99 protein-coding genes, 13 tRNA genes, 6 rRNA genes, 1 other RNA gene and 2 pseudogenes (2 of these 121 cut by a window edge) are annotated in these 115,343 nt (G+C 42.6%); 103 read left to right on the top strand and 18 right to left on the bottom strand.

Annotation, left to right across the window (positions count from 1 at the left end):
• The 11 genes from D7D50_RS00950 to D7D50_RS00900 form a co-directional block, all read left to right on the top strand.
• A protein-coding gene (locus D7D50_RS00950) for a peptide ABC transporter substrate-binding protein (RefSeq protein ID WP_120701233.1) crosses the window boundary here: on the top strand, positions 1 to 1,936 show its 3' portion. 29 nt of this gene lie to the left of the window's left edge; the window shows 1,936 of its 1,965 coding nt (coding positions 30-1,965); the start codon falls outside the window, past its left edge; its stop codon occupies positions 1,934 to 1,936.
• A 191-nt stretch (positions 1,937 to 2,127) separates the two neighbouring features.
• Complete coding sequence (locus tag D7D50_RS00945; RefSeq protein WP_120701232.1) at positions 2,128 to 4,113, top strand: peptide ABC transporter substrate-binding protein; 1,986 nt, start codon at positions 2,128 to 2,130, stop codon at positions 4,111 to 4,113.
• Between the two features lie 64 nt (positions 4,114 to 4,177).
• Entirely contained in the window at positions 4,178 to 5,677 is a 1,500-nt protein-coding gene (locus D7D50_RS00940) for an ABC transporter permease (protein WP_120701231.1), read from the top strand.
• Positions 5,677 to 6,603 carry an oligopeptide ABC transporter permease OppC gene (gene oppC / locus D7D50_RS00935; protein WP_117745255.1) on the top strand — a complete coding sequence of 309 codons (927 nt, stop codon included), beginning with the start codon at positions 5,677 to 5,679 and terminating at the stop codon, positions 6,601 to 6,603. The genes D7D50_RS00940 and oppC overlap by 1 nt, the downstream gene beginning before the upstream one ends.
• A gap of 11 nt (positions 6,604 to 6,614) precedes the next feature.
• Complete coding sequence (locus tag D7D50_RS00930; protein ID WP_120701230.1) at positions 6,615 to 7,682, top strand: ABC transporter ATP-binding protein; 1,068 nt, start codon at positions 6,615 to 6,617, stop codon at positions 7,680 to 7,682.
• Between the two features lie 9 nt (positions 7,683 to 7,691).
• Positions 7,692 to 8,615 carry an ATP-binding cassette domain-containing protein gene (locus tag D7D50_RS00925; protein ID WP_120701229.1) on the top strand — a complete coding sequence of 308 codons (924 nt, stop codon included), beginning with the start codon at positions 7,692 to 7,694 and terminating at the stop codon, positions 8,613 to 8,615.
• Positions 8,616 to 8,880: 265 nt separating this feature from the next.
• Positions 8,881 to 10,429 (top strand): 16S ribosomal RNA (locus tag D7D50_RS00920).
• Between the two features lie 53 nt (positions 10,430 to 10,482).
• Positions 10,483 to 10,555: transfer RNA gene (locus D7D50_RS00915), tRNA-Ala, on the top strand.
• A 129-nt stretch (positions 10,556 to 10,684) separates the two neighbouring features.
• Positions 10,685 to 13,587 (top strand): 23S ribosomal RNA (locus D7D50_RS00910).
• An 80-nt stretch (positions 13,588 to 13,667) separates the two neighbouring features.
• Positions 13,668 to 13,783 (top strand): 5S ribosomal RNA (gene rrf, locus D7D50_RS00905).
• The 16S, 23S and 5S rRNA genes sit together here with 2 tRNA genes alongside, the layout of an rRNA operon.
• Before the next feature lie 5 nt (positions 13,784 to 13,788).
• A tRNA-Asn gene (locus tag D7D50_RS00900) sits at positions 13,789 to 13,862 on the top strand.
• Positions 13,863 to 13,938: 76 nt separating this feature from the next.
• Here the strand turns inward: D7D50_RS00900 and D7D50_RS00895 are convergent.
• On the bottom strand, positions 13,939 to 15,288 hold the full coding sequence (locus tag D7D50_RS00895; protein WP_117745224.1) for an aspartate kinase: 1,350 nt from the start codon (positions 15,286 to 15,288) through the stop codon (positions 13,939 to 13,941).
• Positions 15,289 to 15,501: 213 nt separating this feature from the next.
• Here D7D50_RS00895 and D7D50_RS00890 point away from each other — a divergent pair, with 213 nt between their 5' ends.
• From D7D50_RS00890 to D7D50_RS00830, 13 genes are all read left to right on the top strand, one after another.
• Entirely contained in the window at positions 15,502 to 16,293 is a 792-nt protein-coding gene (locus D7D50_RS00890) for an enoyl-CoA hydratase (RefSeq protein WP_120701228.1), read from the top strand.
• 98 nt (positions 16,294 to 16,391) lie between these two features.
• Entirely contained in the window at positions 16,392 to 16,826 is a 435-nt protein-coding gene (gene fabT, locus D7D50_RS00885) for a fatty acid biosynthesis transcriptional regulator FabT (protein ID WP_006597415.1), read from the top strand.
• Positions 16,826 to 17,800, top strand: a complete 975-nt coding sequence (locus tag D7D50_RS00880) for a beta-ketoacyl-ACP synthase III (protein WP_120701227.1) — start codon at positions 16,826 to 16,828, stop codon at positions 17,798 to 17,800. The genes fabT and D7D50_RS00880 overlap by 1 nt, the downstream gene beginning before the upstream one ends.
• A gap of 55 nt (positions 17,801 to 17,855) precedes the next feature.
• A complete protein-coding gene (locus tag D7D50_RS00875; RefSeq protein ID WP_003003892.1) occupies positions 17,856 to 18,080 on the top strand; it encodes an acyl carrier protein in 225 nt (74 codons plus the stop codon).
• 110 nt (positions 18,081 to 18,190) lie between these two features.
• Entirely contained in the window at positions 18,191 to 19,156 is a 966-nt protein-coding gene (gene fabK / locus D7D50_RS00870; protein ID WP_120701226.1) for an enoyl-[acyl-carrier-protein] reductase FabK, read from the top strand.
• 24 nt (positions 19,157 to 19,180) lie between these two features.
• Positions 19,181 to 20,101: an ACP S-malonyltransferase gene (gene fabD / locus D7D50_RS00865; RefSeq protein ID WP_023022238.1), complete on the top strand. Its 921-nt coding sequence runs from the start codon at positions 19,181 to 19,183 to the stop codon at positions 20,099 to 20,101.
• Between the two features lie 11 nt (positions 20,102 to 20,112).
• The gene (fabG, locus tag D7D50_RS00860) at positions 20,113 to 20,847 is read left to right on the top strand and encodes a 3-oxoacyl-[acyl-carrier-protein] reductase (RefSeq protein WP_117745219.1); all 735 of its coding nucleotides are present in this window, start codon (positions 20,113 to 20,115) and stop codon (positions 20,845 to 20,847) included.
• 18 nt (positions 20,848 to 20,865) lie between these two features.
• Positions 20,866 to 22,098 (top strand): beta-ketoacyl-ACP synthase II, encoded by a 1,233-nt coding sequence (gene fabF / locus D7D50_RS00855; protein ID WP_023022242.1) that lies wholly within the window; start codon positions 20,866 to 20,868, stop codon positions 22,096 to 22,098.
• 1 nt (position 22,099) lies between these two features.
• On the top strand, positions 22,100 to 22,588 hold the full coding sequence (gene accB, locus D7D50_RS00850) for an acetyl-CoA carboxylase biotin carboxyl carrier protein (RefSeq protein WP_120701225.1): 489 nt from the start codon (positions 22,100 to 22,102) through the stop codon (positions 22,586 to 22,588).
• Entirely contained in the window at positions 22,585 to 23,007 is a 423-nt protein-coding gene (gene fabZ / locus D7D50_RS00845; protein WP_006596902.1) for a 3-hydroxyacyl-ACP dehydratase FabZ, read from the top strand. The genes accB and fabZ overlap by 4 nt, the downstream gene beginning before the upstream one ends.
• Positions 23,008 to 23,017: 10 nt before the next feature.
• Positions 23,018 to 24,385 (top strand): acetyl-CoA carboxylase biotin carboxylase subunit, encoded by a 1,368-nt coding sequence (locus tag D7D50_RS00840; RefSeq protein WP_023027707.1) that lies wholly within the window; start codon positions 23,018 to 23,020, stop codon positions 24,383 to 24,385.
• An 88-nt stretch (positions 24,386 to 24,473) separates the two neighbouring features.
• Entirely contained in the window at positions 24,474 to 25,337 is an 864-nt protein-coding gene (gene accD / locus D7D50_RS00835; protein ID WP_120701224.1) for an acetyl-CoA carboxylase, carboxyltransferase subunit beta, read from the top strand.
• Positions 25,334 to 26,104 carry an acetyl-CoA carboxylase carboxyl transferase subunit alpha gene (locus tag D7D50_RS00830; RefSeq protein ID WP_023022250.1) on the top strand — a complete coding sequence of 257 codons (771 nt, stop codon included), beginning with the start codon at positions 25,334 to 25,336 and terminating at the stop codon, positions 26,102 to 26,104. Before accD ends, D7D50_RS00830 begins: the two co-directional genes overlap by 4 nt.
• A 45-nt stretch (positions 26,105 to 26,149) precedes the next feature.
• On the opposite strand, the gene serS is transcribed toward D7D50_RS00830, so the two are convergent.
• The 7 genes from serS to D7D50_RS00795 all read right to left on the bottom strand — a co-directional run bounded on the left by serS (position 26,150) and on the right by D7D50_RS00795 (position 33,610).
• Positions 26,150 to 27,427, bottom strand: a complete 1,278-nt coding sequence (gene serS, locus D7D50_RS00825; RefSeq protein ID WP_023022252.1) for a serine--tRNA ligase — start codon at positions 27,425 to 27,427, stop codon at positions 26,150 to 26,152.
• A 217-nt stretch (positions 27,428 to 27,644) separates the two neighbouring features.
• Entirely contained in the window at positions 27,645 to 28,013 is a 369-nt protein-coding gene (locus D7D50_RS00820) for a DUF956 family protein (RefSeq protein ID WP_120701223.1), read from the bottom strand.
• A gap of 80 nt (positions 28,014 to 28,093) precedes the next feature.
• Positions 28,094 to 29,005, bottom strand: a complete 912-nt coding sequence (locus D7D50_RS00815) for a PTS system mannose/fructose/sorbose family transporter subunit IID (RefSeq protein ID WP_023022256.1) — start codon at positions 29,003 to 29,005, stop codon at positions 28,094 to 28,096.
• An 18-nt stretch (positions 29,006 to 29,023) separates the two neighbouring features.
• On the bottom strand, positions 29,024 to 29,827 hold the full coding sequence (locus D7D50_RS00810; protein WP_023022258.1) for a PTS mannose/fructose/sorbose transporter subunit IIC: 804 nt from the start codon (positions 29,825 to 29,827) through the stop codon (positions 29,024 to 29,026).
• A 27-nt stretch (positions 29,828 to 29,854) separates the two neighbouring features.
• Complete coding sequence (locus tag D7D50_RS00805) at positions 29,855 to 30,844, bottom strand: PTS sugar transporter subunit IIB (protein WP_120701222.1); 990 nt, start codon at positions 30,842 to 30,844, stop codon at positions 29,855 to 29,857.
• A gap of 639 nt (positions 30,845 to 31,483) precedes the next feature.
• Positions 31,484 to 32,506, bottom strand: coding sequence for an alcohol dehydrogenase AdhP (gene adhP, locus D7D50_RS00800; protein WP_048715224.1), 1,023 nt, complete (start codon positions 32,504 to 32,506; stop codon positions 31,484 to 31,486).
• Between the two features lie 291 nt (positions 32,507 to 32,797).
• Entirely contained in the window at positions 32,798 to 33,610 is an 813-nt protein-coding gene (locus tag D7D50_RS00795) for a Cof-type HAD-IIB family hydrolase (RefSeq protein ID WP_120701221.1), read from the bottom strand.
• 263 nt (positions 33,611 to 33,873) lie between these two features.
• Here D7D50_RS00795 and D7D50_RS00790 point away from each other — a divergent pair, with 263 nt between their 5' ends.
• The 4 genes from D7D50_RS00790 (at position 33,874) to lytR (ending at position 37,567) form a co-directional block, all read left to right on the top strand.
• Positions 33,874 to 35,295 (top strand): NCS2 family permease, encoded by a 1,422-nt coding sequence (locus D7D50_RS00790; RefSeq protein ID WP_120701220.1) that lies wholly within the window; start codon positions 33,874 to 33,876, stop codon positions 35,293 to 35,295.
• 120 nt (positions 35,296 to 35,415) lie between these two features.
• On the top strand, positions 35,416 to 35,865 hold the full coding sequence (gene tsaE, locus D7D50_RS00785) for a tRNA (adenosine(37)-N6)-threonylcarbamoyltransferase complex ATPase subunit type 1 TsaE (RefSeq protein ID WP_042361452.1): 450 nt from the start codon (positions 35,416 to 35,418) through the stop codon (positions 35,863 to 35,865).
• 2 nt (positions 35,866 to 35,867) lie between these two features.
• Positions 35,868 to 36,401, top strand: a complete 534-nt coding sequence (locus D7D50_RS00780) for a GNAT family N-acetyltransferase (protein ID WP_023022268.1) — start codon at positions 35,868 to 35,870, stop codon at positions 36,399 to 36,401.
• Complete coding sequence (gene lytR / locus D7D50_RS00775; protein WP_120701219.1) at positions 36,398 to 37,567, top strand: glycopolymer--peptidoglycan transferase LytR; 1,170 nt, start codon at positions 36,398 to 36,400, stop codon at positions 37,565 to 37,567. Before D7D50_RS00780 ends, lytR begins: the two co-directional genes overlap by 4 nt.
• Before the next feature lie 59 nt (positions 37,568 to 37,626).
• On the opposite strand, the gene D7D50_RS00770 is transcribed toward lytR, so the two are convergent.
• Together D7D50_RS00770 and D7D50_RS00765 are read right to left on the bottom strand one after the other, a co-directional pair.
• On the bottom strand, positions 37,627 to 37,920 hold the full coding sequence (locus D7D50_RS00770) for a hypothetical protein (RefSeq protein ID WP_120701218.1): 294 nt from the start codon (positions 37,918 to 37,920) through the stop codon (positions 37,627 to 37,629).
• 13 nt (positions 37,921 to 37,933) lie between these two features.
• Positions 37,934 to 38,347 carry an HIT family protein gene (locus D7D50_RS00765; RefSeq protein WP_120701217.1) on the bottom strand — a complete coding sequence of 138 codons (414 nt, stop codon included), beginning with the start codon at positions 38,345 to 38,347 and terminating at the stop codon, positions 37,934 to 37,936.
• A gap of 67 nt (positions 38,348 to 38,414) precedes the next feature.
• On the opposite strand from D7D50_RS00765, the gene D7D50_RS00760 reads away from it, so the two are divergent.
• The 32 genes and pseudogenes from D7D50_RS00760 (at position 38,415) to pepC (ending at position 74,985) form a co-directional block, all read left to right on the top strand.
• Positions 38,415 to 39,146, top strand: coding sequence for an ABC transporter ATP-binding protein (locus D7D50_RS00760; protein WP_120701216.1), 732 nt, complete (start codon positions 38,415 to 38,417; stop codon positions 39,144 to 39,146).
• Positions 39,143 to 40,198, top strand: coding sequence for an ABC transporter permease (locus D7D50_RS00755; protein ID WP_120701215.1), 1,056 nt, complete (start codon positions 39,143 to 39,145; stop codon positions 40,196 to 40,198). The genes D7D50_RS00760 and D7D50_RS00755 overlap by 4 nt, the downstream gene beginning before the upstream one ends.
• A 40-nt stretch (positions 40,199 to 40,238) precedes the next feature.
• Positions 40,239 to 41,033: a cell cycle regulator CcrZ gene (gene ccrZ, locus D7D50_RS00750; RefSeq protein WP_099747333.1), complete on the top strand. Its 795-nt coding sequence runs from the start codon at positions 40,239 to 40,241 to the stop codon at positions 41,031 to 41,033.
• Positions 41,030 to 41,665: a tRNA (guanosine(46)-N7)-methyltransferase TrmB gene (trmB, locus tag D7D50_RS00745; protein WP_099747332.1), complete on the top strand. Its 636-nt coding sequence runs from the start codon at positions 41,030 to 41,032 to the stop codon at positions 41,663 to 41,665. Before ccrZ ends, trmB begins: the two co-directional genes overlap by 4 nt.
• 321 nt (positions 41,666 to 41,986) lie before the next feature.
• Positions 41,987 to 42,475, top strand: a complete 489-nt coding sequence (gene rimP, locus D7D50_RS00740; RefSeq protein ID WP_174705361.1) for a ribosome maturation factor RimP — start codon at positions 41,987 to 41,989, stop codon at positions 42,473 to 42,475.
• Between the two features lie 45 nt (positions 42,476 to 42,520).
• Positions 42,521 to 43,666: a transcription termination factor NusA gene (nusA, locus tag D7D50_RS00735; protein WP_120701214.1), complete on the top strand. Its 1,146-nt coding sequence runs from the start codon at positions 42,521 to 42,523 to the stop codon at positions 43,664 to 43,666.
• Between the two features lie 10 nt (positions 43,667 to 43,676).
• Positions 43,677 to 43,973 carry an RNase P modulator RnpM gene (rnpM, locus tag D7D50_RS00730; protein ID WP_006596879.1) on the top strand — a complete coding sequence of 99 codons (297 nt, stop codon included), beginning with the start codon at positions 43,677 to 43,679 and terminating at the stop codon, positions 43,971 to 43,973.
• On the top strand, positions 43,966 to 44,265 hold the full coding sequence (locus D7D50_RS00725) for a YlxQ-related RNA-binding protein (RefSeq protein ID WP_120701213.1): 300 nt from the start codon (positions 43,966 to 43,968) through the stop codon (positions 44,263 to 44,265). The genes rnpM and D7D50_RS00725 overlap by 8 nt, the downstream gene beginning before the upstream one ends.
• A gap of 16 nt (positions 44,266 to 44,281) precedes the next feature.
• Positions 44,282 to 44,371: pseudogene (locus D7D50_RS10375) on the top strand (translation initiation factor IF-2 N-terminal domain-containing protein); the annotation flags it as partial.
• Positions 44,372 to 44,707: 336 nt separating this feature from the next.
• A pseudogene (gene infB, locus D7D50_RS00720) lies at positions 44,708 to 47,005 on the top strand (translation initiation factor IF-2); the annotation flags it as partial.
• A gap of 72 nt (positions 47,006 to 47,077) precedes the next feature.
• Positions 47,078 to 47,428: a 30S ribosome-binding factor RbfA gene (gene rbfA, locus D7D50_RS00715; protein WP_120701212.1), complete on the top strand. Its 351-nt coding sequence runs from the start codon at positions 47,078 to 47,080 to the stop codon at positions 47,426 to 47,428.
• Between the two features lie 143 nt (positions 47,429 to 47,571).
• Complete coding sequence (locus D7D50_RS00710) at positions 47,572 to 49,203, top strand: Na/Pi cotransporter family protein (protein WP_023022293.1); 1,632 nt, start codon at positions 47,572 to 47,574, stop codon at positions 49,201 to 49,203.
• A gap of 579 nt (positions 49,204 to 49,782) precedes the next feature.
• A complete protein-coding gene (gene nagA / locus D7D50_RS00705; RefSeq protein ID WP_120701211.1) occupies positions 49,783 to 50,934 on the top strand; it encodes an N-acetylglucosamine-6-phosphate deacetylase in 1,152 nt (383 codons plus the stop codon).
• A gap of 338 nt (positions 50,935 to 51,272) precedes the next feature.
• Positions 51,273 to 51,491: a hypothetical protein gene (locus tag D7D50_RS00695; RefSeq protein ID WP_042507434.1), complete on the top strand. Its 219-nt coding sequence runs from the start codon at positions 51,273 to 51,275 to the stop codon at positions 51,489 to 51,491.
• A gap of 11 nt (positions 51,492 to 51,502) precedes the next feature.
• Complete coding sequence (locus D7D50_RS00690; protein ID WP_120701210.1) at positions 51,503 to 52,345, top strand: aldo/keto reductase; 843 nt, start codon at positions 51,503 to 51,505, stop codon at positions 52,343 to 52,345.
• 258 nt (positions 52,346 to 52,603) lie between these two features.
• Positions 52,604 to 57,094 carry a S8 family serine peptidase gene (locus D7D50_RS00685; protein ID WP_120701209.1) on the top strand — a complete coding sequence of 1,497 codons (4,491 nt, stop codon included), beginning with the start codon at positions 52,604 to 52,606 and terminating at the stop codon, positions 57,092 to 57,094.
• A 337-nt stretch (positions 57,095 to 57,431) separates the two neighbouring features.
• The gene (gene glyQ / locus D7D50_RS00680; RefSeq protein ID WP_000038760.1) at positions 57,432 to 58,349 is read left to right on the top strand and encodes a glycine--tRNA ligase subunit alpha; all 918 of its coding nucleotides are present in this window, start codon (positions 57,432 to 57,434) and stop codon (positions 58,347 to 58,349) included.
• Between the two features lie 206 nt (positions 58,350 to 58,555).
• Entirely contained in the window at positions 58,556 to 60,592 is a 2,037-nt protein-coding gene (glyS, locus tag D7D50_RS00675; protein ID WP_120701208.1) for a glycine--tRNA ligase subunit beta, read from the top strand.
• A 33-nt stretch (positions 60,593 to 60,625) separates the two neighbouring features.
• Complete coding sequence (locus tag D7D50_RS00670; RefSeq protein ID WP_023022306.1) at positions 60,626 to 60,883, top strand: DUF896 family protein; 258 nt, start codon at positions 60,626 to 60,628, stop codon at positions 60,881 to 60,883.
• Positions 60,884 to 61,279: 396 nt separating this feature from the next.
• Positions 61,280 to 62,230: a 16S rRNA (cytosine(1402)-N(4))-methyltransferase RsmH gene (gene rsmH / locus D7D50_RS00660; RefSeq protein ID WP_120701206.1), complete on the top strand. Its 951-nt coding sequence runs from the start codon at positions 61,280 to 61,282 to the stop codon at positions 62,228 to 62,230.
• Between the two features lie 12 nt (positions 62,231 to 62,242).
• A complete protein-coding gene (ftsL, locus tag D7D50_RS00655) occupies positions 62,243 to 62,578 on the top strand; it encodes a cell division protein FtsL (protein WP_006596866.1) in 336 nt (111 codons plus the stop codon).
• Positions 62,571 to 64,856: a penicillin-binding protein PBP2X gene (gene pbp2x / locus D7D50_RS00650; protein ID WP_120701205.1), complete on the top strand. Its 2,286-nt coding sequence runs from the start codon at positions 62,571 to 62,573 to the stop codon at positions 64,854 to 64,856. Before ftsL ends, pbp2x begins: the two co-directional genes overlap by 8 nt.
• A gap of 1 nt (position 64,857) precedes the next feature.
• A complete protein-coding gene (gene mraY / locus D7D50_RS00645; RefSeq protein ID WP_120701204.1) occupies positions 64,858 to 65,859 on the top strand; it encodes a phospho-N-acetylmuramoyl-pentapeptide-transferase in 1,002 nt (333 codons plus the stop codon).
• A 126-nt stretch (positions 65,860 to 65,985) separates the two neighbouring features.
• Positions 65,986 to 67,329 carry a DEAD/DEAH box helicase gene (locus tag D7D50_RS00640; protein WP_120701203.1) on the top strand — a complete coding sequence of 448 codons (1,344 nt, stop codon included), beginning with the start codon at positions 65,986 to 65,988 and terminating at the stop codon, positions 67,327 to 67,329.
• A gap of 224 nt (positions 67,330 to 67,553) precedes the next feature.
• Positions 67,554 to 68,360 (top strand): amino acid ABC transporter permease, encoded by an 807-nt coding sequence (locus D7D50_RS00635; RefSeq protein WP_120701202.1) that lies wholly within the window; start codon positions 67,554 to 67,556, stop codon positions 68,358 to 68,360.
• Entirely contained in the window at positions 68,357 to 69,100 is a 744-nt protein-coding gene (locus D7D50_RS00630; protein WP_120701201.1) for an amino acid ABC transporter ATP-binding protein, read from the top strand. Before D7D50_RS00635 ends, D7D50_RS00630 begins: the two co-directional genes overlap by 4 nt.
• A 194-nt stretch (positions 69,101 to 69,294) precedes the next feature.
• The gene (locus D7D50_RS00625; RefSeq protein ID WP_120701200.1) at positions 69,295 to 69,522 is read left to right on the top strand and encodes a DUF4059 family protein; all 228 of its coding nucleotides are present in this window, start codon (positions 69,295 to 69,297) and stop codon (positions 69,520 to 69,522) included.
• 58 nt (positions 69,523 to 69,580) lie between these two features.
• On the top strand, positions 69,581 to 70,495 hold the full coding sequence (gene trxB / locus D7D50_RS00620) for a thioredoxin-disulfide reductase (protein ID WP_120701199.1): 915 nt from the start codon (positions 69,581 to 69,583) through the stop codon (positions 70,493 to 70,495).
• Between the two features lie 198 nt (positions 70,496 to 70,693).
• Entirely contained in the window at positions 70,694 to 72,151 is a 1,458-nt protein-coding gene (locus D7D50_RS00615) for a nicotinate phosphoribosyltransferase (RefSeq protein WP_120701198.1), read from the top strand.
• Positions 72,148 to 72,972 carry an ammonia-dependent NAD(+) synthetase gene (nadE, locus tag D7D50_RS00610; protein WP_023027726.1) on the top strand — a complete coding sequence of 275 codons (825 nt, stop codon included), beginning with the start codon at positions 72,148 to 72,150 and terminating at the stop codon, positions 72,970 to 72,972. The genes D7D50_RS00615 and nadE overlap by 4 nt, the downstream gene beginning before the upstream one ends.
• A gap of 55 nt (positions 72,973 to 73,027) precedes the next feature.
• The gene (locus D7D50_RS00605; protein WP_120701197.1) at positions 73,028 to 73,579 is read left to right on the top strand and encodes a GNAT family N-acetyltransferase; all 552 of its coding nucleotides are present in this window, start codon (positions 73,028 to 73,030) and stop codon (positions 73,577 to 73,579) included.
• 68 nt (positions 73,580 to 73,647) lie between these two features.
• The gene (gene pepC / locus D7D50_RS00600) at positions 73,648 to 74,985 is read left to right on the top strand and encodes an aminopeptidase C (RefSeq protein ID WP_120701196.1); all 1,338 of its coding nucleotides are present in this window, start codon (positions 73,648 to 73,650) and stop codon (positions 74,983 to 74,985) included.
• A gap of 211 nt (positions 74,986 to 75,196) precedes the next feature.
• Here the strand turns inward: pepC and pbp1a are convergent, their stop codons facing one another.
• Positions 75,197 to 77,308, bottom strand: coding sequence for a penicillin-binding protein PBP1A (gene pbp1a, locus D7D50_RS00595; RefSeq protein ID WP_023022333.1), 2,112 nt, complete (start codon positions 77,306 to 77,308; stop codon positions 75,197 to 75,199).
• Positions 77,309 to 77,902, bottom strand: coding sequence for a Holliday junction resolvase RecU (recU, locus tag D7D50_RS00590; protein ID WP_023022335.1), 594 nt, complete (start codon positions 77,900 to 77,902; stop codon positions 77,309 to 77,311).
• Between the two features lie 66 nt (positions 77,903 to 77,968).
• Between recU and D7D50_RS00585 the strand changes: the two genes are divergently transcribed.
• From D7D50_RS00585 to D7D50_RS00565, 5 genes are all read left to right on the top strand, one after another.
• Positions 77,969 to 78,496, top strand: a complete 528-nt coding sequence (locus D7D50_RS00585; RefSeq protein ID WP_023022337.1) for an SLOG family protein — start codon at positions 77,969 to 77,971, stop codon at positions 78,494 to 78,496.
• Positions 78,497 to 78,565: 69 nt separating this feature from the next.
• Positions 78,566 to 78,910, top strand: a complete 345-nt coding sequence (gene gpsB / locus D7D50_RS00580) for a cell division regulator GpsB (RefSeq protein WP_023022338.1) — start codon at positions 78,566 to 78,568, stop codon at positions 78,908 to 78,910.
• 22 nt (positions 78,911 to 78,932) lie between these two features.
• An RNA gene (gene rnpB / locus D7D50_RS00575) (RNase P RNA component class B) lies at positions 78,933 to 79,298 on the top strand.
• A 64-nt stretch (positions 79,299 to 79,362) separates the two neighbouring features.
• Positions 79,363 to 80,535, top strand: a complete 1,173-nt coding sequence (locus D7D50_RS00570) for a THUMP domain-containing class I SAM-dependent RNA methyltransferase (protein ID WP_117745182.1) — start codon at positions 79,363 to 79,365, stop codon at positions 80,533 to 80,535.
• Positions 80,532 to 81,974: a cell division site-positioning protein MapZ family protein gene (locus D7D50_RS00565; protein WP_120701195.1), complete on the top strand. Its 1,443-nt coding sequence runs from the start codon at positions 80,532 to 80,534 to the stop codon at positions 81,972 to 81,974. Before D7D50_RS00570 ends, D7D50_RS00565 begins: the two co-directional genes overlap by 4 nt.
• Positions 81,975 to 82,170: 196 nt before the next feature.
• Here D7D50_RS00565 and D7D50_RS00555 read toward each other — a convergent pair whose 3' ends face one another.
• Positions 82,171 to 82,653: an S-ribosylhomocysteine lyase gene (locus D7D50_RS00555; protein ID WP_120701193.1), complete on the bottom strand. Its 483-nt coding sequence runs from the start codon at positions 82,651 to 82,653 to the stop codon at positions 82,171 to 82,173.
• A 269-nt stretch (positions 82,654 to 82,922) separates the two neighbouring features.
• On the opposite strand from D7D50_RS00555, the gene D7D50_RS00550 reads away from it, so the two are divergent.
• The 13 genes from D7D50_RS00550 to D7D50_RS00490 all read left to right on the top strand — a co-directional run bounded on the left by D7D50_RS00550 (position 82,923) and on the right by D7D50_RS00490 (position 97,300).
• Positions 82,923 to 84,530 (top strand): ribonuclease Y, encoded by a 1,608-nt coding sequence (locus D7D50_RS00550; protein ID WP_120701192.1) that lies wholly within the window; start codon positions 82,923 to 82,925, stop codon positions 84,528 to 84,530.
• A 196-nt stretch (positions 84,531 to 84,726) separates the two neighbouring features.
• Complete coding sequence (gmk, locus tag D7D50_RS00545; protein ID WP_006596846.1) at positions 84,727 to 85,356, top strand: guanylate kinase; 630 nt, start codon at positions 84,727 to 84,729, stop codon at positions 85,354 to 85,356.
• A 28-nt stretch (positions 85,357 to 85,384) separates the two neighbouring features.
• Complete coding sequence (gene rpoZ / locus D7D50_RS00540) at positions 85,385 to 85,699, top strand: DNA-directed RNA polymerase subunit omega (protein ID WP_006596845.1); 315 nt, start codon at positions 85,385 to 85,387, stop codon at positions 85,697 to 85,699.
• A 62-nt stretch (positions 85,700 to 85,761) separates the two neighbouring features.
• A complete protein-coding gene (locus D7D50_RS00535) occupies positions 85,762 to 88,152 on the top strand; it encodes a primosomal protein N' (protein ID WP_120701191.1) in 2,391 nt (796 codons plus the stop codon).
• Positions 88,153 to 88,163: 11 nt separating this feature from the next.
• Positions 88,164 to 89,099: a methionyl-tRNA formyltransferase gene (gene fmt, locus D7D50_RS00530; RefSeq protein WP_117745178.1), complete on the top strand. Its 936-nt coding sequence runs from the start codon at positions 88,164 to 88,166 to the stop codon at positions 89,097 to 89,099.
• On the top strand, positions 89,089 to 90,402 hold the full coding sequence (gene rsmB / locus D7D50_RS00525; protein ID WP_023022350.1) for a 16S rRNA (cytosine(967)-C(5))-methyltransferase RsmB: 1,314 nt from the start codon (positions 89,089 to 89,091) through the stop codon (positions 90,400 to 90,402). The genes fmt and rsmB overlap by 11 nt, the downstream gene beginning before the upstream one ends.
• 21 nt (positions 90,403 to 90,423) lie before the next feature.
• Positions 90,424 to 91,164, top strand: a complete 741-nt coding sequence (locus D7D50_RS00520; RefSeq protein WP_023022352.1) for a Stp1/IreP family PP2C-type Ser/Thr phosphatase — start codon at positions 90,424 to 90,426, stop codon at positions 91,162 to 91,164.
• Positions 91,161 to 93,032 (top strand): Stk1 family PASTA domain-containing Ser/Thr kinase, encoded by a 1,872-nt coding sequence (pknB, locus tag D7D50_RS00515; RefSeq protein ID WP_120701190.1) that lies wholly within the window; start codon positions 91,161 to 91,163, stop codon positions 93,030 to 93,032. The genes D7D50_RS00520 and pknB overlap by 4 nt, the downstream gene beginning before the upstream one ends.
• A gap of 130 nt (positions 93,033 to 93,162) precedes the next feature.
• On the top strand, positions 93,163 to 93,858 hold the full coding sequence (gene liaF / locus D7D50_RS00510; RefSeq protein ID WP_117745175.1) for a cell wall-active antibiotics response protein LiaF: 696 nt from the start codon (positions 93,163 to 93,165) through the stop codon (positions 93,856 to 93,858).
• Positions 93,855 to 94,874, top strand: coding sequence for an envelope stress sensor histidine kinase LiaS (locus D7D50_RS00505; RefSeq protein ID WP_120701189.1), 1,020 nt, complete (start codon positions 93,855 to 93,857; stop codon positions 94,872 to 94,874). Before liaF ends, D7D50_RS00505 begins: the two co-directional genes overlap by 4 nt.
• Positions 94,852 to 95,484 (top strand): response regulator transcription factor, encoded by a 633-nt coding sequence (locus D7D50_RS00500; protein ID WP_023022361.1) that lies wholly within the window; start codon positions 94,852 to 94,854, stop codon positions 95,482 to 95,484. The genes D7D50_RS00505 and D7D50_RS00500 overlap by 23 nt, the downstream gene beginning before the upstream one ends.
• 44 nt (positions 95,485 to 95,528) lie before the next feature.
• Positions 95,529 to 96,935: a bifunctional Cof-type HAD-IIB family hydrolase/peptidylprolyl isomerase gene (locus tag D7D50_RS00495; protein WP_120701188.1), complete on the top strand. Its 1,407-nt coding sequence runs from the start codon at positions 95,529 to 95,531 to the stop codon at positions 96,933 to 96,935.
• Positions 96,932 to 97,300 (top strand): S1 RNA-binding domain-containing protein, encoded by a 369-nt coding sequence (locus tag D7D50_RS00490; RefSeq protein ID WP_120701187.1) that lies wholly within the window; start codon positions 96,932 to 96,934, stop codon positions 97,298 to 97,300. Before D7D50_RS00495 ends, D7D50_RS00490 begins: the two co-directional genes overlap by 4 nt.
• 51 nt (positions 97,301 to 97,351) lie before the next feature.
• Here D7D50_RS00490 and cysK read toward each other — a convergent pair whose 3' ends face one another.
• On the bottom strand, positions 97,352 to 98,281 hold the full coding sequence (cysK, locus tag D7D50_RS00485; protein ID WP_120701186.1) for a cysteine synthase A: 930 nt from the start codon (positions 98,279 to 98,281) through the stop codon (positions 97,352 to 97,354).
• A 91-nt stretch (positions 98,282 to 98,372) separates the two neighbouring features.
• Entirely contained in the window at positions 98,373 to 99,005 is a 633-nt protein-coding gene (locus D7D50_RS00480; RefSeq protein ID WP_023027744.1) for a YigZ family protein, read from the bottom strand.
• A gap of 55 nt (positions 99,006 to 99,060) precedes the next feature.
• On the opposite strand from D7D50_RS00480, the gene D7D50_RS00475 reads away from it, so the two are divergent.
• The 17 genes from D7D50_RS00475 to D7D50_RS00390 all read left to right on the top strand — a co-directional run bounded on the left by D7D50_RS00475 (position 99,061) and on the right by D7D50_RS00390 (position 107,901).
• Complete coding sequence (locus D7D50_RS00475; RefSeq protein ID WP_120701185.1) at positions 99,061 to 100,359, top strand: ATP-dependent helicase ComFA; 1,299 nt, start codon at positions 99,061 to 99,063, stop codon at positions 100,357 to 100,359.
• Positions 100,360 to 100,421: 62 nt separating this feature from the next.
• Entirely contained in the window at positions 100,422 to 101,027 is a 606-nt protein-coding gene (locus D7D50_RS00470) for a ComF family protein (protein WP_227877749.1), read from the top strand.
• Positions 101,028 to 101,114: 87 nt separating this feature from the next.
• Positions 101,115 to 101,660, top strand: a complete 546-nt coding sequence (hpf, locus tag D7D50_RS00465) for a ribosome hibernation-promoting factor, HPF/YfiA family (protein WP_023022375.1) — start codon at positions 101,115 to 101,117, stop codon at positions 101,658 to 101,660.
• 295 nt (positions 101,661 to 101,955) lie between these two features.
• Positions 101,956 to 103,504: ribosomal RNA gene (locus tag D7D50_RS00455) — 16S ribosomal RNA — on the top strand.
• Positions 103,505 to 103,557: 53 nt separating this feature from the next.
• Positions 103,558 to 103,630 (top strand) — tRNA-Ala (locus D7D50_RS00450).
• A 129-nt stretch (positions 103,631 to 103,759) separates the two neighbouring features.
• Positions 103,760 to 106,662: ribosomal RNA gene (locus tag D7D50_RS00445) — 23S ribosomal RNA — on the top strand.
• A gap of 80 nt (positions 106,663 to 106,742) precedes the next feature.
• Positions 106,743 to 106,858 (top strand): 5S ribosomal RNA (rrf, locus tag D7D50_RS00440).
• Between the two features lie 128 nt (positions 106,859 to 106,986).
• Positions 106,987 to 107,059: transfer RNA gene (locus D7D50_RS00435), tRNA-Val, on the top strand.
• Between the two features lie 2 nt (positions 107,060 to 107,061).
• Positions 107,062 to 107,134: transfer RNA gene (locus tag D7D50_RS00430), tRNA-Asp, on the top strand.
• A 31-nt stretch (positions 107,135 to 107,165) separates the two neighbouring features.
• Positions 107,166 to 107,238: transfer RNA gene (locus D7D50_RS00425), tRNA-Lys, on the top strand.
• A gap of 5 nt (positions 107,239 to 107,243) precedes the next feature.
• Positions 107,244 to 107,325: transfer RNA gene (locus D7D50_RS00420), tRNA-Leu, on the top strand.
• Between the two features lie 17 nt (positions 107,326 to 107,342).
• Positions 107,343 to 107,415 (top strand) — tRNA-Thr (locus D7D50_RS00415).
• A 23-nt stretch (positions 107,416 to 107,438) separates the two neighbouring features.
• Positions 107,439 to 107,510: transfer RNA gene (locus D7D50_RS00410), tRNA-Gly, on the top strand.
• A 7-nt stretch (positions 107,511 to 107,517) separates the two neighbouring features.
• A tRNA-Leu gene (locus tag D7D50_RS00405) sits at positions 107,518 to 107,603 on the top strand.
• A gap of 21 nt (positions 107,604 to 107,624) precedes the next feature.
• Positions 107,625 to 107,698: transfer RNA gene (locus D7D50_RS00400), tRNA-Arg, on the top strand.
• Between the two features lie 36 nt (positions 107,699 to 107,734).
• Positions 107,735 to 107,808: transfer RNA gene (locus D7D50_RS00395), tRNA-Arg, on the top strand.
• A 19-nt stretch (positions 107,809 to 107,827) separates the two neighbouring features.
• A tRNA-Pro gene (locus D7D50_RS00390) sits at positions 107,828 to 107,901 on the top strand.
• Positions 107,902 to 107,965: 64 nt separating this feature from the next.
• On the opposite strand, the gene D7D50_RS00385 is transcribed toward D7D50_RS00390, so the two are convergent.
• From D7D50_RS00385 to recX, 3 genes are all read right to left on the bottom strand, one after another.
• Positions 107,966 to 108,283, bottom strand: a complete 318-nt coding sequence (locus D7D50_RS00385) for a DUF960 domain-containing protein (RefSeq protein WP_120701183.1) — start codon at positions 108,281 to 108,283, stop codon at positions 107,966 to 107,968.
• 99 nt (positions 108,284 to 108,382) lie between these two features.
• The gene (gene ntdP / locus D7D50_RS00380; RefSeq protein ID WP_048715843.1) at positions 108,383 to 108,916 is read right to left on the bottom strand and encodes a nucleoside tri-diphosphate phosphatase; all 534 of its coding nucleotides are present in this window, start codon (positions 108,914 to 108,916) and stop codon (positions 108,383 to 108,385) included.
• An 87-nt stretch (positions 108,917 to 109,003) separates the two neighbouring features.
• Positions 109,004 to 109,780 carry a recombination regulator RecX gene (gene recX / locus D7D50_RS00375; RefSeq protein WP_120701182.1) on the bottom strand — a complete coding sequence of 259 codons (777 nt, stop codon included), beginning with the start codon at positions 109,778 to 109,780 and terminating at the stop codon, positions 109,004 to 109,006.
• Between the two features lie 157 nt (positions 109,781 to 109,937).
• Here recX and rlmD point away from each other — a divergent pair, with 157 nt between their 5' ends.
• The 8 genes from rlmD to D7D50_RS00335 all read left to right on the top strand — a co-directional run.
• Entirely contained in the window at positions 109,938 to 111,293 is a 1,356-nt protein-coding gene (rlmD, locus tag D7D50_RS00370; RefSeq protein ID WP_120701181.1) for a 23S rRNA (uracil(1939)-C(5))-methyltransferase RlmD, read from the top strand.
• A 17-nt stretch (positions 111,294 to 111,310) separates the two neighbouring features.
• Entirely contained in the window at positions 111,311 to 111,763 is a 453-nt protein-coding gene (locus tag D7D50_RS00365) for a cytidine deaminase family protein (protein WP_023022383.1), read from the top strand.
• A gap of 43 nt (positions 111,764 to 111,806) precedes the next feature.
• The gene (locus tag D7D50_RS00360; protein ID WP_006596822.1) at positions 111,807 to 112,040 is read left to right on the top strand and encodes a DUF1858 domain-containing protein; all 234 of its coding nucleotides are present in this window, start codon (positions 111,807 to 111,809) and stop codon (positions 112,038 to 112,040) included.
• On the top strand, positions 112,040 to 113,386 hold the full coding sequence (locus tag D7D50_RS00355; protein WP_120701180.1) for a DUF438 domain-containing protein: 1,347 nt from the start codon (positions 112,040 to 112,042) through the stop codon (positions 113,384 to 113,386). Before D7D50_RS00360 ends, D7D50_RS00355 begins: the two co-directional genes overlap by 1 nt.
• 2 nt (positions 113,387 to 113,388) lie before the next feature.
• Positions 113,389 to 113,643, top strand: coding sequence for a DUF1912 family protein (locus tag D7D50_RS00350; protein WP_120701179.1), 255 nt, complete (start codon positions 113,389 to 113,391; stop codon positions 113,641 to 113,643).
• Between the two features lie 180 nt (positions 113,644 to 113,823).
• Complete coding sequence (locus D7D50_RS00345; protein ID WP_023026407.1) at positions 113,824 to 114,171, top strand: helix-hairpin-helix domain-containing protein; 348 nt, start codon at positions 113,824 to 113,826, stop codon at positions 114,169 to 114,171.
• A gap of 279 nt (positions 114,172 to 114,450) precedes the next feature.
• On the top strand, positions 114,451 to 115,026 hold the full coding sequence (locus D7D50_RS00340) for a GNAT family N-acetyltransferase (protein ID WP_120701178.1): 576 nt from the start codon (positions 114,451 to 114,453) through the stop codon (positions 115,024 to 115,026).
• Positions 115,010 to 115,343, top strand: the 5' portion of a protein-coding gene (locus tag D7D50_RS00335; RefSeq protein ID WP_120701177.1) for a cupin domain-containing protein. It continues 95 nt past the right edge of the window; 334 of the gene's 429 nt are visible here — the first part of the coding sequence; the start codon lies at positions 115,010 to 115,012; its stop codon lies off the right edge, out of view. Before D7D50_RS00340 ends, D7D50_RS00335 begins: the two co-directional genes overlap by 17 nt.

Here is a 115,343-nt window from a genome sequence, read left to right as displayed (position 1 = left end):
CGGTGTTTCTTTAGCCAGTGCTCTTCTATTGACAGCCTGTGGCGGTGGAAGCAGCAATCAATCTACTTATTCTTATATTTATTCAACAGATCCAAATACTTTGGACTACATTGCCTCGACTCGTACAACAACGTCTGATATTACAAGTAACCTTGTTGATGGTTTGTTAGAAAATGATAAATATGGAAATTTAATCCCAAGTTTGGCAGAAGACTGGACTGTTTCGGAAGATGGCTTGGTGTATACCTATAAACTTCGAAAAGATGCAAAATGGTATACCAGTGAGGGAGAAGAGTATGGTGCTGTAACAGCCCAGGACTTTGTGACAGGTATCAAACACGCTGTGGAAGCAAAATCTGAGGGTCTTTTCTTAATCCAAAATTCGATTAAAGGCTTAGATGCATTTGTCAAAGGTGAAACAAAAGATTTCAATACAGTTGGCGTGAAAGCCCTAGATGATTATACCGTTCAATATACCTTGGAACGTCCAGAAAGTTTTTGGAATTCTAAGACGACCTCAGGCGTCCTCTTCCCGGTTAACAAAGCTTTCTTAGAATCTCAAGGGAAAGACTTCGGTTCTTTGAAGCCAAGTAGTATTCTCTATAATGGTCCTTATTATTTGAAGAATTTAACTTCAAAATCACAGATTGAACTTGTGAAAAACAAGGAATATTATGATGAAAAGAATGTTCATATTGATCATGTGAAGTTGACCTATAATGACGGATCAGATCCAGAATCTGTCATCAAGAAATTTGAGAATGGACAATATTCATTTGCGACAGTAATGCCAAATAGCTCCACTTATAAGAGTGTGAAAAAGAAATTTGGTGATAATATTGTTTATGGTGTTCAATACGGAACATCATACTACCTCGCATTCAACATTGATCGTCAGAAGTATAACCATACAGCCAAAACAACAGATGCTCAAAAATCGTCCACAAAACAAGCGATTTTAAACAAAGACTTCCGTCAAGCTGTAAACTTTGCCTTTGACCGTGAAGCCTATGCAGCTCAAACATCGGGAGCAGATGCGGCGACCAAGATTCTTCGGAATACCTTGGTTCCACCGACTTTTGTTCAAGTAAATGGAGAAGAGTTCGGTAAGGTTGTTGAGAAACAATTGGTGACCTATGGAGATGAGTGGAAAGATGTAAATCTAGATGATGCCCAAACCACTCTCTACAATCAAGAAAAAGCCAAAGCTGAGTTTGCAAAAGCTAAAGAACAATTGCAAAAAGAAGGGGTAGAATTCCCAATTCATTTGGATTATGTTGTCAGTCAGACGGACAACAGTCAGGTACAACAAGCTAGCTCCTTTAAACAATCCGTAGAAGCTGTTCTCGGTGCAGACAATGTTGTTGTAGATATTCAGAAATTATCTGATGATGACTTTAGCAATATTACCTACTTTACAGATACTGCTGCTGAGAAAGATTATGACCTTGCAGGCGGAGGATGGGTGCCAGACTACCAAGATCCATCTACTTATTTAGAGAGTTTAAGTCCTGTTAACGGTTCTGTTTTCTACTATCTAGGTGTGGATGCAGGCTCAAACAGTCCCGCTATTCCAGCAGTTGACTTTGGGAAGTATGCAGAACTCTTAAAAGATGCCAATGCTGAAGTGAATGATCAAGCTGTACGCTATGAGAAATACGCAGCTGCTCAAGCATGGCTAACCGATAGTTCATTGATCTTGCCGACTGTTTCAAATGGTGGAACTCCAATGTTGCAACGGACTGTTCCATATAGTCGTGCGGCTTCATGGGTTGGAACAAAAGGAACTGGAACCAACTATAAATATCTTGAACTTTCAGAAGAAGTCATCAAGACAAAGGATTACGATGCAAGCAAAGAAAAATGGTTAAAAGAAAAGGCTGAATCCAATAAAAAAGCTCAAGAAGAATTAAAGAACCACATCGAATCGAAATAGATGAAAAATAATTGGGATAGTAAGAAGGCATAAGTTTATTTAAGGGAAGGAGCCACTAAAAAGGATTGATTTTTTAGACAGTCCCCCGCTTAGTGGCTCCTTTCACTTGCCAAATATTCAGAAAATTTAGTTTACTTTTTTCTTTACTTATGCTATAATTCTATCTAAATTCAATAAAATGGAGACTCAAAATGAAAAAAAGTAAAGTTTTTGCATTTGCCGGAGTAACATTGCTCGCAGCAACGTTCCTTGCAGCATGTTCTGGCTCAAAAGATAGCAAGTCTGCATCAAAAAAAGATACAACATATGGCTATGTTTATAACGATGATCCAACAACTTTGGATTACACTGTATCTTCAAAAGCTTCCGTTCACGACATTACAACTAACGGTGTAGATGGTTTGTTGGCAAACGACAAATACGGAAACCTTGTACCATCTATTGCTGAGGATTGGTCTGTTTCAAAAGACGGCTTGACCTATACTTACAAAATCCGTAAGGGTGTTAAATGGTATGATGCTGATGGTGAAGAGCATGGTGAAGTAACAGCTCATGACTTCGTCACTGGCTTGAAGCATGCGGCAGACAAGAAATCAGAAACTCTTCCGTTAGTTCAAGGTTCAGTTAAAGGATTGAAAGACTATGTAGATGGAAAAATCACTGATTTTTCTCAAGTTGGGGTAAAAGCGGTAGATGACTACACACTTGAATATACCTTGAATCAACCAGAAACTTTCTGGAATTCTAAAACAACCAATGGGGTGCTCATGCCAATCAATGGTGAATTCTTGGAAAGCAAGGGTGACAATTTTGGTCAGCCAGGTGATGTCAAATCAATCTTATTCAATGGTCCATTCCTTTTGAAATCAATCACTTCTAAATCAGAAATTACTTTTGAGAAGAACGAAGACTATTGGGACAAAGACAACGTTCATATCGACAAGATTAAATTGTCTTATTATGACGGATCAGATCAAGATTCCTTGGCGCGTGGTTTTAGCGATGGATCGTACACAGTTGCTCGACTCTTCCCAGCAAGCTCAAACTTTGCTTCTGTAGAAAAGAAATACAAAGACAACATCTACAACACACAACCTGGAGCTGGTGTAGCAGTCTTTGGTTTCAATATTGACCGTCAAGCTTACAACCATACTTCTAAAACATCAGATGAGCAGAAATCTTCTACGAAGAAAGCTATCTTGAACAAGAATTTCCGTCAAGCTATCACCTTTGCCTTGAACCGCGAAAATTATTCAGCGCAAGTCAATGGTAAAGAATATGCTAAGGCTGCTATTCGAAATATGTACACTGCACCTGCCTTTGTTCAAGTAAACGGTAAAGACTTCGGTGATGTTGTAGCTGATAAGTTGCAGACATATGGAGATCAATGGAGTGGTGTAAATCTTGCAGATAGCCAAGATGGTCTTTACAACAAAGATAAAGCAAAAGCTCAGTTCGAAAAAGCAAAAGCAGAACTCCAAAAAGAAGGCGTTCAATTCCCAATCCACTTGGATGTTCCAGTTGTTCAAAGTTCAACAAACTTTGTAGCACGGATGCAATCCTTCAAACAATCAGTTGAAGATACACTTGGAACAGAAAATGTTGTGGTGGACCTTCAAATGATGGACCAAGATGCTATCTTGAATATCACTATTAACGTACCATCTGCAGCGGATGCTGACTGGGATCTTCAAGGGCTTGTAGGCTGGAATCCAGACTATGATGACCCATCAACTTATCTTGATACTTTGCAACCATCTTCTCCTGACCAGACCAAAACTTACCTTGGATTTTCTGGTGGTGTAGATAATGCCTCTGCTAAGGCTGTTGGCTTAGATGAATATGCGAAATTGCTTGATGATGCAGGAAAAGAAACCCAAGATGTGGTTGCACGTTATGAAAAATACGCAGCAGCGCAAGCTTGGTTAACGGATAGTTCGTTAGTAATTCCAACTATGACAAGCTCAGGAGCAGCTACAGTAGTTTCAAAAGTGGTACCATTCTCTGGACCTTCATCACAAACAGGTAATAAAGGTTCAACTTATTTCAAATATGTTGAAGTTCAGGACGAACCGGTTACTAAAAAACAATATGATCAAGCACGTGAAAAATGGTTGAAAGAAAAAGCTGATTCAAACAAAAAAGCTCAGGAAGAACTAGAAAAACACGTCAAATAATCACCTTCATCAGAACTTTCTCTAATAGGGGAGAAAGTTCTTTTGAACATTAAAGGAACGGAATATGAAAAAATATATATTTATGCGTATTTTGCGTTCGTTAGTGTCGATCTTTTTGGTTACGACATTGACCTATACAATTATTTATACGCTAACCCCAAGAAATTTAATTTTCAAAAACGACCCTAACTATAATAAGATTGCGAAAACAAAAGACTCTAAAATCAATTATGAAAATACAGTCTATGATCGCATGGGGTATATAGAATATCTTGATTCAAAAGCTTTGAAAGAAAAAGCAAGCAAGGAAGACTCATCAGTAACAGTAGAGCCTACTAAAGAAAACGAGAAGATCTACAAAAAGTACATTTCTAACCTTGGAAATGGCTGGGTATTGAAACGTTTCCCTGAAAACAAAGGTTTTTACGCTACTCGTGAAGTCCCTGTCTTTGAACGTGTTATTGGATTCTATGGTAATCTGATTCAGATTGACCATCCAAATGTCATCAAAGATGCTTCCAATCCAAAACTTGAACGCTATATTCGCATTGAAAATGACCCAGCTATTGGTTGGTCAGTAGTTGGTTCAGGGACTAAACATAAATATCTATTGTACTTCAATGGTCAATTCCCGTTCATTCATCAAAACTTTGTATCCTTAAACTTGGGTGAATCTTACCCAACTTATTCAAATACGCCAGTTCTTCAGGTTATTACACAAGGACAAGGTACGACTAAGAAGAGTGAAGTAAACTTCCCAACAGGGAAAAAAGAATCTTCTATCAATATTTACTCACGTATATACAAATCACCAAGTAAGGCAGATGCTCAAGATATCGCCCGCTTTGGTGAAGGAGATGCTTATACAGCAACATTGAGCAACTATGAAAATCCATCCATGATTGTGAGCTCAGCCATTATCGGTTTAATCGGGATTGCGATTGCCTACTTGATTGCTATTCCATTGGGATCTTACATGGCCTTGTTGAAGAATACTTGGTTTGATAGTGCATCTACGGCAACTTTAACATTTATGATGTCATTGCCGACGATTGCCTTGGTTTACATCGTTCGCTTGGCTGGCTCTTCTATCGGCTTACCAGATTCCTTCCCAGTGTTAGGAGCTCAGGATTGGCGCTCTTATGTACTACCTTCTGTGATTTTGGGTCTCTTGAGTGCACCAGGATTGGCAGTTTGGATTCGCCGTTACATGATCGACTTGCATTCTCAAGACTTTGTCCGTTTTGCACGTGCCAAAGGGCTTTCTGAGAAAGAAATTTCCCGCAAACATATCTTCAAAAACGCCATGGTTCCGATCGTTACAGGGATTCCTGTTCAATTGGTTCTAGTCATTTCAGGGGCAACTTTGACAGAAACTGTCTTTGCCTTCCCTGGTATGGGTAAAATGTTGATTGATTCTATCAAGGCATCCAATAATACCATGGTAGTTGGTCTTGTCTTCATCTTTACTGTTCTTGCTGTATTTGGAGCAATGGCTGGAGATATCCTTATGGTTATGGTAGACCCTCGTATCAAACTAACAACTAAGAAAGGAGGCAAATAATGTCTACAATCGATAAGAAGAAATTCCAATTTGTGGAACGTGATGATTTTGCCTCTGAGACAATTGATGCGCCGTCTTACTCCTATTGGAAGTCCGTATTCCGTCAATTCTTCAAAAAGAAATCAACCATTTTGATGTTAGCCGTTTTGGTTGCTATTCTCTTAATGAGTTTTGTATACCCAATGTTTTCAAACTTTGATTACAATGATGTAAGTAAAGTAAATGACTTCACTGCCCGTTTGAATCCTCCAAGTGCCAAAGCCTTCTTCGGTACGGATAACAATGGTAAATCCTTGTTTGATGGAGTCTGGTTTGGTGCCCGCAATTCGATTATCATCTCCTTTATTGCTACCTTGATCAACGTTGTGATTGGAGTAGTGATCGGCGGGATTTGGGGTGTGTCAAAATCAATCGACCGCTTCATGATGGAAGTTTATAACGTTATTTCAAATGTTCCATTCATGTTGATTGTTATTGTCTTGACTTACTCAATTGGTGCTGGTTTCTGGAACTTGATTTTGGCGATGACAGTGACAGGATGGATTGGGATTGCTTACTCTATCCGTGTCCAAATTATGCGTTACCGCGATTTAGAGTACAACTTGGCCAGTCGCACCTTGGGTACACCAACCCTTAAAATTGTGACGAAAAATATTTTGCCACAGTTGGTTTCTGTTATTGTGACGACAACTACACAATTGTTGCCAGCCTTTATTTCGACTGAGGCCTTCCTTTCCTTCTTTGGATTGGGATTGCCGATTACAGTTCCAAGTTTAGGTCGTCTTATTTCAGACTACTCACAAAACGTAACAACCAATGCGTATCTTTTCTGGATTCCATTGACAGTCTTAGTCTTGGTATCCTTGTCATTCTATATCGTTGGACAAAACCTTGCAGACGCCAGCGATCCACGTACACATAGATAGGAGGAGTAGATATGACAAATGATAAAAATGTAATCTTATCTGCTCGCGATATCGTAGTAGAATTTGATGTTCGGGATCGTGTCTTAACAGCTATTCGCAATGTCTCTTTGGATCTTGTTGAAGGAGAGGTCATGGCGCTTGTTGGTGAATCAGGTTCTGGTAAATCTGTTTTGACAAAAACTTTTACAGGAATGTTAGAAGAAAACGGACGAATTGCCAATGGGACCATTAATTATCGCGGGCAAGAATTAACAGAACTCAAGTCAAACAAAGATTGGGAAGAAATTCGTGGTGCAAAAATTGCAACGATCTTCCAAGACCCAATGACCAGTTTGGACCCGATTAATACAATCGGATCACAAATTACAGAGGTTATTATTAAACACCAAGGCAAGAGTGCCAAAGAAGCCAGAGAAATGGCTATTGACTATATGGAAAAGGTGGGAATCCCGGAAGCGGAACGTCGCTTTGATGAATATCCTTTCCAATATTCAGGTGGGATGCGCCAACGGATCGTTATTGCTATTGCGCTTGCTTGCCGTCCTGATATCTTGATCTGTGACGAGCCTACAACGGCCCTCGACGTAACTATTCAAGCCCAAATCATTGACTTGTTGAAATCATTACAAAAAGAATATAACTTTACAACAATATTTATCACCCATGATTTGGGTGTGGTGGCAAGTATTGCAGATAAGGTTGCCGTAATGTATGCTGGTGAAATTGTAGAATTTGGTAAAGTAGAAGAAATTTTCTATGACCCAAGACATCCTTATACATGGAGTCTTCTTTCAAGTTTGCCACAGTTGTCTACTTCTAAAGGTGATTTATATTCTATCCCAGGGACTCCTCCATCATTGTACTCACCGGTAAAAGGGGATGCCTTTGCTTTGCGCTCAGACTATGCCATGCAAATTGATTTTGAGGAACATCCACCAGTTTTCAAAGTTTCAGATACACATTGGGCTAAAACGTGGCTCTTGCATGAAGATGCACCAAAAGTCAATAAACCAGAAATTATTGATAATCTTCATGAAAAAATAAGTGCGAAAATGGGATTCACTACAATCAAGGACTAGGAGAAGGAAATGACAGAAAAATTAATAGAAGTTAAAGATCTAGAAATTTCCTTCGGTGAAGGAAGTAAAAAATTTGTAGCTGTAAAGAATGCAAATTTCTTCATCAATAAAGGGGAAACATTTTCCCTCGTTGGTGAGTCAGGTAGTGGGAAGACCACAATTGGTCGAGCAATCATTGGTTTGAATGACACTAGTGCAGGTGACATCTTATATGATGGTAAAAAGATCAATGGGAAGCAAACTCGCAAGGATGAAAATGAATTAATCCGAAAGATTCAAATGATTTTCCAAGACCCAGCAGCTAGCTTGAATGAGCGTGCAACCGTCGACTATATTATTTCAGAAGGGTTGTACAATTATCACCTCTTCGAAGATGAAGAAGACCGAGTACGTAAAGTAAAAGAAATTATGCATGAGGTTGGTCTTCTAGCAGAGCATTTGACTCGTTATCCCCATGAATTCTCTGGTGGACAACGCCAGCGGATTGGTATCGCTCGTGCCTTGGTAATGGAGCCAGAATTTGTTATCGCAGATGAACCGATTTCCGCCCTAGACGTATCAGTTCGTGCACAAGTATTGAATCTCCTGAAGAAATTCCAGAAAGACTTGGGTTTGACCTATCTCTTTATCGCACATGATCTTTCAGTAGTTCGTTTTATCTCTGATCGTATTGCGGTTATTTACAAAGGTGTTATTGTAGAAGTAGCTGAAACGGAAGAATTGTTTAACAACCCAATTCATCCTTATACCCAATCTCTACTATCTGCAGTTCCGATTCCAGATCCAATTCTAGAACGCAAAAAAGTTCTGAAAGTTTATGATCCTGATCAGCACGATTATTCAACCGACAAACCAGAAATGGTTGAAATCAAGCCAGGACATTACGTTTGGGCAAATAAAGCAGAACAGAAAAAATATAAAGAACTTGTATAATCATAAGAAAACGAGAAAAATCCACTTCTCGTTTTCTATTTTTTTAAAAAAGAAAAACTTTTTTTAAAAAAATAGAAAAAAGATATTGACAAGAAGAGAAGGTCGTGATATACTAATATAGTTGTCGCGCGAGAGCGACAAAGACCTTTGAAAACTGAACAAGACGAACCAATGTGCAGGGCGCTATAACGGAAGTTATAGTAACTGAACAATAAAAAAACAATAAATCTGTCAGTGACAGAATGAGTTTAAGACAAACAATTATTTTAATGAGAGTTTGATCCTGGCTCAGGATGAACGCTGGCGGCGTGCCTAATACATGCAAGTAGAACGCTGAAGCTTGGTGCTTGCACCGAGCGGATGAGTTGCGAACGGGTGAGTAACGCGTAGGTAACCTGCCTGGTAGCGGGGGATAACTATTGGAAACGATAGCTAATACCGCATAACAGTAGATATTGCATGATATCTGCTTGAAAGGTGCAAATGCATCACTACCAGATGGACCTGCGTTGTATTAGCTAGTTGGTGAGGTAACGGCTCACCAAGGCGACGATACATAGCCGACCTGAGAGGGTGATCGGCCACACTGGGACTGAGACACGGCCCAGACTCCTACGGGAGGCAGCAGTAGGGAATCTTCGGCAATGGGGGGAACCCTGACCGAGCAACGCCGCGTGAGTGAAGAAGGTTTTCGGATCGTAAAGCTCTGTTGTAAGAGAAGAACGAGTGTGAGAGTGGAAAGTTCACACTGTGACGGTATCTTACCAGAAAGGGACGGCTAACTACGTGCCAGCAGCCGCGGTAATACGTAGGTCCCGAGCGTTATCCGGATTTATTGGGCGTAAAGCGAGCGCAGGCGGTTAGATAAGTCTGAAGTTAAAGGCTGTGGCTTAACCATAGTACGCTTTGGAAACTGTTTAACTTGAGTGCAGAAGGGGAGAGTGGAATTCCATGTGTAGCGGTGAAATGCGTAGATATATGGAGGAACACCGGTGGCGAAAGCGGCTCTCTGGTCTGTAACTGACGCTGAGGCTCGAAAGCGTGGGGAGCAAACAGGATTAGATACCCTGGTAGTCCACGCCGTAAACGATGAGTGCTAGGTGTTGGGTCCTTTCCGGGACTCAGTGCCGCAGCTAACGCATTAAGCACTCCGCCTGGGGAGTACGACCGCAAGGTTGAAACTCAAAGGAATTGACGGGGGCCCGCACAAGCGGTGGAGCATGTGGTTTAATTCGAAGCAACGCGAAGAACCTTACCAGGTCTTGACATCCCTCTGACCGCTCTAGAGATAGAGTTTTCCTTCGGGACAGAGGTGACAGGTGGTGCATGGTTGTCGTCAGCTCGTGTCGTGAGATGTTGGGTTAAGTCCCGCAACGAGCGCAACCCCTATTGTTAGTTGCCATCATTTAGTTGGGCACTCTAGCGAGACTGCCGGTAATAAACCGGAGGAAGGTGGGGATGACGTCAAATCATCATGCCCCTTATGACCTGGGCTACACACGTGCTACAATGGCTGGTACAACGAGTCGCAAGTCGGTGACGGCAAGCTAATCTCTTAAAGCCAGTCTCAGTTCGGATTGTAGGCTGCAACTCGCCTACATGAAGTCGGAATCGCTAGTAATCGCGGATCAGCACGCCGCGGTGAATACGTTCCCGGGCCTTGTACACACCGCCCGTCACACCACGAGAGTTTGTAACACCCGAAGTCGGTGAGGTAACCTTTTAGGAGCCAGCCGCCTAAGGTGGGATAGATGATTGGGGTGAAGTCGTAACAAGGTAGCCGTATCGGAAGGTGCGGCTGGATCACCTCCTTTCTAAGGATAAGGAAACCTGCACGTTCGTCTTGTTTAGTTTTGAGAGGTCTTGTGGGGCCTTAGCTCAGCTGGGAGAGCGCCTGCTTTGCACGCAGGAGGTCAGCGGTTCGATCCCGCTAGGCTCCATTGGTGAGAGATCACCAAGGATGAACATTGAAAATTGAATATCTATATCAAATAGTAACAAGAAAATAAACCGAAAACGCTGTGAATATTTAATGAGTTTTCTAATTTTTGAAAAAATTAGGTTAATAAGGTTAAGTTAATAAGGGCGCACGGTGGATGCCTTGGCACTAGGAGCCGAAGAAGGACGTGACAAACGACGAAATGCCTCGGGGAGCTGTAAGTAAGCGCCGATCCGGGGATGTCCGAATGGGGGAACCCAGCAGGTGATACCTGTTACCCATATCTGTTAAGGATATGAGGAGGAAGACGCAGTGAACTGAAACATCTAAGTAGCTGCAGGAAGAGAAAGCAAAAGCGATTGCCTTAGTAGCGGCGAGCGAAACGGCAGGAGGGCAAACCGAAGAGTTTACTCTTCGGGGTTGTAGGACTGCAATGTGGACATAAAGATTATAGAAGAACTACCTGGGAAGGTAGGCCAAAGAGAGTAACAGCCTCGTATTTAAAATAGTCTTTATACCTAGCAGTATCCTGAGTACGGCGAGACACGTGGAATCTCGTCGGAATCTGGGAGGACCATCTCCCAACCCTAAATACTCCCTAGTGACCGATAGTGAACCAGTACCGTGAGGGAAAGGTGAAAAGCACCCCGGGAGGGGAGTGAAATAGAACCTGAAACCGTGTGCCTACAACAAGTTCGAGCCCGTTAATGGGTGAGAGCGTGCCTTTTGTAGAATGAACCGGCGAGTTACGATATGATGCGAGGTTAAGTTGAAGAGACGGAGCCGTAGGGAAACCGAGTCTGAATAGGGCGTTTTAGTATTATGTCGTAGACCCGAAACCATGTGACCTACCCATGAGCAGGTTGAAGGTGCGGTAAAACGCACTGGAGGACCGAACCAGGGCACGTTGAAAAGTGCTTGGATGACTTGTGGGTAGCGGAGAAATTCCAAACGAACTTGGAGATAGCTGGTTCTCTCCGAAATAGCTTTAGGGCTAGCGTCGACATAAAGATTCTTGGAGGTAGAGCACTGTTTGGGTGAGGGGTCCATCCCGGATTACCAATCTCAGATAAACTCCGAATGCCAATGAATTATGGTCGGCAGTCAGACTGCGAGTGCTAAGATCCGTAGTCGAAAGGGAAACAGCCCAGACCACCAGCTAAGGTCCCAAAATAATTGTTAAGTGGAAAAGGATGTGGGGTTGCACAGACAACTAGGATGTTAGCTTAGAAGCAGCTATTCATTCAAAGAGTGCGTAATAGCTCACTAGTCGAGTGACCCTGCGCCGAAAATGTACCGGGGCTAAAACAATTTACCGAAGCTGTGGATACCTTTAATGGTATGGTAGGAGAGCGTTCTATGTGTGAAGAAGGTATACCGTGAGGAGTGCTGGAACGCATAGAAGTGAGAATGCCGGTATGAGTAGCGAAAGACAGGTGAGAATCCTGTCCACCGTAAGACTAAGGTTTCCAGGGGAAGGCTCGTCCGCCCTGGGTTAGTCGGGACCTAAGGAGAGACCGAAAGGTGTATCCGATGGACAACAGGTTGATATTCCTGTACTAGAGTATGTAGTGATGGAGGGACGCAGTAGGCTAACTAAAGCGTGCGACTGGAAGTGCACGTCTAAGCAGTGAGGTGTGAATTGAGTTAAATGCTTAGTTCTATAACATTGAGCTGTGATGGGGAGCGAAGTTTAGTAGCGAAGTTAGTGATGTCACACTGCCAAGAAAAGCTTCTAGCGTTTAAACATACTCTACCCGTACCGCAAACCGACACAGGTAGTCGAGGCGAGTAGCCTCAGGTGAGCGAGAGAACTCTCGTTAAGGAACTCGGCAAAATGACCCCGTAACTTCGGGAGAAGGGGTGCTGACTTTATGTCAGCCGCAGTGAATAGGCCCAAGCAACTGTTTATCAAAAACACAGCTCTCTGCTAAATCGTAAGATGATGTATAGGGGGTGACGCCTGCCCGGTGCTGGAAGGTTAAGAGGAGTGCTTAGCGGTAACGCGAAGGTATGAATTGAAGCCCCAGTAAACGGCGGCCGTAACTATAACGGTCCTAAGGTAGCGAAATTCCTTGTCGGGTAAGTTCCGACCCGCACGAAAGGCGTAATGATTTGGGCACTGTCTCAACGAGAGACTCGGTGAAATTTTAGTACCTGTGAAGATGCAGGTTACCCGCGACAGGACGGAAAGACCCCATGGAGCTTTACTGCAGTTTGATATTGAGTGTCTGTGCCACATGTACAGGATAGGTAGGAGCCATTGATATCGGGACGCCAGTTTCGATGGAGGCGTTGTTGGGATACTACCCTTGTGTTATGGCCACTCTAACCCGGATAGGTGATCCCTATCGGAGACAGTGTCTGACGGGCAGTTTGACTGGGGCGGTCGCCTCCTAAAAGGTAACGGAGGCGCCCAAAGGTTCCCTCAGAATGGTTGGAAATCATTCGCAGAGTGTAAAGGTATAAGGGAGCTTGACTGCGAGAGCTACAACTCGAGCAGGGACGAAAGTCGGGCTTAGTGATCCGGTGGTTCCGTATGGAAGGGCCATCGCTCAACGGATAAAAGCTACCCTGGGGATAACAGGCTTATCTCCCCCAAGAGTTCACATCGACGGGGAGGTTTGGCACCTCGATGTCGGCTCGTCGCATCCTGGGGCTGTAGTCGGTCCCAAGGGTTGGGCTGTTCGCCCATTAAAGCGGCACGCGAGCTGGGTTCAGAACGTCGTGAGACAGTTCGGTCCCTATCCGTCGCGGGCGTAGGAAATTTGAGAGGATCTGCTCCTAGTACGAGAGGACCAGAGTGGACTTACCGCTGGTGTACCAGTTGTCTCGCCAGAGGCATCGCTGGGTAGCTATGTAGGGAAGGGATAAACGCTGAAAGCATCTAAGTGTGAAACCCACCTCAAGATGAGATTTCCCATAACTATATGTTAGTAAGAGCCCTGAGAGAAGATCAGGTAGATAGGTTAGGAGTGGAAGTTGTGTGAGCAATGGAGCGGACTAATACTAATAGCTCGAGGACTTATCCAAAAAGTAACTGAGGATATTTACAGCCGTTTAGATTTTTGTTAGAATATAGGTATTCAATTTTGAATGTTCATCATTCAGAGTTAAGTGACGATAGCCTAGGAGATACACCTGTACCCATGCCGAACACAGAAGTTAAGCCCTAGAACGCCGGAAGTAGTTGGGGGTTGCCCCCTGTGAGATATGGTAGTCGCTTAGCTTTTTTCCGCCATAGCTCAGTTGGTAGTAGCGCATGACTGTTAATCATGATGTCGTAGGTTCGAGTCCTACTGGCGGAGTAAGTGCCCGAAAGGGTTTTTTTTTTTTTTTTCTTTTTTATTGGATAAGTAAAAAAAGGTTCTTTCGAACCTTTTTTTAGTTAAAGAATACATTGTATAGAGCTTTTATGGCTTGTTTTTCTTGTTCTTGGTTAACTACAAACATGATGGAAACTTCACTGGATCCTTGGGAAATCATTTGGATATTAATGTTGTTTTCTGATAAAGCTTTCGTAGCTGTTGCAGTTACACCGATCTGATTTTTCATATTTTCTCCTACTATCATGATAATAGAAAGATCATGTTCGATTTCTGCATAGTCCACTTGTAAGTCTTGGATTAAATGTTTTAGGATTTCTTGTTCTTTAATTGGGGTTAGTTCTTTCGAACGTAGAATGACCGATAAATCGTCAATTCCAGTTGGCATGTGATCCCAACTAATATTCAAATCTTCTAAAATTTGTAATAGTTTTCTACCAAAACCGACTTCTCTATTCATTAGGTACTTTGTGGTATTAATGCTGACAAATCCAGAATCTCCTGCTATTCCAACAACTTTAACATTTTCATCGGTATGGTTCAGCACAATCTTGGTACCTGGATGTTTTGGATTGTTGGTGTTTTTAATGACCATTGGAATTTTTCCACGATATGCAGGAACAAGTGCTTCATCATGGAGGACACTAAAGCCAGCATAGGCTAATTCCCGCATCTCTTTATAGGTTAATTCAGGAATAGAATGAGGATGTTTAATGATTCCTGGGTGGGCTGCAAAAATACCGTCTACGTCCGTAAAGTTCTCGTAGAGATCTGCTTTAACTCCGGCTGCGATAATGGATCCTGTAATGTCAGATCCTCCTCTCGAGAATGTACATACTTGGTCTTCTTTTGTAATTCCAAAGAATCCTGGGATAACTAAAATCTCATTATGGTTTATCAGTTCTTCAATCTTGTCATAACTAGAAGGGAGAATACGAGCATTGCAAGGTTCACTTGTTACAAAAATACCTGCATTTTTTGGATGAATATATTTTGCATCTAACCCTTTTTTTACAAAGTATGCTGCGATTAGTTTTGCATTGTTGTTCTCTCCAGCGGCCAAGAAAGTATCATATAAGAAGGTGTTATCGGATTTGGGAAGTGTTGCAAGAGACTTGATATCTCTAGAAATCTCTTCAATGATTTCCTCGTCCAAGTCTAACTCCTCTGTAATAGAACGATAGCGATTGACAATCCATTCTTGACTTTGACTAGTATCTTTTCCGTTGGTATATTCTTTGTAATACTTAATGAGGGCATCTGTAACTTTTGTATCCTCAGGATTTCGTTTCCCTGGAGCAGAGACGACAACGTATTTACGGGTTTCATCTTCTTTAACGATATTGAATACTTTTTCTAGCTGGGTAGCAGATGCTAATGAACTACCACCAAATTTAACTACTTTCATGTGGACTCCTTTACACAACTTTCTTTAAATTATACCAAAGATAGATCCTTGTTACAATCTAAAATAGCACTGTTATCAAGGGAGTCTTTCGGCTGAGACACTTTGTTATGAAAATGTAATTTACTTCTCAAAGTAGTTGTGCTAAAATAATATAAAAATAAACAAGTTCAACTATCAAATAATTTGAATAGCTAATTAGTAAAGAGGTGCCTTATGGTGTTCGAAACGATTATATTTTCTGTAGAAGAGGATCTCGCATCTATTATTTTAAATAGGCCTGAGGTTTCAAATGGTTTTAACATTCCAATGTGTCAGGAAATTCTTGAAGCATTAGAATTAGCTGAGAAGAACGCAGACGTTCGTTTTATTTTATTTAAAGCAGTCGGAAAGGTTTTTTCAGTCGGTGGTGATTTAGCAGAGATGAAACGGGCTGTCGATGCCGATGATATCGATTCTTTAACGCAAATTGCGGAATTGGTTAATCAAATCTCCAAAAGGATGAAGCAAATTCCAAAACCGGTGATCATGGTCGCAGATGGTGCGGTTGCAGGAGCAACTGCTAATATGGCAGTAGCGGCAGATTTTTGTATTGCTTCTGATAAAGCTAAGTTTATTCAAGCCTTTGTGGGAGTCGGTTTAGCTCCTGATGCTGGTGGTCTTTTCCTTTTAGGAAGAGCGATTGGTTTGAGTAGAGCAAGTCAGTTAGCGATGACTGGTGAACCATTAGGTGCTGAGAAGGCTCTGGAATATGGAGTTGTTTATAAGGTTTCTGAAGTAGAAAAATTAGATAAGACTGCCAATCAACTTCTCATGAAGTTAAGACGTAGCTCAGACAATTCTTTTGCTGCGATTAAGGAGTTGGCATGGTCTAGTATGTTGACTGACTGGGATCGCTATGCCGAAATTGAGTTGAGGTTACAAAGAAATCTATCTCTAAAAGAAGACTTCAAAGAGGGAGTTATTGCCTATTCAGAGCGTCGGCGTCCAAAATTCAAAGGAAAATAAAAACGTAAAATTTTTATGTTTTCGTTGTTGAGTCTTGCTATTTGGTTTGAATTTTGATAAAATTCGATTATCAAAGTAATGAATAGGGGGTGTGGTTTTTGAATTTTCAACTAGTCAATGATTATCTTACATCCATTTTTAACAACGTATTAGTCATCGAAGAAACTAGTTTACGTAGCAGTCGTTTTAATGATGTTTCTATCAAGGAAATGCACACAATTGATGTAATCGGCTCAACACCAAACGCAACTCCAAGTGATATTTCGCGTTCGTTAATGGTAACGTTAGGTACAGTCACTACCAGTTTAAATAATCTTGAACGAAAAGGTTATATTGAACGAACCAGATCTGAAGTTGATCGTCGTGTGGTCCATTTGAGTTTGACAAAAAGAGGAAAGCTCTTGTATCGGCTTCACCAACAATTTCACAAGCGGATGGTCAATCAGATTATTGATGGGATGTCTCCAGATGAACGGAAAGTGATGCAAAAAGGTTTGCAGAACCTTTATCGTTTCTTGGAGGAGTTGAAATAATGACTTTTGCAAGAATTAGTCAGGTAGCCCATTATTCGCCTAGCCAAGTGATTTCCAATCAAGATCTTTCTGAATGGATGGATACCAGCGATGAGTGGATTGCAAGTCGGACAGGAATTCGGAAGAGACATATATCCAAGTCGGAATCAACCAGCGATTTAGCTGCGGAAGTAGCTCGTCGCTTACTTAAAAAGAGTGGTTTACATGCGGATCAGTTGGATTTTATCTTTGTTGCAACAATTTCTCCGGATTCTATGATGCCATCTACAGCTGCTCGCGTTCAAGCTAAAATTGGGGCCTCTAGAGCTTTTGTTTTTGATTTGACAGCTGCTTGTAGTGGATTTGTCTTTGCGCTTGCGACTGCTGAAAAGTTTATTCGCTCTGGACAGTACAAACGAGGAATTGTTATCGGAAGTGAAACCTTGTCGAAAGTGATCGATTGGGAAGATCGGACAACAGCAGTCTTATTTGGAGATGGTGCTGGTGGCGTTTTATTGGAAGCTTCCGAGCAACAAACTTTTTTAGCAGAAAGTCTGTTTTCAGATGGTTCCCGTGGAGAGGTTCTTCAATCATCATCTGTTGGTTTATCTTCACCATATTCTGATAAGGAAGAAGATAAAAAATATTTGTCAATGGATGGGAGAGCAGTCTTTGATTTTGCTATTCGGGATGTGGCTAAGAGTATTAAAAATGTGTTAGCAGCTGCTCCAGTGCCTGTTGAGGAGATTGATTATTTTCTTCTGCACCAAGCAAATGACCGTATCCTAGATAAAATGGCTAAGAAAATCGGGGTTGATCGGGAAAAACTTCCTGCAAACATGATGGAATATGGTAACACTAGTGCCGCAAGTATTCCAATTTTATTATCGGAGTGTGTCGACCAGGGACTGATCAAATTGGATGGAAGTCAAACAATTCTTCTGTCTGGATTTGGTGGAGGTTTGACATGGGGCTCACTTCTTGTTACAATCTAGTTAAATATGTGGAAACACATTTTAAAAATTTTTAATTATTTTAAGGAGGCCAATCATGGCAGTATTTGAAAAAGTACAAGAAATTATCGTTGAAGAACTTGGTAAAGAACCATCAGAAGTAACACTTGAGTCTACTTTTGAAGATCTTGAAGCTGATTCATTGGATTTGTTCCAAGTGATTTCAGAAATTGAAGATGCATTCGACATTCAAATTGAAACTGAAGAAGGATTGTCTACTGTAGGTGACCTTGTAGCCTACGTAGAAGAAAAAACTAAATAATAATGGATGAGAGTATCGAAAGATATTCTCTCTTGTTTAGGTAATAGTTTGACGCTCAAAGCAAAGAACCGCTTTCAAACTATTACTTAAGCGAAAATGAGGAAGGTACTATGAAAACACGAATTACAGAATTATTAAACATTAAATATCCAATTTTCCAAGGTGGTATGGCTTGGGTCGCTGATGGTGATCTAGCGGGAGCTGTATCCAATGCGGGTGGTCTTGGAATCATCGGTGGAGGAAATGCACCTAAAGAAGTTGTCAAAGCGAATATTGATCGTGTCAAATCCATTACTGACAAACCTTTTGGGGTGAATATCATGCTCCTCTCTCCTTTTGCGGATGACATCGTTGACTTGGTCATTGAAGAAGGGGTTAAAGTTGTTACCACTGGTGCAGGAAATCCTGGGAAATACATGGATCGCTTCCATGAAGCTGGCATTACCGTTATCCCGGTTGTACCTTCAGTAGCTTTAGCAAAACGGATGGAAAAACTAGGTGCAGATGCTGTGATTGCTGAAGGAATGGAAGCAGGAGGGCATATTGGTAAATTGACGACCATGACCCTGGTTCGTCAAGTGGTCGAAGCTGTCTCTATTCCAGTTATTGGTGCTGGTGGTGTAGCAGATGGTGCTGGAGCGGCTGCGGTCTTCATGCTTGGAGCAGATGCTGTTCAAGTAGGAACACGCTTTGTCGTTGCTAAAGAATCAAATGCTCACCAAAACTTTAAGAATAAAATCTTGAAAGCTAAGGACATTGATACAGTGGTGTCTGCGTCGGTTGTTGGACATCCAGTTCGTGCGATTAAGAATAAATTGGCTTCTGCCTATAATCAAGCTGAAAAAGATTTCTTGGCTGGTAAGAAGACTCAAGAAGAAATTGAAGAACTTGGTGCAGGTGCACTTCGCAATGCTGTTGTGGACGGAGATGTCGATAACGGATCTGTCATGGCGGGGCAAATTGCGGGTCTTGTAAGCAAAGAAGAAACCTGTGCTGAAATCTTGGAAGATATCTACCTTGGGGCTGCTAAGGTGATTCAGAAAGAAGCAGCTCGCTGGGCTGATGTGAAATTCTAACAAGTAAAGGAAAGGAAGAGAACAGTGACAAAACGTGCCTTCTTATTTGCTGGTCAAGGTGCTCAAAAATTGGGGATGGCTAGTGACTTGTATGCAACCTATCCAATTGTCAAGGAAACCTTTGATACCGCAAGTCAGATTTTGGGTTATGATTTACGAAAATTGATTGATTCTGACGAAGAAAAGCTCAATCAAACACGCTATACCCAACCGGCTATTTTGACAACCTCAGTTGCTATTTATCGTCTGTTGGCAGAAAAAGGAATTACACCGGATATTGTGGCGGGTCTTTCTCTAGGAGAATATTCTGCTTTAGTTGCTGCGGGCGCTCTTTCTTTTGAAGAAGCGGTTGCCTTGGTTTCTAAACGGGGTGAATTTATGGAAACTGCTGCACCTGCTGGAAGTGGGAAGATGGTAGCAGTTATGAATACAGATCCTGCCTTGATTGAAGAAATCTGCCAGAAGGCTTCTGTGAAGGGAGTTGTTACCCCCGCAAACTACAATACCCCTGCTCAAATTGTAATTGGTGGAGAGGTTGAAGCTGTAGATTATGCAGTTGAATTATTACAAGAAGCGGGCGCTAAGCGTCTAATCCCACTCAATGTCTCTGGTCCCTTCCATACAGCTTTACTCGCTTCTGCTAGTGAGAAACTAGCGACTGAACTTGAAAAAGTTACTTTTAAGGACTTTACCTTGCCTTTGGTTGGGAATACAGAAGCGCAGATTATGAAATCAGACGAAATCAAAACATTATTGGCTCGCCAAGTGATGGAGCCCGTTCGTTTCTATGATTCGATTGCGACGATTCAAGAATTTGGAGTAGATGAAGTGATTGAGATTGGTCCAGGGAAGGTCTTGACTGGCTTCTTGAAAAAAATCGATAAAACTCTTCCAACAAAAAATGTTGAGGATCAGGCTAGCCTTGATGCTCTACTGAACGAATAGATGAGGTGACTATGGAACTGAAGAATAAAAATGTATTTGTTACTGGCTCAAGTCGAGGCATTGGATTGGCTATTGCTCATAAATTTGCTTCAAAAGGTGCTAACATTGTCTTAAATAGTCGTGGAGAGCTCCCAGCAGGCCTAGTAGATGAATTTGCCTCTTACGGTGTGAAAGTTGTTGGCGTTACTGGGGATGTATCCCAAGCTGCGGAAGCGAAGCGAATGGTGGCGGAAGCGATTGACGCACTTGGGTCAGTAGATATTCTTGTCAACAATGCTGGGATTACCAATGATAAGCTCATGTTAAAATTGACGGAAGAAGATTTTGAGCAAGTCTTGAAGGTGAATTTGACTGGTGCTTTTAATATGACACAATCAGTCTTAAAACCGATGACCAAAGCACGTGAAGGTGCTATCATTAACATGTCGAGTGTTGTCGGTCTGACAGGAAATGTTGGACAAGCTAACTATGCTGCCTCAAAAGCTGGATTGATCGGTTTTTCTAAATCGGTAGCGCGTGAAGTAGCCGGAAGAAATGTTCGAGTCAATGTCATTGCTCCGGGCTTCATTGAGTCTGATATGACAGAAGGACTTCCGGAAAAAATTAAAGAAATGTCTCTCGCTCAAATTCCAATGAAACGATTTGGAAATACAGAAGAAGTGGCAGATGTTGCAGTCTTTCTTGCAACTCAAGAATATCTAACAGGGCAAGTCATCGCAATTGATGGTGGCTTAACCATGCAATAAAAAGAGGTAGGTTTTGAAATGAAATTAAATCGTGTTGTTGTAACAGGCTATGGCTTGACATCTCCAATCGGAAACACTCCAGAAGAATTTTGGAATAGCTTAAAAGAAGGAAAGATTGGAATTGGTCCGATCACAAAATTTGACCACAGTGACTTTGCTGTTCATAATGCAGCTGAAATCCAAGATTTTCCATTTGATAAGTACTTTATCAAAAAAGATACAAATCGCTTTGATAACTACTCTTTATATGCCTTGTATGCAGCTCAAGAAGCTGTGAATCATGCAGGTTTAGATGTAGAAGCTATTGATAAAGATCGTTTTGGTGTCATTGTTGCTTCTGGTATCGGTGGTATCAAAGAAATCGAAGATCAAGTGATTCGCTTGCATGAAAAAGGGCCAAAACGTGTCAAACCAATGACCCTTCCAAAAGCTCTGCCAAATATGGCATCTGGTAATGTTGCTATGCGTTTTGGAGCTAATGGAATTTGTAAATCGATCAATACTGCTTGTGCCTCTTCCAATGATGCGATTGGGGATGCTTTCCGTGCCATTAAATTTGGTTTCCAAGATTTGATGTTGGTAGGTGGTTCAGAAGCTTCTATTACGCCATTTGCAATTGCCGGTTTCCAAGCCCTAACAGCTCTTTCAACAACAGAAGATCCAACTCGTGCTTCTATTCCATTTGATAAAGATCGGAATGGATTTGTAATGGGTGAAGGATCAGGTATGTTGGTACTTGAAAGTTTGGAACACGCTGAAAAACGTGGTGCAACCATTCTTGCTGAAGTGGTGGGCTACGGTAATACCTGTGATGCTTACCATATGACTTCTCCACATCCAGAAGGTCAAGGTGCTATCAAGGCAATGAAGTTGGCTTTGGATGAGGCAGAAATTGAACCAGCTCAAGTTGATTATGTCAACGCCCATGGAACCTCTACTCCAGCAAATGAAAAAGGAGAAAGTGGTGCAATCGTTTCTGTATTTGGTACAGAAGTTCCAGTATCTTCTACAAAATCATTTACAGGTCACCTCTTGGGAGCAGCAGGGGCAGTTGAAGCTATTGCGACAATTGAAGCAATTCGCCATCAATATGTTCCAAAAACTGCTGGAACACAAGAGTTATCAGATTATATTGAAGCCAATGTCATCTTTGGTGAAGGGCAAGAACGTCCGATTTCCTATGCTATTTCCAATACATTTGGATTTGGAGGACACAATGCTGTCTTAGCCTTTAAACGTTGGGAGGGATAAAGTGAATATTCAAGAAATTAAAGACCTAATGAGTCAATTTGACCAATCCAGTCTTCGTGAATTTAGCTATCAAAATGCAACGGATGTGCTATCATTTAGTAAAAATACTGGCAGTGTAGCTAGCTCGCAACCTGCTACGCCAGCTCCTGTAGTTCAGGAAGTGGCGCCCGCTGTTGAAAGCCCTGTTGTTCTCGCAGAAGAACCAGCTGCTCCGTCAGCTCCAGCTCCAGAAGCTAGTCCAGCAGTGGCAGCAGAAGGGGAAGTAGTTGAAAGTCCTCTTGTCGGTGTAGCTTATTTAGCTTCAGGTCCAGATAAACCAGCTTTTGTTCAGGTTGGAGATAGCGTTTCAAAAGGCCAAACTTTATTGATTATTGAAGCAATGAAAGTCATGAATGAAGTTCCTGCGCCAAGAGATGGAATCGTCACTGAAATCCTTGTTTCAAATGAAGAAATGGTCGAGTTTGGGAAAGGATTGGTACGGATTAAATGATCGATATTCAAGCTATTAAAGAGGCTCTTCCGCATCGCTATCCGATGTTGTTGGTGGATCGCGTCCTTGAAACAAGTGAGGATACGATTGTAGCCATTAAGAATGTGACGATCAATGAGCCCTTCTTTAATGGGCACTTTCCAAGCTACCCAGTAATGCCAGGTGTCCTCATTATGGAAGCCTTGGCACAAACTGCCGGTGTCTTAGAATTATCCAAACCAGAAAATAAAGGGAAATTAGTCTTTTACGCTGGAATGGATAAGGTTAAATTTAAAAAACAAGTCGTTCCGGGAGATCAGCTCGTGATGACGGCTACCTTTGTCAAGCGTCGTGGTTCGATTGCGGTCGTGGAAGCAAAAGCGGAAGTCGATGGGAAATTAGCTGCTAGCGGGACCCTAACATTTGCAATTGGTAACTAGGGAGGTTTCTATGTTCCGAAAAATTTTAATCGCGAATCGTGGTGAAATTGCGGTCCGGATTATTCGAGCTGCTCGTGAATTAGGAATTGAAACAGTCGCTGTCTATTCAACGGCTGATAAAGAAGCCTTGCATACCTTACTAGCGGATGAAGCAGTTTGTATTGGGCCTGCCAAGTCAACCGAGTCTTATTTGAACATGAATGCTGTTTTATCTGCAGCAGTTCTAACTGGTTCAGAAGCCATTCACCCAGGTTTTGGATTTTTGAGTGAAAATTCGAAGTTTGCCACCATGTGTGAAGAAGTAGGGATTAAGTTTATTGGACCATCAGGATCTGTTATGGATATGATGGGTGATAAAATTAATGCCCGAGCACAAATGATCAAAGCAGGCGTACCTGTGATTCCAGGATCAGATGGTGAAGTTCATACAGCTGAAGAAGCCTTGGAAGTTGCTGATCGGATTGGCTATCCTGTTATGCTGAAGGCGTCAGCTGGAGGTGGCGGTAAAGGTATCCGTAAAGTAGAACGGGCAGAGGACCTAGTTCCAGCTTTTGAATCTGCTTCGACAGAAGCTAAGGCGGCCTTTGGCAATGGAGCTATGTACCTTGAACGCGTCATCTACCCAGCTCGTCATATTGAGGTTCAAATTTTGGCTGACCAATTTGGACATGTGGTTCATTTGGGTGAACGGGATTGTTCCCTTCAAAGAAACAACCAAAAAGTCCTCGAAGAATCTCCATCCGTAGCAATCGGTAAGACAATTCGAGACCAAATCGGATCTGCAGCTGTCCGCGCGGCAGAATCTGTTGGCTATGAAAATGCTGGGACAATCGAGTTTCTTTACGATGAAGGTAAAGGCGAATTTTACTTCATGGAGATGAATACTCGGGTTCAAGTTGAGCATCCCGTGACAGAATTTGTCACTGGAATTGATATCGTGAAAGAGCAAATTAAGATTGCTGAAGGCCAAGAATTGTCTGTGCGTCAAGAAGATATCCAAATTTCCGGTCATGCCATTGAATGCCGGATCAATGCGGAAAATCCTGCCTTTAACTTTGCACCAAGTCCAGGAAAGATCACCAATCTCTACCTTCCAAGTGGAGGGGTTGGCTTGCGCGTGGATTCTGCAGTCTATCCTGGCTATACGATTCCACCTTACTACGATAGTATGATTGCCAAAATCATTGTCCATGGAGAGAATCGTTTCGATGCCTTGATGAAGATGCAACGCGCCCTCTATGAGTTGGAAATTGACGGTGTAATGACCAACAGTGATTTCCAATTGGATTTGATTTCAGATTCGAATGTGATTGCTGGTGATTACGATACCGCCTTTCTGATGGAAAAATTTTTACCAAATTATCAGAAAAATCAATAAGCATTGAACTTTGTAAATGTGAGATTCATTTTCACAAGGAATGAACGCGCACAATTACAAAGTTCTTTTACCAAGTAAGGAGAAGTTGATGGCTTTATTTTCTAAAAAAGATAAGTACATTCGAATTAATCCCAATCGGTCGGCCATTGAAGCACCTCAGCCGAAACCAGAGGTTCCAGATGAGTTGTTTTCTCAGTGTCCGGGCTGTAAACATACCATTTACCAAAAGGATCTAGGAAGTGAACGTCTGTGTCCTAAGTGTGGCTATACCTTCCGTATTTCTGCTGTAGAACGGCTTCAATTGACGATTGATCCAGGAAGCTTTATTGAACTGTTTACGGGTATTGAGACCAAGGACCCGCTTAAGTTTCCAAACTACAAGAAGAAATTGGCGACTGTTCGTGAATTAACAGGGCTTGATGAGGCTGTGTTAACAGGAACTGCAAAGATCGGGGGCCATCAAGTGGCTCTTGGTATTATGGATTCCAATTTTATCATGGCTTCTATGGGCTCTGTGGTCGGTGAAAAGATTACCCGCCTATTTGAATTGGCGACAGAAGAAAAGCTCCCAGTCGTGCTCTTTACAGCTTCTGGAGGTGCTCGGATGCAAGAAGGAATCGTCAGTTTGATGCAGATGGCTAAAATCTCTGCAGCTGTTCAAAGACACTCAAAAGCAGGCTTGTTTTATCTTACCGTTCTAACAGACCCAACAACAGGAGGGGTAACGGCGTCATTTGCAATGGAAGGGGATATCATCATTGCAGAGAGTCAAGCCCTTGTGGGATTTGCAGGTCGTCGAGTGATCGAGTCAACCGTGCGGGAACAGTTGCCGGATAATTTCCAAAAGGCTGAATTTTTACAAGAGCATGGCTTTGTGGATGTGATTCTCCAGCGTAGTGAGATGCGTTCAACAATCGCAGACTTGTTAGCCTTTCATGGAGGGAAGCAATGACAAGAATAACACAAATTATTAAAGAAGCTCGTGACCAAGGACGTTTGACAGCTCTAGATTATGCTCATGGAATTTTTGAAAACTTTATCGAATTGCATGGAGATCGGAATTTCCGAGATGACGGTGCAGTGATTGGTGGAATTGGTTGGCTTGGAGATCAAGCGGTAACGGTTGTCGGGATTCAAAAAGGAAAGAATCTTCAGGATAACCTCAGTAGAAACTTTGGTCAACCCCATCCTGAAGGTTATCGAAAAGCTTTGCGTCTGATGAAACAGGCGGAGAAGTTTGGTCGTCCAGTAGTAACCTTCATCAATACCGCGGGTGCTTATCCGGGTGTTGGCGCTGAAGAACGGGGACAGGGTGAGGCTATCGCGCGTAACCTCATGGAAATGAGTGATTTAAAGGTTCCGATTATCGCAATTATCATCGGGGAAGGTGGCTCAGGTGGCGCCCTTGCTCTGGCTGTAGCGGACAAGGTCTGGATGTTGGAGAACTCTATCTATGCCGTCTTGAGTCCAGAAGGATTTGCTTCTATTCTATGGAAAGATGGAAGCCGTGCCATGGAAGCTGCTGAGTTGATGAAGATTACTTCGCATGAGTTGTTAAATATGGATATTGTAGACAAGGTGATTCCGGAGCATGGTTTCTCAAATGGAGAACTACTCGCTCAAGTGAAGAAGGAAATTCAAGCAGAATTGAAGGAACTACAAGCTTTGTCTCTCGAAGATCTGCTAGAGCAACGCTACCAGCGTTTTCGTAAATATTAAAAAAACTGAGCTTGCAGATGCAAGACTCAGTTTTTTTATCTTATCTTATTTTGGTGCAATAACTTCAGCTCCACCCATGTATGGACGAAGGACTTCTGGAATGGTTACAGAACCATCTGCGTTTTGATAGTTTTCAAGAATAGCAGCGACGGTACGTCCAACAGCCAATCCTGAACCATTCAAAGTGTGAAGAAGTTTGACTTTACCATCGGCTTCATCACGGTAGCGGATTTGCGCGCGTCGTGCTTGGAAATCTTCTGTGTTGGAACAGCTTGAGATTTCACGGTAGGTATTTTGTGCTGGGATCCAGACTTCCAAGTCGTAAGTCTTAGCGGCTGAGAAGCCCATGTCTCCTGTTGAGAGAGCTACGACACGGTATGGCAAGTTCAACTTTTGAAGGATATTTTCAGCGTTAGCTGTCATCTTTTCCAATTCTTCATATGATTCTTCCGGTTTGGCAAATTTAACCATTTCAACCTTGTGGAATTGGTGCAAACGAATCAAGCCACGTGTATCACGACCAGCAGAACCAGCTTCTGAACGGAAAGATGGGCTCATGGCAGTAAAGTAGATCGGAAGATCCTTCCCATCGATGATTTCATCACGGTAGTAGTTCGTTAGAGGCACTTCAGCGGTTGGAATCAAGACATAGTTAGTGTCGCTGAGTTCAAAAGTATCTTCCTTGAATTTTGGATATTGTCCGGTACCAAACATAGAATCATGGTTAACCATGTAAGGGGTGATGACTTCAGTATAGCCTTCCTTACCGTGCTCATCTAGCATAAAGTTGTAGATAGCACGTTCCAAACGAGCTCCCAGGCCTTTATAGAAGAGGAAGCGGGCACCAGTGACTTTTCCACCACGTTCCCAGTCAAGGATATCTAAGTCTTCCCCAAGATCCCAGTGGGCTTTTGGTTCAAAGTCAAACTCACGAGGAGTTCCCCAACGGCGAACTTCTACGTTATCGTCCTCGTCTGCACCAATAGGAACACTATCAGCTGGGATGTTTGGAAGAGTAGTGGTAAATTCTGTCAATTTAGCATCGATTTCCGCTAATTCTGCATCTAGCGCTTTGACTTCAGCAGATAGGGTTTGCATGGCAGCAATCTTGTCGTCTGCATTTTCCTTGTTGCGTTTGGCTTGAGCAATTTCAGCAGAAACGGTGTTACGCTCTGCCTTGAGGGTTTCAACCTTGACTAAGATGTCACGACGTTTAGCATCGATTTCCTTCATCTCATTTAAGATAGCAGCGTCTACCCCACGTGTCGCCAATTTTTCAGCAACCGTATCAAAATCGGTACGAATTCGTTTAATATCTAACATAGCTTCTCCTTTAACAAAAAACACACCTGTTATAGTGTTGGAGTGGCAGGGCCACGGTTCCATCCAACTTCACAGGTGTGCACTTGATTCAATATTGTATTTTAAAGAAACGGTAGAATTTCAATTAAGGTTTCTATCTGCTCACAGCAACCGCAGACTTTCTGAAAGAGCCTCTTAACTTACTTATCCGTTTTTGTTTATTATACAAGAAAAGAAGCTATTTTGCAAATAGATTTTTTATTTTAGCTGCGATGGTTTGGATCAAGGTCGGCAATTTGACAATTTTATCATTTCCAAGGTGTTCACGGGCAATTTTTAAGATTTTTCCCGAGTCTTTAGAAGCAAACAGGAATTTGCTTTCCTTGGTATAGATTTCAAAATGGCGGCTAATTTTACGTCCGGATACATTAGCTCCGATTTGTTCGATATCCTGCCAGGGAATTTGGATGTAGTCTTCAACATTTGCATCCGCATAAAATTCGAAAGCAGCATTCCCAACTAAAATTTTTCCAACCTTTCCTCCAACCCCTAGATAAGAGACACCAGTGGTATGGAATTCCACGGTTTTATTCTGTGATTGCGCCATGTGCTCCTCCTGTAACTATGTTCATTTCATTATATCATAATAAAAAGAAGGTCGAAACCTTCTTTTTTGTTGATCTTTGCTTACATCAAGCCCGCAACGTGTGCCAAGACACCGATGACAAAGAGGGCGATGATGATAGTGATAGGAGATACTTTCTTCTTAAGCAACCACATACAAGCAAAAGTAAGAAGTAAGCCCATCAAACCAGGAATCAATGAATCCAAGTTTTGTTGGAAAGTCGTAACTTTTTCCGGTGTTTGAGATAGGCCTGAACCAACTTGAGCGAAGGCTTCTTGGATTCCCTTGTATCCTTCAGGAAGTTTATCCCAGTGGATATAAGCTTTATCGTCTAGCTTAACTGATGAGACATTGAAGATAAATTTAATCGATACCCAACGTTCTACTAAGACAGCGAGGATAAACATCCCAAGGATAGAAGCTCCTTTAGTGATATCTTGCAAGATTCCACCAGACATATCTTTGGTAATTTCAGAACCGGCTTTGTATCCAAGTTCTTGGGTATACCACAAGAAGGACATACGAATTGCGTTCCATGCAAGGAAGAAGATGAGTGGACCAAGGATATTACCAGTCAAGGCAAGAGATGCACCAAGTGCTCCAAGGATCGGACGAACTGTAAACCAGAAGACTGGATCTCCGATACCAGCCAAAGGCCCCATCATACCAATTTTAACCCCTTGGATAGCAGCATCATCAATAGCAGCACCGTTTGCTTTTTCTTCTTCAAGGGCAAGAGTAACCCCGATGATTGGAGCAGCTACGTATGGGTGAGTGTTGAAGAACTCCATGTGACGCTCAAGAGCAGCCGCTTGGTCTTCTTTCTTGGTGTAGAGTTTTTTGATAGCTGGGATCAATGAGTAAGCCCAACCCAAGTTTTGCATCCGTTCGTAGTTCCAAGAACCTTGCAAGAAGGTTGAACGCCACCAAACTTTTTGACGATCTGATTTAGATAATTGTAATTTTTCAGTCATGATAGTGTCACACCTTTCTTAATAGTCTTCGAGAATATCGCCGATTGGGTCATTAGAAGTAGCGACTCCGCCACCTCCGTTGCCACCTTTCTTAGAAAGTGAAAGGTAAATCAAGGCAAGGGCAACACCAATCGCTCCAAGAGCAATCAAAGTTAATTCGCTGACGGCAGCAAGTGCAAAACCAATGGCAAAGAATGGCCAAACTTCACGGCTTGCCATCATGTTGATAACCATAGCATAACCAACGGCTACAACCATACCTCCACCGATTTGCATACCGTCTGACAACCAAGCAGGCATCGCTTCAAGCGCACCTTTAACAGTTTCAGCAGGGATCATCAACAAGAGGGCTGCAGGAATAGCGATACGAAGACCTTGAAGAAGAAGAGCTACAAAGTGAGCGCGTTCTACCCCTTTGATATCACCTTTTTTAGCAGCAGCATCGGCAGTGTGGACCAAACCAACAGAGAGAGTACGGACGATCATGGTCAAGAAAAGACCAGCGACTGCAAGTGGAATAGCCACACCTTGAGCCACAGCGATTCCTTTAGAACTAAAGTCACCACCAAGAACCAAGATAATCGCAGCAGCGACAGATGCAAGAGCAGCATCGGGTGCAACGGCAGCTCCAATGTTTGCCCAGCCAAGTGCAAGTAATTGAAGGGAACCACCAAGCATCACACCGGCAGTCAAGTTACCTGTTACCAAACCGATTAAGGTACAAGCAACAAGTGGTTGGTGGAATTGGAATTGGTCAAGGATACCTTCAAGACCTGCTAAGAAGGCAACAACGACCACTAATACCATAGAAATAATAGACATGTTTAAAATCCTTTCGTAAGTAATCGATTATTGAACGTTAGCTTTGTTAATTAAGTCAAACAAATCTTTCTTAGAGTCATTTGGCACTTTACGGACATCAAATTCTACTCCAAGATCACGCATTTTTTCAAATGTAGCCACATCTTCTTTATCCATTGACAACACATTGTTAACCATGGTTTTACCAGTTGAGTGGGCCATTGAACCAACGTTCAAGGTTTTAATCGGAACACCACCTTCGATGGCACGAAGAGCGTCTTGAGGTGTTTCAAATAAGATCAAAGCATGTGTTTCACCAAAGCGTGGATCTTTTGCGACGTCGATCAATTTTTGAATTGGGACTACGTTTGCTTTTACACCATTTGGTGCCGCCTGCTTAATCAACTCTTTACGGAGTTCATCTTTGGCAACTGAGTCTGAAGCAACGATAATGCGATCTGCTTTTGAATCAGGAGTCCAAGCAGTAGCGACTTGTCCATGAAGGAGACGAGTATCGAGACGAGCAAGGTTGATTTTGAGTTTGCCATCTCCAATCACTGTTCCCTCTGGAATAGCAGCTTGGGCAACAGGAGCAGCTGAAGCAGTGCTTGCTTCTTCGACAGGATTCAATTCTTCTGGAAGAGCTTTGATTCCATCTTTAGATTCTTTGATGATGTTTGCAGCGATTTGATCAACGCCTGCATTTGCATCCATCAAACGCTCTGTATAAGCTTGAATCAACATCGGAAGGTTTAATCCAGTGATGATCGCAAATTTACGATCTGGATTTTCCCCCATGACACGACTAGCTTGGTTAAATGGAGAACCACTCCAAAGGTCAGCCAAAACCAAGATTTCATCTTCTGCATCAAATGCGGCAACAGCAGCATTGAATTTAGCATAGAGATCATCTGGGCCTTCACTTGGCATGAACGTAACCACTTGAACTTTCTCTTGATCCCCAAAGATCATCGAGCCGGATTGGTGGATTCCAGCTGCAAATTCACCGTGGCTAGCAATAATGATACCAATACTCATTATTGACATTCCTCCTTATAAAATTTGTTTGACTTTCAGTTTAAGAAAACTTTAAGCTAATTTATTATAAAACGTTTTCATCATAAAGTCAATTTTTCAGTACTAAATTAAAGGAAAAAGAAGGTTTTTAATATATTAATTTGTTAATATTTATCTTCGAGTGCTAGCAGAGTTTTTTACGACTGAACTCGAAAAGCCTTTGGAAATCCTTGACAAAATGGGAGTGAAGGGGATTCGAAGTTTCTGAAAAGATAAGTAGTAGCTTCTGAGGGGTAAAATAAAGATATAGAAACTCCTTGTAGGCCCTGCTTATGAGAAAGTGAAAAAGACCAGCCCAATTGGGTTGGTCTCAGATTGAAGCCATAGTCTTATGAAAAACTTTCCTTAGGTGAGTACGGACGTCAGCGAACTTCTTCGAAGTTCCATAACTAATTATTGAGCCTAAGGTCTCAATAATTCCGAGTGTCTGAAACAATTGTGTTTCAAGCACTTTTCCCACAGCGGAAAGTTTTTTCCTTTTCTTAAATGACTAAAACGTAAAAGTCATTTAAGAAAATCATCTAGCTATTTTATGTAAAACAATAGTTTGTCTAAATTCAAAGACCAGCCCTCTTGGACTAGTCTTGTAGGTTCGTTTATTTAGTTAGTGAAGTCAAGTACCATACGTCCTTGAATGGTTCCGGCTTCCATTTCGTCAAAGACCTTAACAGCATCTTCTACTGGACGTTTTTGAACGACTGGCACTACCAAACCTTCTGCACCAAATTGGAAAGCTTCTTCTAAGTCTTTACGAGTTCCAACAAGAGAACCAATGACTTGGATACCATCTAATACTGTTTTCACAATGCTGAGCTCCATCATTTCAGAAGGAAGTCCGACTGCAACAACGCGACCACCCGCACGAACTGAATCTACTGCTTGGTTGAAGGCTACTTTAGAAACGGCTGTTACGACAGCAGAGTGAGCTCCACCATTTGTTTTTTCTTTGATCAATCCTGGGACATCTTCGACTTCACGACCATTAATGACAAAGTCTGCCCCAACTTCTTTAGCCAATTCGAGTTTATCATTGTTGATATCAACAGCGATGACATGAGCGTTGAAGACTTTCTTGGCATATTGAACAGCTAAGTTACCCAAGCCACCAGCTCCATAGATAACGATCCATTGGCCTGGTTCAGCTTTGGCTTCTTTGATAGCTTTGTAGGTTGTAACACCGGCACAGGTAATAGAAGAAGCTTGGGCTGGATCTAATCCCTCTGGTACTTTTACTGCGTAGTCTGCAGTTACGATACATTGTTCAGCCATTCCTCCATCAACAGAGTAACCAGCATTTTTTACAGTACGGCAAAGAGTTTCGCGACCAGTTGTACAGTATTCACAAGTGCCACATCCTTCGAAGAACCAAGCAACACTGACACGGTCACCAACTTTTAAACTTGTCACATCTGGAGCAAGTTCTTTAACAATACCGATTCCTTCGTGTCCAAGAACACGGCCTGGAACTTTACCGAAGTCTCCGTGAGCAACGTGCAAGTCCGTGTGGCAGACACCACAGTATTCGATTTGAACAAGAGCTTCCCCTGTTTCTAATGGGCGCATCTCCTTGTTTGCAACAATTTCAACACCAGTACCTTCTGGATTTACAACAACAGCTTTCATAGTTTTCCTCCTCAAGAGCTTAGTTGAATTAGAGACGGTAATAAAACGAGAAGTAACATCACTTGAATCATTATCGTATGAAACGAGCTAGGCTCCTTTTTTATTTTTGTTATGTTAATTTTATCACAAACTCCATCAGTTAGCAAGCGTTTACATAGAAAAATTTTCTGAAAATAAACTTAACTGGTTAAATTATTTTCAGAAAAAGTCCCTATAAAGTTTCGTATGTTTGAGAAAACAAAAAAGCTTGAATCCTTTCTTGTAAAAGGTGATTCAAGCGATTCACTTTATTTATAGGAAGAGTTTTTCTAGTTGACGAGCAACGCCGTCCTGATCATTTGTATACTCGGTTTGTTTATCGGCATAGGGGAGGAGGACAGGATTGGCGTTTTTCATAGCATAACCAGTTCCTGCGAAAGCCAACATGTCTGTATCGTTTTGCTCATCCCCAAAAGCAATCAAGTCTTTCCGATCAAGTCCGTAAGTCTCGAGGAGATGGTTGAGGGCAAAGGCTTTATTAACCCCTTTTGGAGCGCACTCGAGAATGTTGAGCGGTCCCCCCCAACTATTGATTTCCAATTCATGATGGTAGTAGTCACGCATTTCTTCGGCTAAAGCATACTTATCTTTAGCGCGTGTTTGAAAGAGGATAGCATTTGGATTTTCGGTAACTTTACGAGCTTCAAATTTTGTTTTGGAGGAGATTTTAGAAACCCCAAATAAGGCGGGATCAATAGTATGGTGGTAGGTGTGTGTGACATAGAACTTATTGCGATATTCCCCTGCAATAAAGTCCGCCTGGATGTCATTTTCTCTCTCGACCATATCGAGGAGGTATTTTTTATCAAGAGTCATGGATAGTTCTTTCGACCATTTTTTATTTGGAATATGAGTGAGAGCACCGTTAAAGTTAATCATGGGACTCTCTAATCCCAATTCCCTATAGATATGATCTGCCATTCGATAGGGACGCCCAGTTGTAATAATGACCCGGTGACCTTGTTTACTGATTTTCTGGATGGTTTCAATCGTATAGGGTGATAATTTACTCTCAGAATTTAATAGGGTGCCATCTAAATCGACAGCGATTAGTTTTTTATTCATAGGAAAAATCCTTTCATTTGTATGGTTTTTCGTACTCCAAATGAGGAATGTTTTATAGAGTAAAGAGCACCATGTTTTAAGAAGAATGCTACCATTATACCAGATAAATAGGAAAATTTCAGTCTTTCGAATGGTAAATGATGTGGCAGAAAAGATTGTTCAGATGAATCTCTTGTAAAAGTGAATGATATTTGATAAAATAGTAGCATTGTTCGTGATTGAGTCGCGGGCAGATTTATTTTTTTAAGGAGTTTATTGGAAAAATGGATAAGTTTTTCAAACTATCTGAACACGGAACGACGGTTCGTACTGAGGTATTAGCTGGTTTAACGACCTTCTTTGCCATGTCTTATATCTTGTTTGTAAACCCTCAAATGCTTTCTCAAACAGGAATGCCTGCTCAAGGAGTATTTCTAGCAACCATTATTGGGTCAGTCGTTGGAACTCTCATGATGGCTTTCTATGCGAATCTACCTTATGCTCAAGCACCAGGGATGGGATTGAATGCCTTCTTTACTTTTACAGTTGTATTTGGGATGGGCTATTCTTGGAAAGAAGCCTTGGGAATGGTCTTCATTTGTGGATTGATTTCTTTGGTTATCACATTAACCAATGTTCGGAAAATGATTATTGAGTCAATTCCAAATGCTTTGCGTTCAGCTATCTCAGCTGGTATCGGAATTTTCTTGGCCTATGTCGGAATTAAAAATGCTGGCCTGTTGAAGTTTTCGATTGATCCACATACCTATACGGTAGCAGGAGAAGGGGCTGATAAGGCAAATGCTGCGATTACAGCAAATTCTGCAGCGGTCCCAGGACTTGTTAGTTTCAATAGTCCGACAGTCCTCCTTGCCTTGGCTGGCTTAGCCATTACTGTTTTCTTTGTCATCAAGGGCATTAAAGGAGGAATTATCCTTTCTATCCTTACGACAACAATCCTCGGTATTGTGTTTGGAATTGTTGATCTTTCAACGATTGACTTTGGTAGTACCCATCTTGGAGCAGCTGTCAATGATCTTGGCAAAATTTTTGGAGCTGCACTTGGTTCAGAAGGATTAGGTTCTTTGATTACCAATACTTCTCGTCTTCCTGAAACCTTGATGGCCATCTTGGCATTCTCCTTGACAGATATCTTTGATACGATTGGTACCTTGATTGGAACTGGTGAAAAAGTTGGTATTGTTGCCACAAATGGTGAAAATCATCAATCCGCTAAATTGGATAAAGCCCTTTATTCAGACCTTGTAGCGACATCTGTTGGTGCTATTGCAGGTACTTCGAATGTGACGACTTATGTTGAGTCAGCTGCGGGAATTGGAGCTGGTGGACGGACTGGTTTGACAGCCCTTGTAGTAGCCATCTGTTTCACAGTGTCAAGTATTTTTAGTCCCCTTCTTGCTATTGTACCGACAGCAGCGACAGCACCGATTTTGATCATCGTTGGGATCATGATGTTGAGTAGCTTGAAAAACATCCATTGGGATGATATGGCAGAAGCTGTACCAGCCTTCTTCACCTCTATCTTTATGGGGTTCAGCTATTCCATCACAAATGGGATTGCAGCAGGTTTTATTACCTATACAGTAACCAAACTGGTCAAAGGTGAAGCCAAAGAAGTTCACAGTATGATTTGGATTTTAGATGCCTTGTTTATTCTGAACTTTATCAGTATGGCCTTGCACTAGAATGAACATAGAAGAAAGCTTGGACAAATCGTCCAAGCTTTTTGATTGTCTCAGGTGAGGCCGAAGGTGATCGACTAAAAATAGTGGGCAAGAATCAATTATTTTTGGTATAATGGAGCAATGAAAAGTCAAAATGAACAAGAGTTGATTGCACTTGGAAAACAGTTGGGTCAACAGTTAGAAAAACAGGATGTCGTGATTCTGACAGGGGATCTGGGGGCTGGGAAAACAACCTTTACAAAAGGCCTAGCTCAAGGGTTGGATATTCGTCAGATGATTAAAAGTCCCACTTATACCATTGTGAGAGAATATGAAGGTCGCTTGCCTTTGTATCACCTGGATGTCTATCGTATAGGGGACGATCCAGATTCGATTGATTTGGATGACTTTTTGTTTGGTGAAGGGGTTACCGTCATTGAGTGGGGAGAGTTGCTAGAGACCAGTCTTCCTGCTGGATATTTAAAGGTTGAATTGCTCAAGGATGGTGACGGACGCGAGATACGCTTGTCAGCTGTCGGGGAACGTGCAGAACAATTAAGGGAGTCATTTCTGACTTCTGTAGGAGCTTGAAGATGGAACAGGTACTAGATCTCTTTTTGAAAGAGGCTGAAGTGTCGGATGCACAGTCTTTACTCGACTTTTTTAAAGATGTAGCGACTGAATCTGATTTTACGACCTTATCTTCAGAAGGACTTGGGATGACCAAGCAAGAGTTGGAAATGTATGCAAAAAAACAAGCACAAACAGACAATCAATTATGTCTTTTGTTATACTTGGGTGAGGATCTAGTAGGTGTCTTAAATATTGTCGCGGATCAAAACAAGGCTTTGCGTCATATTGGAGATCTCTTTATTGTTATTCGGAAGGCATACTGGAATAAAGGCTTAGGTCGCCTTCTTCTAGAAGAAGGAATCGCATGGGCAGAAGGGACCAACCTCCTTCGGAAGTTAGAACTCAGTGTCCAAGTTCGAAATGAACGGGCTATCCATCTTTATCAAACGCTAGGATTTGAAATTGAAGGCCTCCGAAAGAGAGGCGTATACAAGGAAGGGGAATATCTGGATGTTTACCTAATGGGCAAACTGATAGATGGACAGAATCAATGATTAAAAAAATTCTATTAATGTTTTTTAGTTTGTTAGCAGTAACGACGATTGGGATTGGGGCGTACGGGCTGACCATCCTTAATCAGTCGACAAATGCGTTGAGTAAGACCTATAAAGGAATCGGCGGTGAAAACAATGTCATTGCAGAAAACAAACCAATGACCATCTTGCTCATGGGGGTTGATACTGGATCAGGCTCACGAGAGGATCAGTGGGTAGGAAACAGTGATACCATGATCCTGGTGACGGTGAATCCACAAACGAGTGAGACAACGATTATGAGTTTGGAACGGGATATCTTAACCAATATTACGCAGGATGGAGAAACGGTTCAAGCTAAGCTGAACGCAGCTTATGCTCAAGGTGGGGCCGAGTTGGCCATTGAAACCATCCAAGATTTGATGAATATTCATATTGACCGTTATGCGATGATTAATATGAAAGGCCTAGTCCAACTGGTTGATAAGGTCGGCGGAATAACGGTAAACAATCCATTTGATTTCGATATTTCGATTGAAGAAAATGAACCGGAGTATACAGCTAAAATTCCACCTGGTCGTCAAGAAATTGACGGAGAACAAGCGTTAGTATACTCACGGATGCGTTATCAAGATCCAGAAGGAGACTATGGTCGTCAAAAACGTCAACGAGAAGTCATCGAAAAGATCATCAAGAAAATATTGACTTTGGATGGTCTGAGCAATTATCAAGGAATTATTGAAGCGGTTAGTGATAATATGCAGACCAATATCTCCTTGGATACGGATAGTTTGATGCAGTTGATGGGCTATCGAGATGCCTTGAAGAACATTCGTATGGAACAGTTGAAAGGTGAAGATGCTACCCTTGCCGATGGCGGAAGTTACCAAATTGTTACTTCAGAACACCTGTTGAAGATGCAGAATATACTGCGTAAAAGTCTTGGTTTATCGCCTTTGCGCAAGCTTAAAACGAGTGCTGTTTTATTAGATGGAGACGAAGCTAGTGGAACTGTTTCATCAGAAAGTGGTGAAGCTTCAGTAGAATCGAGCCAGGATACTGGTGGAGGATATTATGAACCTTCCTATGTTCCAGAAACTACTGTAAGCTCAGAAGCAATTACACAATACCAACCGGCAGTGACTCCTTCTACGGATACAACAGTAGCTGGTGCTGGAGGAAACTAAATCATTTCTCTTCTAAAAATAAAAAGGTTTTGAGACGACTGTCTCAAAACCTTTTTTGCTTATTCGTGATTTGATTTCTCAGACCAAATAGTTTGGATTTGTTCTACAGAAGCATTGGCTTGCTGAGAGAAGATCCTTGCTTTATAGGAGAAGTCTTCCAGTAATTGATTTAAAAGGACTCTTTGCTCTTGGATGATTTCAATATTTTTTTTGATGTTAGAAACGTTTGATTGGATTCCTTCGGTTAGTTGTTTGGTTTCACTGAATTCATTTTTCAGAGGTTCGCGATTTTTAACAAGCTGATAGCTGATGGTTGCTCCAGTCGCAAACCAAAATAGATCTCTTAATTTCATAGTAAGCTCCTTTTTAATGGTTTGAGATATCCTTGGCTAATTGGACAAGGTGATCAAAATCGGGTTCATGGGCAATGAAATCAATCTTTAAGTCGTCATCTTGAGAGTAGCGTGGAAGAATATGGACATGGGTATGGAAGACAGATTGTCCTGCGATTTCTTCCATATTACTAATGATATTCATCCCTTGAGGTTGCGTAGCACTTTCAACTTTTTTGGTGACTGTTGAAACGACGTTAAAGAGATCAGCCGTTTCATCTGGTGTCATTTCCAACAGATTGCGGGCATGTTTTTTTGGAATCACAAGGGTATGGCCTGGAGTGACCTGAGAGATATCTAAAAAAGCAAGAAAATGGTCATCTTCGTAGACCTTAGAAGCAGGAATGTCTCCAGAAACAATCTTACAAAAAATACAATCCGAAACCATAAATATACCTCAATTTAGCTAGATTTTGTTATAATATAAGAACATTATACCAGAAAGCAAAGAAAATATGTTAGAAATAAAAAACCTGACAGGAGGCTATGTCAATATCCCTGTCTTAAAAGATGTTAGTTTCGAGGTTGGCGATGGCCAATTAATTGGATTGATCGGCTTGAATGGGGCAGGGAAATCAACGACCATTAATGAAATTATTGGTCTCCTGCGTCCCTATGCTGGTGAAATCCGGATTGACGGCTTGACTCTAGCAGCTTCTCCAAGTGCTTATCGCCAAAAAATTGGTTATATCCCAGAAACCCCTAGCCTTTATGAAGAGTTAACCTTGCGTGAGCATATTGAGACAGTAGCTATGGCCTATGACTTGGATCAAGAAGCTGTTTTTGCGCGTGTGACTCCTCTCTTGAAACAATTTCGACTAGAGGAAAAATTGGATTGGTTTCCTGTCCATTTTTCTAAGGGGATGAAACAAAAGGTCATGATCATTTGTGCTTTTGCTGTGGATCCAAGTTTGTTTATTGTCGACGAGCCCTTTTTAGGCCTAGATCCAGTCGCTATCTCAGATTTAATTCAACTATTGAATGCAGAGAAAAAGAAAGGGAAATCCATTTTAATGAGTACCCATGTTCTGGATTCAGCTGAAAAAATGTGTGATGCCTTTGTCATCCTCCATAAGGGACAGGTCCGTGCTCAGGGGACTTTAGAGGAATTGCGGACAGAGTTTGGGATGGCAGATGCGGATTTGAATGAGATTTACCTTGCACTAACAAAAGAGGCTGACCGATGATAGAAGTACTACAAAAGAGGAAGGCGATCTTTCGCAATCAGTGTTTGAAATATTCTCGCTATGTGTTTAATGATCACTTTGTTCTCTTTCTCTTGATTTTTCTAGGTTTTTTAGCAGTTCAGTACAGCCAATTTTTGCGCTCTCTACCAGAAGATAAGAACCTTCTCCTTGTTATACTTGCTCTAGCTCCCTTTCTCTTGCTTCCACTTGGTTCAATTGCAACCTATGTTGAGAAGCCGGACATGATTTTCCTCCTAGTAAAAGAAGAGGAATTGAAAGGCTATTTGAAACAACAGACCTTACGAGCGACTATTTTCTGGGGGATTGTGCAAACCCTTGTGCTCGTCCTGTTTGTCCCTTTGGCTCTGGCTCTAGGACTGTCTCTTACCATTGTAGTGGTTTATTTGACTCTTCTCTTCTTGTTGAAAGTTCTTGTTTTTCAAGGAAAGGGGAAAAGATTCTATAACCAGGCGGGTCTTGATTGGAAGCGAATCGTAGAGCTTGAAAATCTGAGAAAGCAAAGTATTCTAAGGTTTTTTGCTCTTTTTACAACAGTAAAAGGAATGACTAATAGCGTAAAACGGCGGGCTTATTTAGACAAGCTGACAAAAATGGTTCCGAAAGTCAGTGGCAAGACCTGGAACAACCTGTATCTCCGTTCTTATCTCAGAAATGGAGACCTGTTTTCTATGAGTCTGCGTCTATTAGGACTATCAATAGCTGTCTTTCTCTTCATCCCGCAAACACTAGTAGCAGTGGCTGTCGCTGGACTTTTGAATTATTTACTTGTTTTTCAATTGCTCGGGCTCTACAAGGCCTTTGACTATCAATATTTAACTCGTCTTTTCCCCTTGGAAATGCGTGCTAAAACACGAGGGCTTCTTCAAACAGTTCAATCGGTGACTTTGTTTGTGGTTCTCGTTGAGGGAGGTCTGGGATTGGTGGTCTTTGAAGACAAACTTCTCGTCTTGGCCTTGCTAGCTTTCACAGTCTTTTTAGCCTATGTTTATGCACCTTTCAAGGTGAGACGATTAGTTGACGAAACGCCTTAAAATTAGTAAAATAGATGGGAAACTTTTTACGGAGGAATAGATGGACTCGAACGAAAAAGAGCTAACGTTGACCCCAATTGCTGGTAAAAGCGGGAAAGCCTTTATGGGGACTTATCCGGATGGGGGGAAAGTATTTGTCAAAATGAATACAACTCCAATATTAGCGGGGCTAGCTAAAGAACAAATTGCTCCACAACTCTTATGGAGCCGACGCTTACCTGACGGAAATGTGATGAGCGCACAAGAATGGTTAAATGGAGAAATTTTAACTCCAAATGGGATGGGGAAAAAGCAAGTGGTTCATATCCTGACTCGTTTGCACCGTTCACGCCCCTTGATGACACAATTGAAAAAATTGGGCTACACGGCTGAATCTCCGCTGGATTTATTGAATTCTCTGAGCAGTCAGTTGCCAATTGCTTTGCGTCAAAACAATTATTTGCAATCTGTGTTAAAGAGTTTACGACAGACTGTTCCAGCTTTTCGAGAAGATTATGCGACCATTGTTCATGGAGATGTACGCCACAGTAATTGGATTGAAACGGACAGTGGATTCATCTACTTGGTTGATTGGGATTCTGTCCGCTTGACAGATCGGATGATGGATGTGGCTCATGTTTTAAGTCACTACATTCCAGACTCTCAGTGGCAGGATTGGCTGGTCTATTACGGCTATAAGTACAACGAAACTGTATTTGGTAAATTGTACTGGTTTGGTCAATACTCTTTCCTTTGTCAGATTGTAAAATACTATGAAAATAATGATTTAGAGAATGTTAACCGGGAAATTTATGCCTTGCGTAATTTCCGGTCAAAATATGGGAAGGAAGCATGAGAGTTAGAAACCGCAAAGGTGCATCCGAATTATTAGAAGCCAATCCGCAATATGTCATTTTAAAACCAGAAGAAGCCAAAGGGAAGTGGCATGAGATTTTTGGAAATGACCATCCGATTCATATTGAAGTGGGAAGCGGTAAAGGAGCCTTTATCACTGGAATGGCCAAACAAAATCCACATATCAACTATATTGGGATTGATATTCAAAAATCGGTATTAAGCTACGCTTTGGACAAGGTGTTAGAAGCCGACGTTCCGAATATCAAGTTGCTTTGGGTAGATGGGGATAGCCTCACCAATTACTTTGAAGATGGCGAGATTGATCAATTGTATCTCAACTTCTCAGATCCTTGGCCCAAGAAACGCCATGAAAAACGTCGCTTAACTTATAAGAGTTTCTTAGATACCTTCAAACAGATTTTGCCTGAACATGGAGAGATTCATTTTAAGACGGACAATCGAGGACTCTTTGAATATAGTTTGGTGAGTTTTTCTCAATACGGGATGACCTTAAAGGGTGTCTGGTTAGATCTTCATGCGAGTGATTTTGAGGGAAATGTCATGACCGAATATGAAAAGAAATTCTCCAGTAAAGGTCAGGTCATTTATCGGGTTGAAGCACAATTTTAAAGTCTAGATAAGGATTAAGGAGGCTGGGACAAAAGTCCTAGCCTCTCAATTATCTTTGGATTGTCGAGCAAGACACAGTGGTTGAGTGGGCTCTACTAAGCTGATTTCATCAGCTTTTATAGCCCTACTCAACTGTGCGGAGGTGCGACGACGAAATCGAATTTTAACGAATTACCGATTTCTGTCCCACTCTCGTTTCTCTTTTTGGTGATAGCTGTATGAATGAGGAAGGCGAAATTCTTGCATTTCGACGGAACTTGTGTTAGAATGTTTAAAACGAATAGAAAAGGAGAGGCGAAGACATATCTTCGCCTCTTGTCTGTGAGGAGGTGTTGTCCTATCGCAACAATTGTTGAATTAGTAACAGAAATTCTTCAACCAGCTATCCAAGCTCCATTTGAACTAGTGGATGTTGAATATGGAAAGATAGGAGGAGATTATGTTCTAAGTATCTTTGTTGATAAGCCAGGTGGTATTACCCTGAATGATACAGCAGATTTAACAGAAGTGATTAGTCCTCTGTTGGATCAGATTCAACCAGATCCATTCCCAGAACAGTATTTCCTAGAAGTGACGAGTCCTGGTTTGGAGCGTCCTTTAAAAACCAAAGATGCTGTGGAAAAAGCTCTGGGTCAATATATCCATGTCAGCTTGTACAAGGCAGTTGACAAACAAAAGGTCATTGAAGGAACACTCGTGAAGTTCGAAGATGATCAATTAACCATGGAATACATGGACAAAACCAGAAAGAAAACCATTGAAATCCCCTATAGTCTTGTATCGAAAGCAAGACTAGCTGTCAAATTATAGCAGAAAAGAAAGGAAGGCTCTTAGTATCCTAAGAGCAAGAAAAGAATGAGTAAAGAAATGCTAGATGCTTTTCGCATCTTGGAAGAAGACAAAGGAATCAAAAAAGAAGATATCATTGAAGCTGTCACAGAATCATTGCGTTCAGCTTACCGGAGACGGTATGGCCAAGCAGAGAGTGCCGCTATCGAGTTTAATGAAAAGACTGGTGACTTCCGCGTTTATACCGTTCGTGAAGTAGTAGACGAAGTGTTTGATAGCCGGTTAGAAATTAGTTTGAAAGATGCTCTTGCGATTAGCTCTGCTTATGAATTGGGAGATAAAATCAAATTTGAAGAATCTCCTGCTGAGTTTGGCCGTGTCGCAGCGCAATCTGCCAAACAAACCATCATGGAAAAAATGCGCAAGCAAACTCGTGCGATTACCTATAACACTTATAAAGAGCATGAAAATGAAATTATGAGTGGAACCGTTGAACGTTTTGATAATCGCTTTATCTATGTAAATTTAGGGTCTATCGAAGCTCAATTGTCTAAACAAGATCAAATCCCGGGTGAAGTCTTCCAATCTCATGATCGCATCGAAGTTTTTGTCTACAAAGTAGAAGACAATCCTCGTGGGGTGAACGTATTCGTAAGTCGTAGCCATCCAGAAATGATCAAACGTTTGATGGAGCAAGAAATTCCGGAAGTTTACGATGGAACGGTTGAAATCATGAGCGTAGCGCGTGAAGCTGGCGACCGGACCAAGGTTGCTGTTCGTAGCCATAATCCAAACGTGGATGCGATTGGAACCATCGTTGGTCGTGGTGGATCTAACATCAAAAAGATTACTAGCAAGTTCCACCCAGCTCGTTACGATCAGAAATTGGATCGTATGGTTCCAACAGAAGAAAATATTGATGTCATTGAGTGGGTTCCAGATCCAGCAGAATTTATTTACAATGCCATTGCTCCTGCTGAGGTCGATCAAGTCATCTTTGACGAAGAAGACAGCAAGCATGCCCTTGTGGTAGTGCCAGATAGCAAACTATCTCTTGCTATCGGTCGTCGGGGGCAAAACGTGCGCTTGGCGGCTCACTTAACTGGCTACCGGATTGATATTAAATCAGCAAGTGAGTACGAAGAAATGGAAGCAAGTCAAGAGCTTGCTTTTGAAGAAGTAGAAAGTGATTTTGATTCTGTAGACGAATAGGGAGGGAATCATGGTAAAAACAAGAAAAATCCCTTTACGCAAGTCTGTTGTTTCAAATGAGGTCATCGATAAACGAGATCTCTTGCGAATCGTAAAAAATAAAGAAGGTCAAGTTTTTATTGATCCGACTGGGAAAGCAAATGGTCGTGGTGCTTATATCAAACTGGATAATGAGGAAGCACTTCAAGCTAAAAAGAAGAAAGTCTTCAATCGCAGCTTTAGCATGGAAGTGGATGAAGCTTTTTACGACGAATTGATTGCTTATGTGGATCATAAGGTGAAGAGAAGAGAGTTAGGCCTTGAATAAGCAAAAAGTCAGTAATTTATTGGGATTGGCTCAGCGAGCAGGGAAAATTATCTCTGGAGAAGAGTTGGTTATCAAGTCTGTTCAAGAAGGAAAGGCCCGTTTGGTCTTTCTGGCAGAAGATGCAGCTTCCAATCTTACCAAAAAAATCACAGATAAATGCCACTATTATGGCGTTCCGGTATTAACCGTGTTTTCAACACTAGAATTAAGCACTGCCATTGGTCGCTCACGAAAGGTTGCGGCCGTGACAGATGCTGGATTTTCAAAGAAAATGAGGTCTCTTATGGAATAGAAGAGGAGGACAGCAATTGTCTAAGAAAAGATTGTATGAGATTGCCAAAGAACTAGGCAAGGAAAGTAAAGAAGTCGTCACACGGGCGAAAGAATTAGGGTTGGAGGTAAAGAGTCACGCTTCTAGTATTGAAGGTGAAGCTGTTGAGCGTTTGGTGAATAGTTTTGCATCAAAGGCTCCTCAAACTCCTAAAGTGACGGAAGAAAAACAAGTAAAAGTTGTGCCGGTTGCAAAAGAACCCGTTGCAAACAATACAGAAAAAACAACTGAAACAGCTGTAGCACCTGTTGTGAAGCCAAAGAGTCGTAATTTCAAGGCGGAACGTGAAGCCCGTGCGAAAGAGCAAGCTGAACGTCGTCAACAACAAGGAAATCGACCTAAAAAACAACAAAACGACCGTCGGGACGGAGATCGTTTCCAAAATCGCAATGAGCGAAAGAATCAAGGGAATGACCGTCGAAATCAAGGGAATGATCGTCGTCGCGATCAAGCTGGAAATGGTCAAGGACGTCCAAATCCAGTAAACGGTGCACCCAAGATTGATTTCAAAGCCCGTGCTGCAGCATTAAAGGCAGAGCAAAATGCGGAATATGCACGTGGTAGTGAAGAACGCTACAAGCAAAACCAGGCAGCCAAGGTTGAGCAAGAACGACAACAACGTCGTAAGCGCGAAGAAGTGGTTGCCACTGAAGTTGTCGCTTCACAACCAAAGGCGGAGCCAGTGAAAGCAACTCCAGTAGCGAGTCCAAGTCCTGCAGCAGTTGATACACGTCGGAAAAAGCAAGCTAGACCAGACAAAAAACGTGAAGATTTTGATCGTGAAGAAGATGGTCCAAGAAAACAACAAAAGAATCGAAGTAGTCAAAACCAAGTGAGAAATCAAAGAAATAGTAACTGGAATAACAACAAAAAGAATAAAAAAGGAAAGAATAACCGCAATGAAGCTCCAAAACCAGTAACAGAGCGTAAATTCCATGAGTTGCCAAGTGAATTGGAGTACACAGATGGAATGACGGTTGCGGAAATCGCAAAACGGATTAAGCGTGAGCCGGCAGAAATCGTTAAGAAGCTCTTCATGATGGGCGTGATGGCGACACAAAACCAATCTTTGGATGGCGATACCATTGAACTTCTGTTAGTGGATTATGGAATTGAAGCTAAGAAAAAGGTTGAAGTGGATAATGCGGATATCGAGCGCTTCTTCGTCGAAGATGGTTATTTGAATCCAGATAAATTGGTGGAGCGTCCACCAGTTGTTACCATTATGGGACACGTTGACCATGGTAAAACAACCCTTTTGGATACCCTTCGTAACTCACGGGTTGCGACAGGAGAAGCCGGTGGGATCACCCAGCATATCGGAGCCTACCAAATCATGGAAAACGGCAAGAAGATTACCTTCTTGGATACACCTGGACACGCAGCCTTCACCTCTATGCGGGCACGTGGTGCATCTGTTACCGATATTACCATCTTGGTCGTAGCAGCGGATGACGGGGTTATGCCTCAGACGATTGAAGCCATTAACCACTCAAAAGCGGCTAACGTTCCAATTATCGTTGCCATTAACAAGATTGATAAACCAGGTGCCAATCCAGAACGTGTTATTGGAGAATTGGCAGAACACGGCGTTATGTCAACTGCTTGGGGTGGAGATTCTGAATTTGTAGAAATCTCAGCCAAGTTCAACCAAAACATCGATGAGTTGTTGGAAACGGTCCTTCTTGTAGCTGAAATCCAAGAACTCAAGGCAGACCCAACAGTCCGTGCTATTGGTACCGTTATCGAAGCGCGTTTGGATAAAGGAAAAGGTGCGGTTGCAACTCTTCTTGTGCAACAAGGTACTTTGAATGTCCAAGATCCAATCGTTGTCGGGAATACTTTCGGGCGTGTCCGTGCCATGACCAATGACCTTGGACGTCGGGTTAAGGTTGCAGGTCCTTCCACACCAGTTTCGATTACTGGTCTAAACGAAGCGCCGATGGCGGGTGACCATTTTGCGGTTTATGAAGATGAAAAATCAGCGCGTGCAGCGGGTGAAGAACGTGCCAAACGTGCCCTCTTGAAACAACGGCAAGCAACTAATCGTGTCAGCCTTGAAAACCTCTTTGATACTTTGAAGGCTGGTGAAGTGAAATCTGTTAATGTCATTATCAAGGCTGATGTACAAGGTTCGGTTGAAGCCCTTGCTGCTTCCCTTCAAAAGATTGAAGTAGAAGGTGTCAAGGTTACCATCGTTCACTCAGCGGTTGGTGCTATCAACGAATCAGACGTTACCCTCGCAGAAGCTTCAAATGCCTTCATCATTGGATTTAACGTCCGCCCTACTCCTCAAGCGCGTCAGCAAGCTGAAGCTGATGAGGTAGAAATCCGTCTTCACTCAATCATCTACAAAGTGATTGAAGAAATGGAAGATGCCATGAAGGGAATGTTGGATCCTGAGTTTGAAGAGAAAGTCATCGGGGAAGCGGTTATTCGTGAAACCTTCAAAGTCTCTAAAGTGGGTACCATTGGTGGATTTATGGTCCTCAGTGGTAAGGTCACTCGTGATTCCAAAGTTCGTGTCATTCGTGACGGTGTCGTGATTTATGATGGCGCTCTTGCTAGCTTGAAACATTATAAAGATGATGTCAAAGAAGTAACCAACGGTCGCGAAGGTGGATTGATGATCGAAGGCTACAATGATATCAAGACGGATGATACCATCGAAGCTTACATCATGGAAGAAATTAAAAAATAAACTGTTAACTAGGAAAGAAGAGAAGAAATCTCCCATTTCCTAGTTTTAAAGACAGATCAGAAAGGAGTTCCTATGGCAAGTCATTTTCGGACAGACCGAGTAGGGATGGAAATCAAGCGTGAAGTCAACGAAATTTTGCAAAAAAAAGTTCGTGACCCACGTGTTCAAGGTGTCACCATTACGGATGTTCAGATGCTAGGCGATTTGTCTATGGCTAAGGTCTACTATTCGATTATGAGTGACCTGGCTTCAGATAATCAGAAGGTTCAGACAGGGCTTGAAAAAGCAACAGGAACCATCAAGCGCGAATTAGGTCGGAATTTAAAATTATATAAGATTCCGGATTTAACCTTTATCAAAGATGAATCCATTGAATATGGAAACAAAATTGATCAAATGTTACGAGAGCTTGATAAAAAATAATGAACAAAACGATAGATTTTGTAGAGTCTATCGTTTTTTTAGGACAAAATTCAGAAGAAATTTCAAAAAAAACTTGTGTCCAAGTGGTGGATGTTTTAAAATAGAGTGAGTAAACTTTTATCGAATGATGATGGAGGAAAGAAATGTCCATTGATTGGCAGAACATTTTATTTAACTTCTTAGGTGGCTTGGGTCTCTTTCTCTATAGTATTAAAACCATGGGAGAAGGCTTGCAACAGGCTGCAGGGGATCGCCTTCGATACTATATTGATAAATATACGAGTAATCCCTTTCTAGGGGTTCTAGTAGGGATTGGGATGACTGCTTTGATTCAGTCTAGTTCAGGGGTTACAGTGATTACGGTCGGTCTGGTGAGTGCTGGACTTCTAACCCTCCGTCAAGCTATTGGTATTGTTATGGGGGCCAATATTGGAACTACTGTTACCTCCTTTATCATTGGTTTTAAATTAGGAGACTACGCCTTGCCTATGCTTTTTATCGGAGCGATTTGTCTCTTCTTTACCAAAAATCGTTTGGTTAATAATGTTGGACGAATCGTTTTTGGTGTCGGTGGTATCTTCTTTGCCCTCAACTTGATGAGTGGGGCTATGGAACCTCTTAAAGATTTGCAAGTTTTTCGTGACTACATGGTGGAGTTGAGTAAAAGTCCTATCTTGGGTGTCTTTGTCGGATCAGGATTAACTCTTTTGATTCAGGCTTCCTCTGCAACCATTGGTATCTTACAAAATCTCTATGCTAGTCATTTGATTGACCTTAAAGGGGCTCTCCCAGTTCTCTTTGGTGATAATATCGGAACGACCATTACAGCCATCATTGCTTCCTTGGGAGCAAATATTGCGGCCAAACGTGTGGCGGGTGCCCATGTAGCCTTTAATGTTATCGGAACCATTATCTGTCTTGTCTTCCTTGTTCCGTTTACATCTTTGATTCAATGGTTTGAAACGACTCTTCATTTGTCTCCCGAGATGACCATAGCCTTTGCTCACGGGACCTTTAATATTACCAATACCATCATCCAGTTCCCCTTCATTGGAGCTTTGGCTTACTTTGTGACGAAATTGATTCCTGGTGAGGATGAAGTGGTCAAATACGAACCACTTTACTTGGATGAAAATCTGATTACCCAAGCTCCTTCGATTGCTTTAGGAAATGCCAAAAAAGAACTATTGCATTTAGGAACCTATGCTGAAAAGAGTTTCGACTTGGCCTATCGCTACATTGTAAATCAAGAAGAAAAACTAGCTGAAAAAGGCCATAAAACAGAAGAAGCCATTAATACCATCGATGATCAGTTGACCAAATACTTGATCCGCTTGTCTAGTGAAGCTCTGAGTCCAAAAGAAAGTGAATCCTTGACTAATATTTTGGATTCTTCTCGAGATTTAGAGCGGATTGGAGACCACGCGGAATCCTTAATCAACCTGACGGACTACCTCATTCGGAAGAAAGTTGTGTTTTCTGATAATGCCTTGGCTGAATTAGAAGATATCTACCAACAAACTGCTACTTTTGTTAAAGATGCACTTAGAAGTGTAGAAGAGGATAACCAAGAGTTGGCAGCAGAGTTGGAACAGCGCCATCAGGCAATTGAAAAGCTCGAAAAGAAATTGCGGAAGACCCATATTTCTCGTCTAAACAAGGGCGAGTGTACACCTCAAGCAGGTGTCAACTTTATTGATATGATCTCTCACTATACACGTGTTGCAGACCATGCCATGAATTTAGCAGAGAAGGTACAATTAGAGCAGATCTAAAAAAGCAAAAAGAGGCTGGGACAAAAGTCCTAGCCTCTCAATTGTCTTTGGATTGTCGAGCAAGACGCAGTGGTTGAGTAGGGATCTACTAGGCTGATTTCATCAGCTTTTACAGTCCTACTCAACTGTGCGGAGGTGGGACGACGAAATCGAATCTAACGAGTGACCGATTTTTGTCCCACTCTCTTTAGATTGGTATAACATTTTTTTTAAAACTTTCCTTAGGTGAGTACGGACGTCAGCGAACTTCTTCGAAGTTCCATGACTAATTATTGAGCCTAAGGTCTCAATAATTCCGTGTACCTAGACCTTAATTGATCTAGGCACTTTTCTCACAGCGGAAAGTTTTAGATCTGCCTAATTTCTCAAAAAAGATAATTTTTTAAAAAAATCATCTATCTATTTTATGGAAAAAGTTTGTCAATATTCTGAAATCCAGTTCTTTAGAACTGGATTTCTTATTGTATTTATAAAGAATATTAATATATTTAAATAAAATAGGTCTAGACCATTTACAAATGTAGCACAAAGGATTATAATGTGTATGAATATATCGGTAGAAAAAGAAAGGAAATCACCATGACAACCTATATACAAGCAGATCAATTCTTTTATCCCCATGGAATTCGTAAGGGAGGATATCTAGAAATTGTCGATGGCAAATTCGGAAAACATGTGGATCAGCTACCAGAGGGAGCTACCGTTTTGGACTATACCGGCTATAGTATTGCTCCTGGTTTGGTCGATACGCACATCCATGGATTTGGTGGAGTTGACGTTATGGACAACAACATTGAGGGGACCCTTCATACTATGAGCGAGGGGCTCTTGAGCACAGGGGTTACTAGCTTTTTGCCAACAACTTTGACCTCTTCTTATGAGCAATTATTAGCAGTAACTGAAAACATTGGCGCACGATACCAAGAAGCTTCCGGTGCAAAGATTCGTGGGATTTACTTTGAAGGACCTTACTTTACAGAGAAGTACAAGGGAGCTCAAAATCCAGCCTATATGAAAGATCCTCGGATGGATGAATTCCGTGCATGGCAAAAAGCAGCCAACGGCTTGCTCAATAAAATTGCCCTTGCTCCTGAGCGGGAAGGTGTAGAAGACTTTGTCCGTACAGTAACAGGAGAAGGGGTGACGGTTGCGCTTGGGCACTCCAATGCAACCTTTGACGAAGCCAAAAAAGCAGTGGATGCTGGAGCTAGTGTCTGGGTGCATGCCTATAACGGAATGCGTGGCTTGACGCACCGTGAGCTTGGAATGGTTGGGGCTATGTACCAACTTCCTCATACTTATGCAGAGTTAATCTGTGATGGCCATCACGTTGATCCAAAAGCCTGTGATATTCTCCTCAAACAAAAAGGAGTGGAAAATATCGCTTTGATCACTGACTGTATGACAGCTGGTGGCTTGGAAGATGGCGACTACATGTTGGGTGAATTCCCTGTTGTCGTAGAAAATGGAACAGCCCGTTTGAAATCGACAGGGAACCTGGCTGGTTCGATCTTGAAGCTTAAAGATGGATTGAAGAATGTTGTTGAGTGGGGCATTGCCAATCCTCATGAAGCGGTCATGATGGCGAGTCTCAACCCTGCTAAATCCGTCCATATTGATGATGTCTGTGGCCAAATCCGTGAGGGTTATGACGCTGACTTTATTGTATTGGATAAAGATTTAGAGTTGGTAGCAACCTTCTTGGATGGCCAAAAACGATTTGAAGCTTAATGGTGAAAAATAGGTTCAAATACGAATCGATTGCTTTTGATTTCTTTTACCAGTTTTAAAATTGAATTTCTTCCATGAGGCTGGGACAAAAGTCCTAGCCTCTTAATTGTCTTTAGATTGTCTAGCAAGACGCAGTGGTTGAGTGGGCTCTACTACGCTGATTTCATCAGCTTTTACAGCCCTACTCAACTGTGCGGAGGTGGGACGACGAAATCGAATTCTAACGAATGACCGATTTCTGTCCCACTCTCATTTAAATAGGATTCCTTAGCCTAGCCATTTGTCTCTTTGCTCCGATACATGGTATAATGAAATTAATTGAATCGCGAGGTAGTTTTATGCATAAGATAAATGTACGTTTTTTATTGATGGGGTTGTTTTTCTTTATCTACGGTATGTTACGCCGTAGTCCCGTCATTCTAGTGGCAGGTAGTGCCTTTTTACTCTACGCCTTTTTTAGTAAGTCGATGGTGCAACCTAAGGAAAATATCTTTAAGCCAAAGTTGCGCTTGAATGCGAAGACTTCTAAGTCTGGTAAAAAAAACAAAGGAAAGTGACGGGCAATAAGATGAAGAGCTACAAACTAAATGATGGACGCCAAATTCCTGTACTAGGTTTTGGTACTTGGAAGGCGAAAGATGGCGAAGAAGCTTATCAAGCAGTAAAAACAGCCTTAGAAGCGGGCTATCGCCATATTGATACGGCAGCCATCTATCAAAACGAAGAAAGCGTCGGAAAGGCTATCCGGGATAGTGGTATTCCAAGAGAAGAACTTTTTGTAACGACCAAGTTGTGGAATAATCGTCATACCTATGAGGATGCTTTCAATGGCCTAGAAGAATCTTTGCACAAATTGGGACTAGACTTTATCGATTTGTATTTAATCCACTGGCCAAATCCTGTGACCCACCGAGAAAATGAGGCCTGGAAAGAACGGAATCGTGAGGTTTGGAGAGCCATGGAAGATATGCAGGCAGAGGGTAAAATTCGCTCGATTGGCGTGAGTAACTTTTTGCCTCATCACCTGGATGCTCTGTTGGAGAGTGCCAAAGTTCTTCCAGCAGTCAATCAGATTCGCTTGGCTCCTGGGGTCTATCAAGAGGAAGTAGTCCGTTATTGCCGTGAAAAAGGAATTTTATTGGAGGCTTGGGGGCCATTTGGTCAAGGAGAGCTTTTTCAAAATGAGACAGTTCTTGCATTGGCTAAAAAATATAGTGTAACTCCAGCCCAGCTTCTTTTAGCTTGGAGTTTAGCAGAAGAATTTTTACCTTTGCCTAAATCAGTGACTCCTGAACGCATTGCAAGTAATCTTCAATGCACTACAATCGAATTGGCTCCAGAAGACTGTGAGCTCCTTCGGAAGATCCCAGTAGAAGCGGGAGCGCCAGACCCAGATACCAAAGACTTTTAAGACAGTAAGTTAGTTGATTTATAAAAGACAGTGAGAGTTTGCTCTCGCTGTTTTTTTTGTGCAATGAGATAAAAAAACGGATGATTGGTTTTAGTTTTCTAATTATTTGAATTATAAAATCACTAAAAACAAACAAAAAACACCTAATTAAAGATATCATGCGGAAATATTACAATTTGATAACAAAGTTAATGTTGAGTGAATTTTCTGAAAAATTAGGAGTATAATAAGAATAATTTAGTATATAGGGGGAATTTTATGAGTAAACAGCGTTTCTCATTGAGAAAATATAAATTTGGTGTTGCATCGGTGCTGTTAGGGTCGGTCCTTGTCTTTGGAGCAGGAAATGTAAGTGCGGATGAAACAAAACAACCAGAGACTGCAGTAATTGCATCTGCAGAAGCAAATCCAGCGTTGCCAAGTGAGTCTGCTTCTCCTGTAAGTGATCAGGCAAATGAGCAGACTAGAGACTCAGTAGTTGAAAATGGTAAAGTTGTTGACGAGCCAGCCTCTTCAGAAAAAGAGGCAACAAGTCCATCTGTCGAATCAGGTAGCCAAGTAGTTGCCCAGGAAGCAAAAACAGAGGATAAAGCTACTGAAAAGCAAGTAGAAGCTGTAACTAAAAATGAGGCTAAACCTGCAGAAAAAGCAAGTGAGGGACAGGAAAAAACAGAAGTTAAACCCTCTTCAACAGAGGAGAAGGCTGAGGCTAAACCTGCAACAGAAGCAAGAGCTGAAAAGAAAGCTGAAGACAAACCATTCAGTATCAGCAGCAATACGATTATTAATGTGCCTCAAACTTGGGAAAAAGGCTACAAGGGTGAAGGGACTGTTGTTGCAGTCATTGACTCTGGTTTAGATGTCTACCATGAAGTATTGCGGATTTCAGACCCGACAAAAGGGAAGTTCAAAAATCAAACAGAATTAGAAGCTGCAAAAAAAGCAGCGGGAATTGATTACGGAAAATGGTACAACGATAAGGTCGTCTTTGCTTATGATTATATGGATGGAGATGACAATATTAAAGAAAAAGACCATGATTCACATGGTATGCACGTAACAGGGATTGCGACTGGGAACCCTGACAAAAAAGCTGGGGATGGCAACTATGTATACGGAGTTGCTCCAGAAGCCCAAGTGATGTTTATGCGTGTTTTCTCTGATCGTAGTGGATCAACCAGTGATGTTGTCTATGTGAAAGCGATTGATGACGCAGTTGCATTGGGAGCGGACGTCATCAACATGAGTTTGGGATCTGTGACAGGTTCTACTGTGAATGCTAGTCCCGCTGTCCGGGAAGCTATCCAACGAGCACGCGCAAAAGGGGTTAGCGTCATTATCGCGGCAGGAAATAGCAATACCTATGGATACGGTTATGACAATCCAAGTGCTGAAAACCCTGATTACGGTGTCGTGGGGAGTCCTTCAACCGTAGAAGAGTCTATTTCAGTTGCATCCGTAAATGATTCGGTTGTAACAGAAGAAGTCTTTACAGTTCGAGGCTTGGAAGACAATGCCGACTTGGATAAAGGAAAATTCACCTATACAGCAGCTGAAACAGATGCCAATTTCGAAAATGGGAAAGAATATGATTATGTAGATGCTGGTTTGGGGCGTGAGAGTGATTTAGACAGTCTCGATTTGACTGGTAAAGTTGCCCTTATCAAACGTGGCGAAATCACCTTCTCAGATAAGGTCGCTAATGTCTATAAAAAAGGAGCAATTGGAGCCCTTATTTACAACAGTGTCGAAGGCGCGAATGTCAAAATGGGCCTCGAAGGGGATGCGAGAAAGATCCCTGCTGTTTTCATTTCTAAGCGCTATGGAGAAGCGATTAAAGGTAAAGACTACAAGCTTGTCTTTGATGGTAGCTTAGACAATCGTCCAAACCCTGATGCAGATAAGATGTCAGATTTCTCCAGTTGGGGAGTCTCAACAGATGGCCAATTAAAACCGGATGTCACAGCACCTGGTGGTTCTATCTTTTCATCTCTAAATGACAATAGCTATGGCAGTATGAGCGGAACCAGTATGGCCTCCCCTCATGTAGCTGGGGTATCGGCTTTGGTGAAGGAATACCTACAAGCTCACCATCCAGAACTTTCGCCAGAGGAGCTATCTGCAACAGTCAAGGCTTTGATCATGTCAACCGCAAAACCGCACCTCAACAAAGAAACGGGTGCTTACACTTCGGTACGTCAACAAGGGGCGGGGATTGTGGATACTGCTGCAGCGGTTTCAACAGACCTATATGTAACGAATGAAGATGCTTACCCAAGCGTAACTCTTGGCAATGTCGAGGATCGGTTTAGTTTTGATGTGACCGTTCATAATATTTCTGATACTGACAGAGAGTTGAAGATGATTGTGAATACCACTACCGACGATGTAAAAGACGATCGCTTTACCTTGAAGCCTCGGAAATTAACAGAGACGGTATGGCCAAATGTAACTGTAAAAGCCCATAGTAGTCAGACAGTGACAGTGACTGTCGATGCGTCTAAGTTTGCAGAGGAATTGACTAAATTGATGCCGAACGGTTACTTCCTAGAAGGATTTGTTCGCTTTGTGGATCCAGCAGATGACGGCGATGTGGTTAGCATTCCATTTATGGGCTTCCGTGGTTCTTTCCAAAATATCCCTGCGGTTGAAAAACCAATCTACAATTTGGTAAGAGAAGGGAAATCAGGATTCTACTATGATGTTCCAGAAACCAAACATGTGACTTCAAAGACGAATGTAACATCCTTAGTCTCTAACGCTAACGACGTGCTCTATTCGACTGCTAAGAAGGAAACAGCAGAACGAAGCCCAATCGTTCTTGGGACAGTAGAAACTCCAGAAGGTTTGAATGTCCTCCATTTAGATGCGGATGGCAATGTACGTCTGGCTATTTCTCCAGATGGAGATGGAAACAAAGATTACGTGCAGTACCGTGCTGTAGTCTTGCGAAACCTAAAAAATATGAAAGCAGCTGTCTACAAGGCAGATGATCAAGCATTTGCTCAGCCAGTTTGGACAAGTACAGGAGCTTTCTCTGCTCGTAAGAATTATTTTGACGGACGTGGGAAACGATCTTATCTAGTCGACAACACGGCTTGGGAAGGAACTAATGCCAAGGGTGAAAAGGTGGCGGATGGTCACTATATCTATGAGGTTCGTTATACGCCAGCAGTTCCAGGAGCAGAGGAGCAAGTTGTTCGCTTTAACCTCCAAATTGATACCCAAAAACCAGTCTTGACTTCAGGTTACACGACCAAGAAGGATGGGGTAGAAACCTTCTATGCTCGTAAAACAAAAGATGTTGGCAATGGTGGAATCTTACGAGAGCAAGTCTTCTATGTCAAGACCTTTGATGAAGAGGGGACCCTAGTTAAGGAGGGGAAAGACGCCCTAGGGAAGACTAGCCGTTTTGAAAACCGTGTCTATTTAACGGCAAATGAAGATGGAGGCTATACTCTTCCAGAAGGAATCAGTAAAGACTTACTTTACTATGTGGTTGAAGATTACGCTGGAAACCGCGACTTTGCCTCTCTTGCTGATTTTGCTGGTACTGAGGATAGTGGCCGAATTAAGGTATCAGTCCTAGATGCCGATACACATCAAGAATTAGATACTGATTTTGTCTACCGTATCAAAGATGAACAAGGGCAGTATGTCAACTTAGATAAAGGGAAAGAAATCAATTTCCTTAAGTTTGGTAGCTATGTTGCAGAACTCTTTGCCTATGACAAATCAGATCTGAAACTCGTCAGCGAACGAACTCAGAAATTTGAAATCACTGCAGAGGATAGCTTTAAGACCATCGAATTCTTGGCGAAAGAGATTGTCACTGCTCCTTTGAGCCTGGTCTTTGATCAAGCAGTACCTAGAACAACACCAGTTGTCTTGAAGAATCAAGCTGGTGAAACCTTTGTTCTTCCAGTTCAACGCTATGGCAAGAATGCTTTTGGGAAAGATGTCCCAGTTGGAACTTATACGATTTCAGTCAGTCTACCAACAGGCTATGAGTTGTTTGAGGATGCACCGACTGTGACCGTTCTGGCGGATCAAAACAACCTCGCAAAACTTTCTGTTGTCATTAAGACCCAATTGTTGCAATTGCTGGCTCAACAAGCTAACTTGACCAGCACTCCTCAGTACTTTAATGCAACAAGTGAAAAACGTTTAGCTTATGATGCAGCATACCAAGAAGCTCAGAAAGCTCTTGCGACTAAGTTATCACAAGCAGAAGTTGACCAAATCTTTTCAAATCTTGGATTGGTAACCAGTCAATTAGATGGGAAAGAGTCTGATTTCACAGCGCTAAAATCAGCTATTGCTGCCTATGATGCGACTTCAAAAACAGGCCGTTATGCGAACGCTAAGGATTCTGCTCGACGTGCCTTTGATCAAAGCTTTAAGGAGTTGGCTCTCTTGCTCGTCCGCGAAGGTGTGACACAAGAGCAAATCAACCAAGCGCTTGCGAACTACCAGGCGGCTGATCAACAATTAACTGGCAAAACAACCGATTTCTCAAGTCTTAAGAAATTGATTGCAGCAGAACTCCAGTTCCAAGCTAAGAACGCTAAGTTTATCTATGCAGCAGATAAGGTGAAGGTGAATTACCTTCAAGCCTTTATCCGCGCTCAAGCAGTACTGGCTAATCCTGGTGCTAGTCAACAGGAAGTCAAGGCGGCCTTAGCAGAGGTTAAAGCTGCTAAGAAAAAATTAAATGGGAAAAAACCAAAGGTTGCAAAACGCCCATAACCTTACCCTTTCTTTGAAAGGAATTTCTACAAGTCTGAAACAACAGTTTCGGACTTGTTTTTTGTTTACACTCGAATAGAAATCTGCTATAATACTAGTCAAGAAAGAAAGGCTTATGGCGTTTTTTTAGCGAGCTTGGGACAGTGAAAGCCAAGTGGAACAAGATAGGCAAGTGGCGCTTTCTCTCAGTAGATAGCTGAGTACAGTAGAATAAAATGAAGTAATAAATTAGGGTGGAACCGCGTTTCTGACGCCCCTAGGTCACTTGACTTAGGGGGAAAGACACGGTTCTTTTTGTATTCTAGGTCGCAATAAATTATAGAAAATGGAGTAAATAATGTCTAAAAAACTAACCTTTCAAGAAATTATTTTGACTTTGCAACAATACTGGAATGACCAGGGTTGTATGCTCATGCAGGCTTATGATAATGAAAAAGGTGCGGGTACGATGAGCCCTTACACCTTCCTTCGTGCTATTGGTCCGGAACCATGGAATGCAGCCTATGTAGAGCCGTCTCGTCGTCCAGCAGACGGTCGTTACGGGGAAAATCCAAACCGTCTTTACCAACACCACCAATTCCAAGTGGTCATGAAACCATCACCATCAAACATTCAAGAACTTTACCTTGAGTCATTGGAAAAATTGGGTATCAATCCTTTAGAGCATGATATTCGCTTCGTAGAAGATAACTGGGAAAATCCATCAACTGGTTCAGCTGGTCTTGGTTGGGAAGTTTGGCTGGATGGTATGGAAATCACTCAGTTCACTTACTTCCAACAGGTCGGTGGCTTGGCCACAGGTCCTGTTACCGCTGAGGTCACTTATGGTTTGGAACGTTTGGCTTCTTACATCCAGGAAGTAGACTCAGTTTATGATATCGAGTGGGCTCCGGGTGTAAAATATGGAGAAATCTTCCTTCAACCAGAATATGAGCACTCAAAATACAGCTTTGAAGTTTCAGATCAAGATATGCTTCTTGAAAACTTTGAAAAATTTGAAAAAGAGGCCGGACGTGCTTTGGAATTGGGTCTCGTTCACCCAGCCTATGACTACGTTTTGAAATGTTCACATACCTTTAACTTACTTGATGCTCGTGGAGCGGTATCTGTTACAGAACGTGCCGGCTACATTGCCCGCATCCGTAACTTGGCCCGTGTCGTAGCTAAGACCTTCGTCGCAGAACGCAAGAAACTCGGTTACCCACTTCTCGACGAAGCCACACGCGCAAAACTCCTAGCAGAAGAGGAAGAATAAAGAGAGTGTATTAATAGAATTGGATTATAAAATAATCCTACAGAACCAGTTGCCGCAGTGATTGAGGTATCATTAGAGAAACTAATGATACCAGGCAAAATTGGAGACCTTAGGCTCCAATTTTAGCAATGAAACGACCTAGTCGGTTGCTTGCGTGCCAATCACATAAGGCAAACTGGAAAAAAGATATTTTCTGGAGAAAAAACATGACAAAAAACTTATTAGTAGAACTAGGACTTGAAGAGTTACCAGCCTACGTTGTCACACCAAGTGAAAAACAATTGGGTGAGAAAATGGCAACTTTCTTGGATGAAAACCGTCTTTCATATGAAAGCATTCAAACCTTCTCAACTCCACGTCGCTTGGCAGTCCGTGTACTTGGTTTGGCTGATCAACAATCGGATTTGACTGAAGATTTTAAAGGACCTTCTAAGAAAATCGCCTTGGATGCTGATGGAAACTTCTCAAAAGCAGCGCAAGGCTTTGTCCGTGGAAAAGGCTTGACTGTAGATGACATCGAATTCCGTGAAGTTAAGGGAGAAGAATACGTTTACGTGACGAAACATGAAGCTGGAAAACCTGCCAAAGAAGTCTTGGCCGGCGTTCCAGAAGTACTTGCTTCATTGACTTTCCCTGTCAGCATGCACTGGGCTAACAACAGCTTTGAATACATTCGTCCAGTTCATACCTTGATTGTCCTTTTGGGTGATGAAGCGCTTGATCTCGACTTCTTGGATATCCATTCAGGTCGTGTGAGTCGCGGACACCGTTTCCTTGGACATGAAGTGGAAATTACCAATGCGGATTCGTACGAAGAAGACCTTCGTACCGTTTACGTCATTGCAGACAGCAAAGAACGTGAAAGCATGATTCGTGAGCAAATCAAAGCTATTGAAGCAGAACAAGGTGTTCAAGTCCAAATCGAAGAAGGACTTTTGAATGAAGTCTTGAACTTGGTCGAATACCCAACTGCCTTTATGGGAAGTTTCGATACTAAGTATTTGGACGTTCCAGAAGAAGTCTTGGTGACATCAATGGAAACGCACCAACGTTACTTTGTTGTACGTGACCTTGACGGTAAGCTTAAACCAAACTTCATCTCAGTCCGTAATGGGAATGCTGAGCACTTGGAAAATGTTATCCGAGGAAATGAAAAAGTCTTGGTGGCGCGTCTCGAAGATGGTGAATTCTTCTGGCGTGAAGACCAAAAACTCAAGATTGAAGATCTCGTTGCTAAATTGGCTCATGTGACCTTCCATGAAAAAATCGGTTCTCTTTCAGAACACATGGCCCGTGCTGGTGTCATTGCGGCTTCCTTGGCTGAGCAAGCTGGCTTGACTGCTGAAGAAAAAGCAGCTGTAGCTCGTGCAGCAGAAATCTACAAATTTGACCTCTTGACTGGTATGGTTGGAGAGTTTGATGAATTGCAAGGAATCATGGGTGAAAAATACGCCCTCCTTGCTGGTGAAGATGCTGCAGTAGCGACAGCTATCCGTGAGCACTATCTTCCTGATTCAGCAGATGGAGCCCTTCCTGAAACCAAGGTTGGTGCCATCCTTGCTCTTGCGGATAAATTGGATACCCTTCTTTCCTTCTTCTCAGTCGGTTTGATTCCTTCTGGTTCCAATGACCCTTATGCGCTTCGCCGTGCAACACAAGGGATTGTTCGTATCTTGGATGCCTTTGGTTGGAACATCCCGATGGATGAGTTAATCGATAGTCTTTACGGACTTTCATTCGATAGTCTTTCGTATGCCAATCAAGCAGAAGTGCTCAACTTCATCAAGGCGCGTGTAGACAAGATGATGGGACGCACATCTAAAGACATCAAAGAAGCTGTACTTGCTGGTTCAAACTTCGTGGTAGCGGATATGCTTGAAGCGGCTGAAGCTCTTTCAGAAGCTGCTAAGACTGATGGTTATAAGGCAGCTGTTGAGTCACTCTCACGTGCTTTCAACTTGGCAGAAAAAGCAGATGCTTCAGTAGAGGTCGATGCTAGTCTCTTTGAAAATGATCAAGAAAAAGCTCTTGCTAAGGCGATTGAAGAATTAGAATTGACAGGTTCAGCTAGCGACAAATTGGCTCAACTCTTTGCTCTTAGCCCAGTCATCGATGCTTTCTTTGACAATACCATGGTTATGGCAGAAGATGAGGCTGTTAAAAAGAATCGTTTGGCCCTTCTTGCTAGTCTAGTAGCAAAAGCCAATAAAGTCGCAGCCTTTAACCAATTAAATACAAAATAATGACCTGATGTCAGGTAGAAAGTAGGTTTTATTATGACACCTGAAAAAATTGCTCGAATCAATGAGCTTGCCAAAAAGAAAAAAGCAGAAGGCTTGACACCAGAAGAAGAGGTAGAACAAGCTAAACTTCGTGAAGAGTATATTGAAGGTTACAGACGCTCCGTCCGTCATCACATTGAAGGGATCAAAGTTGTTGACGAAGAAGGAAATGATGTGACACCAGAAAAACTACGTCAAGTCCAACGGGAAAAAGGCCTGCATGGCCGTAGTCTTGACGATCCCAATTCATAAATAGACAATAGAAAACTCGATCAGATGTTGAACTGATCGAGTTTTCTGGTTCTATATGGGCTACTCTGACTCCTTATTTCTATTTTTGTAGTATTTCCATTGATTTTTAAATATCCAAATGGAGACGGCAAGAACGAAGGTTGCTGTCCAAAAAATCCAAGGGACAGGAGTTCGTAGGAAAAAGTAAACTGCAATAAGATCGGCCACTAGCAGGCCAAGGAGAAGGTATTTCTTATCTTTCATAGAGTTATTGTATCACAATTTACTTCTCTAGGTCTATTGGTTGATAGAATGAGGTTTTTAAAGAATAGGAACTTTTTATCCCGAAACAGTGTGTGGATAGAGGAAAGAATCTCAAGTGCATCCTGGTCAGTTTTGTGGTAAAATAGATAGGATATGAGTAAAGAATTTCATCATGTAACGGTCTTGCTCCATGAAACGATTGATATGCTGGATATAAAGCCAGATGGAATCTATGTGGATGCCACATTAGGTGGAGCCGGCCATAGCGAATATTTATTAAGTCAATTAAGTGAAAAAGGACATTTATATGCCTTTGACCAGGATCAGCATGCGATTGATAATGCGGAGAAACGATTAGCTCCTTACGTTGAAAAAGGCATGGTAACCTTCATCAAAGACAATTTCCGGAATCTTCAATCCCGTCTCCAAGAATTGGGAGTCAGTGAAATTGATGGCATTTGTTATGACTTGGGAGTCTCTAGTCCTCAGTTAGATGAGCGGTCTCGTGGTTTTTCTTATAAAAAAGACGCTCCCTTGGACATGCGGATGAATCAAGACGCTTCTTTGACAGCTTATGAAGTAGTCAATACCTATGATTACCATGATTTGGTTCGCATCTTTTTCAAGTATGGGGAAGATAAATTCTCCAAACAAATTGCTAGAAAGATCGAACAAGCGCGTGCGATAAAACCGATTGAAACGACGACAGAATTGGCTGAAATCATCAAATCGGCAAAACCGGCTAAGGAACTAAAGAAAAAGGGGCATCCAGCCAAACAAATTTTCCAGGCGATTCGAATTGAAGTCAACGATGAATTGGGAGCGGCGGATGAATCAATTCAGCAGGCCATGGATTTATTGGCAGTTGGTGGTCGTATCTCAGTCATTACCTTTCATTCCTTGGAAGATCGTTTGACTAAGCAATTGTTTAAAGAAGCTTCTACAGTAGAAGTACCGAAGGGCTTGCCTTTCATCCCAGAGGACTTAAAACCAAAAATGGAATTAGTTTCTCGAAAACCGATTCTTCCAAGCCAAGAAGAGTTAGAAAATAACAACCGAGCTCATTCTGCAAAATTGCGGGTTGCTCGAAAAATTCATAAGTAAGAGGATATAAACATGGCAGATCAACCATTACGATCTCGGGGCAGTCAATTGCAAGATCGTATTCGTCGCTTTACCAGAGTAGAAAAAGCTTTTTATGGCTCGATTGTCCTAACAGGGATTATTCTCGCTGTCAGTATTATTTTTATGCAGACGCGGATTCTACAAGTGCAAAGCGATTTGACAAACCTCAATACGGAACTAAAAACAAAAGAGACTGAACTAGAAGATATCCGGCAAGAAGTCAATGAGTTGACTCGATATGAACGCTTGTCTAAGTTAGCTAGTTCTCAGGGGATGACCCTCCAAAAAGAAAATCGAAAAGTGGTGAGTTCAAGTAGCGATGAGTAAATTAAAGAAGAAAATCATTCGTTATTCCCTTAAAAAAAGGAAACTTCCAGACCAAAATCGTCGGCAAGTAGCTAAGAATTTAAGTTTGCTTTCCATTCTTGTTTTCTTCATATTTCTCATTAATTTTGCAGTTATCATAGGTACTGATAGCAAATTCGGAAAAAATTTATCTGAGTTATCCCATCAAGTCCATCAGAAAACAGAGATTGTTCCAGCCAAACGAGGAACAATTTATGACCGAAATGGAGCTGTCATTGCTGAGGATGCGACGACTTATAATGTTTATGCGATCATCGACAAAACCTATAAATCGGCAAAAGGTGAAGTTTTATACGTTGAAGAAAGTCAATACAACCAAGTAGCAGACGTTTTTAATCGTTATTTGGGCATGGAAAAAGACTATGTCGTCCAACAACTGTCTCAAAAGAAGCTCAACCAGGTTTCTTTTGGTGCAGCGGGGAACGATATCAGCTATAGCAATATGGATGCTATCCGGAGTGAACTAGAAGCTGCCAACATTAAAGGTGTTGATTTTACGACGAGTCCAAACCGGAGTTATAAAAATGGGACCTTTGCCTCTCAATTTATCGGTCAAGCTCAATTGATAGAAGATAAAGAAGGCAATAAAACCCTGCAGGGAACAACGGGAATCGAAAAATCCTTGGATCGCATCCTAGGTGGTCAGGATGGCGTTGTGACCTATGAGAAGGATCGCAACGGAAATATTGTGCCGGGATCAGATAAGGTTGCCGTGAAGACCGAAGATGGGAAGGATGTCTACACAACCCTTTCTGCGGAACTTCAAACCTATCTCGAAACGCGAATGGATGTTTTCCAAGAAAAGGTAAAAGGTAAATATGTCAGTGCGACCCTGGTCAGTGCCAAAACGGGGGAAATCCTTGCAACGACGCAACGTCCAACCTATAATGCAGATACCAAAGAAGGCTTGGATATTAAGAATCTGAGAACCTGGAACACGATTCTTTACCAGGATCAATACGAACCAGGTTCGACTATGAAGGTCATGACCTTGGCTGCGGCGATTGATCATGGGACTTTCCCAGCCTATAACGAAGTTTATTTTAATAACGAGTTACAGGTGAAAGATGCGATCATCAAAGACTGGGAAATCAATATGGGCTTGTCAGAAGGTCGCTATATGAATATTGCCCAAGGTTTTGCCTATTCAAGTAACATTGGGATGACCAAGCTTGAACAGAAGATGGGCAATAATGTCTGGATGAATTACCTCACACTCTTTAAGTTCGGACTTCCTACACGTTTTGGAATGGGAGACGAAAGTTTTGGAGGCCTACCAGGAGATAACTATGTCACTCAAGCCATGTCTTCTTTCGGTCAAGGGATTTCGGTGACCCAAACGCAGATGTTGCGTGCATTTTCTGCCATTGCAAATGATGGGGAAATGTTGGAGCCTAAATTTATCAGTGCGATTTACGACGGCAAGCATGAAACTGCTCGTAAATCACAAAGAGAGATTGTCGGCAATCCAGTATCCGCTTCGGCTGCCCAACAGACCCGTAATTACATGATTACGGTAGGGACTGATCCTCAATTTGGTACCCTCTATTCATCGGATGGTCCCATTATCCAAGTAGCTGGACAAAATGTTGCTGTTAAATCAGGGACAGCCCAAATTGCGACAGCTAATGGCTACTTGGAAGGCGAAAATGATAATATCAACTCGATTGTTGTCATGACACCTGCTGAAGACCCAGATTTTATTATGTATGTGACAGTTCAACAGCCTGAAGTCAGCTTTAGTCCAAAGAGCTGGCAAGAACTAGTCAATCCAGTCTTGGAAGATGCGGTTGCTTTGAAGGATGAGTTGAATCTAGTAACGGAAACCAAAGCCTTGGATGGGGTCACGAAAGAGGACACCTATAAGATGCCGTCGGCAGAATCCTTGTCGAAAGAATTGAACTTGAAGCAGACCATCAGCCCAGGTGGCTTCGCAGATGAACTGCGTCGCAATCTGATCCAGCCTGTCGTCCTAGGAACTGGAAAGAATATTAAAAAGATGTCTGTATCAGCAGGAACGAAATTAAAAGCAAATGAGCAAGTGTTATTATTAACAGATGACTTGGATTCAGTTCCGGATATGTATGGCTGGACCAAGGAAAATGTTGATAAATTTGCGGAATGGACGGGCATTGAGATCACCTATAAAGGGGAAGGTTCTCGTGTGAGCAAACAAAACGTCAAAGTAGAAACTGCTTTAAAGAAGACGAAGAAAATAACAATTACATTAGGAGATTGATATGTTACTTGCTACCCTAGTAGTATCATTTATTCTAACGGTTATTGGCATTCCTGCCTTTATCCGTTTCTATCAACGGGCCCATATTTCGGGCCAACAAATGCACGAAGATGTGAAGCAACACAAAGCCAAAGCAGGTACTCCTACTATGGGGGGAGTGGTCTTCTTGATCACTTCAGTCTTTGTCACCCTTGTCTTTAGCTTCCTAACTGGGAACTTTACGCGTCCTGTTCAATTGATCCTCTTTATTTTGGTCTTGTATGGAATCGTCGGTTTCTTGGATGACTTCTTGAAGGTCTTTCGTAAAATCAATGAAGGGCTAAATCCCAAGCAAAAATTAGCCCTGCAATTGGTGGGAGGGATCATTTTCTATCTCTTCTCTGAACGCCATGGAGCTGGTAGTCTTCTCAATGTCTTTGGTTGGGATGTCTATTTGGGACATTTCTATATTGTCTTTGCCTTGTTCTGGTTGGTTGGTTTTTCTAATGCAGTCAACCTGACGGACGGGATTGATGGCTTGGCAAGCATTTCGGTAACCATCAGCTTGATCGCTTATTCCGTCATCGCTGTTTGGCAAAGACGAATCGATATCCTTTTTGTGACCATCAGTATGATTGGAGCTCTATTAGGTTTCTTCGTCTACAACCACAAGCCGGCCAAGATTTTCATGGGAGATGTTGGAAGCCTAGCCCTAGGTGGGATGCTTGCGACTCTATCCATGGCTCTCCACGTAGAGTGGACCTTGCTCTTGATTGGGATTGTCTACGTCTTTGAGACTAGCTCTGTCATGCTCCAAGTCTCCTATTTCAAATGGACGAAAAAACGGACAGGGGAAGGACGCCGGATCTTCCGCATGACGCCTTTCCATCACCATTTAGAATTAGGTGGTCTGTCTGGTAATGGACCTAAATGGTCTGAGTGGAAGGTCGATGCCTTTCTCTGGAGTGTTGGTGCAGGAATGAGCGCCTTGACCCTCTTGATCTACTATTTGACCAATTCATAAGCCATGAATCATAAAAGGTTGGGATGTGATCTCAGCCTTTTTCGCTGGCTAGGAATTGCTGTCCAAAAGAAGAGCGGGAAGAGGAGTTTTTTGATATAATAGTGGAGATGATGAAAGGATAAGAGAATGAAATTTACAGATTTTAAGTTTAAGGACTATATCCAAGAGGCCTTAAAAGAAATTAATTTTATCGAAGCAACAGAAGTTCAAGAAAAGCTGATACCGATTGTTTTAGCAGGCCGTGATCTGGTCGGTGAATCTAAAACAGGATCAGGGAAGACCCATACTTTCCTCTTGCCAATTTTTCAAACTTTAAATGAGGAAAGTAGCAATGTCGAAGTGGTCATTACTGCGCCTAGTCGGGAATTGGCCACACAGATTTACCAAGCGGCTCGTCAGATTGCTAGCCACTGTGAAAAGGAAATTCGGATTGCTAACTATGTCGGCGGAACTGATAAGGCTCGTCAGATTGATAAGCTCCAAGTAGCCCAACCGCATATCGTGATCGGGACACCAGGCCGCATCTATGATTTGGTCGCTTCTGGAGATCTGGCCATTCATAAGGCGCATACCTTTGTGGTCGATGAGGCCGATATGACTCTCGATATGGGCTTTTTGACGACAGTAGATAAGATTGCATCTAGTCTTCCTAAGAAGCTTCAGTTTTTAGTCTTCTCAGCGACGATTCCGCAAAAGTTACAACCCTTTTTGAAAAAATACCTGTCTAACCCTGTCATGGAGCAGATCAAAACCAAAACAGTGATCTCGGATACCATTGATAACTGGTTGGTATCGACAAAGGGGCGTGACAAAAACGTGCAGATTTATCAACTGACGCAGGCTCTTCAACCTTATCTGGCTATGATCTTTGTAAATACCAAGGACAGAGCGGACGATTTGCATGCTTTTCTAGTAGAGAAGGGGCTCAAGGTCGCTAAAATCCATGGGGGGGTTCCTCCACGGGAGCGCAAGCGAATCATGAACCAAGTTAAAAATCTGGATTTTGAATATATCGTGGCAACGGACTTGGCAGCGCGTGGGATTGATATCGAAGGGGTCAGTCATGTCATCAACGATGCCATTCCACAAGATTTGTCCTTCTTTGTCCACCGCGTTGGTCGGACTGGTCGGAATGGCCTTTCTGGTACAGCTATTACCCTCTATCAACCGAGCGATGACTCAGACATTAGAGAGCTTGAAAAATTGGGGATTCAATTTGTACCCAAAGTATTGAAGGCTGGAGCTATCGAGGATACCTATGACCGAGATCGTCGGGCTAATCGAGAAAAGCGCCAAGAAAAACTCGATATTGAGATGATTGGCTTGGTCAAGAAGAAAAAGAAAAAAATCAAACCAGGCTACAAGAAAAAAATCAAATGGGCCGTGGACGAAAAACGCCGGAAAGCCAAGAGGGCTGAGAATCGTGCTCGTGGTCGGGCAGAAAGAAAGGCTAAACGCCAAACCTTTTAGTGATAAAGAAATTTAAAGATTTCCATAAAAATTAACTATTTGGTCGCTGATTTATTTTGTGACAGACTATCTATAGATAGTCTATTTTTTTGCTCTTAGGGGAGATGCTTGCTTGTTATCACATCAGACCTGAAGCATGATTTACGAACGATCAGTAGCAAAACTCAGCATTTTAACTGTAAATATGATAGAATGATTCATTATCGAGGGAGGAAGTAACGAAGATGTTTACAACTACTTATCTGGCATCTGGCTGGTACGAAGAGTTTTTAAAATGGATACCAGAAGGAGAAATCTTTAACCTACGCGTCGTTTTTGAAGCTATTCCCGGAATTTTAAAAGAGCTTCCAAATACGATTTTGTTAACCTTGGCAGGAGCCTTTTTTGGTTTATTGCTAGCCCTATTGTTTGCCATTGTCAAAATCAATCGGGTAAAAATCCTCTACCCGATCCAAGCCTTGTTTGTGAGTTTTTTAAGAGGGACACCAATTTTGGTCCAGTTGATGCTGACCTACTATGGAATCCCGCTCCTATTGAAGGCCATTAACCAACAATATGGGACAGCCTTTAATATCAACGATGTGCCAGCCCATTTATTTGTCATTGTAGCCTTTGCCTTCAATGAGGCAGCCTATGCCAGTGAGACCATTCGGGCAGCAATTTTATCTGTTGATGCGGGTGAAATCGAAGCAGCGAAGAGTCTCGGCATGACCAATGCTCAAGTTTATCGTCGGATTATTATTCCAAATGCAGCCGTGGTTGCGACTCCGACCTTGATCAACTCTTTGATTGGTTTGACCAAGGGGACTTCCCTGGCCTTTTATGCAGGTGTTTTGGAAATCTTTGCCCAAGCCAAGATTATGTCGGGGAATGACAGTCGCTACTTCGAGCGCTTTATCTCTGTTTCATTGATCTACTGGGCCATTAATATTTTGATTGAACAATTGGGACGTTGGATCGAACAGGTACTCGCTATCAAAGATCCAAAAGTTGTTACCCAAACCTTGCAAGAGGAGGAACGAGCAGCATGATTCGGATTTCACAATTATCAAAATCTTTTTCCGGTCAAGTGGTCCTAGACCATCTCGATTTGGAAGTTCAAAAAGGGGAAGTCGTTGCTTTGATCGGTTCTTCTGGAGCTGGGAAATCAACCTTCTTGAGAAGCTTGAACTATTTGGAAGCACCAGATAGTGGTAGCATTGAGATCAATGGGGAAAAGGTAGACTTTGAAACCATCAGTAAGGACGAGATCCTGACCCTTCGAAGAAAGCTAGCTATGGTCTTTCAACAGTTTAATCTTTTCAGTCGCAAGACTGCTTTGGACAATGTCAAGGAAGGACTGATCGTCGTCAAAGGCTTATCCGACCAGGAAGCGACCAAGATTGCCAAAGAAGAACTCGCAAAAGTCGGTCTGTCGGACCGCGAAACCCATTACCCTCGTCATTTGTCCGGAGGGCAGAAACAACGGGTAGCCTTGGCGCGTGCCCTAGCCATGAAGCCGGAAGTCCTCTTGTTGGATGAGCCAACTTCAGCCCTTGATCCGGAATTGGTCGGAGAGGTAGAAAAAGCCATCGCAGCAGCAGCTCAGGCAGGTCAAACCATGATTTTGGTCAGTCATGACATGAGCTTTGTTTCCCAGGTGGCGGACAAGGTCTTGTTCCTTGATAAGGGAAAAATTATTGAATCTGGGACTCCAGAAGAGATTATGAATGCTCCTAAAGAAGAGCGGACAAAAGAATTCTTTGCTAGTTACAAACGAACGTTTGTTTGATATAATATATAAGAGCTCGAGTCTGGAACGCGATGTTTCAGACTCGGATTTTTCTTTGAGTAGGTGCCTCAGGAGAAGATGATGATTAGTAGTCTACTTTTCCGCATAGATAGGTATTTCAAGTTGACCAACGGTGAACGAAACGAAGCGGCATCTCGTCCCCTCATTCCAAGTTTGGATACTAAGGAGATCTTATGTTAAACCAATTGCTATCTCTCTATATCGAGAGCTTAATCATCACTTCAGTTGGGGTGTTGGTTGCTTCAGCTGTTTGGATAGGCTTGCGAGTAGCTCGTAAGACGGATAAAACAGCTAAGGAACGCCAGTTACACCTCTATGATATTTTATTAATTGATATTATGACAATTCCAGTCCTTACCTTTGCAGTCATTGGAGTTCTGTTTATTCTTCGAGCAAGATAATTGCAAAATGATTGAATTGGAGTTAGAATCAAGATAGTTACAACAAAAGGAGAAGCTTATGTATGATACACTGATTATCGGCGCAGGACCTGCGGGAATGACCGCAGCCTTGTATGCAGCCCGCAGCAATCTCAAGGTTGCCTTGTTAGAAGCAGGAATTCCTGGCGGACAGATGAACAACACGTCTGACATTGAAAATTATCCAGGCTATGCCAACATCAGTGGTCCTGAATTGGCTGAAAAGATGTTCGAACCTCTAGAAGCTTTAGGAGTGGAACACTTGTTCGGCAGAGCTGAAAACATTGTGGATCAAGGAAACTACAAGGAGATTACGACAGATGATGGTCTCCTTCAAGCCAAGACCGTTATTATTGCGACTGGTTCTAACCATCGCTTGTTGGGAGTTCCAGGTGAAGAAGAATTAAATAGTCGTGGGGTTTCTTATTGCGCTGTCTGTGATGGCGCCTTCTTCCGAGATGAAGACCTCATGGTTGTTGGTGGAGGAGATTCTGCGGTTGAAGAGGCAATCTTCCTGACTCAGTTTGCTAAGTCTGTTACCATTGTTCATCGACGCGATGCCCTACGTGCCCAAAAAGTTCTTCAAGACCGAGCTTTTGCCAATGAAAAGATTCACTTTGCTTGGAATACAGTGGTCGAAGAGATCAAAGGGGACAACCGTGTGACCAGTCTGGTCTTAAAAGATGTTCAAACTGGTGAGGTTCGCGAGCAAGCAGCTGGTGGTGTCTTTATCTATGTGGGCTTGGATCCTGTCAGTGACTTTGCCAAAGACCTCGGTATTCTAGACGATCAAGGTTGGGTGATCACTGATGATCATATGAAGACCTCCGTGCCGGGTGTCTTTGCGGTTGGAGATGTCCGCCAAAAAGATCTTCGTCAGGTCACTACAGCTGTTGGGGATGGCGCTGTCGCCGGTCAAGAAGCTTATAAATATATTACTGAACACGAAGAATAAGAAAGAAGAAAGGGATGTTCGTCTGATGGAAAGAGGCGAAGATCCCTTCTTTTTTACGATAAAAATGAGTCTTAGCCCGGATTAAAGTCATGTGGTCCTGCTTAAAATGTGCTATAATGTGTTTAAAATTATTTTGGACTGTGCCAGTTGACAGAGCGTGACTGGTGCCATGACGTAAAAAAAGAAGAAGGATCAAACATGTACCCAGATGATAGTTTAACTCTCCATACGGATTTGTATCAAATCAATATGATGCAGGTTTACTTTGAGCAAGGCATCCATAATAAAAAGGCGGTCTTCGAAGCCTATTTCCGCCAGCAACCTTTTAAAAATGGCTATGCCGTCTTTGCAGGTCTTGAGCGCATTGTCAACTATTTGAAGAATCTACGTTTTTCAGAGTCGGATATTGCCTACTTAGAATCTTTGGGCTACGAAGGAGCCTTCCTGGATTACTTGAAAAATTTTAAAATGGAATTGACCGTTCGTTCTGCCAAAGAAGGGGACCTGGTCTTTGCCAATGAGCCGATTGTTCAAGTAGAAGGACCGCTAGCCCAGTGTCAATTGGTCGAAACGGCCCTCCTCAATATTGTCAATTTCCAAACCTTGATTGCTACAAAAGCGGCTCGGATCAAGTCTGTGATCGAAGACGAACCTTTGATGGAGTTCGGAACTCGTAGGGCACAAGAAATGGATGCGGCTATCTGGGGAACCCGTGCAGCCGTTATTGGAGGCGCTAGCGGGACCAGTAACGTACGTGCAGGAAAACTCTTTGACATCCCTGTCCTTGGGACCCATGCCCATGCCTTGGTGCAGGTCTATGGCGATGATTATAAATCCTTCAAGGCCTATGCTGAGACCCATCGCAACTGTGTCTTCCTGGTGGATACATATGATACGTTACGCATCGGAGTTCCAGCTGCGATTCAGGTGGCGCGTGAGATGGGCGATCGTATCAACTTCCTAGGAGTGCGGATTGACTCTGGAGATATTGCCTACATCTCGAAAAAGGTTCGCCAGCAGTTGGATGAAGCTGGTTTCACAAAAGCGAAGATCTATGCTTCAAATGATTTGGATGAGAACACCATCCTCAACTTGAAGATGCAAAAGGCTAAGATTGATGTCTGGGGTGTCGGAACCAAGTTGATCACAGCTTATGACCAACCAGCCCTCGGAGCAGTCTATAAGATTGTTGCTATCGAAGACGACAATGGTCAAATGCGAAATACCATCAAGCTGTCTAACAATGCTGAAAAAGTTTCAACCCCAGGGAAGAAGCAAGTTTGGCGTATTACCAGTCGGGAAAAAGGCAAATCTGAAGGGGATTACATCACTTACGATGGAGTAGATGTCAATGAACTGACAGAAATCAAAATGTTCCATCCGACCTACACCTATATCAAGAAGACGGTTCGTGATTTTGATGCCATCCCGCTCTTGGTCGATATTTTCAAGGATGGAAAACAGGTCTACGAATTGCCAACCTTGATGGATATCCAAGCCTATGCTCGGAAGGAATTTGACAAGCTCTGGGATGAGTACAAACGTGTCCTCAATCCACAACATTATCCCGTGGACTTGGCCAAGGATGTTTGGCAAGATAAGATGGACCTCATTGATCAGATGCGTCAGAAAGCCTTGGGAGGTGAAGAAGAATGAGCCTACAAGAAGACATTATTGCCCAATTAGGGGTCAAACCAGTCATTGATCCTCAAGAAGAGATTCGCCGGTCGATTGATTTTTTGAAGGATTACTTGCAAAAACATCCTTTTCTAAAGACCTTTGTCTTAGGAATTTCAGGAGGTCAGGACTCGACCCTAGCGGGTCGCCTGGCTCAATTAGCCATGGAGGAAATGCGGGCAGAGACTGGAGATGCCAGTTATCAGTTTGTTGCAGTTCGCTTGCCCTACGGTGTCCAAGCGGATGAAGCAGATGCCCAAAAGGCCTTGGCCTTCATCCAGCCAGACGTCAGCCTGGTCGTGAACATCAAGGAATCGGTCGATGCCATGGAGCGTGCTGTCGAAGCGACAGGAACGGATGTCTCAGACTTTAACAAGGGCAATATCAAGGCCCGGAGTCGGATGATTGCTCAGTATGCTTTAGCGGGTGCCTATAGCGGAGCCGTCATTGGGACAGACCATGCAGCCGAAAACATCACTGGATTCTTTACCAAGTTTGGAGACGGTGGAGCCGATATTCTGCCTCTCTACCGCCTTAACAAGCGCCAAGGCAAGCAGTTGCTTCAGGCGCTGGGAGCTGATCCTGCCTTGTATGAAAAGGTACCGATTGCGGATTTGGAAGAGGAGAAGCCAGGTATCGCTGACGAAGTAGCTCTTGGGGTGACCTATGCGGAAATTGATGACTACTTAGAGGGGAAATCCGTTAGCCCAGAAGCTCAAGCAACCATTGAAAGCTGGTGGCACAAAGGCCAACATAAACGCCATTTACCAATTACAGTATTTGATACCTTCTGGCGTTGATAAGAAAGAAAAGTCGGTTTAGCCGACTTTTTTTAAACAGATAGGAGGAAAGAGGATGAGGAAATTGGGTTCTATCGAATTGGAGACCAATCGTTTATTATTAAGACACTTTGGTTTAGAGGATGCAAAGGCAATGTTTGAAAATTGGGCATCTGATGCAGATAATCTTACATATGTGACTTGGGATCCTCATCCAAATCCTCAAGTGACTCGGGCTTCGATCGAAAGGTGGCTCCGTCAGTACCAAGAGGAAAATAGCTACAAGTGGGCAATTTGCAAAAAAGATAATCCCGCACAAGTGATAGGAGATATCAGTGTCGTTTCCCAGGATGCACAAAAAGAAATATGTGAAGTTGGCTATATTCTAGGAAAAAAATTCTGGGGTCAAGGTCTGATGACAGAAGCCCTCCAAGCGGTTTTACACTTTTTGTTGGTAGAAGTGGGATTCAAGGAAGTTCAGGCCAAGTATGTCAGTTTGAACCCTGCTTCAGGAAGGGTCATGGCAAAAGCTGGAATGCATTATCTTGAAACTCTCCCAAATGCTGTCGCTAGAAAAGACTATGTCGGAGATCAAATCATCTACACGATCCATTCTTCTGACCTTTAAAACAATTTTTACTTGAAGATTTTGGTCAATGGTCTATAATGGTAAGTAGCTTTACAAAGGAGAATCTTATGTCAGAATTAACACAAGAATTTACAGATCAACTTTATGCAAATTACCAAGCAAATGTGAAATTTGCGGCTCTCGAAAATGCCATCACCCACAATGGGATTCATGCAGCTTTGGAGACACGCAAAAGTGCAGTAGATAACACGCCCGTCTTTTCTCTTGATTTAACCAAGGACAAAGTAACAGACCAGAAAGCTTCTGGTCGTTGCTGGATGTTTGCGGCCTTAAATACCTTCCGCCACAAGATGATCTCAAACTTCCAATTAGATGATTTTGAGTTGTCTCAAGCTCATACCTTCTTCTGGGATAAGTACGAAAAATCCAACTGGTTCTTGGAGCAAATCATTGCGACAGCGGATCAGGAATTGACTAGCCGTAAGGTTGCCTTCCTCCTTCAAACCCCTCAACAAGATGGTGGCCAATGGGATATGGTTGTTTCCCTCTTTGAAAAGTATGGGGTCGTACCTAAGTCTGTTTATCCAGAATCCATCTCTTCTAGCAATAGCCGAGAGCTCAATACCTACTTAAACAAATTGTTGCGCCAAGATGCTCAAATCCTTCGCGATTTGCTTGCAAGTGGTGCAGATCAAGCGACGGTTCAGAGCAAGAAAGAAGAGCTTCTACAAGAAATCTTTAATTTCTTGGCTATGTCTCTGGGCTTGCCTCCTCGTACATTTAGTTTCTCTTACCGCGATAAGGACAACAACTACCATACAGAAGCTGGATTGACGCCTCAAAGCTTTTACAAAAAATATGTGGATCTTCAGTTGGAGGACTACGTTTCTGTTATCAATGCGCCTACGGCAGATAAGCCTTATGGTCAGTCCTATACGGTTGAAATGCTTGGGAATGTGGTCGGTAGCCGTGAAGTCCGCTACCTCAATGTTCCGATGGAGCGTTTGAAAGAATTGGCTATTGCCCAAATGAAAGCCGGGGAAACTGTTTGGTTTGGATCGGATGTCGGCCAAGTCAGCAACCGCAAAGCTGGAATCCTTGCAACAGATGTCTACGACTTTGAAGCGGGAATGGATATCCAGCTGACTCAAGATAAGGCAGGGCGTTTGGATTATGCAGAAAGTCTCATGACCCATGCTATGGTCTTGACTGGTGTGGACCTGGACGAAGCTGGACGCCCTCTCAAATGGAAGGTTGAGAATTCTTGGGGAGAAAAAGTGGGAACAGATGGTTACTTTGTAGCTTCTGATGCCTGGATGGATGAATACACCTACCAAATCGTCGTCCGCAAGGCACTGTTGACAGCCGAAGAATTGGCTGCTTATGAGGCAGAACCGATTGTCTTGGCTCCATGGGATCCGATGGGGGCCTTGGCTTCTAAGTAAGTTGAATTGAAAAGAGAGTGGGACAGAAATCGGTAATTGGTTAGAATTCGATTTCGTCGTCCCACCTCCGCACAGTTGAGTAGGGCTGTAAAAGCTGATGAAATCAGCGTAGTAGAGCCCACTCAACCACTGCGTCTTGCTCGACAATCCAAAGAAAATTGAGAGGCTAGGACTTTTGTCCTAGCCTCTTTATTTATATCGTGTAGTCTAATTAGTGATTTTGCTCATTCTCTTTAGAAGATGATTCTGTATGTTCAGAATTTTCCTCTGAGCTAGATGAACTAGAGCTTTCCTCTGTTGATTCACTCGTTTCTTCAGCTGTATAGCTTGGCTCATAATAGTAGTAGTTGTTCTTACCGTTGTTAAGGTAGAGATAAGAACCACTACGGTAAACACCACTTGGTTGAATCCAATCTGTTCCACCAGAATCGTATTGTTCATATAAGTATAGCATCATTTGTTTATAAACATCTGTTGCAACTTTGATTCCATCGTCCAGAACTGGGGTCAAGCGGTTGGTATATCCTGTCCAAACAGCCATAGCATACTGAGTTGTATATCCTACAAATAATTCGTCTGGTGTCACAATGCTTGAATATCTGTACTCTTTTGTGAGTTTCTTCAATTCATTGTCTGCATAGTTAGAAGTACCAGTTTTACCAGCATGATAAAGGCCAGGGATATTCGCATTGTATCCTGTACCAGCTGTGATAACCGATTTCAACATATCTGTCATCATGTAAGCCGTGGTTTCTTTCATCACTCGTGTTCCAGAGGTTTCAAAGTTCTTCGTTGTACCATCGCTAAAGACAACCCGATTCACATATTGAGGTTTGTAATAGGTACCTCCATTGGCGAAGGTTGCATAAGCAGCAGCCATTTTCTCGCTGCTAGCCCCGTATTTGTTGCTAGAGTCACTCGTGTTACTTGAGATGGCATTTGCATACACCATTTCTGGATAATTGATTCCCATGTTGCTTAAGAATTTCTGAGCCTTCTTCAAACCAACCTTTTCAAGAGCCCTGACTGCAGGGACGTTACGAGATTGTTGGAGAGCATAAACCATGCTGATATTGCCATAGTACTGTCTATCCCAGTTATAAATTTGTGTATTTGTACCTGGGAAGTTGTACGGTGTATCAGGAATGGTTACTCCAGTGGAGCTATATTCTTCATGTTCAATCGCGGGAGCATAGTCTGAGATAGGTTTCATTGTAGAACCCCAATCTCGGTTCGTTTCGACTGCTTGGTTGGTACCGAAGGATACATTAGATGACTGATGACGGGATCCCAACTGAGCAATGACTTTTCCGTTTGTCACGTCGATGATAGTAGAAGCAACTTGCAACTCATTATCTGGATAATTGACATATTCGTCAGAATTGTAAATATCCCAAAGACGTTTTTGAGCTGCGGTATCGACGTTGGTGTAGACATCCATACCAGTTGTCAAGACATTGTAGCCTGTCTCTTCTTCGACTTGTTGGATGACTTCTTTGAGGTAGTTATCCATATAAGCTGGATAGTTGCTTGAGCCGGTTAGACTTTGTAAGCCATCTGTAACAGGTGTATTGACGGCACTTTCGTACTGCTCATTTGAAATAGACTTCATGTCCAACATTTCTTTGAGAACTAGATTTCGGCGTTGGAGAGCAGCTTCCGGATTGGTATAAGGGTCATATTGGTTTGGTGCCTGAGGCATTCCAGCCAATAAGGCTACTTGTGGAAGAGAAAGATCCTTTAAGTCTTTTGCATAGTAGCTACGAGCAGCTGTTTGCATCCCGTAGTTTCCGTTAGACATGTAAACTTTGTTGATGTAGTAGGTCAAAATCTCTTGTTTGGTTGCTTTTTGTTCCAATTGAGTAGCAAGCCAAGCTTCTTGGATTTTCCGAGATAAGGTTTGGTCGGCCGAAGAAGTAGAGAAGTAAGTGAGCTTGATCAACTGCTGTGTGAGAGTAGATCCTCCTTGGCGCCCTCCTCGGAGGTTGCTGAAGAAGGCTCCCCCGATTCGAATAAAGTCTATCCCTCTGTGGTTGAAAAAGCGATGGTCTTCAATCGCCACAATCGCGTTGACCAAGTCGGTTGGGATTTCATTTGTTTTTACATTAATTCGTTTTTCAGCACCCAAGTCTGCAATCAGATTGTTTTGATTGTCATAGATTTTACTGGATGTCGTTGCGACCAGGTCTTTTTCAGAAAGAGTCGGTGCTTTTGCAGCATAATATCCAAATACCAATCCACCCAGGATAAGTAAAAGGAAAAATAAGGAAATAGCTGCAATCGCCGCATATTTTAACCACTGGATAACTGTTTGTTTGTTCATTTAATTACCGCCTAGTAGATTCTGTTCGATAATATCGAGATAAGGGACGCTTGGAAGGCGATCTGTCTCGATACGATAACCGTTTTCCTGTATAAAGGTCAAGGGCATAGATTTACTGCCGTGATCAATGTTGTAAAAGTCGATTAAGGAAGGAGCGGGCAGTAGATAGGTCTCATTGAGCTTTGCAAAATGCAAGAGCACAAAACAAATTCCTCCCTGTTGAAGGACTGCAGCCATGTGATCAATCTGGTGCTGATGAAAGTTTTTCATCGGCATGGATTGTTTCTGCTGAGTCTCTTTTGCTTCAAAATCAATATAGTGTCCCTTGTAAACACCAGAATAGTCTGTAGTAGACGCCTGGCGAAAATAAGCTTCTACAATCTTTGCCCGACTGCGATGAGGATAGTCTACCTTTACAATCTGGATGGGGGTCGGCTTTTTATGAATAACCGCTAGCCCTCTGGAAAGGTAGTAGTGATTGCTCTCATTAATCATTTTTTCAAATGTCATCCCCCGATTGGCAAAGTTTACACTTTGCTTCCTCTGGATGGGCGAAGAAGATTTCTTGCTAAGTTTGTGAGGATAGTTGACCATAATTCTCCTTATTGGTACAATTACATCACTCTATTATATCACAAAAAGAAGAAGGGAGGGGAAATAATGAATAGTTTACTGATTACAGGTTATAAGGCATTTGAATTGGGAATTCTGACAGCTAAGGATCCTAGACTACCAATCATTAAAGAGGCGATTCGCAGGGATTTAGTCCGTTTTTTGGAAGAGGGAGTCAAGTGGTTAATTTTCACGGGGAATCTAGGTTTTGAAGCTTGGGCCTTAGAGGTTGCTCAGGAATTAAGAAAAGATTACGAGATACAGTTGGCCACGATTTTTATGTTTGAAAACCAAGGAGAGAACTGGAATGAGGCCAATCAAGAAGTCCTTAGTCGCTTTAAACAGGTTGATTTTGTCAAGTATGCCTATCCCTCTTATAGCCAGCCAGGTCAGTTCAAAGAATACAATACATTTTTGTTAGAAAATACAGATGCTGCTTATTTATTTTATGATCCAGATCATGAAACAAATCTCAAATATCTTTACAAAATGATGCTAGAAATGGATCAGTATCATGTCAAAAGATTAAACTTTGATGACTTGAATGAAGTAGCAGAAAAAATTTACGAAAAATAAGTGGTTTACCTTGATTTTTTCCTCTCATTTTTTATATAATGATTATGATTAACTAGAACGGAGAGAATGATGGCAAGTATTATTTTTACTGCGAAAGATATTTTTGATCAAGATTTCAAAAAAGAAGTTCGTGGATTTAGTAAAGTTGAGGTAAATGAGTTCTTGGATGATGTCATCAAAGACTATGAAACCTATGCTGCCTTAGTCAAGGAATTGAAAGAAGAAAATGCTCGGCTCCGTGAAGAATTAGCTAATAAAACGAGCCAAGTAACTCCGAGTCCATCAGTTCCTGAGTCTACTCCAAAGCATGAGTTTCCTCAGGTCACTACTACGACAAACTTCGATATTTTGAAACGCTTAAATCGTCTAGAAAAAGAAGTCTTCGGAAAACAAGTCGTTGATCGTGATTTTTAAGATATAACATATGAATCGTGCAATTTTTGGATAATCGCGTGAGAGCTTTCTCTCATGAGGAAAGTCCATGCTAGCACAGGCTGTGATGCCTGTAGTGTTTGTGCTAGGTGAATCCATAAGCCTAGGGACTTGATGTTCAAGTTACGGCGAGCGAACGGGCTAAGTCTTAGGATAAGTTCTACTAGCTCTGAAAGTGCCACAGTGACGTAGTTTTTAGGGAAACCTAAAAAGTGGAACGCGGTAAACCCCTCAAGCTAGCAACCCAAACTTTGGTCGGGGCATAGGATGCATGGAAACGAACATAGCATTCTGACTGGAAACAGTAGACAGATGATTATCAAAGGAAATGGTACCTAGTCATTTCTGGAACAAAACATGGCTTATAGAAAATTGCATATAGGTGGCGAGGGGGAGAGAAATCTCAACCTCCTTTTTTAAACAATGGGGAATAAATGAAAAAACAATTTGAATTAATCGCGACAGCTGCTGCTGGATTAGAAGCAGTAGTTGGGCGTGAATTGCGTGAGCTAGGCTACGATTGCCAAGTGGAAAATGGACGGGTTCGTTTCAAAGGCGATGTTCGTGCGATTATCGAAACCAATCTTTGGTTGCGTGCCGCTGACCGAATCAAGATCGTCGTAGGATCTTTTCCTGCCCGCACCTTTGAAGAACTCTTTCAAGGAGTTTTTGCCTTGGATTGGGATCAATATCTCCCTTTAGGAGCGCGTTTCCCTATCTCAAAAGCAAAATGCGTCAAATCCAAACTGCATAACGAACCGAGTGTACAAGCTATTTCGAAAAAGGCAGTTGTTAAAAAGTTGCAAAAACACTATGCTCGTCCGGAAGGCGTTCCATTGATCGAAAATGGAGCAGAATTTAAAATTGAAGTTTCTATCTTGAAGGACCAAGCGACTATTTTAATTGATACCACTGGCAGTAGCCTGTTTAAACGAGGTTATCGGACTGAAAAGGGTGGGGCACCCATCAAGGAAAATATGGCGGCAGCCATTCTTCAACTTTCTAATTGGTATCCAGATAAGCCCTTGGTTGATCCGACTTGTGGATCAGGGACCTTCTGTATCGAAGCGGCTATGATGGCTCGCCAGATAGCGCCAGGCTTGAGACGGACCTTCTCTTTTGAAGAATGGAATTGGGTAGATGATCGCCTGATTCAAGAAGTGCGTACAGAAGCTACTAAAAAGATAAATCGTGATCTCGTTCTAGACATCATGGGGACGGATATCGATGCGCGGATGGTCGAGATTGCTAAAGAAAATGCTCAAAAAGCAGGAGTTGCGAGCGATATCACCTTTAAGCAAATGCGGGTCCAGGATTTGCGTTCGGATAAGATCAATGGGGTCATCGTCTCCAATCCACCTTATGGTGAACGCTTATCCGATGATGCAGGGGTGACAAAATTGTATGCTGAAATGGGAGAGGTCCTTGCGCCATTGAAGACTTGGAGCAAATTTATCCTGACCAGCGATGAAAATTTTGAAAAGAAATTTGGGCGACAAGCGGATAAAAAACGAAAATTATATAACGGAACCTTAAAGGTTGACTTGTATCAGTTCTTTGGGGAGCGAGTGCGTCGACAAGCGACTAGTGAGAAAGGAAACATATGACAAAAGAAGATAAACAGCAGTTGGGTCAAGAGGCAGAGTCAGTTCTTGATTTTAAGGATGCAAAAGAGATGACGATTGGTCAAGCGAACCGTAAAGCTGAAGAAATCGAAGCAGGAGTCAAGGAAACAGACAACGTCCTCGATAAATACATCAAACAGCACCGTGACGAAATCGAAGCTCATAAGTTTGATACGATCGTCATGAAGAAGGAAATGCTGGCAGATGCAGAGGCGACAGCCACTGTAGAAGCAACGGAGGCAATTCCAAACGAAGAGGCTGTGGAAGAAGTAGCACCGTCTGAAGCAACTCAAAAAGAAGTTGCGTCTACTCGCATTCCAGATCCAATTCCTGGGGAACTCCCTGCAAAAATTAAGTTTGGTCCAGAGCCAACAGAACCATATGTGGATGATGACATTGAGATTCCTGAAGAACCGAAAAAAAGCCGGGTAAAACCAATCTTACTTTCAGTTTTAGCTCTGACAGCAGTTGCTACAGCCAGTTGGTTGTCTTATCAATGGATCCGTAACCAGTCTAAAGGGGAAACAACAGTCGTCTCTTCTAGCTCGTCAAAGAAAAAGTCATCCAGCTCTTCTTCGTCAACCAGTGCTAATACAGAGGCTTTGCTGAAGGACTTTAATGATCAGTATGCAGCCTTCTTTACAGATGATACGCAGACGAAGTTGAAAAATGATTCTTTTGGTAATTTGGAAAAACTGAAAGTAAGTTTAGAAAAATTGAAAGATACCAAGGAATACGATGCAGCAAAGAGCAAATACGATGAATTGGTGAAGCAAGTTTCTGCTATTCAAACAGTCAACTCTCAATTTACTAGCCCAGTTATTAAGGATGGGGCTATCGATACCAAGGCGCAGGTAAAGAGTGATGCAGTATTTTCAGATGTGTCGACGTCTAATACACAACTGAACCAATTGTTGAAGGATGCTGCTTCTCAAGGTCGCTCACAACAAGTTGCCACTCCAGCCCCTGTGACAGATGGTGGTGGCAGTGTTACGGGCGGAAGCGCAGCTTCTTCTGGAACGGTAACAAGTCCAACTCCTACTCCAGCTCCAGTTCCAGCTACTGAAGGGAATACGACAGGTGGAGTGAATCCAGGTTATTCTGGCTTCGGTCTTCAAAGCACTGGTGTGCCTCTTCAACGAAACTTGAGCCGGGTACCATACAACCAGGCGGCGCTTGACGATATAAACAATCCTGCATGGACCTTTAACCCTGGTATCTTGGAGAAGATTCTGAAAATCGCTCGGGAACGTGGCCATATCGTTGGGGATCAATACATTTTGGAACGCGTGAATATTATCAACGGCAATGGATATTACAACCTCTTTAAGCCAGATGGTACTTACTTATTTAGTATCAATGCTAAAACTGGATACTTTGTCGGAAACGGAAAAGGCCATTCCGATGCATTGGATTATTAAGAACTAAAAAAGTAGGCTGGGACAAAAGTCCCAGCCTCTCAATTGTCTTTGGATTGTCGAGCAAGACGCAGTGGTTGAGTGGGCTCTACTACGCTGATTTCATCAGCTTTTACAGCCCTACTCAACTGTGCGGAGGTGGGACGACGAAATCGAATTCTAACGAATTACCGATTTCTGTCCCACTCTCTTTACTTTTTTATACGATATGGCGTGTGAATGGATCGTCAGAAATGCCTTGTTCAAGAATCAGTTTGCACCACTCTTTAGCAGAGAAGAGACTGTGGTCTTTATAGTTTCCACAAGACTCAATCGTCGTTCCTGGAACGTCTTCCCAGCTAGTTGCTTCAGCAATTTCCTCTAAGGAAGATTTAATCACTTGTGCAATGGTTTTTGGATCGTGCTGTCCCCACATAATCATATGGAATCCGGTACGACATCCAAAAGGTGAACAATCAATCATCCCATCAATGCGTTTGCGAATCAACATAGCCAAGAGGTGCTCAATTGTATGTAAACCAGCAGTCGGGATAGAGTCTTCATTTGGTTGAACCAAGCGGATATCATAGTTTGAGATGACATCTCCTTTTGGCCCTATTTCCTCTCCGATTAGGCGGACGTAAGGGGCTTTTACAGCAGTGTGGTCAAGTTCGAAACTTTCCACAATAACTTCTTTAGTCATGTATCTTCCTCAATTCTTTTTTCTTGATTATAGCACAATTGGCGGTGGAAGAAAATACAAGAAAGGAGGGAGGGAAGTGGCCCTTAAAATAAGGTCCAGAAACTTATTTTTTAGGGAGTTTCTCATTAGAATCAAAGGAAAGAAGCATTTGAATAATAGCAAAAATAGATTGGTTTTCGCTAGAAAATTTGTTTGTTAATTTTGTAAAAATATGATAAAATAATAAAGAATTTTTTAATTCAACTATTCATTAGATTAGGGGTAAAAACATGGAATTTGGAATTGCAATTGTTTTTGCCGCAATCATTGGTTTAGTCATTGGATATGTAGGGATCTCAGTCAAGATGAAAGCATCTAAAGAAGCTGCAGAACTTACTCTTTTAAATGCTGAACAAGAAGCAACGAATTTACGTGGACAGGCAGAGCGTGAAGCTGATTTGATTTTGAAAGAAGCTAAGCATGAGTCTAGTTCACTTAAAAAAGAAGCACTTTTGGAGGCAAAGGAAGAAGCCAGAAAATATCGAGAAGAAGTCGATGCTGAGTTTAAATCAGAGCGTCAAGAATTAAAACAATTAGAGACCCGCTTAGCGGAACGTTCAAATAATCTTGATCGCAAAGATGATATTCTTACGAGCAAAGAACAAACTCTTGAACAAAAAGAGCAAAGTCTTTCAGATAGAACTAAACACATTGATGCGCGTGAAGAACAATTACATGAGCTAGAAAAGAAAAAAGAAGAAGAATTAGAAAAAATTGCTTCTCTTACTCAATCGGAAGCACGTGATATTATCTTAACGCAAACAGAAGAACATCTTTCAAAAGAAATTGCAACTCGTATCCGAGATGCAGAAATGGAAATAAAAGAACGTTCAGACAAAGTTGCGAAAGATATCTTGGTTCAAGCCATGCAACGGATGGCAGGTGATTTTGTTGCAGAACAGACCAACTCAACGGTTCATTTGCCAGATGATGCGATGAAGGGTCGAATCATTGGTCGCGAAGGTCGAAATATTCGTACCTTTGAAAGCTTAACAGGTGTGGATGTTATTATTGACGATACACCAGAAGTGGTCACCTTGTCTGGATTTGATCCGATTCGTCGGGAAATTGCACGGATGACGATGGAAAGTCTATTGAAAGATGGTCGAATCCATCCAGCCCGTATTGAGGAGTTGGTAGAGAAGAACCGTCAGGAAATTGACCAACGGATTCGGGAATATGGGGAAGCGGCTGCTTATGAAATTGGAGCGCCAAACCTACATCCTGACTTGATGAAGATTATGGGGCGCTTGCAATTTAGAACCTCTTATGGTCAAAATGTTCTGCGTCACTCAATTGAGGTTGCTAAGTTATCTGGTATTATTGCTAGTGAACTTGGCGAAAATGCTACCTTGGCTCGTCGAGCTGGTTTCCTACATGATATTGGAAAAGCCATCGACCGTGAGGTAGAAGGTAGCCACGTAGAAATTGGAACAGAGTTGGCTCGTAAATACAAAGAGCATCCTGTTGTCGTTAATACCATTGCTAGCCACCATGGAGACGTTGAACCAGAAAGTGTCATTGCTGTTATTGTAGCAGTAGCGGATGCTTTAAGTGCGGCTCGTCCAGGTGCTCGTAGTGAGTCTCTCGAAAGCTATATCAAACGTCTTCAAGATCTTGAAGAAATTGCAAATAGCTTTAAGGGAGTCAAGACTAGCTTTGCCTTACAAGCAGGTCGTGAAATCCGAATTATGGTAAGCCCTGAAGAAGTGAAGGATGATAAGTTGACCATCTTAGCTCATGACATTCGTGAGAAGATCGAGTCTAACTTGGAATATCCTGGTAATATCAAGGTGAACGTTATTCGTGAATTGCGTGCCGTTGATTATGCAAAATAAAGCTTGCTAAAATATGAAAAGATAGTCAGCAAAGACGACAAGGTCTTGGTTGACTATTTTTTATTTTGTTCCATGATGAAAAAAGAAAATCATTATTTCGTCTAGAAGGGGTTAGGAGCCTTGTCTCTAGGAAAAATCTGTTGAAAAATCTTTCTATTTTTGTTACACTAGATAGAAAGATAGCGAAGGAGACAAAATGGCGGATCGAGGATTATTAATCGTTTTCTCAGGGCCCTCAGGTGTTGGGAAGGGGACGGTTAGACGCGAGATTTTTGAAAGCTCAGACAATCAATTTCAATACTCAGTATCGATGACAACACGTGCACAACGCCCTGGTGAAGTGGACGGAGTAGACTATTTCTTCCGTACACGTGAAGAATTTGAGGAGTTGATTCGTCAAGGTCAAATGCTCGAATATGCTGAATATGTAGGTAATTATTATGGGACTCCCTTGACCTATGTGAACGAGACCCTCGATAAGGGGATCGATGTCTTCCTTGAAATCGAAGTGCAGGGTGCTTTGCAGGTGAAGAAAAAGGTACCAGATGCCGTCTTCATTTTCTTGACTCCTCCCGATTTGGATGAGTTGCAAGATCGTTTGGTTGGACGTGGCACGGATAGTGCGGAAGTGATTGCCCAACGGATCGAAAAGGCCAAAGAAGAGATTGCCTTGATGCGTGAGTATGACTATGCCATTGTCAATGACCAAGTGCCTCTGGCTGCGGAACGTGTCAAACGTGTGATTGAGGCGGAACATTTCCGTGTTGATCGGGTGATTGGTCACTACCAAGAAATGCTTCCCAAAGCCACTCAAGTGGTACGATAATTTAGAATAGGAATTAGGTAAAAAGATTATGATGTTAAAACCATCCATTGATACATTGTTGGATAAAGTACCGTCAAAATACTCTTTGGTTATTCTTGAAGCCAAACGAGCTCATGAGTTAGAGAGTGGTGCAACTCCCACTCAAGAATTTCAATCCGTAAAATCTACCTTGCGTGCCTTGGAAGAGATTGAATCAGGAAATGTGGTGATTCACCCAGATCCAGAAGCCAAGCGCGAAGCGGTTCGTCGTCGAATCGAAGCAGAACGCTTGCGTAAAGAAGAAGAAGAGCGTAAAATTAAAGAACAAATCGCAAAAGAAAAAGAAGATGGGGAAAAAATTTAAGGTTGGGTTCGCTCAATCTTATTTTTTGCTATTTAGCACTAGGGCAGGAAGGAGGTGGAAACATGCTTGCACAAGTCATCGTTGATGTTCCCTTGATGCAAACGGATAAACCCTATAGTTACCAAGTACCGGAAGAGTTTTCTCCATTCTTGGAAAAAGGAATGCGGGTGCATGTTCCGTTTGGAAAGGGGAATCGGCTCATTCAAGGAATTGTGGTTGGCTTAGAGGAAACCACTCTAGCAGCTCAAGACCAAGAATTAAAAAGTATTGTGGAAGTCTTAGACTACCAACCAGTTCTAGGCGAGGAGCAATTTTGGCTAGCAGATCAATTGCGAAAGACAGTTTTTGCCTACAAAATTACCCTCTTGAAAGCCATGCTACCGAGTGTTTTAAATTCTTCCTATGATAAAATTCTCCATCCGACAGAACGATTATCGGCAGAAGATCGAGAGGATATTTTTGGAACAGCGACTAGCTTGGCTTTTTCTTCTTTAGATATTGAAGCCCAAGCACGGATGATGCGACTGACTCGTAAGGGAGAGTTGGAAGTAGAATACCAAGCGGTGGATCGTAAACATATCAAAACAGAAAAATGGTATCGGGTAAATCATCTCTTACTTGAAAACTTGGACATCGCCAAAAATGCCAAAAAACGCTTGGCCTTGCGAGACTTTGTCCAAGGGCAGGAAGAGGAAGCGCCTTTAAGTAATTTGTTGGCAGAATTCTCTCGTCCAGTGGTGAATTATTTCATCGATCAAGGTGCCTTGCTTGTGTTTGAAAAGGAAGTCAATCGTGCTGCAGCCTACTTTAAGGACAAGGAGTCGACGGAGGCCTTGATTTTAAATGCTGAACAAGAAGGAGCAGTTCAAGCGGTAACGAGCAAAATTGGCCAAGCTTCCAAACCCTTTTTGTTAGAAGGAGTGACAGGAAGTGGGAAGACAGAAGTGTACCTTCAAATCATTCAAGAGGTGCTAGAAAAGGGAAAAACAGCTATTATGCTGGTTCCTGAGATTTCCTTGACGCCTCAAGTGACGGATCGCTTCATTTCTCGCTTTGGGGATCGGGTAGCCATCCTCCATTCGGGTCTATCAAACGGTGAAAAATACGATGAGTGGAGACGAGTAGAACGAGGTGAGGCCCAAGTAGTCGTTGGAGCTCGGTCTGCTATCTTTGCTCCTCTTAAGAATTTAGGAGCTATCATTATTGACGAAGAGCATGAGGCTACGTATAAACAAGATAGCAATCCTCGTTATCATGCGCGTGAGGTTGCCCTGCTTCGGTCTCAGTACCACCAGGCTGTTTTGGTCTTGGGATCAGCAACTCCTAGTCTAGAAACACGGGCCCGTGCAGGAAAAGGGGTCTATGAATTTCTTCAACTGACCCAACGGGCTAATCCGCTTGCCCGCATTCCAGAGGTAGAAGTGATCGATTTTAGGGACTATATTGGCCAGCAAGAATCCGGAACCTATACACCTAAGTTGCTTGATGCGATTGCAGAACGATTGCAACGAAAAGAGCAAGTCGTCCTCATGCTCAATCGCCGGGGTTATTCCAGTTTTGTCATGTGTCGCGAGTGTGGTCAGGTAGATACCTGTCCAAATTGTGATATCTCCTTGACCCTCCATATGGACACCAAGACCATGGATTGCCACTATTGCAACTACCGTAAGCCAATCCCAACAGTCTGTCCTAATTGCCAAAGTCGATCCATTCGCTATTATGGGACGGGGACCCAGAAGGCCTACGATGAGCTACAAGAAATTTTCCCTGAAGCCCGCATTTTGCGGATGGATGTCGATACCACTCGGAAAAAAGGGAGTCACGAAGCTTTGTTGGACCAGTTTGGTCAAGGACAAGCCGACATTTTACTGGGGACCCAGATGATCGCCAAAGGTTTGGATTTCCCCAATGTAACGCTAGTCGGTGTCCTCAATGCTGATACAGCCCTAAATTTGCCTGATTTTCGCTCGTCAGAGCGGACCTTTCAACTCTTAACCCAGGTGGCAGGACGGGCTGGTCGTGCGGATAAAGAAGGACAGGTTCTGATCCAGACCTATAATCCTCATCATTATGCCATTGAATATGCGAAACGCCAAGATTACGAAGGTTTTTATGCCTATGAAATGAAGGTCCGCCACCAATTGGGCTATCCACCTTATTACTACACTGTAGGTTTGACCCTTTCTCACAAACAAGAAGAGGTTGTGGTTAAAAATGCTTATCAGGTGATGGACCTGTTGAAAGCAGGTCTATCAGACCAAGTCCAAATCTTGGGACCAACGCCAAAACCGATTGCTCGTACGCATAATTTATTCCATTATCAGATCCTGCTGAAGTACCGGTTTGAAGACCAGTTACCACAAGTCTTAAATCAGATTTTGGACTATACTCAAGAGCGGGAAAATCAAGATCTTCGGGTCAGCATTGACAATGAACCGCAAAGTTTTATGTAGAAGGAGAAAAAATGACAAAAATACTATTTATGGGAACGCCTGATTTCTCGGCTACAGTTTTAAAAGGCTTGATTTCTGACGAACGCTATGAGATTCTAGCCGTTGTGACTCAACCAGATCGGGCAGTTGGTCGGAAAAAAGAAATTCGGATGACGCCGGTAAAAGAAGTGGCTTTAGAAGCAGGCTTACCAGTCTACCAGCCGGAAAAACTATCTGGAAGCCAGGAGTTAGAAGATTTATTAGCTTTGGGGGCAGATGGGATCGTCACAGCAGCCTTTGGACAATTCTTGCCGAGTCGTTTGTTAGAGGCGATGAAGTTTGCTGTCAACGTGCATGCTTCTCTTCTTCCAAAATACCGTGGTGGAGCTCCTATCCATTATGCCATCATGAATGGGGATAAGGAAGCTGGTGTGACCATCATGGAAATGGTCAAAGAGATGGATGCCGGAGATATGATTTCCTCTCGCGCCATCCCTATTTTAGAAGAGGACAATGTGGGAACCATGTTTGAGAAGTTGGCTCTTGTCGGTCGGGATCTTCTCTTAGAAACCTTACCACCTTACCTTGCGGGAGAACTCAAACCACAAGCTCAGGATCCCAAACAAGTAACCTTCTCTCCCAATATCAAACCGGAAGAAGAACGCCTGGATTGGACGCGGACCAACCGTGAACTCTTTAACCAAGTTCGAGGCATGTATCCTTGGCCAGTTGCCCATACCTTATGGAAGGGGGAACGCTTCAAGGTTTACCAAGCAAAACCATGTGAAGGACAAGGAGAACCAGGAGAAATTTTGGCTCTCCATAAAAATGAAATCATTGTTGCGACGGGTGAGGGAGCCCTGGCCTTGACCCTGGTTCAGCCAGCTGGCAAACCTAAAATGGCTGTTGGAGATTTCTTAAATGGCTTAGGGCGACAATTGCAAGTAGGTGATCAATTTGGTAAATAAGCTACAGACTGCACGTGGATTGGCCCTCTCTACCCTAGGAGAGATTTTCCAGGACGGTGCTTTTTCAAATATCGCCCTCAAAAAAGCTCTGGGAAAGTCAACTTTGTCAGAAGTGGATAAAAGTCTGGTGACTGAAATTGTCTATGGGACGGTTTCGCGTAAACTAACCTTGGAATGGTATCTATCGCACTTTGTCGCTGATCGAGACCAGGTAGACCCATGGATTTATCATCTTTTATTGATGAGCCTTTATCAGTTCGTCTATCTTGAGAAGATTCCTCCCCATGCTGTTGTCCATGAAGCAGTAGAGCTTGCCAAGCAACGGAAGAAGGGGAGCGAAAAATATGTCAATGCTCTCTTACGGAAAATGCTACGAGAGGGGCTTCCGTCGATTGACCAGATTAAACGAGTCAACAAACGACTTTCGATCCGTTATTCACTACCGGTTTGGTTGGTGAAAAAGTTGCTTGATGAGTATGGGAAAAAGCGGGCAATCGCTATTTTTGAAAGTCTCTATGTTCGCAACAAGGCCAGTGTTCGAGTTGTTGACCTTGACCAAAAAGAAGACATCAAGGAACAGTTGCAGGCTTCGGATTCCTTATTGGCCTCAACAGCTCTTGTAAAGGAAAACGGCTATTTTGCGGGCTCTGATTACTTCAAACAAGGAAAGATAACCATCCAAGATGAGACCAGTCAATTGGTGGCACCTGCTTTGGAAATTCAACCTACGGATCAGGTGCTGGATGCCTGTGCAGCTCCTGGTGGCAAGACCACTCATCTAGCTTCTTATCTAGTCGATGGGAAGATTACAGCTTTGGACTTGTACGATCATAAGCTCCAATTAATTCAGGAAAACGCGGAGCGTCTTGGAGTAGCAGATAAAATCCAGACAAAAAAACTGGATGCCAGCAAGGTATTTGAAGCTTTTGGGGCGGATGCCTTCGATAAAATCTTGGTAGATGCCCCTTGCTCTGGGATTGGTTTGATCCGCCGAAAGCCAGACATCAAGTATAATAAAGATAATGCTGACTTTGCGTCTCTGCAGGCGATTCAATTGGAAATATTGGATGGAGTTTGTCAAAGTGTACGGAAAGATGGTATAATAGTCTACAGTACATGCACAATTATAGGAGAAGAGAATTTTGATGTGGTTCACCAGTTTTTAGAAACCCATCCAAATTTTGAACTCGTGCCATTAGATCATGAACGAAAAGATATTCTGAAAGATGGTTGTATGTTAATTACACCAGAATTGTATGGAAGCGATGGTTTCTTTATTAGTCGTTTTCGAAGAATATCGTAATCTCAGGAGGATACGGACAGTATGGAAATTTCTATCTTAACCGATGTAGGTCAAAGACGGACAAATAACCAAGACTATGCAAATCAATATAAAAACAAAGCGGGAAAATCCATGATTTTTCTAGCTGATGGGATGGGGGGACATCGTGCTGGCAATATTGCTAGCGAGATGGCTGTTACAGATCTTGGCGCTGCTTGGGTAGCGACTGAAATCAGCACCATTAACGAAGTAAGAGAGTGGTTTGCAGAGAATTTGGAAAAAGAAAACCAGCAGATCCATCGCATTGGTCAAGATGAAGAACATAAAGGAATGGGAACAACGCTGGAAGCTCTTGCCATTATCGATGACCAAGTCTTATTTGCGCATGTAGGAGATTCCCGAATTGGACTCGTGCGTAATGGGGAATACCATCAATTGACCAATGACCATTCTTTAGTAAATGCCTTGCTCAAAGCTGGACAAATTACGGAAGAAGAGGCAGCTCATCATCCACAACGCAATATCATCACCCAATCTATTGGACAAAAGGATGAATTACAACCGGACTTTGGTATGCTTACGGTTGAAGCGGGAGATTTCATTGTTATCAATAGTGATGGATTAACCAATATGATCTCTGGTGATGAAATCCGTGATATCCTTGTCAGCGATTTATCGGTTGAAGAAAAGGCAAAAACCTTGGTTCGCTTTGCGAATAATGCTGGTGGTTTGGACAATATTACAGTTGTACTGATTCACTTTGCTGAGGAGGATATGGCATGATTCAAATCGGCAAAATTTTTGCCGGACGATATAAGATAATCCGCCAAATCGGGCGTGGAGGGATGGCAGATGTCTATCTCGCTCGGGATTTAATCTTAGATGGTGAAGAAGTTGCAGTTAAAGTACTGAGGACCAATTACCAAACAGATCCAATTGCAGTTGCTCGCTTCCAACGAGAGGCTAAAGCGATGGCAGATTTGGATCATCCAAATATCGTTCGGATCACGGATATCGGTGAAGAGGAAGGCCAACAATACTTGGCGATGGAATATGTCGCTGGCTTAGACTTGAAACGTTATATCAAGGAAAATGCTCCTCTTTCAAATGAAGAAGCCGTTCGCTTGATGGGGCAAATTCTTCTTGCTATGCGCTTGGCGCACACGCAAGGGATTATTCACCGTGACTTAAAGCCTCAAAACGTTCTTTTAACACCAGATGGAAATGCCAAGGTCTCTGACTTTGGGATTGCGGTAGCCTTTGCAGAAACGAGTCTCACTCAGACAAACTCTATGTTGGGATCGGTTCATTATTTGTCTCCTGAACAAGCTAGAGGATCGAAAGCTTCTGTTCAAAGCGATATTTATGCAATGGGGATTATATTCTACGAAATGCTGACGGGACATATCCCTTATGATGGGGATAGTGCAGTGACGATCGCGCTACAACATTTCCAAAAACCACTTCCGTCCATCATCGAAGAGAATAAAAATGTTCCACAGGCCTTGGAAAATGTGGTTATTAAAGCAACAGCAAAGAAACTATCCGATCGCTATAAGTCGGTAGCTGAAATGTATGTTGACCTCTCTAGTTGCTTATCTTATGAGCGTCGTAACGAGAAAAAATTGGTCTTTGATGATGCTTCAAAAGCAGATACCAAAACCCTACCAAAGGTAAACGTGGTTCCAAAACCAACGCCACTTCCAACATCAGATGTTCGTCCGGTTGTTCATGAGGACCTACCAGGGGCTTCAGAGGATAGAACGGTTCCAGTTTCTCCAAAAAATAAGCCACGTCGTCGTTTGAGGACACGCTACAAAGTCTTGTTTGTTGCTTTAGCTTTGGTACTAGCTGCCTTTGCCTTTCTTCTTTATATGAGTCCAGCCAACAAAACAGTTCCGGATGTATCTGGAAAAACTGTTGCAGAAGCTCGTGCTATCATTGAAGATCAGGATCTTCAAGTTGGAGACGAAAAAGAAGAATACAGTGATTCTGTACTTGAAGGCTATGTGATTCGTACCAATCCAAATGCAGGAGCTCAGAAAAAAGAAAACAGCAAGGTTGATTTGGTTGTCTCGAAAGGACCAAGCACCTTTGATATGCCAGACTATACTGGTATGTCTAGAGAAAATGCAGAAAATGATCTGAAAACCAACTATAAGCTTTCTAGCAAACTCATTTCGATTGAAGAAGTCGAGACCAATGAAGTAGAACCAGGAATCGTTATTGAGCAATCTCCTGTCGCTGGTCAAAAATATGATTTGACTTCTAATACGAAGGTTGTTCTGAAAGTATCTAAGGAAAGTAATTCTATCGATTTACCAAGTTATGTCGGTTCTGATTATGAGTTTGCTGTCTCTAATCTCGTTGAAATCTACGGGGTGAAGGAAGCAAATATTGAACGGAAGACCACATCGCATCTTCCAGCTGGAGTAGAAGTCTTACCAGGTCAAATTGTGAGTCAGACTCCGGAAGCTCAATCAAGCATCGATATTAAGAAGACTCGCATTGTCTTGACCGTGTACGAACCGAAGACGGAACCATCAAGTAGTACGAAAGCTTCAAGCAGTTCATCAGAAGGTTCAACCTCTACAACAGTGGAATCACATTCCAATACGGAATCCTCAGCTACCACTGAACCAGAACCTTAACGTGATGATCATATAAAACCAGACCAAATTGGTCTGGTTTTTTTAGTACAGAGAGAGTTGGGATGAATCCTTCTAGAGGCGGAAGCGAATCCCTTGGAATTTTGATAAAATAGAATGGAGAGGTTCAATTATGTGGAAGATTCAATTGTTTGTGTTTGTGGAAGCTTTGTTACTCACCATGGCTGCAATCACTATTTTAGCGGGAAATATATCTCGTATTGTCCTAATCGTGGTTCTTTGCTTACTTCTATTGTATTATTACATCGGAAAACAGCGGAGTAATTTTCTTTTAGTGGCATCCAGCATCCTGCTGTTTTTTATTGTCATGCTAAATCCCTATGTCATCGCTGCGCTTTTGTTTGCCGTAGTCTATGCCATGATAGTGGCTTATCCTTATTTTTACCGTGAAAACGAAGAAGTGAAGATAGATTATGAGGAAGATGTAGAAATCCGACAAGAGAAAACGCCTTGGATTGGAGATCTGCATCATTTTTCAAAGGTAAACTGCCATTTTCGTGATTTAACGATTATACGTTTAGTCGGGAAGGATACGATTCACTTAGACGAAGTGATTGTGGTAAATCATGACAATGTCATAATCATGAGAAAGATGTTTGGCAATACTAAAATTATTTTGCCAGTGGATGTGGAGCTTAGCTTGCAAGTGAATACCTTATATGGAGAATTACGCCTCTTCTCTCAAAAACCTAGGAAATTGAGAAATGAGACAGTTAGCATGGAGACGCCAAATTATCGAAGTTCCCATCGGACAGTGAAGCTTGTTGTAGCAGGAATCGTTGGAGATGTGGAGGTGGTTAGAGGATGAAACGAACAGACTATCTTTTAATCTTCCTTTATACGGTCTTGATTCTAGCTGTTATTATCCATTCTATCTTTGGTCTCTTCGACTTTCAGTGGACTTATCTATTGGAAGATTTATCAAAGCTTCGTGCATTTCTGTTTATTGGCTTTGGATTGACGGTTGCTCTCACTATCTTGATGATTTTATTGATTAAATTGATTCAATTTACAATTATGAACACCGTCCAAAAAAACTTAAGAAGCTTGCTCGAAGGCAAGAAGCTAAAACTTGGAGAAAACAAAGAGATTAATGAAGAATTTCAGCGCTTGGATCGGAAGCTCAAACGCCTGACAGAAAATTTGCAACGAACAGAAAATCGAGTCATGCAAAATGAAGAAGAGATTGTGGAAAGAGAACGCAGGCGAATTGCACGAGATCTCCATGATACGGTGAGTCAAGAATTATTTGCAGCCAACATGATCTTGTCCGGTGTAGCCAACCAGGATCAAGTTCTTCAACTTCCTAAAGTAGGGCAACAGTTGAAGGGAGTTACAGAGATTCTAAATACCGCTCAAAATGATTTGCGAATTTTGCTACTGCATTTACGGCCGACAGAATTGGAAGGTCGGAACCTAGTAGAAGGTCTGCAGGTGATTTTTAGAGAACTACAAGAAAAGAGCAATTTAGAAGTTCATTTTGAACACGATGTTCAAAAATTACCTAAAGCCATTGAAGAGCATATTTTCCGGATTGTGCAAGAAGTGGTTAGCAATACATTGAAACATGCTCATGCCAAGCGATTAGATGTTTATCTTTTGCAAGCAGAACAATCCCTCCATCTCAAGATAGCAGATGACGGAGTAGGCTTTGATCCAGAATCGCTGGGTGAACTAAGTTACGGTATGAAAAATATTCAAGATCGAGTGGATGACATGGCAGGAAGAATTAAAATTTTGGCCAGTCCCAAAAAAGGAGTGGCCATTGATATCAAAGTGCCATTAGTAGAAGGAGAAAATGATGAAATTATTACTAGTAGATGATCATGAGATGGTCCGATTAGGATTAAAAAGTTATTTAAGTATGCAAGAGGGGATTGACCAAGTCCTAGAGGCTAGTGATGGTCAAGAGGGTGTCGAGTTAGCCTTACAAGAACGACCAGACGTCATTATTATGGATATTGTCATGCCCCATATGAGCGGGATTGAAGCGACGCTCGCCATCTTAAAGGAATGGCCAGATGCAAAAATATTAATCCTAACGTCCTATCTGGACAATGAAAAAATTTACCCTGTCTTGGATGCGGGAGCTAAAGGCTATATGCTCAAAACTTCCAGTGCAGAGGAAATTCTTCGTGCAATCTACAAGGTGGAGCAGGGAGAGTTGGCGATTGAGACAGAAGTCAGCCAAAAAGTAGAGTATCGAAAAAATCACGTGGAACTCCATGATGACCTGACCGCGCGTGAACGAGATATCTTGGCTTTACTAACCAAGGGGTACGAAAATCAACGGATAGCTGATGAATTATTCATTTCATTAAAAACAGTCAAGACCCATGTGTCGAATATATTGTCAAAATTAGAAGTGAGCGATCGTACCCAAGCAGTAGTTTATGCCTTCCAACATCACTTGGTCTCTCAGGAAGATTTTTAGTCAAAAACATGCTATAATAGACAGCATACTAAATGGAGACCAACATGGATGCAAAAACACGCTACAAAGCGAAAAAGATTAAAATAGTATTTTTTGATATTGACGATACCTTACGAAATGTTGAGACAGGCTATGTTCCAGCTTCGATCACCAGAGTATTCTCTCAATTACGAGAAAAAGGAATTTACACAGCTATTGCTAGTGGACGAGGGATTTTTGGAGTGCCAGAAGAAATCAAGGCTCTCCAACCGGACTTCTATGTCACTTTGAATGGCTCCTACGTGATTGATCGTAAGGAAAATGTCATTTATGAAGAAAGGGTGCCAAATCCACTGGTTCAAGATTTTATTGCTTGGACCAAGCAAGTTGGAATTCATTATGGTTTGGTTGGGAGTCATCAAGCAGCCCTGTCTATTCGGACGGAAGAGATGAGCCAGGCTATTGATCCCATCTATCCAAATTTACCAGTGGATCCTGATTTTGCTACTAAGCATTCTATCTATCAAATGTGGACCTTCGAGACTGGTGAAGCATTCGATGCTCTCCCAGAGGATTTGGCACAAGAATTGCGTTTGGTTCGCTGGCATCCAATTTCATCTGATGTTGTCTTAAATCAGCAATCCAAAGCCCATGGTGTCTCAAAGGTAGTAGAAAAACTGGGGCTCAAACCAGAAAATGTCTTAACATTTGGGGATGGATTGAACGACATAGAATTATTTGACTATGCTGGTTTAGCGATTGCCATGGGAAATGCCCAGGAAGCATTAAAAGCTAAAGCAGATTATGTCACAAAAACTTTAGAAGAAGATGGCATTTTACATGCCTTAGAGGAGTTAAAAATGGTTGAAAAAGAATTGCATTTACCACAAACAAAAATGGATCAAGAAACAGGACCAATTGCGACGATTCATACCAACTATGGAGATCTGAAGATTCGTCTCTTCCCTGATCAAGCACCAAAAACCGTTGCGAACTTTATTGCGCTTGCGAAAGACGGCTATTACAACGGAGTGATTTTCCACCGCATCATTAAAGATTTCATGATCCAAGGTGGCGACCCAACTGGAACAGGTATGGGTGGGGAATCCATCTACGGAGAATCTTTTGAAGATGAATTCTCTGAAGAATTGTACAATATCCGTGGCGCGCTATCTATGGCCAATGCCGGACCAAATACCAATGGCAGTCAATTCTTCATTGTTCAAAACCAACACCTTCCATATTCTAAAAAGGAAATCGCCCGTGGTGGGTGGCCTGAAGCTATTGCAGAAATTTATGCAGAAGAAGGAGGAACTCCTCATTTGGACCGTCGTCACACAGTATTCGGTCAGTTGATGGACGAAGCTTCTTATCAAGTATTGGACACCATTGCAGCAGTCGAGACAGGTGCCATGGACAAACCCAAAGAAGATGTGGTGATGGAATTGATTGATATTGAGGGAGACGCATGAGAATCGGGGATAAACTGAAGGGTGTTGTGACAGGGTTGCAACCTTATGGAGCCTTTGTTGAACTAGAGACAGGGGTAACCGGTTTAATCCATATTTCTGAAATCCGCAGTGGGTATATTGACAACATTCATGATATTTTAAAAATTGGAGATGAAGTTACTACTCAGGTCATCGATATTGATGAATATTCAGGGAAGGCTAGTTTGTCCCTTCGAACCTTAGAAGCTGGGAATAGAAAGCACTTTCGTCATCATCGTTTTTCGAATGATCGCCATAAGATCGGTTTTACTCCTTTAGCTAAGCAATTACCTATTTGGATTAAAGAAAGCAAAGAATTTTTGAGTGATACTGGGCGGGGAAAATAAGAATTTGTTTCCGCAGATAGAAGAAAAAGAGGCTACATTGTAGCCTCTTTCTTATTCTTGTTCAAAATCGTAAAGAGTAGTCGAAAGGTAACGTTCCCCATTATCTGGTGCCAAGGCCAAGACTTTTTTACCAGCTCCAAGCTCTTTTGCGACTTCAATCGCTGCATAGATAGCGGCGGCAGATGAAATTCCAACTAAGAATCCTTCTTTTCCACCAATGTAGCGACCTAATTCTAAAGCTTGTTCAGAAGTGACACGGATTACGCTATCATAAGAATTGGTATCCAGAGTTTCTGGAATGAAACCTGCTGAAAGTCCTTGGATTTTGTGAGGTCCTGGTTTTTCGCCAGAAAGAATCGCTGATTCATCTGCTTCAACGGCATAGACTTGAACGGCTGGGTTGACTTTTTTCAAGGCATGAGAAACACCTGAAATAGTTCCACCTGTTCCAACACCACTGACGTAGGCATCCAATCCATTTGGCCCAAAAGCTTCTAAAATTTCTTGTCCTGTTGTTGCTTCATGGACTTCTGGGTTGGCGCTGTTGTTAAATTGGAGGGGAAGGAAACCGTTTCGTTCTGCAGCGATTTCTTCTGCTTTAGCGATAGCTCCTTTCATTCCTTCACTACCTGGAGTTAAGACCAGTTCAGCTCCATAAGCTTGAATGATTTTCCGACGTTCAACACTCATGGTTTCAGGCATGACGATGACGACTTTATACCCTTTGGCAGCCCCAACCCATGATAAACCAATTCCTGTATTTCCGCTGGTTGCTTCAACGATAGTAGAACCAGGTTGAAGCAGACCATCTCGTTCTGCTTTTTCAATCATGCTAAGAGCAATCCGGTCTTTGACAGATGAACCTGGGTTGAAGGCTTCTAGTTTAACATAGACATCAGCAGCCCCTTCAGGTACCAAGTGGTTCAATTTTACAATAGGTGTTTTTCCGATTAATTCTGTAATATTTTCATAGATTGGCATACGATATACACTCCTTTGTTAGTGTATCCAGTATACCGCCAGTAATCCGGTTTGTAAAATATAAAAAAGCTATCGATGTGATAGCCTTTTTTTATAACTGGATAGGAACTTCCACTTCCTTTAGCCCCTGATCACTAATCTCAACTTTTCCATGGTAAAAATCAATCAGGTCTGCAATCACATCTTCTTTTTGCTCTTTATCTACATAAATCAGACTAAAGACAGCATCGGTGAAGTCTGTCTGAAATTCTGCTAATTGGTGAGCGGATAGAAAGTTCACAAACTCTTGGTATTGGGGATAAGTCAAGGTAATCCCTAACCCAACTTGCTCCTTGATTTCAACGAGACCGATTTCTTTCACAGCCTGAGCGACGCTACCTGCATAAGCACGGATCAGACCGCCTGCGCCTAGCTTGATCCCACCAAAATAACGAGTGACAACGCAGCAGACATTGGTCAACTCATGATTTTCTAGCACACCTAGCATGGGAACGCCGGCAGTCCCACTCGGTTCTCCGTCGTCGCTGGTCCGTTTGATCTCAAACTGTTGGCCTATGACAAATGCGGAGCAATTGTGAGTTGCCTTGTAATGTTCTTTCTTGACAGCAGCTATAAAGTCGCGAGCTTCCTCTTCAGTATAGACCCGTTTAACATGGCAAAGAAAGCGAGATTTTTTAATTTCTTCTTGGACGAGGCCGTCCTCTTTAAATGTCTTGTATTCCATACACTTATTTTACAAAAAAACTCGCAAAACTGCGACTTTTTACGAATATATAAGTATGAAAGTTGAAGATTGTTATGGAAGGTTGTTCACCCAAGAACAACTAGAGGTGGAACTGCTTGGACAAGCCCAAGAACTGCCAGCTATGGTAGAGGAAAAGACGGGCTTGTTTTGTAATCGGTGTGGGACTAAGATTGATAAAAGCAAATGGAAACTACAGATAGGAAGCTACTATTGTAGAGCCTGCATTCAATTAGGAAGAGTTAGGAGCGACCAAGTACTCTATTACTTTCTCCAGCAAGCCTTTCCGCAGGAAGAAGTCCTAAGATGGCAGGGGAGCTTGACGCCATTTCAAAGTCGGGTTTCTCAAGAGTTGGTTCAATCCTTAACAGATAGAAAGCCTATGATGGTACACGCAGTTACAGGAGCAGGTAAAACGGAAATGATGTACCAAGTGGTGGCGGAAGTGATAAAAAAGGGGAGATGTGTTTGCATTGCTACACCAAGGATTGACGTGTGTATTGAATTATATAAGCGAATGACAAAGGACTTTTCCTGCCCCATCACGTTGTTGCACGGTGATTCAGAAGCTTATTTCCGAACGCCTCTCGTCATATCCACCACACATCAACTACTAAAATTTTATCAAGCTTTTGACCTCCTCATCATCGATGAAGTCGATGCCTTTCCTTTTGTTGATAACCCTGTTCTCTACCATGCCGTTTCAAATGCCGTAACCAAGAATGGAAAGCTCATCTATTTGACAGCTACCTCAACAAAAGAGTTAGATAAAAAGGTCAAAAAACAGGAAATAAACCGCGTTAGCCTACCCAGACGCTTTCACGGAAACCCTCTAGTAATTCCTAGAAAAGTATGGCTAAAAGATCTACGAAAGAAAGTAGAAAAGAAGCAAGTACCAGGGAAGTTACTCAGACTAATAAAGGAGCAACGAAAAACAAGCTTTCCACTGATCTTATTTGTATCAGAGATTGAATTAGGAGAAAAGCTCCTTAACCTCTTAAGACAGAACTTCAAGGATGAAATCATCGAACTGGTGACCTCTAAAACAGAAAATAGGTTAGAACTGGTAGAAAAATTTCGCAACCAAGAAATTACAATCCTTGTTTCAACGACAATCCTGGAAAGGGGAGTTACCTTCCCTAAAGTAGATGTGTTTGTGATTGAGGCCAATCATCGGCTGTTCACTAAGAGCACCCTGGTTCAAATCGCTGGTCGTGTAGGAAGAAGTATGGAAAGACCCACAGGCGAATTACTTTTTCTAGCAGAAGGAACCAGCCAAGAAATGACACAAGCCATTAAAGAAATAAAAGAAATGAATCGGGAGGCAGGATTTTGAGTAACTGTCTGTTATGTGATCAAGAGCTATTCAAACAAGAATCCTTAAGGGATCTCATCCTAATGAAAAAAGAGAATCTCACAATGTGTGACAACTGTAAAAATAAGTTCGAACCAGTTAGTGAAGCTAGTTGCAAGACTTGTTGTAAAAAAAGTTCAGAGACTTCTTGTGAAGATTGCCAAGAGTGGGAACGAAAAGGGAAAAGTGTAAACCATAAAGCACTCTACTACTATAATGAAGAAATGAAGGAATACTTTCAGAAATACAAATTTCAGGGGGATCAACTGTTAGCTGGACTATTTGCTGAAGAAGTAAAGGCAGCGCTAAAAAAGTATAAAGGGTATACCATTGTTCCAATACCTTTAAGCGATAAGAGAAATGAGAAGAGAGGATTTAATCAGGTAACAGCCATCTTAGAAGCTGCAGGAATCCCTTATCAAGACCTATTAATAAAAAAGGATACAAAAGCCCAATCACAGAAAAATAAAAAAGAAAGATTAAAAACAGAACAAGCCTTTGAACGAAAAGAGCTTAAAAATAAAAGCTGGCCGGAGAAAATAATGATAATCGATGATATCTACACAACAGGGGCAACAATAGAGAGAGCTAAAGAAATGTTACATGTAAACGGGGTGAAAGAAATAAGATCTTTTTCATTAGCAAGATAGAATAATCAAAAATATATTTGCAAAAATAAAATGAAAGCGTTATAATGTAGATATAAAAAGAAAAACGTTTAGAAAGAAGGTACTTATATGATTAAATATAGTATCCGTGGTGAAAACCTAGAAGTAACAGAAGCCATTCACGACTATGTCGTTTCTAAACTCGAAAAAATTGAAAAATATTTTCAAGCAGAGCAAGAATTGGATGCACGTGTAAACCTAAAAGTTTATCGTGAAAAAACTGCAAAAGTTGAAGTCACGATTCCACTGGGTTCTATTACGCTGCGTGCAGAAGATGTTTCTCAAGATATGTATGGATCTATTGACTTGGTAGTTGACAAGATTGAACGTCAAATTCGTAAGAATAAAACAAAGATTGAAAAGAAAAATCGTAGTAAATCTGCAACTAGCAAAATCTTTACAGAAGCTTTAGTAGAAGAAAGTGTTGCATTGGAAAAAGTTGTCCGTACAAAAACGATTGACATTGAACCAATGGAATTAGATGAAGCGATTCTTCAAATGGAACTATTGGGACATGACTTCTTCATCTACAAGGATGTGGAAGACAATACAACTAACGTTATTTACCGTCGCGAAGATGGAGATATTGGACTTCTTGAAGTTAAAGACAAATAAGTTAACACAGTCAGAAAGCTCCTGTAGAATATACAGGAGCTTTCTATATATATAGGAAATAAATAGTCGCAAATCAAAAAAATAACAAAAAAAATAAAAAAATAGAAAAAAGTTATTGACAAGGAGAAGAGGTCGTGATATACTAATATAGTTGTCGCGCGAGAGCGACAAAGACCTTTGAAAACTGAACAAGACGAACCAATGTGCAGGGCACTATAACGGAAGTTATAGTAACTGAACAATGAAAAAAACAATAAATCTGTCAGTGACAGAATGAGTTTAGACAAACAATTATTTTAATGAGAGTTTGATCCTGGCTCAGGATGAACGCTGGCGGCGTGCCTAATACATGCAAGTAGAACGCTGAAGGAAGGAGCTTGCTCTTTCCAGATGAGTTGCGAACGGGTGAGTAACGCGTAGGTAACCTGCCTGGTAGCGGGGGATAACTATTGGAAACGATAGCTAATACCGCATAACAACAGATGTTGCATGACAGCTGTTTGAAAGGGGCAATTGCTCCACTACCAGATGGACCTGCGTTGTATTAGCTAGTTGGTGAGGTAACGGCTTACCAAGGCGACGATACATAGCCGACCTGAGAGGGTGATCGGCCACACTGGGACTGAGACACGGCCCAGACTCCTACGGGAGGCAGCAGTAGGGAATCTTCGGCAATGGACGAAAGTCTGACCGAGCAACGCCGCGTGAGTGAAGAAGGTTTTCGGATCGTAAAGCTCTGTTGTAAGAGAAGAACGAGTGTGAGAGTGGAAAGTTCACACTGTGACGGTATCTTACCAGAAAGGGACGGCTAACTACGTGCCAGCAGCCGCGGTAATACGTAGGTCCCGAGCGTTATCCGGATTTATTGGGCGTAAAGCGAGCGCAGGCGGTTAGATAAGTCTGAAGTTAAAGGCTGTGGCTTAACCATAGTACGCTTTGGAAACTGTTTAACTTGAGTGCAGAAGGGGAGAGTGGAATTCCATGTGTAGCGGTGAAATGCGTAGATATATGGAGGAACACCGGTGGCGAAAGCGGCTCTCTGGTCTGTAACTGACGCTGAGGCTCGAAAGCGTGGGGAGCAAACAGGATTAGATACCCTGGTAGTCCACGCCGTAAACGATGAGTGCTAGGTGTTGGGTCCTTTCCGGGACTCAGTGCCGCAGCTAACGCATTAAGCACTCCGCCTGGGGAGTACGACCGCAAGGTTGAAACTCAAAGGAATTGACGGGGGCCCGCACAAGCGGTGGAGCATGTGGTTTAATTCGAAGCAACGCGAAGAACCTTACCAGGTCTTGACATCCCTCTGACCGCTCTAGAGATAGAGTTTTCCTTCGGGACAGAGGTGACAGGTGGTGCATGGTTGTCGTCAGCTCGTGTCGTGAGATGTTGGGTTAAGTCCCGCAACGAGCGCAACCCCTATTGTTAGTTGCCATCATTTAGTTGGGCACTCTAGCGAGACTGCCGGTAATAAACCGGAGGAAGGTGGGGATGACGTCAAATCATCATGCCCCTTATGACCTGGGCTACACACGTGCTACAATGGCTGGTACAACGAGTCGCAAGTCGGTGACGGCAAGCTAATCTCTTAAAGCCAGTCTCAGTTCGGATTGTAGGCTGCAACTCGCCTACATGAAGTCGGAATCGCTAGTAATCGCGGATCAGCACGCCGCGGTGAATACGTTCCCGGGCCTTGTACACACCGCCCGTCACACCACGAGAGTTTGTAACACCCGAAGTCGGTGAGGTAACCTTTTAGGAGCCAGCCGCCTAAGGTGGGATAGATGATTGGGGTGAAGTCGTAACAAGGTAGCCGTATCGGAAGGTGCGGCTGGATCACCTCCTTTCTAAGGATAAGGAAACCTGCACGTTCGTCTTGTTTAGTTTTGAGAGGTCTTGTGGGGCCTTAGCTCAGCTGGGAGAGCGCCTGCTTTGCACGCAGGAGGTCAGCGGTTCGATCCCGCTAGGCTCCATTGGTGAGAGATCACCAAGGATGAACATTGAAAATTGAATATCTATATCAAATAGTAACAAGAAAATAAACCGAAAACGCTGTGAATATTTAATGAGTTTTCTAATTTTTGAAAAAATTAGGTTAATAAGGTTAAGTTAATAAGGGCGCACGGTGGATGCCTTGGCACTAGGAGCCGAAGAAGGACGTGACAAACGACGAAATGCCTCGGGGAGCTGTAAGTAAGCGCCGATCCGGGGATGTCCGAATGGGGGAACCCAGCAGGTGATACCTGTTACCCATATCTGTTAAGGATATGAGGAGGAAGACGCAGTGAACTGAAACATCTAAGTAGCTGCAGGAAGAGAAAGCAAAAGCGATTGCCTTAGTAGCGGCGAGCGAAACGGCAGGAGGGCAAACCGAAGAGTTTACTCTTCGGGGTTGTAGGACTGCAATGTGGACATAAAGATTATAGAAGAACTACCTGGGAAGGTAGGCCAAAGAGAGTAACAGCCTCGTATTTAAAATAGTCTTTATACCTAGCAGTATCCTGAGTACGGCGAGACACGTGGAATCTCGTCGGAATCTGGGAGGACCATCTCCCAACCCTAAATACTCCCTAGTGACCGATAGTGAACCAGTACCGTGAGGGAAAGGTGAAAAGCACCCCGGGAGGGGAGTGAAATAGAACCTGAAACCGTGTGCCTACAACAAGTTCGAGCCCGTTAATGGGTGAGAGCGTGCCTTTTGTAGAATGAACCGGCGAGTTACGATATGATGCGAGGTTAAGTTGAAGAGACGGAGCCGTAGGGAAACCGAGTCTGAATAGGGCGCTTTAGTATTATGTCGTAGACCCGAAACCATGTGACCTACCCATGAGCAGGTTGAAGGTGCGGTAAAACGCACTGGAGGACCGAACCAGGGCACGTTGAAAAGTGCTTGGATGACTTGTGGGTAGCGGAGAAATTCCAAACGAACTTGGAGATAGCTGGTTCTCTCCGAAATAGCTTTAGGGCTAGCGTCGACATAAAGATTCTTGGAGGTAGAGCACTGTTTGGGTGAGGGGTCCATCCCGGATTACCAATCTCAGATAAACTCCGAATGCCAATGAATTATGGTCGGCAGTCAGACTGCGAGTGCTAAGATCCGTAGTCGAAAGGGAAACAGCCCAGACCACCAGCTAAGGTCCCAAAATAATTGTTAAGTGGAAAAGGATGTGGGGTTGCACAGACAACTAGGATGTTAGCTTAGAAGCAGCTATTCATTCAAAGAGTGCGTAATAGCTCACTAGTCGAGTGACCCTGCGCCGAAAATGTACCGGGGCTAAAACAATTTACCGAAGCTGTGGATACCTTTAATGGTATGGTAGGAGAGCGTTCTATGTGTGAAGAAGGTATACCGTGAGGAGTGCTGGAACGCATAGAAGTGAGAATGCCGGTATGAGTAGCGAAAGACAGGTGAGAATCCTGTCCACCGTAAGACTAAGGTTTCCAGGGGAAGGCTCGTCCGCCCTGGGTTAGTCGGGACCTAAGGAGAGACCGAAAGGTGTATCCGATGGACAACAGGTTGATATTCCTGTACTAGAGTATGTAGTGATGGAGGGACGCAGTAGGCTAACTAAAGCGTGCGACTGGAAGTGCACGTCTAAGCAGTGAGGTGTGAATTGAGTTAAATGCTTAGTTCTATAACATTGAGCTGTGATGGGGAGCGAAGTTTAGTAGCGAAGTTAGTGATGTCACACTGCCAAGAAAAGCTTCTAGCGTTTAAACATACTCTACCCGTACCGCAAACCGACACAGGTAGTCGAGGCGAGTAGCCTCAGGTGAGCGAGAGAACTCTCGTTAAGGAACTCGGCAAAATGACCCCGTAACTTCGGGAGAAGGGGTGCTGACTTTATGTCAGCCGCAGTGAATAGGCCCAAGCAACTGTTTATCAAAAACACAGCTCTCTGCTAAATCGTAAGATGATGTATAGGGGGTGACGCCTGCCCGGTGCTGGAAGGTTAAGAGGAGTGCTTAGCGGTAACGCGAAGGTATGAATTGAAGCCCCAGTAAACGGCGGCCGTAACTATAACGGTCCTAAGGTAGCGAAATTCCTTGTCGGGTAAGTTCCGACCCGCACGAAAGGCGTAATGATTTGGGCACTGTCTCAACGAGAGACTCGGTGAAATTTTAGTACCTGTGAAGATGCAGGTTACCCGCGACAGGACGGAAAGACCCCATGGAGCTTTACTGCAGTTTGATATTGAGTGTCTGTGCCACATGTACAGGATAGGTAGGAGCCATTGATATCGGGACGCCAGTTTCGATGGAGGCGTTGTTGGGATACTACCCTTGTGTTATGGCCACTCTAACCCGGATAGGTGATCCCTATCGGAGACAGTGTCTGACGGGCAGTTTGACTGGGGCGGTCGCCTCCTAAAAGGTAACGGAGGCGCCCAAAGGTTCCCTCAGAATGGTTGGAAATCATTCGCAGAGTGTAAAGGTATAAGGGAGCTTGACTGCGAGAGCTACAACTCGAGCAGGGACGAAAGTCGGGCTTAGTGATCCGGTGGTTCCGTATGGAAGGGCCATCGCTCAACGGATAAAAGCTACCCTGGGGATAACAGGCTTATCTCCCCCAAGAGTTCACATCGACGGGGAGGTTTGGCACCTCGATGTCGGCTCGTCGCATCCTGGGGCTGTAGTCGGTCCCAAGGGTTGGGCTGTTCGCCCATTAAAGCGGCACGCGAGCTGGGTTCAGAACGTCGTGAGACAGTTCGGTCCCTATCCGTCGCGGGCGTAGGAAATTTGAGAGGATCTGCTCCTAGTACGAGAGGACCAGAGTGGACTTACCGCTGGTGTACCAGTTGTCTCGCCAGAGGCATCGCTGGGTAGCTATGTAGGGAAGGGATAAACGCTGAAAGCATCTAAGTGTGAAACCCACCTCAAGATGAGATTTCCCATAACTATATGTTAGTAAGAGCCCTGAGAGAAGATCAGGTAGATAGGTTAGGAGTGGAAGTTGTGTGAGCAATGGAGCGGACTAATACTAATAGCTCGAGGACTTATCCAAAAAGTAACTGAGGATATTTACAGCGGTTTAGATTTTTGTTAGAATATAGGTATTCAATTTTGAATGTTCATCATTCAGAGTTAAGTGACGATAGCCTAGGAGATACACCTGTACCCATGCCGAACACAGAAGTTAAGCCCTAGAACGCCGGAAGTAGTTGGGGGTTGCCCCCTGTGAGATATGGTAGTCGCTTAGCAAGATAGGAAGTTAGACGCTTCCTTTTTTGGGAGTTTAGCTTTGTTGGAATTGAGAGGAAATCGAGATTCCAATCGGCGGATAAGAGAAACGCAGTTTCTCACCGTTGGCTGAGCTAGACGACCATTTGGGAGTTTAGCTCAGCTGGGAGAGCATCTGCCTTACAAGCAGAGGGTCAGCGGTTCGATCCCGTTAACTCCCATAGGTCCCGTAGTGTAGCGGTTATCACGTCGCCCTGTCACGGCGAAGATCGCGGGTTCGATTCCCGTCGGGACCGTAGAAACAAAGTTTCTAGAAGATAATGATACGACTCGTTAGCTCAGTTGGTAGAGCAATTGACTTTTAATCAATGGGTCACTGGTTCGAGCCCAGTACGGGTCATTATAGCGGGTTTGGCGGAATTGGCAGACGCACCAGATTTAGGATCTGGCGCTTTACGGCGTGGGGGTTCAAGTCCCTTAACCCGCATAAAAGAATAATAATGAGCCGGCTTAGCTCAGTTGGTAGAGCATCTGATTTGTAATCAGAGGGTCGCGTGTTCAAGTCATGTAGCCGGCATTTTTTTATATAAAGAAACAGATGCGAACGTAGTTCAGTGGTAGAACACCACCTTGCCAAGGTGGGGGTCGCGGGTTCGAATCCCGTCGTTCGCTTGAGGAGGCCGGGGTGGCGGAACTGGCAGACGCACAGGACTTAAAATCCTGCGATTGGTAACGATCGTACCGGTTCGATTCCGGTCCTCGGCATAGACTTAGGTTGGAGAAGAAGCACCCTTAGCTCAACTGGATAGAGTACCTGACTACGAATCAGGCGGTTAGAGGTTCGACTCCTCTAGGGTGCATGGTCGCAAGACTATGTAAGAATTGAATAAGAACGAGCACCCTTAGCTCAACTGGATAGAGTACCTGACTACGAATCAGGCGGTTAGAGGTTCGACTCCTCTAGGGTGCATAAAGCGTAAGCTTTAGTTCGGGAAGTAGCTCAGCTTGGTAGAGTACTTGGTTTGGGACCAAGGTGTCGCAGGTTCGAATCCTGTCTTCCCGATACTGTAGAAAGGTCCTATGACCTTTTTTGTTTTGTAAAAAAAAGGCCGTGTGGCCTTTTTCTTTTATAAGAGCTGGTATTCATCAATCAGCATAATAGTTTCTCTTCCCTTGTTATCAACAATCCGGACTTGTCTTGGATAATAGGGGTCGAAGGGAATTAGGAAATCAACTGCAATTTCTAAAGGGAAGTCTTTTTGACTGAACCGTAAAGTTGTTTTTCCTTTTCGATTAATGAGTTCAAATTTTAAAACTGGGTTTAAGGGATAGACATGTTTGAGATAGTTGTCAATGACATACCAGAAACTATCTATAATATCATCTGGTAAACTGGTCATCACTCCAAAACTAGCGTAGCGGCCTCTTGTATTTGTAAATGCCATTGTGTCTCCCTTCCTCTTTTTATTAAGTACATAGTACTTGTTTTGCTTGGATATTGCAAGTGTTACGTTCGAAAAAAAGAGCTTTCGCTCTTTTCAACTTTATTTATTTCGCAGTTCAACATAACGGTTGTACCAAATTTTAATGTATTCTTCAGAGAAAGGACCTAATTGATTGTTGATCCAGTCTACAAGGATTTTGACATTTTCTTTTAGGATAAAGTCAATGTCGTCTGAATAGTTCATTTTGCGTTTGTGCTGTTCGTATTCTTCTACGTCCAGCAGTTTCTTATCACCACCAGGAAATACCTTGACATCAAGATCATAATCAATATACTTTAGTGCCTCTTGATCCATATAAAATGGACTGGCTAGATTACAATAGTAGGATACTTCATTATCCCGGATCATGGCGATGATATTGAACCAGTACTTCTTATGAAAGTAGACGATTGCTGGCTCTCTTGTAATCCATCTTCTACCATCGCTCTCTGTAACGAGAGTATGATCATTGACGCCGATAAGTGCGTTTTCCGTAGTTTTTAGTACCATGGTGTCCCGCCAGGTTCGGTGGAGACTTCCATCATGTTTATAACTTTGAATTGTAATAAAGTCGCCTTCTTTAGGTAGTTTCATAACTTACCAACTTTCTACAATCTAAGTACATCCTCTATATTGTATCATATTTTCATGAAAATAAGGGATTTTCATGTGAATTTTTATTTAAAGGAATTCGCGAAGTGCTGTAGAAATGTCTGAGTAGTCGTAGCCTTTACGAGCTAGTGCTTGAGTGAGGCGTTGTTTGAGTTCGTAGCCTTCGTATTTTCGGGAGTATTTCCGGTGCTGTTTTTCTAGTTCCTTCATAATCAGGTCAAGAGTTTGTTCCTCGTCTTGTTCGATATCTAATTGGTGATAGGCTTGCTTGGCAACTTCATAACTAAAGCCTTTATTGATAAGAGTTTGTGTGATTTTATCATTTAAGGCTCTTGGTGGAAGTTTCTTAACGTATTGCTTAGCCAGTTTCTGGGCAGTTCGTTGAGCCACCTCGGAAAAATCAAATTCTGAGGTGATTTGGTCGATATAGTGGGAAGAGGCACCTTTTTGAATGAGCTTTTGCTTGAGGAGATAGGGGCCCTTGTCTCCTGAGAGTTGATTGGATTGAAAGATAGCGCGAGTATAGGCAAGGTCATCGATCCATTTGTCTTCTTTTAGGGTGTTAATGACGGTTTCGATGGTAGATTCGTCGATTTCGTGCTTGATTAAATAGTCTCGAACCTCGCGAGCTGTTCGTGCCTTAAAGGAAAGGTGATAGAGGGCCAAGTTTTTAGCATGGGAGAGCTGGGCAAAGGTTTGAATTTCCTTGAGTTCTTCCTGGCTAATTTCCTTGTCTCGTGAGAGCATGAAGCGGACGATGGTGTCTTCTGTAATGTAGAGGGATTCGGCTTGATCCAGCTCTAGAAGGTAGAGACGTTTTTTCTTTTCTAATTTGGTAATTTTCATAGGTTTCCTATTTCGTTTGAGTTTATTATGGTAAATGATCAGTCTTTCTCTCTATATTATTCGTATTCCTTTTGAGAAATGGTCCCTGATTCCTTGTTTTTCTTTTCAATTCTATCATATTCTAAACGAATGAGAAACTACATGGTATAATAGACATATGGATTTAAAAGTTAAACAAAGAATTCCTTTGAAAATCAAGCGAATGGGAATTAATGGTGAAGGGATTGGCTTTTACAAGAAGACCTTGGTCTTTGTGCCTGGGGCTTTAAAGGGTGAAGATGTCTTTTGCCAAATTACGGCGATTCGGAAGAATTTTGCAGAAGCCAAGCTCTTGTCCGTCAACAAGGCTTCCAAGTACCGGGTAACGCCAACCTGTGATATTTATGAGACCTGTGGGGGCTGCCAAATCATGCATCTGAAGTACAGCAAGCAGTTGGAGTTCAAAACAGACTTATTGCAGCAGGCCTTGAAAAAATATGCTCCTAAAGGCTATGAAAATTATTTGATTCATTCGACGCTTGGGATGAAAAAACCTCAGTATTATCGGGCTAAGCTCCAATTTCAGACGCGTAAATTTAAGGGGCAGGTCAAGGCTGGTTTATACGCTCAAAATTCCCATTATTTGGTGGAATTAAGGGACTGTCTGGTCCAGGATCCGGTCATTCAGGAAATCGCTAATCACGTAGCTGAGCTATTGACCTACTACCAGATTCCGATTTCAGATGATCGGAAGCAATTGGGAGTTCGAACCATCATGGTGCGTCGGGCTCGTAAGACTGGACAGGTCCAAATGATCGTGGTGACGAGTCGACAAATTAATTTAACAGACTTGGTCGCAGACCTAGTAGAAAAATACCCTGAAATTGTAACGGTGGCAGTCAATCTGAACACTTCTAAATCAAGCGAGATTTATGGGGAGAAGACGCAGATTATTTGGGGACAGGAGACCATTCGTGAAGGGGTCTTGGATTATGAATTTTCCTTGTCTCCTCGGGCCTTTTACCAGTTAAATCCTGAGCAAACTGAAGTCCTCTATAGTGAGGCTGTCAAGGCCTTAGATGTATCCCCAGAGGATCATTTGATTGATGCATACTGCGGGGTTGGAACTATTGGTTTTGCCTTTGCGGACAAGGTCAAGAGTGTACGGGGGATGGACATTATCCCTGAAGCGATTGAGGATGCTAAATACAATGCTAAGCAGATGGGATTTGATAACACCCACTACGAAGCTGGGACGGCTGAGGAAATTATTCCTCGCTGGTACAAAGAAGGCTATCGGGCGGATGCAGTCATTGTGGATCCACCACGGACAGGACTGGGTATTCAATTGATTGATACCTTGTTGCGCTATGCCCCTCAAAAGATGGTCTACGTTTCTTGCAATGTTTCCACCCTGGCGCGGGACCTTGTGGACTTGACCAAGGTGTATGATGTCGTCTACATCCAGTCAGTAGATATGTTTCCCCATACAGCTCGGACAGAAGCTGTGGTGAAGTTAGTAAAGAAAGCTTAATAGAACAGGAATCAACAATGGATATTTGGGAAATCATGTATGAAAAGGCCAAAGCCCTCTATCGTCCCCATGAAGTATCTGATTTTGTCTATGCGCAACACGTGGTTGCGGCTATTGAGGCAGAGGATGGGCAAATCTATACAGGCTTTTGTATGGAAGGGACCTGTGGAGTCTTCCATTTGTGTGCAGAACGAGCGGCTCTCTTTAATATGTACCAAGCATCTGGTCAAACCAAGGTGAAACGAATTTTAGCCTTCCGAGATCGACCACCTTATGGCGGCGGCTCTGGAATGCCTTGTGGGGCTTGTCGAGAGTTCTTAATGGAACTTGATCCAGCCAATAGCCAGTTGGAGTTTATGGTCGATTATGAGAGTCGAAAGACTATTACTCTGGGAGAATTGATGCCCTTTTGGTGGGGAGAAGAACGGGCCAATCAGAGGGCTGAGGAGCTTCCCCAGGAGGAGTCTTAGTTTCCCAGGAGCTAAGATGAGAGAAGAAATGTGAGAGTGAGAGATGGACAATAAAATTGATGTATCGATTCCAGTGGCTCAAGTCATTGACCAACATCCAGAAGTATTGGATTTGTTGGTGGAATTGGGCTTTAAACCCTTAGCCAATCCGATCATGCGCAATACAGTTGGGCGCAAGGTTTCTTTGAAACAAGGATCAAAATTAGAGGGAACTCCCATGGAAAAGATTGTGCGAACATTAGAGGCCAATGGCTATGAAGTAGTGGGGCTAGACTAATGAGCGATGAACGAATTCATGTCTTGAGAGACATCTTATTAGACCTTCATCATGGAGCCTCTCCTGAGTCGGTCCAAGAGCGCTTTGATGCGACCTTTAGCGGGGTGTCTGCGATTGAGATTTCCCTCATGGAGCATGAGCTAATGAACTCTGATGCAGGCATTACCTTTGAGGATGTCATGGAGCTTTGTGATGTCCATGCCAATCTCTTTAAGAACGCTGTACAAGGGGTTGAAGTAGCAGATACTGACCATCCAGGCCATCCGGTTCAGATCTTTAAACAGGAGAACCTGGCCCTTCGGGCGGCTATGATGCGGGTCCGTCGTTTGCTGGATAATTATGAGACGACAGAGGATCCTGAGATGATCCAGGAGATTCACAAAGGCTTGTTGCGTCAGCTAGGCTTGGTGGGTCAATTTGATCGGCATTACCGCCGCAAGGAAGAGTTGATGTTTCCTATTATGGAACGCTATGGACATGATTCCCCTCCCAAAGTCATGTGGGGGGTAGATGACCAGATTAGAGACCTCTTTGCGAAAGCCTTGGAAGTAGCTAAGGAACTTCCTAATTGTGCCATTTCGGAGGTCAAAGAGCGCTTTGAAGCCTTTGCGCAAGAGTTTGAAGCCATGATCTTCAAGGAAGAGTCCATCCTCTTGATGATTTTGCTGGAGGCCTTTAGCCAAGATGATTGGCTTTCCATCGCGGAAGAAAGTGAGGCTTACGGTTATGCCATTATCATTCCGAGTGAGAAATGGGTACCGAAACGTGTGGACTTTAAGGAAGAGGAAGCAAGAGAGACAGAAGGTTTAGGTGAAGCCCTTCCTTCTTCAAATGGAGGCGAGCAGCGACAGGTCATTGAGACTCCAGAGGGGCAGTTGACCATTACCTTCACGCCTAAGAAAAAAGAAGAGAGCTTCGATCGTCAGCAACCACAGGCTTTTGGCCATGGCTTCCTCTCTGTAGAGCAGGCTAACTTGATCTTGAACCATCTACCGATGGAGATCACTTTTGTTAATAAGGATGATATTTTCCAATATTATAATGATGCAGTCCCTTTTGAGGAGATGATTTTCAAACGGACGCCATCGCAGGTAGGACGTCATGTCGAACTGTGTCACCCGCCAAAATACTTGGAGAAGGTCAAAGCAATCATGCAGGGACTTCGAGAGGGGAAAAAAGACAAGTACGAAATGTGGTTCAAATCAGAATCGCGTGGGAAATTTGTCCATGTTACCTATGCAGCAGTGCGCGATGAAGCGGGAGAATTTCAAGGTGTCTTGGAATATGTCCAGGATATCCAACCCTATCGGGAGATCGATAGTGAATTTTATAGAGGATTGGAGTAAGAATGAGCTACGAAAAAGAATTTATGAAAGAATTTGAGGCTTGGATCAAGACCCAGGTCATGATCAATGAGATGGCCCTGACAGAAAGCAAGAAGGTCTATGAAGAGGATCAGGACGAGCGGGCCAAGGAAGCCATGATCCGCTATGAGAGTCGCTTGGATGCTTATCAATTCCTTCAAGGGAAGTTTGCTAACTACCACGCAGGGAAAGGTTTCCACGATCTTCCAGATAGCTTGTTTGGAGAGAGAACCTATTAAAGGCTCTCTGGGAGGCTTTTGACTAGCTGGATTTGGCTGAAAATAGTGCAATGACTTGATTTTTCGAGGGATTGTGTTACAATAAAAAAGTTGAACAGACGTCAACGAATTATCGAAACTAATATTGGTGATGAAACCTTGTTGCCTTAGGGATTGATCACTGGATACGTAGGAGGAAAAATGGCAAAGAAGAACGTTAACCGTGCGAAACAATACAAGCATCAAAATAGACATCTTTTGAAAAAAGCTGTCGCAACTGTAGGAGCAGCCGTTAAAGAGGCACCTAAAAAAGTTGAGAAAGCAGCAAAAGCAGCAGCGAAAGAAGTGAAACAAGTAGCTTCTTCAGTGGAAGAATTTGCTGCAAGCTTGGAAGGTGTAGCCCTTGATCGTGCGCAAACATTCTATGATGAAGGTATTCGCTCTGTTGCGGACTTCGCAAACTGGACAGAAAAAGAGTTGTTGGCCCTTAAAGGAATCGGACCAGCAACCATCAAAAAATTGCAAGAACTTGGTGTCAAGTTTAAATAATCCCTTTTGCGATTTCTTGCTATTTCTAGGAAAACTTGATAAAATGAAGCTGTTAGAGGTGTTTTGAATCCCACATTTTACAGAAAGTGGCGGTGCTGAGAAGTCCACAAATGTGTCAAAACTAGTTGCTAATGGATGAAAATGAAATAAAAATGTCTTTTCTTTTAAAGACAAGAGTTGCGGGCATCTGCCCGAAATTGGGTGGTACCGCGGATAAACACATTCGTCCCTGTCAGATTGATGGCAGGGACGTTTTTTTTATAGAAAGCGAGGGAAAGGATGACAAGAGCAGAGTTACCAGAACAAATAGAAACCGAGCGACTGGTCTTGCGAGTCCGTAGAGTGGCGGATGCCGAGGATATCCATGCCTACGCTAGTTTGCCGGAGGTTGCCTACCCAGCGGGCTTTCCACCCGTCAAGACCCTGGAAGATGAGATTTATTACCTAGAACATATCCTTCCCGAGCGCAATCAAAAAGACAATCTCCCAGCGGGTTATGGGATTGTGGTCAAAGGGACGGATAAGATCATCGGCTCTGTTGATTTCAATCACCGCCACGAAGATGATGTGCTGGAGATTGGCTATACCTTGCACCCAGACTATTGGGGTCGAGGATATGTGCCTGAAGCAGCGCGTGCTTTGATTGATCTAGCTTTCAAAGAATTGGGTCTTCACAAGATAGAATTGTCTTGCTTTGGTTCCAATGTCCAAAGTCAACGAGTTGCAGTGAAGCTTGGCTTTACCCTCGAAGCTCGCATAAGGGACCGCAAAGATGCCCAAGGAAACCGCTGTGACAGTCTGATATATGGTTTGCTGAAGAGTGAGTGGGAGGTTAAAGATGAAATGTTTAAATAATAGTGACGTCGAAGAAGAATTACAAAGACTTGGTCGCACATATCTTACAGGAGATTTGAAAAACTTTACAGATTTAAATTATATAAAAACTAGTGGCCTTGAAATTGGTATTAGTAAGTATAAGGAGTTTAAATACGATCAGGCTCATCTCCATAAATGGAATAATGAGTACAATTATGTTTTAGAGGGTGAGATTAAAGTGTATATTTTTTCTGAGGCGAAGGAATATCATTTTAAAAAAGGTGATTTATTTAATATTGAACCGAATATGGCATATATGACGAAGAGTATAGCAGGGACTTATATTTTGTTTGTAA

Source organism: Streptococcus koreensis, from assembly GCF_003627135.1.
GTDB lineage: Bacteria > Bacillota > Bacilli > Lactobacillales > Streptococcaceae > Streptococcus > Streptococcus ilei.
This window is presented reverse-complemented; position numbering and strand designations above follow the sequence as displayed.

Coding starts and splice junctions, on each gene's coding strand:
- D7D50_RS00945 (WP_120701232.1), top strand. CDS start 2,128: ATGAAAAAAAGTAAAGTTTTTGCATTTGCCGGAGTAACATTGCTCGCA.
- D7D50_RS00940 (WP_120701231.1), top strand. CDS start 4,178: ATGAAAAAATATATATTTATGCGTATTTTGCGTTCGTTAGTGTCGATC.
- oppC (WP_117745255.1), top strand. CDS start 5,677: ATGTCTACAATCGATAAGAAGAAATTCCAATTTGTGGAACGTGATGAT.
- D7D50_RS00930 (WP_120701230.1), top strand. CDS start 6,615: ATGACAAATGATAAAAATGTAATCTTATCTGCTCGCGATATCGTAGTA.
- D7D50_RS00925 (WP_120701229.1), top strand. CDS start 7,692: ATGACAGAAAAATTAATAGAAGTTAAAGATCTAGAAATTTCCTTCGGT.
- D7D50_RS00895 (WP_117745224.1), bottom strand. CDS start 15,288: ATGAAAGTAGTTAAATTTGGTGGTAGTTCATTAGCATCTGCTACCCAG.
- D7D50_RS00890 (WP_120701228.1), top strand. CDS start 15,502: ATGGTGTTCGAAACGATTATATTTTCTGTAGAAGAGGATCTCGCATCT.
- D7D50_RS00880 (WP_120701227.1), top strand. CDS start 16,826: ATGACTTTTGCAAGAATTAGTCAGGTAGCCCATTATTCGCCTAGCCAA.
- D7D50_RS00875 (WP_003003892.1), top strand. CDS start 17,856: ATGGCAGTATTTGAAAAAGTACAAGAAATTATCGTTGAAGAACTTGGT.
- fabK (WP_120701226.1), top strand. CDS start 18,191: ATGAAAACACGAATTACAGAATTATTAAACATTAAATATCCAATTTTC.
- fabG (WP_117745219.1), top strand. CDS start 20,113: ATGGAACTGAAGAATAAAAATGTATTTGTTACTGGCTCAAGTCGAGGC.
- fabF (WP_023022242.1), top strand. CDS start 20,866: ATGAAATTAAATCGTGTTGTTGTAACAGGCTATGGCTTGACATCTCCA.
- fabZ (WP_006596902.1), top strand. CDS start 22,585: ATGATCGATATTCAAGCTATTAAAGAGGCTCTTCCGCATCGCTATCCG.
- D7D50_RS00840 (WP_023027707.1), top strand. CDS start 23,018: ATGTTCCGAAAAATTTTAATCGCGAATCGTGGTGAAATTGCGGTCCGG.
- accD (WP_120701224.1), top strand. CDS start 24,474: ATGGCTTTATTTTCTAAAAAAGATAAGTACATTCGAATTAATCCCAAT.
- D7D50_RS00830 (WP_023022250.1), top strand. CDS start 25,334: ATGACAAGAATAACACAAATTATTAAAGAAGCTCGTGACCAAGGACGT.
- serS (WP_023022252.1), bottom strand. CDS start 27,427: ATGTTAGATATTAAACGAATTCGTACCGATTTTGATACGGTTGCTGAA.
- D7D50_RS00820 (WP_120701223.1), bottom strand. CDS start 28,013: ATGGCGCAATCACAGAATAAAACCGTGGAATTCCATACCACTGGTGTC.
- D7D50_RS00815 (WP_023022256.1), bottom strand. CDS start 29,005: ATGACTGAAAAATTACAATTATCTAAATCAGATCGTCAAAAAGTTTGG.
- D7D50_RS00810 (WP_023022258.1), bottom strand. CDS start 29,827: ATGTCTATTATTTCTATGGTATTAGTGGTCGTTGTTGCCTTCTTAGCA.
- D7D50_RS00805 (WP_120701222.1), bottom strand. CDS start 30,844: ATGAGTATTGGTATCATTATTGCTAGCCACGGTGAATTTGCAGCTGGA.
- adhP (WP_048715224.1), bottom strand. CDS start 32,506: ATGAAAGCTGTTGTTGTAAATCCAGAAGGTACTGGTGTTGAAATTGTT.
- D7D50_RS00795 (WP_120701221.1), bottom strand. CDS start 33,610: ATGAATAAAAAACTAATCGCTGTCGATTTAGATGGCACCCTATTAAAT.
- D7D50_RS00790 (WP_120701220.1), top strand. CDS start 33,874: ATGGATAAGTTTTTCAAACTATCTGAACACGGAACGACGGTTCGTACT.
- tsaE (WP_042361452.1), top strand. CDS start 35,416: ATGAAAAGTCAAAATGAACAAGAGTTGATTGCACTTGGAAAACAGTTG.
- D7D50_RS00780 (WP_023022268.1), top strand. CDS start 35,868: ATGGAACAGGTACTAGATCTCTTTTTGAAAGAGGCTGAAGTGTCGGAT.
- lytR (WP_120701219.1), top strand. CDS start 36,398: ATGATTAAAAAAATTCTATTAATGTTTTTTAGTTTGTTAGCAGTAACG.
- D7D50_RS00770 (WP_120701218.1), bottom strand. CDS start 37,920: ATGAAATTAAGAGATCTATTTTGGTTTGCGACTGGAGCAACCATCAGC.
- D7D50_RS00765 (WP_120701217.1), bottom strand. CDS start 38,347: ATGGTTTCGGATTGTATTTTTTGTAAGATTGTTTCTGGAGACATTCCT.
- D7D50_RS00760 (WP_120701216.1), top strand. CDS start 38,415: ATGTTAGAAATAAAAAACCTGACAGGAGGCTATGTCAATATCCCTGTC.
- D7D50_RS00755 (WP_120701215.1), top strand. CDS start 39,143: ATGATAGAAGTACTACAAAAGAGGAAGGCGATCTTTCGCAATCAGTGT.
- ccrZ (WP_099747333.1), top strand. CDS start 40,239: ATGGACTCGAACGAAAAAGAGCTAACGTTGACCCCAATTGCTGGTAAA.
- trmB (WP_099747332.1), top strand. CDS start 41,030: ATGAGAGTTAGAAACCGCAAAGGTGCATCCGAATTATTAGAAGCCAAT.
- nusA (WP_120701214.1), top strand. CDS start 42,521: ATGAGTAAAGAAATGCTAGATGCTTTTCGCATCTTGGAAGAAGACAAA.
- rnpM (WP_006596879.1), top strand. CDS start 43,677: ATGGTAAAAACAAGAAAAATCCCTTTACGCAAGTCTGTTGTTTCAAAT.
- rbfA (WP_120701212.1), top strand. CDS start 47,078: ATGGCAAGTCATTTTCGGACAGACCGAGTAGGGATGGAAATCAAGCGT.
- D7D50_RS00710 (WP_023022293.1), top strand. CDS start 47,572: ATGTCCATTGATTGGCAGAACATTTTATTTAACTTCTTAGGTGGCTTG.
- nagA (WP_120701211.1), top strand. CDS start 49,783: ATGACAACCTATATACAAGCAGATCAATTCTTTTATCCCCATGGAATT.
- D7D50_RS00695 (WP_042507434.1), top strand. CDS start 51,273: ATGCATAAGATAAATGTACGTTTTTTATTGATGGGGTTGTTTTTCTTT.
- D7D50_RS00690 (WP_120701210.1), top strand. CDS start 51,503: ATGAAGAGCTACAAACTAAATGATGGACGCCAAATTCCTGTACTAGGT.
- D7D50_RS00685 (WP_120701209.1), top strand. CDS start 52,604: ATGAGTAAACAGCGTTTCTCATTGAGAAAATATAAATTTGGTGTTGCA.
- glyQ (WP_000038760.1), top strand. CDS start 57,432: ATGTCTAAAAAACTAACCTTTCAAGAAATTATTTTGACTTTGCAACAA.
- glyS (WP_120701208.1), top strand. CDS start 58,556: ATGACAAAAAACTTATTAGTAGAACTAGGACTTGAAGAGTTACCAGCC.
- D7D50_RS00670 (WP_023022306.1), top strand. CDS start 60,626: ATGACACCTGAAAAAATTGCTCGAATCAATGAGCTTGCCAAAAAGAAA.
- rsmH (WP_120701206.1), top strand. CDS start 61,280: ATGAGTAAAGAATTTCATCATGTAACGGTCTTGCTCCATGAAACGATT.
- ftsL (WP_006596866.1), top strand. CDS start 62,243: ATGGCAGATCAACCATTACGATCTCGGGGCAGTCAATTGCAAGATCGT.
- pbp2x (WP_120701205.1), top strand. CDS start 62,571: ATGAGTAAATTAAAGAAGAAAATCATTCGTTATTCCCTTAAAAAAAGG.
- mraY (WP_120701204.1), top strand. CDS start 64,858: ATGTTACTTGCTACCCTAGTAGTATCATTTATTCTAACGGTTATTGGC.
- D7D50_RS00640 (WP_120701203.1), top strand. CDS start 65,986: ATGAAATTTACAGATTTTAAGTTTAAGGACTATATCCAAGAGGCCTTA.
- D7D50_RS00635 (WP_120701202.1), top strand. CDS start 67,554: ATGTTTACAACTACTTATCTGGCATCTGGCTGGTACGAAGAGTTTTTA.
- D7D50_RS00630 (WP_120701201.1), top strand. CDS start 68,357: ATGATTCGGATTTCACAATTATCAAAATCTTTTTCCGGTCAAGTGGTC.
- D7D50_RS00625 (WP_120701200.1), top strand. CDS start 69,295: ATGTTAAACCAATTGCTATCTCTCTATATCGAGAGCTTAATCATCACT.
- trxB (WP_120701199.1), top strand. CDS start 69,581: ATGTATGATACACTGATTATCGGCGCAGGACCTGCGGGAATGACCGCA.
- D7D50_RS00615 (WP_120701198.1), top strand. CDS start 70,694: ATGTACCCAGATGATAGTTTAACTCTCCATACGGATTTGTATCAAATC.
- nadE (WP_023027726.1), top strand. CDS start 72,148: ATGAGCCTACAAGAAGACATTATTGCCCAATTAGGGGTCAAACCAGTC.
- D7D50_RS00605 (WP_120701197.1), top strand. CDS start 73,028: ATGAGGAAATTGGGTTCTATCGAATTGGAGACCAATCGTTTATTATTA.
- pepC (WP_120701196.1), top strand. CDS start 73,648: ATGTCAGAATTAACACAAGAATTTACAGATCAACTTTATGCAAATTAC.
- pbp1a (WP_023022333.1), bottom strand. CDS start 77,308: ATGAACAAACAAACAGTTATCCAGTGGTTAAAATATGCGGCGATTGCA.
- recU (WP_023022335.1), bottom strand. CDS start 77,902: ATGGTCAACTATCCTCACAAACTTAGCAAGAAATCTTCTTCGCCCATC.
- D7D50_RS00585 (WP_023022337.1), top strand. CDS start 77,969: ATGAATAGTTTACTGATTACAGGTTATAAGGCATTTGAATTGGGAATT.
- gpsB (WP_023022338.1), top strand. CDS start 78,566: ATGGCAAGTATTATTTTTACTGCGAAAGATATTTTTGATCAAGATTTC.
- D7D50_RS00570 (WP_117745182.1), top strand. CDS start 79,363: ATGAAAAAACAATTTGAATTAATCGCGACAGCTGCTGCTGGATTAGAA.
- D7D50_RS00565 (WP_120701195.1), top strand. CDS start 80,532: ATGACAAAAGAAGATAAACAGCAGTTGGGTCAAGAGGCAGAGTCAGTT.
- D7D50_RS00555 (WP_120701193.1), bottom strand. CDS start 82,653: ATGACTAAAGAAGTTATTGTGGAAAGTTTCGAACTTGACCACACTGCT.
- D7D50_RS00550 (WP_120701192.1), top strand. CDS start 82,923: ATGGAATTTGGAATTGCAATTGTTTTTGCCGCAATCATTGGTTTAGTC.
- gmk (WP_006596846.1), top strand. CDS start 84,727: ATGGCGGATCGAGGATTATTAATCGTTTTCTCAGGGCCCTCAGGTGTT.
- rpoZ (WP_006596845.1), top strand. CDS start 85,385: ATGATGTTAAAACCATCCATTGATACATTGTTGGATAAAGTACCGTCA.
- D7D50_RS00535 (WP_120701191.1), top strand. CDS start 85,762: ATGCTTGCACAAGTCATCGTTGATGTTCCCTTGATGCAAACGGATAAA.
- fmt (WP_117745178.1), top strand. CDS start 88,164: ATGACAAAAATACTATTTATGGGAACGCCTGATTTCTCGGCTACAGTT.
- D7D50_RS00520 (WP_023022352.1), top strand. CDS start 90,424: ATGGAAATTTCTATCTTAACCGATGTAGGTCAAAGACGGACAAATAAC.
- pknB (WP_120701190.1), top strand. CDS start 91,161: ATGATTCAAATCGGCAAAATTTTTGCCGGACGATATAAGATAATCCGC.
- liaF (WP_117745175.1), top strand. CDS start 93,163: ATGTGGAAGATTCAATTGTTTGTGTTTGTGGAAGCTTTGTTACTCACC.
- D7D50_RS00505 (WP_120701189.1), top strand. CDS start 93,855: ATGAAACGAACAGACTATCTTTTAATCTTCCTTTATACGGTCTTGATT.
- D7D50_RS00500 (WP_023022361.1), top strand. CDS start 94,852: ATGAAATTATTACTAGTAGATGATCATGAGATGGTCCGATTAGGATTA.
- D7D50_RS00495 (WP_120701188.1), top strand. CDS start 95,529: ATGGATGCAAAAACACGCTACAAAGCGAAAAAGATTAAAATAGTATTT.
- D7D50_RS00490 (WP_120701187.1), top strand. CDS start 96,932: ATGAGAATCGGGGATAAACTGAAGGGTGTTGTGACAGGGTTGCAACCT.
- cysK (WP_120701186.1), bottom strand. CDS start 98,281: ATGCCAATCTATGAAAATATTACAGAATTAATCGGAAAAACACCTATT.
- D7D50_RS00480 (WP_023027744.1), bottom strand. CDS start 99,005: ATGGAATACAAGACATTTAAAGAGGACGGCCTCGTCCAAGAAGAAATT.
- D7D50_RS00475 (WP_120701185.1), top strand. CDS start 99,061: ATGAAAGTTGAAGATTGTTATGGAAGGTTGTTCACCCAAGAACAACTA.
- D7D50_RS00470 (WP_227877749.1), top strand. CDS start 100,422: ATGAAAAAAGAGAATCTCACAATGTGTGACAACTGTAAAAATAAGTTC.
- hpf (WP_023022375.1), top strand. CDS start 101,115: ATGATTAAATATAGTATCCGTGGTGAAAACCTAGAAGTAACAGAAGCC.
- D7D50_RS00385 (WP_120701183.1), bottom strand. CDS start 108,283: ATGGCATTTACAAATACAAGAGGCCGCTACGCTAGTTTTGGAGTGATG.
- ntdP (WP_048715843.1), bottom strand. CDS start 108,916: ATGAAACTACCTAAAGAAGGCGACTTTATTACAATTCAAAGTTATAAA.
- recX (WP_120701182.1), bottom strand. CDS start 109,780: ATGAAAATTACCAAATTAGAAAAGAAAAAACGTCTCTACCTTCTAGAG.
- rlmD (WP_120701181.1), top strand. CDS start 109,938: ATGGATTTAAAAGTTAAACAAAGAATTCCTTTGAAAATCAAGCGAATG.
- D7D50_RS00365 (WP_023022383.1), top strand. CDS start 111,311: ATGGATATTTGGGAAATCATGTATGAAAAGGCCAAAGCCCTCTATCGT.
- D7D50_RS00360 (WP_006596822.1), top strand. CDS start 111,807: ATGGACAATAAAATTGATGTATCGATTCCAGTGGCTCAAGTCATTGAC.
- D7D50_RS00355 (WP_120701180.1), top strand. CDS start 112,040: ATGAGCGATGAACGAATTCATGTCTTGAGAGACATCTTATTAGACCTT.
- D7D50_RS00350 (WP_120701179.1), top strand. CDS start 113,389: ATGAGCTACGAAAAAGAATTTATGAAAGAATTTGAGGCTTGGATCAAG.
- D7D50_RS00345 (WP_023026407.1), top strand. CDS start 113,824: ATGGCAAAGAAGAACGTTAACCGTGCGAAACAATACAAGCATCAAAAT.
- D7D50_RS00340 (WP_120701178.1), top strand. CDS start 114,451: ATGACAAGAGCAGAGTTACCAGAACAAATAGAAACCGAGCGACTGGTC.